At 72.5% G+C, this 115,343-nt stretch carries 94 protein-coding genes, 1 pseudogene and 1 riboswitch (1 of these 96 running past the window's edge); of the genes and pseudogenes, 60 read left to right on the top strand and 35 right to left on the bottom strand.

Translation table 11 applies throughout. From position 1 onward, the window contains the following. Positions 1–154: 154 nt before the first annotated feature. The gene (locus GGG17_RS08350; RefSeq protein ID WP_195849174.1) at positions 155–577 is read right to left on the bottom strand and encodes a DUF4307 domain-containing protein; all 423 of its coding nucleotides are present in this window, start codon (positions 575–577) and stop codon (positions 155–157) included. Positions 578–682: 105 nt separating this feature from the next. Here GGG17_RS08350 and mca point away from each other — a divergent pair, with 105 nt between their 5' ends. The 7 genes from mca to GGG17_RS08315 all read left to right on the top strand — a co-directional run bounded on the left by mca (position 683) and on the right by GGG17_RS08315 (position 7,166). Beyond that, complete coding sequence (gene mca / locus GGG17_RS08345; RefSeq protein ID WP_154593336.1) at positions 683–1,633, top strand: mycothiol conjugate amidase Mca; 951 nt, start codon at positions 683–685, stop codon at positions 1,631–1,633. Further along, complete coding sequence (locus tag GGG17_RS08340) at positions 1,630–1,851, top strand: hypothetical protein (protein WP_154593262.1); 222 nt, start codon at positions 1,630–1,632, stop codon at positions 1,849–1,851. The genes mca and GGG17_RS08340 overlap by 4 nt, the downstream gene beginning before the upstream one ends. Positions 1,852–1,950: 99 nt before the next feature. Then, entirely contained in the window at positions 1,951–2,718 is a 768-nt protein-coding gene (locus GGG17_RS08335; protein WP_288799084.1) for an isoprenyl transferase, read from the top strand. A gap of 474 nt (positions 2,719–3,192) precedes the next feature. Further along, entirely contained in the window at positions 3,193–4,428 is a 1,236-nt protein-coding gene (gene phoH2, locus GGG17_RS08330) for an RNA 5'-3' helicase PhoH2 (protein ID WP_230082837.1), read from the top strand. A gap of 79 nt (positions 4,429–4,507) precedes the next feature. Next, positions 4,508–4,759 carry a FeoA family protein gene (locus tag GGG17_RS08325; RefSeq protein ID WP_154593261.1) on the top strand — a complete coding sequence of 84 codons (252 nt, stop codon included), beginning with the start codon at positions 4,508–4,510 and terminating at the stop codon, positions 4,757–4,759. Next, the gene (feoB, locus tag GGG17_RS08320; protein ID WP_154593260.1) at positions 4,756–6,870 is read left to right on the top strand and encodes a ferrous iron transport protein B; all 2,115 of its coding nucleotides are present in this window, start codon (positions 4,756–4,758) and stop codon (positions 6,868–6,870) included. The genes GGG17_RS08325 and feoB overlap by 4 nt, the downstream gene beginning before the upstream one ends. Beyond that, positions 6,867–7,166, top strand: a complete 300-nt coding sequence (locus tag GGG17_RS08315) for a FeoC-like transcriptional regulator (protein ID WP_154593259.1) — start codon at positions 6,867–6,869, stop codon at positions 7,164–7,166. The genes feoB and GGG17_RS08315 overlap by 4 nt, the downstream gene beginning before the upstream one ends. A 53-nt stretch (positions 7,167–7,219) precedes the next feature. Here the strand turns inward: GGG17_RS08315 and coaA are convergent, their stop codons facing one another. Continuing rightward, complete coding sequence (coaA, locus tag GGG17_RS08310) at positions 7,220–8,200, bottom strand: type I pantothenate kinase (protein WP_154593258.1); 981 nt, start codon at positions 8,198–8,200, stop codon at positions 7,220–7,222. Between the two features lie 79 nt (positions 8,201–8,279). On the opposite strand from coaA, the gene glmS reads away from it, so the two are divergent. From glmS to tsaD, 10 genes are all read left to right on the top strand, one after another. After that, a complete protein-coding gene (glmS, locus tag GGG17_RS08305) occupies positions 8,280–10,133 on the top strand; it encodes a glutamine--fructose-6-phosphate transaminase (isomerizing) (protein WP_154593257.1) in 1,854 nt (617 codons plus the stop codon). A 31-nt stretch (positions 10,134–10,164) separates the two neighbouring features. Beyond that, the gene (locus GGG17_RS08300; protein ID WP_154593256.1) at positions 10,165–10,515 is read left to right on the top strand and encodes a holo-ACP synthase; all 351 of its coding nucleotides are present in this window, start codon (positions 10,165–10,167) and stop codon (positions 10,513–10,515) included. Between the two features lie 43 nt (positions 10,516–10,558). Continuing rightward, complete coding sequence (locus tag GGG17_RS08295; RefSeq protein ID WP_154593255.1) at positions 10,559–12,145, top strand: bifunctional ADP-dependent NAD(P)H-hydrate dehydratase/NAD(P)H-hydrate epimerase; 1,587 nt, start codon at positions 10,559–10,561, stop codon at positions 12,143–12,145. Positions 12,146–12,160: 15 nt separating this feature from the next. Beyond that, positions 12,161–13,450, top strand: a complete 1,290-nt coding sequence (locus GGG17_RS08290; RefSeq protein ID WP_195849173.1) for an alpha/beta fold hydrolase — start codon at positions 12,161–12,163, stop codon at positions 13,448–13,450. Next, positions 13,440–13,949, top strand: coding sequence for a tRNA (adenosine(37)-N6)-threonylcarbamoyltransferase complex ATPase subunit type 1 TsaE (gene tsaE / locus GGG17_RS08285; protein ID WP_375804510.1), 510 nt, complete (start codon positions 13,440–13,442; stop codon positions 13,947–13,949). Before GGG17_RS08290 ends, tsaE begins: the two co-directional genes overlap by 11 nt. A gap of 188 nt (positions 13,950–14,137) precedes the next feature. Then, positions 14,138–14,521 (top strand): PPOX class F420-dependent oxidoreductase, encoded by a 384-nt coding sequence (locus GGG17_RS08280; RefSeq protein WP_154593253.1) that lies wholly within the window; start codon positions 14,138–14,140, stop codon positions 14,519–14,521. A gap of 33 nt (positions 14,522–14,554) precedes the next feature. After that, positions 14,555–15,805 (top strand): MFS transporter, encoded by a 1,251-nt coding sequence (locus GGG17_RS08275; RefSeq protein ID WP_311966530.1) that lies wholly within the window; start codon positions 14,555–14,557, stop codon positions 15,803–15,805. A 74-nt stretch (positions 15,806–15,879) separates the two neighbouring features. After that, positions 15,880–16,554 carry a tRNA (adenosine(37)-N6)-threonylcarbamoyltransferase complex dimerization subunit type 1 TsaB gene (gene tsaB / locus GGG17_RS08270; RefSeq protein WP_311966529.1) on the top strand — a complete coding sequence of 225 codons (675 nt, stop codon included), beginning with the start codon at positions 15,880–15,882 and terminating at the stop codon, positions 16,552–16,554. Continuing rightward, a complete protein-coding gene (gene rimI, locus GGG17_RS08265) occupies positions 16,554–17,042 on the top strand; it encodes a ribosomal protein S18-alanine N-acetyltransferase (protein ID WP_154593252.1) in 489 nt (162 codons plus the stop codon). The genes tsaB and rimI overlap by 1 nt, the downstream gene beginning before the upstream one ends. Further along, positions 17,039–18,088, top strand: a complete 1,050-nt coding sequence (gene tsaD / locus GGG17_RS08260) for a tRNA (adenosine(37)-N6)-threonylcarbamoyltransferase complex transferase subunit TsaD (RefSeq protein ID WP_154593251.1) — start codon at positions 17,039–17,041, stop codon at positions 18,086–18,088. Before rimI ends, tsaD begins: the two co-directional genes overlap by 4 nt. A 1-nt stretch (position 18,089) precedes the next feature. On the opposite strand, the pseudogene GGG17_RS15995 reads toward tsaD, so the two are convergent. Next, a pseudogene (locus tag GGG17_RS15995) lies at positions 18,090–18,254 on the bottom strand (IS481 family transposase); the annotation flags it as partial. 123 nt (positions 18,255–18,377) lie between these two features. Between GGG17_RS15995 and GGG17_RS08255 the strand changes: the two are divergent. From GGG17_RS08255 to GGG17_RS08245, 3 genes are all read left to right on the top strand, one after another. Continuing rightward, positions 18,378–19,658, top strand: a complete 1,281-nt coding sequence (locus tag GGG17_RS08255; protein WP_154593250.1) for an IS256 family transposase — start codon at positions 18,378–18,380, stop codon at positions 19,656–19,658. A gap of 320 nt (positions 19,659–19,978) precedes the next feature. After that, positions 19,979–20,287 (top strand): hypothetical protein, encoded by a 309-nt coding sequence (locus GGG17_RS08250; protein ID WP_195849172.1) that lies wholly within the window; start codon positions 19,979–19,981, stop codon positions 20,285–20,287. 121 nt (positions 20,288–20,408) lie between these two features. Next, positions 20,409–21,809 (top strand): IS1380 family transposase, encoded by a 1,401-nt coding sequence (locus GGG17_RS08245; RefSeq protein WP_311966528.1) that lies wholly within the window; start codon positions 20,409–20,411, stop codon positions 21,807–21,809. A gap of 208 nt (positions 21,810–22,017) precedes the next feature. On the opposite strand, the gene GGG17_RS08240 is transcribed toward GGG17_RS08245, so the two are convergent. Next, positions 22,018–23,391, bottom strand: coding sequence for a glycoside hydrolase family 3 N-terminal domain-containing protein (locus tag GGG17_RS08240; protein WP_154593248.1), 1,374 nt, complete (start codon positions 23,389–23,391; stop codon positions 22,018–22,020). A 68-nt stretch (positions 23,392–23,459) separates the two neighbouring features. Here GGG17_RS08240 and GGG17_RS08235 point away from each other — a divergent pair, with 68 nt between their 5' ends. Then, positions 23,460–24,290, top strand: a complete 831-nt coding sequence (locus tag GGG17_RS08235; protein ID WP_154593247.1) for a ribokinase — start codon at positions 23,460–23,462, stop codon at positions 24,288–24,290. A 15-nt stretch (positions 24,291–24,305) separates the two neighbouring features. On the opposite strand, the gene GGG17_RS08230 is transcribed toward GGG17_RS08235, so the two are convergent. Next, a complete protein-coding gene (locus tag GGG17_RS08230) occupies positions 24,306–25,562 on the bottom strand; it encodes a class I SAM-dependent methyltransferase (RefSeq protein WP_154593246.1) in 1,257 nt (418 codons plus the stop codon). A gap of 199 nt (positions 25,563–25,761) precedes the next feature. Here GGG17_RS08230 and groES point away from each other — a divergent pair, with 199 nt between their 5' ends. Together groES and groL are read left to right on the top strand one after the other, a co-directional pair. Then, complete coding sequence (groES, locus tag GGG17_RS08225) at positions 25,762–26,055, top strand: co-chaperone GroES (protein ID WP_019285526.1); 294 nt, start codon at positions 25,762–25,764, stop codon at positions 26,053–26,055. A 100-nt stretch (positions 26,056–26,155) separates the two neighbouring features. Beyond that, on the top strand, positions 26,156–27,775 hold the full coding sequence (gene groL / locus GGG17_RS08220; RefSeq protein WP_154593244.1) for a chaperonin GroEL: 1,620 nt from the start codon (positions 26,156–26,158) through the stop codon (positions 27,773–27,775). A 110-nt stretch (positions 27,776–27,885) separates the two neighbouring features. Here the strand turns inward: groL and GGG17_RS08215 are convergent, their stop codons facing one another. Then, complete coding sequence (locus GGG17_RS08215; protein WP_154593243.1) at positions 27,886–28,170, bottom strand: WhiB family transcriptional regulator; 285 nt, start codon at positions 28,168–28,170, stop codon at positions 27,886–27,888. A 467-nt stretch (positions 28,171–28,637) separates the two neighbouring features. Between GGG17_RS08215 and GGG17_RS16425 the strand changes: the two genes are divergently transcribed. The 7 genes from GGG17_RS16425 (at position 28,638) to GGG17_RS08180 (ending at position 36,856) form a co-directional block, all read left to right on the top strand. Further along, entirely contained in the window at positions 28,638–29,720 is a 1,083-nt protein-coding gene (locus GGG17_RS16425; RefSeq protein ID WP_230082813.1) for a MerR family transcriptional regulator, read from the top strand. Positions 29,721–29,932: 212 nt separating this feature from the next. Continuing rightward, a complete protein-coding gene (locus GGG17_RS08205) occupies positions 29,933–30,532 on the top strand; it encodes a response regulator transcription factor (RefSeq protein ID WP_154593242.1) in 600 nt (199 codons plus the stop codon). A 256-nt stretch (positions 30,533–30,788) separates the two neighbouring features. After that, positions 30,789–31,376: an RNA polymerase sigma factor ShbA gene (gene shbA / locus GGG17_RS08200; RefSeq protein WP_154593241.1), complete on the top strand. Its 588-nt coding sequence runs from the start codon at positions 30,789–30,791 to the stop codon at positions 31,374–31,376. After that, positions 31,373–32,539 carry a hypothetical protein gene (locus GGG17_RS15990; RefSeq protein WP_195849171.1) on the top strand — a complete coding sequence of 389 codons (1,167 nt, stop codon included), beginning with the start codon at positions 31,373–31,375 and terminating at the stop codon, positions 32,537–32,539. Before shbA ends, GGG17_RS15990 begins: the two co-directional genes overlap by 4 nt. A 70-nt stretch (positions 32,540–32,609) precedes the next feature. Beyond that, positions 32,610–34,130, top strand: a complete 1,521-nt coding sequence (guaB, locus tag GGG17_RS08190) for an IMP dehydrogenase (RefSeq protein WP_154593240.1) — start codon at positions 32,610–32,612, stop codon at positions 34,128–34,130. Positions 34,131–34,174: 44 nt separating this feature from the next. Beyond that, positions 34,175–35,296 carry a GuaB3 family IMP dehydrogenase-related protein gene (locus GGG17_RS08185; RefSeq protein ID WP_288799191.1) on the top strand — a complete coding sequence of 374 codons (1,122 nt, stop codon included), beginning with the start codon at positions 34,175–34,177 and terminating at the stop codon, positions 35,294–35,296. 270 nt (positions 35,297–35,566) lie between these two features. Beyond that, positions 35,567–36,856: an aspartate aminotransferase type Ic gene (locus GGG17_RS08180; RefSeq protein ID WP_311966527.1), complete on the top strand. Its 1,290-nt coding sequence runs from the start codon at positions 35,567–35,569 to the stop codon at positions 36,854–36,856. Here GGG17_RS08180 and GGG17_RS08175 read toward each other — a convergent pair. Further along, positions 36,798–38,279 carry a glycosyltransferase family 87 protein gene (locus GGG17_RS08175; RefSeq protein WP_154593239.1) on the bottom strand — a complete coding sequence of 494 codons (1,482 nt, stop codon included), beginning with the start codon at positions 38,277–38,279 and terminating at the stop codon, positions 36,798–36,800. The genes GGG17_RS08180 and GGG17_RS08175 overlap by 59 nt on opposite strands. A 95-nt stretch (positions 38,280–38,374) precedes the next feature. Between GGG17_RS08175 and GGG17_RS08170 the strand changes: the two genes are divergently transcribed. The 5 genes from GGG17_RS08170 (at position 38,375) to guaA (ending at position 44,091) form a co-directional block, all read left to right on the top strand. Then, positions 38,375–39,997 carry a succinic semialdehyde dehydrogenase gene (locus GGG17_RS08170; protein ID WP_154593238.1) on the top strand — a complete coding sequence of 541 codons (1,623 nt, stop codon included), beginning with the start codon at positions 38,375–38,377 and terminating at the stop codon, positions 39,995–39,997. Between the two features lie 108 nt (positions 39,998–40,105). Next, entirely contained in the window at positions 40,106–41,359 is a 1,254-nt protein-coding gene (locus GGG17_RS17155; protein WP_154593237.1) for a YncE family protein, read from the top strand. Between the two features lie 47 nt (positions 41,360–41,406). Then, positions 41,407–42,204, top strand: a complete 798-nt coding sequence (locus GGG17_RS08160; RefSeq protein WP_311966526.1) for an SURF1 family protein — start codon at positions 41,407–41,409, stop codon at positions 42,202–42,204. Next, positions 42,179–42,517, top strand: a complete 339-nt coding sequence (locus GGG17_RS08155) for a DUF3817 domain-containing protein (protein WP_154593236.1) — start codon at positions 42,179–42,181, stop codon at positions 42,515–42,517. The genes GGG17_RS08160 and GGG17_RS08155 overlap by 26 nt, the downstream gene beginning before the upstream one ends. Continuing rightward, positions 42,514–44,091, top strand: a complete 1,578-nt coding sequence (gene guaA, locus GGG17_RS08150) for a glutamine-hydrolyzing GMP synthase (RefSeq protein ID WP_311966525.1) — start codon at positions 42,514–42,516, stop codon at positions 44,089–44,091. Before GGG17_RS08155 ends, guaA begins: the two co-directional genes overlap by 4 nt. A gap of 137 nt (positions 44,092–44,228) precedes the next feature. Here the strand turns inward: guaA and GGG17_RS17150 are convergent, their stop codons facing one another. The 3 genes from GGG17_RS17150 to hemG form a co-directional block, all read right to left on the bottom strand. Further along, positions 44,229–45,176: a serine hydrolase gene (locus GGG17_RS17150; protein ID WP_154593235.1), complete on the bottom strand. Its 948-nt coding sequence runs from the start codon at positions 45,174–45,176 to the stop codon at positions 44,229–44,231. A gap of 93 nt (positions 45,177–45,269) precedes the next feature. Continuing rightward, positions 45,270–46,496, bottom strand: coding sequence for a TIGR04053 family radical SAM/SPASM domain-containing protein (locus tag GGG17_RS08140; RefSeq protein ID WP_154593234.1), 1,227 nt, complete (start codon positions 46,494–46,496; stop codon positions 45,270–45,272). Continuing rightward, positions 46,493–47,932, bottom strand: coding sequence for a protoporphyrinogen oxidase (gene hemG, locus GGG17_RS08135; RefSeq protein WP_154593233.1), 1,440 nt, complete (start codon positions 47,930–47,932; stop codon positions 46,493–46,495). Before hemG ends, GGG17_RS08140 begins: the two co-directional genes overlap by 4 nt. 98 nt (positions 47,933–48,030) lie before the next feature. Between hemG and GGG17_RS08130 the strand changes: the two genes are divergently transcribed. Beyond that, positions 48,031–48,972: a phosphatase PAP2 family protein gene (locus GGG17_RS08130; RefSeq protein ID WP_154593232.1), complete on the top strand. Its 942-nt coding sequence runs from the start codon at positions 48,031–48,033 to the stop codon at positions 48,970–48,972. 114 nt (positions 48,973–49,086) lie between these two features. On the opposite strand, the gene GGG17_RS08125 is transcribed toward GGG17_RS08130, so the two are convergent. Next, positions 49,087–51,828, bottom strand: coding sequence for a DUF8508 domain-containing protein (locus tag GGG17_RS08125; protein WP_154593231.1), 2,742 nt, complete (start codon positions 51,826–51,828; stop codon positions 49,087–49,089). Positions 51,829–52,581: 753 nt separating this feature from the next. On the opposite strand from GGG17_RS08125, the gene GGG17_RS08120 reads away from it, so the two are divergent. Then, positions 52,582–53,873, top strand: a protein-coding gene (locus tag GGG17_RS08120; RefSeq protein ID WP_154593230.1) for an IS3 family transposase whose coding sequence is annotated in 2 segments (ribosomal slippage) — positions 52,582–52,855 and positions 52,855–53,873 — 1,293 coding nt in all. Because the reading frame shifts where the segments join, the coding sequence is not laid out codon by codon here. 490 nt (positions 53,874–54,363) lie between these two features. Here GGG17_RS08120 and GGG17_RS08115 read toward each other — a convergent pair. Then, positions 54,364–54,678 (bottom strand): hypothetical protein, encoded by a 315-nt coding sequence (locus GGG17_RS08115; protein WP_195849170.1) that lies wholly within the window; start codon positions 54,676–54,678, stop codon positions 54,364–54,366. Between GGG17_RS08115 and GGG17_RS08110 the strand changes: the two genes are divergently transcribed. The 3 genes from GGG17_RS08110 to GGG17_RS08100 all read left to right on the top strand — a co-directional run bounded on the left by GGG17_RS08110 (position 54,665) and on the right by GGG17_RS08100 (position 63,279). Then, complete coding sequence (locus GGG17_RS08110; protein ID WP_195849169.1) at positions 54,665–60,658, top strand: DNRLRE domain-containing protein; 5,994 nt, start codon at positions 54,665–54,667, stop codon at positions 60,656–60,658. The two genes, GGG17_RS08115 and GGG17_RS08110, sit on opposite strands and share 14 nt — an antisense overlap. Before the next feature lie 516 nt (positions 60,659–61,174). Beyond that, positions 61,175–62,491 (top strand): MurT ligase domain-containing protein, encoded by a 1,317-nt coding sequence (locus GGG17_RS08105; RefSeq protein ID WP_311966524.1) that lies wholly within the window; start codon positions 61,175–61,177, stop codon positions 62,489–62,491. After that, entirely contained in the window at positions 62,491–63,279 is a 789-nt protein-coding gene (locus GGG17_RS08100) for a type 1 glutamine amidotransferase (RefSeq protein ID WP_154593227.1), read from the top strand. Before GGG17_RS08105 ends, GGG17_RS08100 begins: the two co-directional genes overlap by 1 nt. A 73-nt stretch (positions 63,280–63,352) precedes the next feature. Here GGG17_RS08100 and GGG17_RS08095 read toward each other — a convergent pair whose 3' ends face one another. Next, positions 63,353–64,522: a lysylphosphatidylglycerol synthase domain-containing protein gene (locus tag GGG17_RS08095; RefSeq protein ID WP_154593226.1), complete on the bottom strand. Its 1,170-nt coding sequence runs from the start codon at positions 64,520–64,522 to the stop codon at positions 63,353–63,355. 2 nt (positions 64,523–64,524) lie between these two features. Next, positions 64,525–65,349 carry a PIG-L deacetylase family protein gene (locus GGG17_RS08090; protein ID WP_154593225.1) on the bottom strand — a complete coding sequence of 275 codons (825 nt, stop codon included), beginning with the start codon at positions 65,347–65,349 and terminating at the stop codon, positions 64,525–64,527. A gap of 34 nt (positions 65,350–65,383) precedes the next feature. On the opposite strand from GGG17_RS08090, the gene GGG17_RS08085 reads away from it, so the two are divergent. Together GGG17_RS08085 and GGG17_RS08080 are read left to right on the top strand one after the other, a co-directional pair. Continuing rightward, the gene (locus tag GGG17_RS08085) at positions 65,384–66,604 is read left to right on the top strand and encodes a glycosyltransferase family 4 protein (RefSeq protein ID WP_311966523.1); all 1,221 of its coding nucleotides are present in this window, start codon (positions 65,384–65,386) and stop codon (positions 66,602–66,604) included. Next, positions 66,601–67,392: an NUDIX hydrolase gene (locus GGG17_RS08080; RefSeq protein WP_154593224.1), complete on the top strand. Its 792-nt coding sequence runs from the start codon at positions 66,601–66,603 to the stop codon at positions 67,390–67,392. The genes GGG17_RS08085 and GGG17_RS08080 overlap by 4 nt, the downstream gene beginning before the upstream one ends. A 10-nt stretch (positions 67,393–67,402) precedes the next feature. Here GGG17_RS08080 and GGG17_RS08075 read toward each other — a convergent pair whose 3' ends face one another. Both GGG17_RS08075 and GGG17_RS08070 read right to left on the bottom strand, forming a co-directional pair. Further along, positions 67,403–67,666 carry a hypothetical protein gene (locus tag GGG17_RS08075; RefSeq protein ID WP_154593223.1) on the bottom strand — a complete coding sequence of 88 codons (264 nt, stop codon included), beginning with the start codon at positions 67,664–67,666 and terminating at the stop codon, positions 67,403–67,405. Further along, on the bottom strand, positions 67,663–69,153 hold the full coding sequence (locus GGG17_RS08070; RefSeq protein WP_195849168.1) for a PspC domain-containing protein: 1,491 nt from the start codon (positions 69,151–69,153) through the stop codon (positions 67,663–67,665). Before GGG17_RS08070 ends, GGG17_RS08075 begins: the two co-directional genes overlap by 4 nt. Before the next feature lie 124 nt (positions 69,154–69,277). On the opposite strand from GGG17_RS08070, the gene GGG17_RS08065 reads away from it, so the two are divergent. Together GGG17_RS08065 and GGG17_RS08060 are read left to right on the top strand one after the other, a co-directional pair. Continuing rightward, complete coding sequence (locus GGG17_RS08065; protein ID WP_311966522.1) at positions 69,278–70,573, top strand: ATP-binding protein; 1,296 nt, start codon at positions 69,278–69,280, stop codon at positions 70,571–70,573. After that, positions 70,573–71,250, top strand: coding sequence for a LuxR C-terminal-related transcriptional regulator (locus tag GGG17_RS08060; RefSeq protein ID WP_154593220.1), 678 nt, complete (start codon positions 70,573–70,575; stop codon positions 71,248–71,250). Before GGG17_RS08065 ends, GGG17_RS08060 begins: the two co-directional genes overlap by 1 nt. 116 nt (positions 71,251–71,366) lie before the next feature. Here the strand turns inward: GGG17_RS08060 and GGG17_RS08055 are convergent, their stop codons facing one another. Together GGG17_RS08055 and GGG17_RS08050 are read right to left on the bottom strand one after the other, a co-directional pair. Further along, positions 71,367–72,554, bottom strand: coding sequence for a fatty acid desaturase family protein (locus GGG17_RS08055; protein WP_154593219.1), 1,188 nt, complete (start codon positions 72,552–72,554; stop codon positions 71,367–71,369). 10 nt (positions 72,555–72,564) lie between these two features. Further along, on the bottom strand, positions 72,565–73,644 hold the full coding sequence (locus tag GGG17_RS08050; protein WP_375804509.1) for a ferredoxin reductase: 1,080 nt from the start codon (positions 73,642–73,644) through the stop codon (positions 72,565–72,567). Between the two features lie 102 nt (positions 73,645–73,746). On the opposite strand from GGG17_RS08050, the gene GGG17_RS08045 reads away from it, so the two are divergent. Further along, entirely contained in the window at positions 73,747–74,949 is a 1,203-nt protein-coding gene (locus GGG17_RS08045) for a PucR family transcriptional regulator (RefSeq protein ID WP_154593217.1), read from the top strand. A gap of 169 nt (positions 74,950–75,118) precedes the next feature. Continuing rightward, positions 75,119–76,186, top strand: a complete 1,068-nt coding sequence (locus GGG17_RS08040; protein WP_154593216.1) for a glycosyltransferase — start codon at positions 75,119–75,121, stop codon at positions 76,184–76,186. Here GGG17_RS08040 and GGG17_RS17145 read toward each other — a convergent pair. From GGG17_RS17145 to GGG17_RS08010, 6 genes are all read right to left on the bottom strand, one after another. Further along, positions 76,150–78,519, bottom strand: a complete 2,370-nt coding sequence (locus GGG17_RS17145; protein WP_154593215.1) for a glycosyltransferase — start codon at positions 78,517–78,519, stop codon at positions 76,150–76,152. The genes GGG17_RS08040 and GGG17_RS17145 overlap by 37 nt on opposite strands. Positions 78,520–78,592: 73 nt before the next feature. Further along, on the bottom strand, positions 78,593–80,545 hold the full coding sequence (locus GGG17_RS08030; RefSeq protein ID WP_154593214.1) for an O-antigen ligase family protein: 1,953 nt from the start codon (positions 80,543–80,545) through the stop codon (positions 78,593–78,595). A 50-nt stretch (positions 80,546–80,595) separates the two neighbouring features. Then, complete coding sequence (locus GGG17_RS08025) at positions 80,596–81,159, bottom strand: hypothetical protein (protein ID WP_154593213.1); 564 nt, start codon at positions 81,157–81,159, stop codon at positions 80,596–80,598. Beyond that, positions 81,156–82,310: a glycosyltransferase gene (locus tag GGG17_RS08020; protein WP_311966521.1), complete on the bottom strand. Its 1,155-nt coding sequence runs from the start codon at positions 82,308–82,310 to the stop codon at positions 81,156–81,158. The genes GGG17_RS08025 and GGG17_RS08020 overlap by 4 nt, the downstream gene beginning before the upstream one ends. Beyond that, positions 82,307–83,866, bottom strand: coding sequence for a lipopolysaccharide biosynthesis protein (locus GGG17_RS08015; protein WP_154593212.1), 1,560 nt, complete (start codon positions 83,864–83,866; stop codon positions 82,307–82,309). Before GGG17_RS08015 ends, GGG17_RS08020 begins: the two co-directional genes overlap by 4 nt. Next, positions 83,863–85,053 (bottom strand): glycosyltransferase family 4 protein, encoded by a 1,191-nt coding sequence (locus GGG17_RS08010; protein WP_288799402.1) that lies wholly within the window; start codon positions 85,051–85,053, stop codon positions 83,863–83,865. The genes GGG17_RS08015 and GGG17_RS08010 overlap by 4 nt, the downstream gene beginning before the upstream one ends. Positions 85,054–85,250: 197 nt before the next feature. On the opposite strand from GGG17_RS08010, the gene GGG17_RS08005 reads away from it, so the two are divergent. Together GGG17_RS08005 and GGG17_RS08000 are read left to right on the top strand one after the other, a co-directional pair. Then, positions 85,251–85,904, top strand: coding sequence for a prepilin peptidase (locus tag GGG17_RS08005; protein WP_154593210.1), 654 nt, complete (start codon positions 85,251–85,253; stop codon positions 85,902–85,904). 23 nt (positions 85,905–85,927) lie between these two features. Next, the gene (locus tag GGG17_RS08000; protein ID WP_154593209.1) at positions 85,928–86,266 is read left to right on the top strand and encodes a hypothetical protein; all 339 of its coding nucleotides are present in this window, start codon (positions 85,928–85,930) and stop codon (positions 86,264–86,266) included. Positions 86,267–86,401: 135 nt separating this feature from the next. On the opposite strand, the gene GGG17_RS07995 is transcribed toward GGG17_RS08000, so the two are convergent. The 5 genes from GGG17_RS07995 to GGG17_RS07975 all read right to left on the bottom strand — a co-directional run bounded on the left by GGG17_RS07995 (position 86,402) and on the right by GGG17_RS07975 (position 92,430). Beyond that, positions 86,402–87,064, bottom strand: coding sequence for a DedA family protein (locus tag GGG17_RS07995; RefSeq protein ID WP_311966520.1), 663 nt, complete (start codon positions 87,062–87,064; stop codon positions 86,402–86,404). After that, positions 87,061–87,612 carry a GNAT family N-acetyltransferase gene (locus tag GGG17_RS07990; protein ID WP_311966519.1) on the bottom strand — a complete coding sequence of 184 codons (552 nt, stop codon included), beginning with the start codon at positions 87,610–87,612 and terminating at the stop codon, positions 87,061–87,063. Before GGG17_RS07990 ends, GGG17_RS07995 begins: the two co-directional genes overlap by 4 nt. After that, positions 87,609–88,601, bottom strand: coding sequence for a quinone oxidoreductase family protein (locus GGG17_RS07985; protein ID WP_154593208.1), 993 nt, complete (start codon positions 88,599–88,601; stop codon positions 87,609–87,611). The genes GGG17_RS07990 and GGG17_RS07985 overlap by 4 nt, the downstream gene beginning before the upstream one ends. Positions 88,602–88,805: 204 nt before the next feature. After that, on the bottom strand, positions 88,806–89,336 hold the full coding sequence (locus GGG17_RS07980) for a GNAT family N-acetyltransferase (RefSeq protein WP_154593207.1): 531 nt from the start codon (positions 89,334–89,336) through the stop codon (positions 88,806–88,808). Between the two features lie 40 nt (positions 89,337–89,376). Further along, positions 89,377–92,430, bottom strand: coding sequence for a glycine--tRNA ligase (locus GGG17_RS07975; protein WP_154593321.1), 3,054 nt, complete (start codon positions 92,428–92,430; stop codon positions 89,377–89,379). A gap of 75 nt (positions 92,431–92,505) precedes the next feature. Between GGG17_RS07975 and pcrA the strand changes: the two genes are divergently transcribed. After that, positions 92,506–94,959: a DNA helicase PcrA gene (gene pcrA / locus GGG17_RS07970; protein ID WP_230082811.1), complete on the top strand. Its 2,454-nt coding sequence runs from the start codon at positions 92,506–92,508 to the stop codon at positions 94,957–94,959. Between the two features lie 138 nt (positions 94,960–95,097). Here pcrA and GGG17_RS07965 read toward each other — a convergent pair whose 3' ends face one another. After that, positions 95,098–95,985, bottom strand: coding sequence for a M23 family metallopeptidase (locus GGG17_RS07965; RefSeq protein ID WP_154593206.1), 888 nt, complete (start codon positions 95,983–95,985; stop codon positions 95,098–95,100). Positions 95,986–96,171: 186 nt separating this feature from the next. Between GGG17_RS07965 and icmB the strand changes: the two genes are divergently transcribed. The 5 genes from icmB (at position 96,172) to GGG17_RS07940 (ending at position 102,730) form a co-directional block, all read left to right on the top strand. Then, complete coding sequence (gene icmB, locus GGG17_RS07960; RefSeq protein WP_154593205.1) at positions 96,172–96,573, top strand: coenzyme B12-dependent isobutyryl CoA mutase small subunit; 402 nt, start codon at positions 96,172–96,174, stop codon at positions 96,571–96,573. Between the two features lie 365 nt (positions 96,574–96,938). Next, positions 96,939–99,077: a M4 family metallopeptidase gene (locus tag GGG17_RS07955; protein ID WP_154593204.1), complete on the top strand. Its 2,139-nt coding sequence runs from the start codon at positions 96,939–96,941 to the stop codon at positions 99,075–99,077. 184 nt (positions 99,078–99,261) lie between these two features. Next, complete coding sequence (sucC, locus tag GGG17_RS07950) at positions 99,262–100,443, top strand: ADP-forming succinate--CoA ligase subunit beta (protein WP_311966518.1); 1,182 nt, start codon at positions 99,262–99,264, stop codon at positions 100,441–100,443. 34 nt (positions 100,444–100,477) lie between these two features. Then, positions 100,478–101,365 (top strand): succinate--CoA ligase subunit alpha, encoded by an 888-nt coding sequence (sucD, locus tag GGG17_RS07945; protein ID WP_154593202.1) that lies wholly within the window; start codon positions 100,478–100,480, stop codon positions 101,363–101,365. 153 nt (positions 101,366–101,518) lie between these two features. Next, on the top strand, positions 101,519–102,730 hold the full coding sequence (locus GGG17_RS07940) for a cell division protein PerM (RefSeq protein WP_154593201.1): 1,212 nt from the start codon (positions 101,519–101,521) through the stop codon (positions 102,728–102,730). Between the two features lie 256 nt (positions 102,731–102,986). On the opposite strand, the gene GGG17_RS07935 is transcribed toward GGG17_RS07940, so the two are convergent. Then, positions 102,987–103,454, bottom strand: a complete 468-nt coding sequence (locus GGG17_RS07935; RefSeq protein ID WP_230082810.1) for a hypothetical protein — start codon at positions 103,452–103,454, stop codon at positions 102,987–102,989. Positions 103,455–103,491: 37 nt separating this feature from the next. On the opposite strand from GGG17_RS07935, the gene purN reads away from it, so the two are divergent. From purN to GGG17_RS07910, 5 genes are all read left to right on the top strand, one after another. Next, on the top strand, positions 103,492–104,109 hold the full coding sequence (gene purN, locus GGG17_RS07930) for a phosphoribosylglycinamide formyltransferase (protein WP_311966517.1): 618 nt from the start codon (positions 103,492–103,494) through the stop codon (positions 104,107–104,109). Positions 104,110–104,307: 198 nt separating this feature from the next. Then, a riboswitch (ZMP/ZTP riboswitch) is annotated at positions 104,308–104,385 on the top strand. Between the two features lie 33 nt (positions 104,386–104,418). Next, a complete protein-coding gene (gene purH / locus GGG17_RS07925; protein WP_154593198.1) occupies positions 104,419–106,065 on the top strand; it encodes a bifunctional phosphoribosylaminoimidazolecarboxamide formyltransferase/IMP cyclohydrolase in 1,647 nt (548 codons plus the stop codon). Beyond that, positions 106,055–107,029, top strand: a complete 975-nt coding sequence (locus tag GGG17_RS07920; protein WP_195849167.1) for a DMT family transporter — start codon at positions 106,055–106,057, stop codon at positions 107,027–107,029. The genes purH and GGG17_RS07920 overlap by 11 nt, the downstream gene beginning before the upstream one ends. Before the next feature lie 5 nt (positions 107,030–107,034). Then, positions 107,035–107,898: a bifunctional methylenetetrahydrofolate dehydrogenase/methenyltetrahydrofolate cyclohydrolase gene (locus GGG17_RS07915; protein ID WP_311966516.1), complete on the top strand. Its 864-nt coding sequence runs from the start codon at positions 107,035–107,037 to the stop codon at positions 107,896–107,898. Then, on the top strand, positions 107,895–108,173 hold the full coding sequence (locus tag GGG17_RS07910; protein WP_154593195.1) for a DUF3017 domain-containing protein: 279 nt from the start codon (positions 107,895–107,897) through the stop codon (positions 108,171–108,173). The genes GGG17_RS07915 and GGG17_RS07910 overlap by 4 nt, the downstream gene beginning before the upstream one ends. Positions 108,174–108,307: 134 nt before the next feature. On the opposite strand, the gene GGG17_RS07905 is transcribed toward GGG17_RS07910, so the two are convergent. The 3 genes from GGG17_RS07905 to aqpZ form a co-directional block, all read right to left on the bottom strand. After that, entirely contained in the window at positions 108,308–109,303 is a 996-nt protein-coding gene (locus GGG17_RS07905; RefSeq protein ID WP_154593194.1) for a hypothetical protein, read from the bottom strand. 257 nt (positions 109,304–109,560) lie between these two features. Further along, positions 109,561–110,538 (bottom strand): malate dehydrogenase, encoded by a 978-nt coding sequence (locus GGG17_RS07900; protein ID WP_311966515.1) that lies wholly within the window; start codon positions 110,536–110,538, stop codon positions 109,561–109,563. A 200-nt stretch (positions 110,539–110,738) separates the two neighbouring features. Beyond that, entirely contained in the window at positions 110,739–111,536 is a 798-nt protein-coding gene (aqpZ, locus tag GGG17_RS07895) for an aquaporin Z (protein WP_311966514.1), read from the bottom strand. Positions 111,537–112,142: 606 nt separating this feature from the next. Between aqpZ and GGG17_RS07890 the strand changes: the two genes are divergently transcribed. Next, positions 112,143–114,365: an NADP-dependent isocitrate dehydrogenase gene (locus GGG17_RS07890; protein WP_154593191.1), complete on the top strand. Its 2,223-nt coding sequence runs from the start codon at positions 112,143–112,145 to the stop codon at positions 114,363–114,365. Positions 114,366–114,831: 466 nt separating this feature from the next. Here GGG17_RS07890 and GGG17_RS07885 read toward each other — a convergent pair whose 3' ends face one another. Next, positions 114,832–115,343, bottom strand: partial view of a C39 family peptidase gene (locus GGG17_RS07885; RefSeq protein ID WP_154593190.1) — the end only. The gene runs 784 nt beyond the window's last position; the window shows 512 of its 1,296 coding nt (coding positions 785–1,296); its start codon lies beyond the right edge, outside the window; its stop codon occupies positions 114,832–114,834.

The following is a 115,343-nucleotide window of genomic DNA, read 5'->3' as shown; positions in this document are numbered from 1 at the left end:
CGGTATAAGTCAGGGTCCGGACCACGCGACGAGGCTCCGGGGAGCCGCGCGTCAGGTCCAGACCCGCACGAGTAAGCGACCAGTGTACCAACTGGCCCCCGACCGTGCTCGAACCGGCCCGGACGGCCCTGATCAGACGGCGTCGAAGGGTGGCTCACACGCGCGTGCAGAGCTTGACTGTGCCGGTCACGGCTCGCGAGGTCGTGCGCAGGGTGGTGCGGGTGCGCGTCGTGTCCTGCCGGTCGTCCGCGGTCACCCGCACGTGCGCCGTCCCGACCGGCGCGAAGCGCACGTCGAGCGCCTCGACCTCGCAGGACACCGTCCAGCCCCGCGGCCGGGTCACCTCGAAGTCCACCATCACCGTCCGGTCGTCCGCGACGCGGTAGTTGATGACCCGGTGGGTGATGACGTCGGTGGCGTTCTGCACGCCGATCCAGGCGAGGAGCGCGACCGCCGGGACGAGGACGGCCGCCGCGATCCACCACCACCGGCGGGAGCCGAGCCGGGGCACGACGGGCTGCTCGAGCTCCTCGTCGTAGTCCCGCTCGTCCACGTCCGGGTAGGCGTCGTCAGGCACGTCGGCTCCTGCAGGTGGTTCGGGGCACAATGGGGGTCGCCCACCACCGTAGTCCCGCCGGAAGGACCCCTCGTGACCGACACCGCCCGTGGCCCGCTGCGGCTCATGTGCGTGCACGCCCACCCCGACGACGAGTCCAGCAAGGGCGCGGCGACCATGGCGCGCTACCGCGCGGAGGGGCACGAGGTCCTCGTCGTCACCTGCACCGGCGGCGAGCGCGGGGACGTGCTCAACGACAAGCTCAAGGACGACCCGCACATCCAGCGCAACCTCCCGGAGGTGCGCCGCCAGGAGATGGCCAAGGCGCGCGAGATCCTCGACGTGCAGCAGGTGTGGCTGGGCTTCGTCGACTCGGGGCTGCCCGAGGGGGACCCGTTGCCGCCGCTGCCGGACGGGTGCTTCGCCCTCGAGTCGCTGGACGTCACGACCGAGGCGCTGGTCCGGGTCGTCCGGGAGTTCCGTCCGCACGTCATGACGACCTATGACGAGAAGGGCGGCTACCCGCACCCCGACCACGTCATGACCCACGTGGTGGCGATGGCGGCGTTCGAGGCGGCCGGGGACGCCGACCGCTACCCGCACGCGGGCGAGCCCTGGCAGCCGCTCAAGATCTACTACAACCAGACCTTCTCCAAGGCGCGCATCACGGCCTTCCACGAGGCGATGCTGGCGGGCGGGCACAAGAGTCCGTACGACGACTGGCTCAAGGGGTGGCGCGACCGCCCCGAGCGGACGGTGACCACCAAGGTCCACGTCGCGCAGTACTTCCCGATCCGGGACGCCGCCCTCATGGCCCACGCCACCCAGGTCGACCCGGACGGCACGTGGTTCCAGGTGCCGCTCGCGATCCAGGAGCAGTCCTGGCCGTACGACGACTTCGAGGCCGCCCTGTCGTACGTCCCGGTCGAGGCCGGTGAGGACGACCTGTTCGCCGGCCTGGGCACGCTCGACGAGGCGGACGCGCTGGCTCGTCGCAGCGACCTGTCCATCGCCTACGACGGCCGCGTGGCCCTCGAGAGCGAGCACGAGCACGAGCACGAGGAGCAGGACTCATGAACCCCGGTGGCGGCGGCAACGACCTCTACAACCAGATCGGACCGGGCTTCGCAGCCTTCGTCGTGATCTTCTTGCTGGCGCTGGCGATCTGGCTGCTCGCCCGGAGCATGAACGGCCACCTGCGCCGGGTGCGCTACCGCGAGGCCGCGGAGCAGCAGGCCGAGCGCGACCGGCAGGCCGCGCGCGAGCAAGGGGCCGAGGGCGGGCGGCAGGAGTAGCCTCGGCACCGTTCGTGCCGCGCCGCCCTCCAGCACGCCGTGCGCGCCGAGCTGGCACAGCCCGCTGAGTCCGCCGAGTCACCGGTCAAGGAGGTTCCCGTGCGCAGCGCCGTCGGCAACCCGCTGTACTCCGCCTACGAGCGTCGGCTGCTCAGCCAGCTGCCCACCGCGGGGCTGCCGCGGCACGTCGGCGTGATGCTCGACGGCAACCGTCGCTGGGCACGCGCCAAGGGCGCTGACACGGCCGAGGGGCACCAGGCCGGGGCGGACCGGATCGAGCACCTGCTGGAGTGGTGCGACGAGGTGGGCATCGAGTTCGTCACCCTGTGGCTGCTGTCCACCGACAACCTCAGCCGTCCCGAGGCCGAGCTCGCACCGCTGCTGCGCATCATCGAGACCACCGTCGCCGCGCTCGCCGAGCAGCAGCGCTGGCGCATCCGGCTGGTCGGGGCGCTGGACCTCCTGCCCGCCGAGACCTCGACCGCGCTGCGCAGCGCCGAGCAGGCCACGGCCGAGCTCGACGGACTCGTCTGCAACATCGCCGTGGGCTACGGCGGGCGCCGCGAGATCGCTGACGCCGTCAAGGATCTCCTGCGTGCGCAGGCCGCCCGGGGCCGCACGCTGGAGCAGATCATCGAGTCGCTGGACGTCGACCAGATCGCCGACCACCTCTACACCAAGGGGCAGCCCGACCCGGACCTCGTGATCCGCACCTCGGGCGAGCAGCGCATCGGCGGCTTCCTGCTGTGGCAGTCGATCCACAGCGAGTTCTACTTCTGCGAGGCCTACTGGCCCGACTTCCGTCGGGTGGACTTCCTGCGGGCCCTGCGGTCGTATGCCGACCGCGAACGGCGTTACGGCTCCTGATGGTTCGCGCGAGACTGGGGTGTCCCCATACGGCGGTCCCCGACGACGCCAGGGGTCTGCGCGGGTGAACTTCCGCTGAACCCGGGCGCGCCGCGGCGAGATCTCCCGCGCGACCTCGGCGAGCCGCACGTACCGTGGCGGGCATCCGGCGCATCCAGCGCACGGATGGGAAGGCCTTGACGTTGAGGGAGCCACACGTGCTCCGGACGGGGGCCGGACCCGGCGCCCCGGCGTCAGGGTCGGCCTCCGGACCGAGAGCGAGCGCGACGGCACCGTCGCGCGTGGGGAGTCAGCGTGACGCAGACCAGCCATGACGAGACGTCCGCGGACAAGCGGGGCGAGGGCGGCGCCGACGTCCGGGGCGAGGGGGTCGCCGAGGTCGCCGGGGATCTGGCCGCCGTCCAGGGCGCGGTGGCGAAGGGGTGCCGCACCTACGTGATCGACACCTCCGTGCTCCTGTCCGACCCCCGGGCGATGCTCCGCTTCGCCGAGCACGAGGTGGTGCTGCCGGTCGTCGTCGTGACCGAGCTCGAGGCCAAGCGGCACCACCCGGAGCTGGGCTACTTCGCCCGGCAGGCGCTGCGGCTGCTCGACGACCTGCGGGTCAAGGAGGGGCGGCTGGATCACGCGGTGTCCGTCGGCGAGGACGGCGGCACCCTGCGGGTCGAGCTCAACCACACCGACCCGCGCGTCCTGCCGGACGGGTTCCGGCTGGGCGACAACGACACGCGCATCCTCGCGGTCGCCAAGCACCTGGCAGACTCCGGCCGGCACGTGACGATCGTCAGCAAGGACCTGCCCATGCGGGTCAAGGCCTCGGCGGTCGGCCTGGACGCCGAGGAGTACCGCCACGAGTGGAAGGTCGACTCGGGCTGGACGGGGATCGTCGAGCTGGAGGTCGCCCCGGAGCAGCTGGACGCGCTCTACGAGAACGGTCGCGCCGAGATGCCCGAGGCCAAGGACCTGCCCGTGCACACCGGTCTGGTGCTGTCCTCAGCCCGCGGCAGCGGCCTCGGCCGGGTCGGGGCGGACGGTGCGGTGCGCCAGGTGCGTGGCGACCGGGACGCCTTCGGGCTGCACGGCCGTTCCGCGGAGCAGCGGATCGCCCTGGACCTGCTGCTCGACCCGGACGTCGGCATCATCTCCCTCGGCGGCCGGGCCGGCACCGGCAAGAGCGCCCTCGCCCTGTGCGCCGGGCTCGAGGCCGTGATGGAGCGCCGTCAGCACCGCAAGGTCATCGTCTTCCGCCCGCTCTACGCCGTCGGCGGCCAGGAGCTCGGCTATCTCCCCGGGACCGAGAACGAGAAGATGGGGCCCTGGGCGCAGGCGGTCTTCGACACCCTGGGCGCCGTGGTGTCCACGGAGGTCGTGGAGGAGGTCATCGACCGCGGCCTGCTCGAGGTGCTGCCGCTCACGCACATCCGCGGGCGCTCGCTGCACGACGCCTTCGTCATCGTCGACGAGGCCCAGTCGCTCGAGCGCAACGTCCTGCTCACGGTCCTGTCTCGCGTCGGCCAGAACTCCCGCGTCGTCCTCACCCACGACGTCGCGCAGCGCGACAACCTCCGGGTGGGGCGCCACGACGGCGTCGCCGCGGTCATCGAGACCCTGAAGGGGCACCCGCTCTTCGCCCACGTCACCTTGACCCGCAGCGAGCGCAGCCCCATCGCCGCGCTCGTCACGGACCTGCTGGAGGGCCTGGACATCTGAGCGCGAGCCGCCCGACCCGACGTCCCCTCACGGGTAACCCGTGCAAGGCGTGCCTAACCTCAGGCGTACTGTGGGCGGCATGAGGCCCACCGACACGCTCCAGTCCGTCCCCCTCCGGCGACCGGTGCGCCTCACCCTGGTCGGGCTGCCCCTCGGGGCGCGTCGTCGGCTGGCCGAGCTGGGCCTGCGCACCGGCGCGACGGTCGAGGTGGTCCACCGCACGGCCGGGGGTGGTCGGGTCGTGGCGGTGGCCGGCTCCCGCATCGCTCTGGACCGGGAGACGGCGCGCGGCATGCAGGTCCTCGGGGAGCAGGAGGTGCCGGTCGTATGACGCAGGCCCCGCCCCACGCCGGGGCCGCCACCTCCGGGCACATCACGGCCGCCGGCGTGCCCAGCTGCCACAGCGACGCCGGTGGACCGGCCGCGGCCCCCGGGGCGCCGGTCGTCGCCCTGGCCGGCTCGCCCAACGTGGGCAAGTCGACGTTGTTCAACGCCCTCACGGGCGCCCGCCGCCACGTGGGCAACTGGCCCGGCACCTCGGTGGAGGTGGGACGCGGGGCGTGGCGGGTCGGCCCGTCCGCGGCCCCACGCCGCGCGGCGGGCGAGGGCGAGGGCGAGGGCACGGCCGGCGAGCTGGACCTCGTCGACCTGCCCGGCGCCTACAGCCTGGACCCCGCCTCCCCGGACGAGGAGCTCACGCGTGCTCTGCTCGTCGACAAGCCGCCCGCCGAGCGCCCCGACCTCGTGGTCGTCACGGTCGACGCCGCGCACCTGGCGCGCAGCCTCTACCTCGTGGCGCAGGTCCGCGAGCACGCGTTGCGGGTCGTGGTGGCCCTGACCATGGGCGACGTCGCCGAGCGGCGCGGCATCCACGTCGATGCGGACCGACTGGCGACCTCGCTGGGCGTGCCGGTCGTCCCCGTCGACCCCCGGCGTCGCACGGGGCTGGACACCCTCGCGCACGTCGTGGTCGACACCCTGGATCGCCCGGTCCCTGCCGTGCGGGCGGTTGACGGCATACGGGACCGACACGCCCACGACCAGACGGACAACCCCGACGGGGAGGACCTGGTCGGGCCCGTGGACTCGCTCGACTCCGCCGACCACGAGCTGCTGCTGGCCGACGACCGGTTCGCGTGGGTCGAGTCGGCCCTGGAGGGCGCGGTCAGCCAGGGTGACGAGGTCCGGGTCGGGTGGACCGACCGGGTCGACGGGATCGTGACGCACCGCCTCTGGGGGCCGCTGGTCTTCCTGGCGGCCATGTGGGTGGTGTTCCAGCTCACCACGACCGTCGCGGCGCCGATGCAGGACTGGCTCGACGGATTGTTCACCGGCCCCGTCAGCGACGCAGCAGGGTGGCTGCTCGGTCGTATCGGCTTGGGGGAGAGCCCGGTTCGCGGCTTCGTCGTGGACGGGCTCATCGCCGGCGTCGGGATGCTCCTGACCTTCGTGCCGCTCATGGCGCTGATGTTCGCGCTGCTGTCGCTGCTCGAGGACTCGGGCTACATGGCCCGCGCCGCCGTCGTCACCGACCGGCTGATGCGGTCGATCGGCCTGCCGGGGAGGGCCTTCCTGCCGCTGGTGGTCGGCTTCGGGTGCAACGTGCCGGCCATCGCCGCCACCCGCACCCTGCCCAACGCGCACCACCGCGTCATGACCTCGCTGCTCGTGCCGCTCACGTCGTGCACCGCGCGGCTCACGGTCTACGTCCTGCTGGCGACGACCTTCTTCCCACGCCAGGCGGGCACCGTCGTCTTCGCGATGTACCTCCTGTCCATCGTGCTGGTCGTCGGGCTCGGCCTCGCGCTGCGCTCCACGGTATGGCGCCGCGTCGGCGACGAGCCGCTGATCCTCGACCTGCCGCCCTATCAGCTCCCGCACCTGCGGCTCATGGCCACGCAGACCTGGGTGCGGCTGCGGGGATTCCTGCGGACCGCCGGCGGCATCATCGTCGCCACGGTCGTCGCGATCTGGCTGCTGCAGGCCACCCCTATGCCGGGCAGGGGGTCCTTCGGCGAGGTGCAGGCCGCGGACTCCGTCTACGCCGCCGGTGCCTCCGCGGTCGCTCCCGTCTTCGCGCCCGCCGGCTACGGCGAGTGGCGGACCTCGTCCGCGCTGGTCGTGGGCTTCGTCGCCAAGGAGGCGGTCATCTCGTCGTGGGCGCAGACCTACGCGGTGTCCGAGCCCGCCAGCGAGCGTGAGCCCGGCCGGCTCGGCGAGGTCATCCGCGAGGACCTGGAGCGCTCGTCGGGCGGCCACGGGACGGCGGCCGCGCTCGCGTTCATGGTCTTCCTGCTGGCCTACACCCCCTGCGTCGCGACCCTGGCGGCGCAGCGGCGTGAGATCGGTCTGCGCTGGACGGGGTTCGGGCTGGTGGTGCAGCTGACGATGGCCTGGGCGCTGTCGGTCCTGGTGTTCCAGGTCGGGCGGCTGCTCGTATGACGGGCGGGCCGCTGCAGCAGGTGCTGGCGGCGTTCGGGTCGGGGGCGCGGTCGCTGGACGAGATCTCACGCCGGACGGGGCTCTCCCGGGCATCGGTCGACGCTGCCGTCGACCACCTCGTGCGGATGGGGAGGGTCGAGGCGCGCGAGCTGGCCGCCGGCTGCCCCGACGGCGGGTGCGGGACGTGCGCCTCCGGCTCGGCCGACGGGGCCGCTGGCTGCGGCGCGGACGGCCCGTCGCGGCGCCGGTCGGGACCGGTCCTCGTCGAGCTGACCCTGCGCCGCCCCCTTCGTTGAGCCGCCCTGCTCGTCGAGAGCCTTGGAGGCGGGGGAGGGCCGTGCGGGTGGGTTCAGAGCTTGCGCAGGAGCACCCGCCGCACCGAGTGGTCCTCGCCCTTGGTGAGGACGAGGTTGGCCCGCCCGCGGGTGGTCATCACGTTGTCCTCGAGGTTGGGGCCGTTGATCTCCTCCCAGATCCGCAGCGCGGTGGCCCGCGCCTCGGCGTCCGACAGGTCGGCGTAACGCCGGAAGTAGGACGCCGGGTCGGCGAAGGCCGTCTGCCGCAGCTTGAGGAAGCGGTCGACGTACCAGGTCTTGATGTGGTCGATGCGGGCGTCGACGTAGACCGAGAAGTCGAAGAAGTCCGACACGGCCAGGCCCAGCCGCCCGTCACGCCTCGGCTGTGGGGCCTGCAGGACGTTGAGGCCCTCGACGATGAGGACGTCTGGCTGCTCCACGACGACCTGCTCGCCGGGGACGATGTCGTAGACGAGGTGGGAGTAGACGGGTGCGGTCACGGACGGCGCACCGCCCTTGACCGCGGCGACGAACCTCAGCAGGGCCCGGCGGTCGTAGGACTCGGGAAAGCCCTTGCGGTGCATCAGGCCCCGCTCGGCGAGGACGGCGTTGGGGTAGAGGAAGCCGTCTGTGGTGATCAGCTCGACCTTGGGGGTGGTCGGCCAGCGCCGGAGCAGGTCGCGCAGCAGGCGGGCGGTGGTGGACTTGCCGACGGCCACGGACCCGGCGACCCCGATCACGAAGGGTGTCGGTGGCGGCGTCGACTCCATGAGAAAACTGCTCGTGACCCGGTGCAGCTGCGAGGTGGCGTCGACGTAGAAGGACAGCAGCCGCGACAGGGGGAGGTAGACCTCCTCGACCTCCTGCAGGTCCAGCGGGACACCGGTGCCCTGGATGCGGGCCAGGTCGGCGGCGTCGAGCGAGAGGGGGTGCCGGTCCCGCAGCCGGGCCCAGGCGGCTCGGTCCATCTCGACGTACGGGGTCGAGACCGGCGCGACGGCAGCATTGGACGACACCCGGACATTGTGGCCCATGAGCACGTATGACGCTCCGTCACCTCACGACCGCGGGTTTCGCGCGTGCGTGGGCCCGGGGCCGGATATCGTGGCCGGCATGTGTGGAATCGTGGGATACGTCGGCCCCCAGGTGGATGGCAAGGCTCAGCAGGTCGTCCTGGAGGGGCTGGCCCGGCTGGAGTACCGCGGCTACGACTCGGCGGGCCTCGCCCTCGTCGGTCCGGACGGGGTCTCCTCGGCCAAGAAGGCCGGCAAGCTCGTCAACCTCACGACCGAGCTGGAGGCGCACCCGCTCGGTGCCGCCAGCACCGGCATCGGCCACACCCGCTGGGCCACCCACGGCGGCCCCACCGACCAGAATGCCCACCCGCACCGCGGTGGCGAGGACCTCAAGGTCGCGGTCGTCCACAACGGCATCATCGAGAACTTTCACGCCCTCAAGACGCAGCTCGTCGCCGAGGGCGCCGAGTTCCGCTCCGAGACCGACACCGAGGTCGCCGCGCACCTGCTGGCCAGGGCCTACGACGGCGATCTGACGGCGGCCATGCTCGACGTGGTCAACCGTCTCGAGGGCGCGTTCACGCTCCTCGCCGTGCACGCGGACCACCCCGGCACCGTGGTGGCGGCCCGTCGCAACAGCCCGCTGGTCATCGGCCTCGGCGAGGGCGAGAACTTCCTCGGGTCCGACGTCGCGGCCTTCATCGGCTACACCAAGTCGGCGATGGAGGTCGACCAGGACCAGCTGGTCGTCATCACCCCCGACGACGTCCAGGTCATCGGCTTCGACGGGACGCCCGCCGAGGGCAAGAGGTTCGAGGTGACCTGGGACGCCGAGGCGGCGGAGAAGGGCGGCCACGCGTCCTTCATGGAGAAGGAGATCCTCGAGCAGCCCAAGGCCATCGCCGACACCCTGCTCGGACGCACCGACGAGGACGGCAAGCTCGTGCTCGACGAGATGAACATCGACCCCGACCGGCTCAGGGCCATCGACAAGATCATCATCGTGGCGTGCGGCACCGCCTTCTACTCGGGCCTGTCCGCCAAGTACGCCATCGAGCACTGGACCCGCATCCAGACCGAGGTCGAGCTGGCGCACGAGTTCCGCTACCGCGACCCGGTCGTCGACGACCGCACCCTGGTCGTGTCCATGTCGCAGTCGGGCGAGACCATGGACACGCTCATGGCGGTCAAGCACGCCAAGGAGCTGGGCGCGCTCACGGTCTCGATCTGCAACACCTACGGCGCCACCATCCCGCGCGAGTCCGACGCCGCGCTCTACACCCACGCCGGGCCCGAGATCGCCGTCGCCTCGACCAAGGCCTTCACCGCCCAGATCGCGGCCTGCTACCTGCTCGGCCTCTACCTCGCGCAGCTGCGCGGCGGGACCTACGCCGAGGACGCGCAGGCCGTCATGCGCGAGCTCGCCGAGATCCCCCAGCACGTCGACACCGTCCTCGGCAGCATGGACCGCGTCCGCGAGATCGCCCGCTTCATGTCCGACACCCGCTCGGTGCTCTTCCTCGGTCGCCACGTCGGCTACCCGATCGCGCTCGAGGGCGCGCTCAAGCTCAAGGAGATCGCCTACATCCACGCCGAGGGCTTCGCGGCCGGCGAGCTCAAGCACGGTCCGATCGCGCTGATCGAGCCCGGCCAGCCGGTGTTCATCGTCATGCCCGCGCAGGACAGCCCCTATGACCTGCACGCCAAGGTGGTCTCCAACATCCAGGAGATCCGCGCGCGTGGCGCCCGCACGCTGGTCATCACCGAGCGCGGCGACGAGGCGGTCCGACCGTTCGCGGACGAGGTCATCGAGGTGCCGCGCACCAGCGTGATGATGATGCCGCTGCTGTCGATCATCCCGCTGCAGGTCTTTGCCTGCGAGCTCGCCACCGCCAAGGGCCTGGACGTCGACCAGCCGCGCAACCTCGCCAAGTCCGTCACCGTCGAGTGACGGCGGGCGCCGGCATACGAGCAGGTCGTCCATGATCCTCGGCGTGGGGATCGACGTCGTCGACGTCGATCGGTTCGCGCGCACCCTCGAGCGGGCTCCCGGGCTGCTGGAGCGGTTGTTCACGCCCGAGGAGCGGGGCCTGCGCGCCGAGTCGACCGCCGCCCGGTTCGCTGCCAAGGAGGCGCTCGCCAAGGCCCTCGGCTCGCCCGGGTCGCTCAGCTGGCAGGACGCGACCGTCGTGCGGGGCGAGCACGGACGTCCCTACTGGCAGGTACGCAGGAGCGTCCAGGATCGGATGGACCTGCTCGGCGTGACTAGGCTGCACCTGTCCCTGTCCCACGACGCGGGCGTGGCCTCGGCGTTCGTCATCGCCGAGGGGTGACACCCGACCGGTCCCGCCCCGGTGCCCTGCAAGGAGGTCCGCGATGATCCAGGCCTGGTCGGTCGACGACGTCCGCGCCGCGGAGGAGCGCGCCATGGCGCAGCTCCCCGACGGTGAGCTGATGCAACGGGCCGCGACGGGTCTGGCCCAGGTCGTCGCGGCGCGCCTCCCGGACGACACGAGCACGCAGCCGCTCGTCGTCGCCCTCGTCGGCGGGGGCAACAACGGCGGCGACGCCCTGTGGGCCCTCGCCCACCTCGCGGACCTGGTGGGGGAGCCCCTCGACCTGGTCGCCGTCCTCACCTCCGAGCACCGCCACGAGGAGGGCCTGCGCGCCGCGCGCCGGGCCGAGGTCGAGATCGTCGACGCGACCAGGGGCGGGTCCAAGGGCGGGTCGAAGGCCAGGCGCCGGAGCAAGGCGCTGGACCACGCGGTCGAGGCCCTGGCCGTGGCCGACGTCGTCCTCGACGGCGTCCTCGGGATCGGTGGCCGACCCGGTCTGCCCGACCTCGTCACCGAGCTGCTCGAGGCCATCGGTGCGGACGCCCACGTCATTGCCGTCGACGTCCCGTCCGGCGTGGACCCCATGGGCGAGATCGTCGGCGGGGCCGGGGTGTTCGCCGACGAGACGGTGACCTTCGGCTGCGCCAAGCCCGTGCACGTCCTCGGCACGGCGAGCCGGTGCGGCATGCTCACCGTCGTCGACATCGGCCTGGACCTCGGACGCGACCATGCCTCCGCGTCGGCCGCGCGCACCGCGCCCGCGGCCGAGCGGGTCGACCACGACGACGTCGCCGCGCTGTGGCCCGTGCCCGGTCCCGAGGACGACAAGTACTCCCGCGGCGTGGTCGGGGTGGTCGCCGGCGGCGAGGTCTACACCGGCGCACCCCTGCTGAGCGTCACCGCGGCGGTCTGCGCGGGGGCGGGGATGGTGCGCTACGTCGGCCCGCCCGGCCCGACCCAGCTGGTCCGTGCCGAGGTGCCCGAGGCCGTGCACGGGACCGGGCGCGTCCAGGCCTGGGTCGTCGGCCCCGGCCTCGACGCCCATCCGCACTCGTGGGACCAGCTGGGCCTGGCGCAGGTCGAGGCCGCCCGCCGCGCCCTCGACAGCGAGCTGCCCTGCCTGGTCGACGCCGGCGGGCTGGACCTGCTCGACGGTCCGCGCACGCACGCCGGTGCCCGCACCCTGCTCACGCCTCACGCCGGTGAGCTGGCCCGTCTGCTCGCGCGGCTCGACCCCGAGGCGTCCGGGCTCGACCGCGAAAGGGTCGTCGTCGAGCCCTTGCGCTGGGCCCGGCGCGCCGCAGATCTGCTGCGGGCCACGGTGCTGCTCAAGGGATCCACGACGTATGTCGTCCCGCCCCCCGCCTCCGGGCTGGCAGTCCGGGCGCAGGCCGACGCCCCGGCGTGGGCCGGCACAGCGGGGTCCGGAGACGTGCTCGCAGGGCTGGCCGGGACGCTGCTCGCGGCGGGCCTCGACCCGGTGGACGCCGGGTCCCTCGCCGCGCTCGTGCACGGGGTCGCGGCCCACGACGCCAATCCCGGCGGCCCCGTCCGCGCGCTCGAGATCGCCCAGCAGGTGCCCCGCACCGTCGCGCGCCTGCTGGCCCGCGCCGCGGAGGTGGGGTGAGCGATGGCGCCTGACATGACGCCGGTCGGCCGGTTGACCGGGCTCGGGCTCGGCCTCGGCGCCGTCGCGGCCGGAGCCCTCGCCGGCGTGCTGTCGCGGGCCCACGCGATGGCCCCGGAGACGGGGGAGACCTACGAGCACACGCCGTCGCACGAGACGGTCGTCGTCGTCGAGGACGGCACGGTGCTCCACGTCGAGATCGACGAGCCCGACCCCGCCACGGCGGTGGACGGGCGACCCACCGTCGTCATCTCGCACGGCTACACCCTGTCCACCCGGGCCTGGATCTTCGTCCGGCGCCGGCTGGTCGCGGCGGGCTACCGCGTCGTGCTGTGGGACCAGCGCGGCCACGGCCGGTCGGGGCAGGGCGCCCGCGACTCCTACCGCATCGAGACCTTGGGTGGGGACCTCAAGGCCGTGATCGACGCGACCTGCCCAGAGATGCCGTTCGCCCTCGTCGGCCACTCGATGGGCGGGATGACCCAGATGGGTCTGGCCCGCCTCTGCCCCACCCTCGTGTGCGAGCGCTGCGTCGCCGTGGCCTTCGTCGCCACGAGCGCGGGCGGGGAGGGGGAGCTGAGGGTGCAGCTGGGCGACCTGCTCGGTCGCGCTGCCCAGCGTGTCGGGCCGTTCGCCCTCGCGCCGCTGGCCGGGCGCCAGGATGCCGTCGAGCAGGCCCGCCGCCTCGCCCGCCAGGCCGAGGACTTCTTCACCTACCGCTACTCGTTCCACTCGCCCGTGCCGCCCAGCCTGCTGCGCTACGCCGCCGACATCATCATGGCGACGCCCATCGAGGTGATGCACGGCTACCTGCGCACCCTGTCCGAGCACGACGAGCGCAAGGCGCTGGCGACCTTCGCCGGGATCGAGGCGCTCGTGATCAACGGCACCCACGACCTGATGACCCCGCCACGCCACAGCGACGAGATCGTGCGGCTGCTGCCAGGAGCGGAGCACGTCCTCGTCACCGACGCCGGGCACCTGATCATGCTGGAGTACCCCGATCTCGTGACCGACGAGATCCTGGCGATGCTGGACCGGGCCGAGCGGCACCGGGCGGCCGTCGGCGGCCTCGCGTCGCGGGAGGCGGTGCCCGTCGGCACGACCGCGCAGACCCGCGGCCGACGCCGCGAGGTCACCGACCTCGTGCACAACCGCGCCACCCTGCGGCGCGAGCAGCAGGCCCGGCGCCGCGAGCAGGTCGCCCGCGCCACCGAGCAGGTCGAGCGTCAGGCCCGCAAGGTCCGGTCCGTCGCCGGACCCATCACCTCCGCCCGCCCCGGGAAGGAACGTCGTGACCCCTGATCACGCTGAGCCGCACGCCATCTCGCTGCCCACCGCCGCGTCGACGCAGGACCTGGGGCGCCGTCTCGCGGGGCTCTTGAGGGCGGGGGACCTGCTCCTGCTCACCGGTGACCTCGGCGCCGGCAAGACCACCCTCACCCAGGGCCTGGCGGAGGGGCTCGGCGTGCGGGGCCCGATCACCTCGCCGACCTTCGTCATCGCCCGGGTCCACCCCTCGCTGGTCGGCGGGCCGCGGCTGGTCCACGTGGACGCCTACCGTCTGTCCGGGGCGCTGGACTTCGACGACCTCGACCTCGACGCCACCGTCGACGAGTCGGTGACCGTGGTCGAGTGGGGGCACGGGGTGGCGGAGCTGCTGTCCGAGGACTATCTCGAGCTCGAGCTCACGGGCGAGACCACCCGCACGGCCCGGCTCACCGGCCACGGGCAGCGGTGGGCCGGTCCGGACGTCCTCGCGGCGGTCCGGGACCTGGCCGGACCCACGCGAGGGATGGGGTGACCGCGCCGGGTAGCGTGCGCTGAGCCCGTGCCCGGTCTTGACGTGCGTGCCCCGTCTCGAGCTGCAGCACCAGACGCGCGATGGCAGCCCAGACGGGTAACGGTCGCCCAGACGGCAGACCCCTCCGGGCGCACTCTCCTCCTCGACAGGACACCCGTCAGCACCCGACGCGCCCTAGCCTGAGCCGTATGACGACCCTCACCGCCCTCGGCCACGAACGCTTCGTCTCCCTCACGACCTTTCGCCGCAACGGGGAGGGCGTGGCGACCCCCGTGTGGGTGGCTCGCGACGGCGACGCCCTCGTGGTCATCACGCCGGAGGGCACCGGCAAGCTGCGCCGCCTGCGCCGCGACGACCGGGTGACCCTGCGACCCTGCGACCGGCGGGGCCGGGTGGCGCCGGACGCCCCCACCGTGGAGGCCCGCGCCACCGTCCACGACGACCCCTGGACCGTGCAGCGGGTCATGAGCACCATGGCGGCCAAGTACGGCCTCGAGTTCAAGGCCTTCATGCTCGTCGAGCGGATCATCAAGCGCGGCAACCCATCTCGCATCGTCATCGACATCCGTTGAGGTGAAGCGGGCTTGATGTAGCAGGCTGACGGCGTGCTCTCCCGACTCGGCTTCCCACCCATCGGCCACCACCGCCGGTTCGTCGTCGCCATGGGCGTCGACGCCATCGGCAGCGGCGTCTTCATGCCCATCTCGGTCCTGTACTTCCTGCGCACCACCGACGTGCCGCTGGAGCAGGTCGGGCTCGCCCTGTCCGTGGCCGCGGCCGCCTCGTTGCCCGTCGTGCTGCTCGTCGGTCACCTCGTCGACCGCTACGGCGCCAAGCGGATCCTGCTGGCGGCCAACGCGATCCAGGCGGCGGGCTACCTCGGCTACCTGCTCGTCGACGGCTACCTCGGGGTGCAGCTCGTGACCGCTCTCGTCGCGATGGGCCAGGCCGCATTCTGGGCGTCCTACTCGCCGATGGTCGCGGCGATCACCCGGCCCGGCGAGCGCGAGCTGTGGTACGGCTTCCTCGGCGCGCTGCGCAACGTCGGCTTCGCGGTCGGCGGCCTGGTGGCCGGGGTCGCCATCTCCGTCGGCACCCCCACCGCCTTTCGCGCGATGGTGGCGGCCGACGCGGCGTCATACCTGCTCGCCCTCGGCCTGCTCCTCGGGGTGCCGGCGCACGATCGGCGAGCCGCCGCGGACCGCGCCGACGAGGACGGGCGCGCCGGCGCCCTTTCCGGGCTGTCGACGGTGCTGCGGGACCGGCCCTTCCACACGCTGATCGTCGTCAACACGATCTACGCCCTCGGGGGTCTCGCGCTCAACTACGCCATGCCCGTCTATGCCGTGGAGGTCCTGCGGCTGCCCGGGTGGGTGACCGGCGCGATCTTCACCCTCAACACCGTCATGGTGGGCCTCGGGCAGGGGCTGGCCGTCCGGTCCATGCGGGGGCACCGTCGGCACCGGATCGTCGCCGCGGGGCACCTTGCGTATGCCGTCGGGTTCGTCCTCATGGCCGCGGCCGGGCTGCTCGCCCCGGTCCTCGCCGCCGTGGGCGTCCTGGTGTCGGCCGGCATCTACACCGTCGGGGAGCTGCTGGCCGGGCCGGTCCTCACCACGGTGGCGGTGGACAGCCGGCCCGAGCACCTGCGAGGTCGTTACCTCGCGGCCTACCAGCTGTCGTGGAACGTCGCCTCCGTCCTCGGGCCGGTGGGGTTCTCGTGGCTGCTCGCCCGCGGGCCCCTGCCCGTGTGGGTGGCCCTCACGGCCGTCGCCCTGGCCGGGGTGGCGCTCGCCCCCGTGCTCGGTCGCTCTCTGCCGATCGCCGCAGCCCGCGTCACCAACGAGGCGACCTGAACCTGCCGGGGGCGAGGGCATCGGCCTGCGGTACGTAGGCCGGTCGATGCCCTCGCCCCCGGTAGGGTTGGGGGGTGCTGCTGGCCATCGACACCTCCACCACCGCCATCACCGTGGCGCTGCATGACGGCGCGCGCGTGCAGGCCGAGAGCAGCGTCCTGGACGCGCGGGCGCACGGCGAGCTCGTGGCCCCGGGCATCGTGCAGGTCCTGCGACAGGCCGACCTGACCCCCCGCGACGTCGACGCCGTCGTCACCGGCACCGGCCCAGGCCCGTTCACCGGGCTGCGCGTCGGGATCGTGACGGCGCGGACCTTCGCCCTCGCCCGGGCCGTCCCGGTCCACGGCTTGTGCTCGCTGGACGCCTTGGCGCACGAGGCCGCGCACGGGCCCCTGCGCGGGGTGGAGCGGTTCGTCGTCGCCACCGACGCGCGCCGCAAGGAGGTCTACTGGGCGGGCTACCGCATCGAGGAGGGCCTGCCCGTGGCCGAGTGGGCGCCGGACGTGTGCCGCCCGGCCGACCTCGCCCCCCGGCTCGACGGACGTCCCGTCGTCGGCCGTGGCCCGGTGCTCTATCCCGACCTGCTCGGGGAGCCCGTGGCCGGCGCCCCGTTGGACGTGTCCGCCGGCTGGCTCGCCGACCTCGCCGTGCGCCGCCTGGCCGCAGGTGCGTCCCTCGACGACACCACCCCGCTCTATCTGCGGCGCCCAGACGCCGTCCCGTCCGTCGCCCCCGTCACGGTGGTCTGATGCTGCGCGAGCTGCGCTGGACCGACATCCCCCGCCTCGCCGCTCTCGAGCGCGAGGCCTTCGCCGACGACGCGTGGAGCGAGCAGACCTGGTGGGCCGAGCTCGCCGAGCGCCCGCGGCGCGACTACGTCGTCTGGGACGACCCGTCGCGTGGCGGTGTCCTCGCGTATGCCGGGATCGACGCCGCAGGTGACGTGGCGGACGTCATGACGATCGCTGTGGCGCCCGGGGCCCGGGGGCTCGGGCTCGGTCGCCGGATGCTCGACGAGCTCGTGGTGCGGGCCCGGTCCCGCGGCGCCGAGGCGCTCCTGCTCGAGGTCCGCGCCGACAACGCCCCGGCGCGAGCGCTCTACGACCGCAACGGGTTCGAGGTCATCAGCGTGCGACGTCGCTACTACCAGCCCGGTGGGGTGGACGCCCTCGTGATGCGGCGGCACCTTCCCGGCATACGACCCGACCACCTCGCCACCCAGGGAGAGCGCGCATGACCCGCACCGACGAGCCCCTCGTCCTCGGCATCGAGACCTCCTGCGACGAGACCGGGGTCGGGATCGTGCGCGGGGGCACCCTGCTCGTCGACGCGATCGCGAGCAGCGTCGACGAGCACGCGCGCTTCGGCGGGGTCGTCCCCGAGGTCGCGTCGCGCGCGCACCTGGAGGCCATGGTCCCCACCATCGAGCGCGCCTGCCGCGAGGCGGGGGTGCGGCTGGAGGACCTCGACGCCATCGCCGTGACCTCCGGGCCGGGGCTGGCGGGGGCGCTGCTCGTCGGCGTGGCCGCGGCCAAGTCGCTGGCCGTGGCGCTGGGCACGCCGCTCTACGGCGTCAACCACCTCGCCTCCCACGTGGCCGTCGACACCCTGCAGCACGGCCCGCTGCCCGAGCCGACCCTGGCGCTGCTCGTCTCCGGCGGGCACTCCAACCTCCTGCTCGTCCCCGACATCACCGACGACGTCCGGCACCTGGGGCAGACCATCGACGACGCGGCCGGCGAGGCCTTCGACAAGGTCGCGCGCGTGCTCGGGCTCGGCTTCCCCGGCGGGCCGCACATCGACCGGGCCGCCCGCGAGGGGCAGGTGGTCATCGACTTCCCGCGCGGGCTGACGGCCGCCAAGGACCTGGAGCGGCATCGCTTCGACTACTCCTTCTCCGGGCTCAAGACCGCCGTCTCGCGGTGGGTGCGCGCCAAGCAGGAGGCCGGCGAGCACGTGCCCGTCGCGGACGTGGCCGCGAGCTTCCAGGAGGCCGTGGTCGACGTGCTGACCCGCAAGGCCCTGCTCGCCTGCCGCGAGCACGGCGTGGCCGACCTGGTCGTCGGGGGTGGCGTCGCGGCCAACTCGCGTCTGCGCGCCCTCGCCCAGGAGCGGTGCGACGCGGCCGGGGTGACGCTGCGCGTGCCGCGGCCGGGGCTGTGCACGGACAACGGCGCGATGGTCGCGGCCCTCGGGGCGCAGATGGTGATGCGTGGCCGGGAGCCCTCGGACCTCGGCCTGCCGGCCGACTCGTCGATGCCGGTGACGGTGGTCTCGGCCTGACCTAGCTGTACTGATCGGACACGTTGATCGATCGCGAAAAAGGCGGCGGGTTTCCACATGCGGTCTGCGGACGGTGCTGGTTGTACTGGTGCAGTCAGCCGGGGAGGGCGTCGCGGCGATCCTGTTCGCTGGTGTAGCAGCGGGCGTAGGCCCACCCGTCGGCTATCGCCAGTGGAACGGTCGAGAGACCTGGAAGCGGGCGGCGATCAGTTGAGGGGAGTGTCAGAACAACGGTGGGTGGGGGTTCGGCCTGACGCGCTGAGCGGTGCTCGGCGGGAGAGCAGGCAGCATGACGAACACGATTGGGGTCGTGGACCTCAACGATGACGACAGGCAGGCGCTGGCGCAGCGTCTGGTGGACCAGGCCCGCGCTGAAGGAGTCGACCTGGTCGGCCCCGACGGTGTGCTGACGGGCCTGACCAAGCAGGTGCTGGAGACCGCTCTGGAGGAAGAGCTGACCGAGCACCTCGGCTACGAGCACTCGGATCGGCACGCGAAGCCGGCGCCGGTCGACGGGGGCGGGAACGAGCGGAACGGCACCCGATCGAAGACGGTGCTCACGCAGATCGGGCCGGTCACGATCGACGTTCCGCGGGACCGGGACGGCACATTCGACCCGAAGATCGTCCGGAAGCGGCAACGCCGTCTGGACGGCGTCGATCAGCTCGTCCTGTCCTTGTCGGCGCGCGGGCTGACCACCGGTGAGATCGCGGCGCACTTCGCCGAGGTGTATGGCGCGTCGGTGTCCAAGGACACGATCAGTCGGATCACCGAGAAGGTCGCCGCGGAGATGTCTGAGTGGCAGCACCGGCCCCTGGACCGCGTGTACCCGGTGATCTTCATCGATGCTCTCGGGGTGAAGGTCCGTGACGGGCAGGTCACCAACAAGCCCTTCTACATCGTCATCGGCGTGACGACCGCCGGGGAGCGCGACATCCTCGGGATCTGGGCCGGCGACGGCGGGGAGGGCGCAAAGTTTTGGCTGAACGTGCTCACCGAGATCAAGAACCGCGGTGTCGAGGACGTCTGCATCGCCGTGTGCGACGGGCTGAAAGGACTGCCCGAGGCGATCACCACGACATGGGAGCTCGCAGCCGTACAGACGTGCGTCGTGCACTTGATCCGGAACACGTTCCGGTACGCGGCCCGCCAGCACTGGGACGCGATGGCCAAGGACCTGCGGCCCGTGTACACGGCCGTCAACGCCGAGCAGGCCGCCGCACGGTTCGAGGACTTCGATGCCACGTGGGAGCCCGTCTGTCCCGCCGCGATCCGCATGTGGCGCAACGCGTGGAGCGAGTTCGTGCCCTTCCTCGACTACGACGTCGAGATCCGCAAGGTCATCTGCACGACCAACGCGATCGAGTCGTTGAACGCCCGCTACCGGCGCGCCGTCCGTGCGCGAGGGCACTTCCCGAACGACGCCGCCGCGTTGAAGTGTCTCTACCTGGTGACCCGTTCCCTGGACCCCACCGGGAGAGGCAGGGCACGATGGGTCATGCGGTGGAAGGCACCCCTGAACGCCTTCGCCATCACCTTCGAGGGACGCATCACCCCCTCTACCACCTAAGAACGCCGGGCACCCCGCCCACCGATAATCCGACAGTCCCCGCCATAGCCCAAGTTGACTAGTGATGCGGGATGGAACCTCGGCGCGCCGGGTCACCGCGACAAGCGGGGAGGATGTCGGAGGCCCTCACACGATGCATCTGGCGGGGCCTTGGGCCGAACAGCTTCGATGCGTAGCGAATCCGTGTCGACGGCGTTCGAAAACTGAGCAGTTTCGGCGGTCGAAGAGTGAGCGGTTTTAGTCTAGGGATTCTCACTCGGCCTTGATGCTGGGTAGGGTGTCGACGCCTCGGTCGCGGAGCCGGTGCCGCCGTCCTCGCGATGAAGACAATGTGCACGCGCCCGGCCATGCAGGGCGCCCCGGTCAGCCTCCGCCTGAAGCTGTTGGACAGCCGTTGCCCTCGGCCCCAGGAATACTTCTACGACGTACACCTGGACGACGCCGGACTGGTTGCGACCCGCGACTCCCAGACCTGCGATGACGTTGATTTCCGCTGCGACTCGACCCAGTGGACCCGTCATCTGCTCGGCATGCCCGCCGGGACGGCCAACGGCCAGGCGGCCGTCCCTGATCGCGTCGCAACTTTCTTCGACGCCTACCGCGCCACACTGGACTCCAGGTCTGCCTAGCCCCGATCGTTCACGGCGCGTCTGGTCGTGATGGGGCCCGGATGCGCCGAAGTGCTCCCTGACCAGGGCAGACTTGGACTTGTCTAAGGTCCCAGGTCGCCCAGCAGAAAGCACTCGGTAGGTGAAGCGTACGTCGTGGTCCGCAGGGTTGGTAGTCACCGGTGATGGTGTCGGTGTCGTCGGGCACGCCGGCGCAGCGGCGGCACGCATGGTGGCGGACAGGGTCGGTCTGACCAGCGGCTTGTCAGGGGCGATGGCGCGGCGGGACTTCCTGCCGGTGCACGACCGGGGGCGGGTGTTGGTGGACGTCGCCACGATGCTCGTCGATGGTGGTGAGGCGATCAGTGACATCGCTGTGCTGCGCGACCAGGAGGGGGTGCTGGGCCCGGTGGTGTCTGCGCCGACGGTCTGGCGGACCTTGGACGAGGTCACCCCGGGTCGGATGAAGAAGATCGCCGTGTCCAGAGCCCGCACGCGTCGGCACGTGTGGGCGAGCATCCCGGGCGGGGTGCCGGAGTCGACCGCGGCCGGGCGTGGGCTCGGTCAGGTCGTCGTGCTCGACGTGGACGCGACGATCGTGATCGCCCACTGCGAGAAGGAGAACGCGGCGGCGACGTTCAAACGGACCTTCGGGTACCACCCGATCGGGGTGTGGTGCGATAACACCTCCGAGTTCTTGGCCGCGACGCTGCGGGCGGGGAACGCGGGCTCGAACACCACCAGCGATCACGTCGAGGTCCTCACGGCGGCGATCGCTCAGGTCCCCGCCGCCCACCGCAAGCACCTGTTGATTCGTTCCGATGGGGCCGGGGCGTCACACGGCCTGATCGACTGGCCCACCTCCCAGAACGAGATCCGCGGCCGCAGCGTGGAGTACAGCCTCGGCTTCCCCATCCACACCGCAGTACGCGAGGCCATCACGAAGGTGCCCAAGACCGCGTGGACCCCTGCGGTCGAGGCCGACGGGAGCGTGCGTGAAGGCGCCGAGGTCGTCGAGATCACCGGCCTGCTCGCCAGGGACTTCGCGACACGTTGGCCGGACCGGATGCGGGTCATCGTCCGGCGTGAACGCCCCCACCCCGGCGCTCAGCTGTCCTTGCTCGAAGAAGCAGACGGGTACCGGTACCAGGCGTTCGTGACGAACACGAAGGTCGGGCAGCTCGCCCACCTGGAGGCCCGCCACCGTGCCCACGCCCGCGTCGAGGACCACATCCGCCACGCCAAGGACACCGGCTTGGGACGCTTGCCGTCGCGGGAGTTCGCGATCAACCAGGCGTGGTTGACGTGCGTGATGCTCGCCGCCGACCTGGTCGCCTGGACCCGCCTGCTCGCCCTGCACGGTGACGCCGCTGGGTTGAGAGCATGTGAGCCAAAGGCCTTGCGGTACCGGCTGTGGCACGTCCCCGCACGCCTGACCAGAGGTCAACGACGACGACGGCTACGCCTGCCGACCTCCTGGCCCTGGACCACAGCGATCGTCGCCGTGTTCGCGAACATCGCAGCCATCCCCGACCCCGCCTGACCAAGCCGCCCACCCCACGACCCGAAAGACCATCGGAGAACCGCAGCCCGGCAGCGCCAGCCGGCACCCTGCCGCGCCCCGCACCGGAATCAGAGTCGAAGCCTCACCCGAGCACCAACTCAGGAACCCGGTGAAAGACCGGGGCTAGGGCAGACGAAGCGCACCCGTGCAGCCCGACGCGGTCGATCAACGTGTCCGGTCAGCACACCTACCCGCAGCGGGCCAGGCCGCGGCGCACCTTCAGCTCGACGACCCGCTGGGCCGCGCGGCGCACCAGCCCGGCGAACGCCCGGTCCCGTCGGCTCTCCGCCAGCAGGGCGCGTGACATCACCCTGCCGTCCCGGGCGATCCCGGTCACGGCGACGTCGCCGCCGGCCCGCACGAAGCGCACCGCGCGCTCCCCGGTGGGGATGTGCTGGATGGCCTCCGCCCCGCCCAGGTCGTCGGTGGCCACCACCCCGTCGTAGCCCAGCCGCTCGCGCAGGACCCCCGTCACCACCGGGCGAGAGAACGCCGCCTGGGTGGCCGGGTCGATGCGCCGGTAGCGCGCGGTCGACATCATCACGACGTCGGCCCCGGCGGCGATCCCGTCCGCGAACGGCTGCAGGTAGGCGTCGTCGGCGGTCGTCTGGGTGTCGTCGATGCCCGTGGCGGAGTGGTCCGTGTTGGCGCGGACGCGGCCCAGCCCGGGGAAGTGCTTGAGCGTCGCGCCGACACCGGCGGCGTGCAGCCCCGCGACGACGGCCGACACCGGCGTCGAGACCGCGCCGGGCTCCGTGGCGTACTGCCGGGACAGGCCGCCGATGGGGGCATTGGCCCGGCCGAGCTCGGGGGAGACGGTGTCGGCGACGGGGGCGAGGTTGAGGTTGACGCCCGCGGCGCGCAGCTCGCGCCCGGCGTCCGTCGCCAGGGCGCGCAGCTCGTCGGGCGGCAGCGCGGCCTGCTCCACCGCGGACGGCAGGCGCCGGAAACCCTCGCCCTTGAGCTGCTGGACCCGCCCGCCCTCCTGGTCGGCGGCGACGAGCAGGTCGAGCCCGTGGCCGGACTCGTCGGCGGCGCGCTGCAGGCGGCGGCTGACCTCGGCGACCTGGCCACGGTCGCGCCACCCGCCGATGAAGAAGGCGTTGCCGATCGACCGCTCCGCGATCGCTCGGCGCGCGTCGTCCTCGCGCCCGCGCGCGATCCCGACCATGACGAGCTGCCCCACCCGCTGCTCGGGGGTGAGTCCCTCGACGATGCGGGCGGAGCAGGAGCCCTCGGCCGTATGCCGGGAGCTGCCCGCGGCCGCGGTCGGCGTGGCGGAGACGTCGGGCGTGGCTGCCCCGGAGCCCGGCGAGGCCCCGCGGCGGGGGAACCCCGTGACGTCGAGGACGGGCGCGGTGGTGCGGGCCGTGGCGGTGCCGGTCGTGCTCGGCGGCGTCGGCTTGCCGGCGGGGGCACCGGGCTGTGCCTGGACCGAGGCGGGGGTCGAGGCGGGGGTCGAGGCAGGGGTCGAGCACCCGGCGGCCAGGGCGAGGGCCGCGGCGACGAGCAGAGCCCGCGCGGGGGTGGGGGCGAGGGTGGGGGCGGCGTGCGGGGACATCGGGCCCGACGCTACCCGGGCGCGGCCGTGCCCGCCCGGCGTGGCCGGGGGACCGGCATGATGGGGGCATGAGCCGCGTCTACGTCCTCGGGTCCGTCAACGTCGACCTCACCACCACGGTCCACCGGCTGCCCCGCCCCGGCGAGACGATCGTCGGCGGGTCCACCCGGCGCACGGCGGGCGGCAAGGGCGGCAACCAGGCGGTCGCGGCGGCGGCAGCGGGCGCGGAGGTCGTCATGGTCGCGGCCATCGGTGGGGACGAGGCGGGCGCGGCATACCGTGATCGCTTGCAGGACAGGAGGATCGACGTCTCGCACGTCCGCGTCGTCGAGGGCGAGCCGACGGGTCACGCGTTCATCACCGTGGACCTCGAGGGGGAGAACGTCATCGTCGTCAGCCCCGGCGCCAACGCCGAGCTGCTGCCGCACCACATGGGGGTCCTCGACACGATGGCGGCGGGCGACGTGCTGCTGGTCAGCCTGGAGGTGCCGATCGAGACGGTGACGGCGGCGGTGCAGCGGGTGTCGACGCGGGACATCCGCGTAGTGGTCAACGCCGCGCCCTACCACCACCTGCCCCTCGACGTCGTCGAGGCGGCGGACCCGCTCGTGGTCAACGAGCACGAGGCGCTGGAGCTGGCCGACGACGGGGCCTTCCCCGCGTCGCTGCTGGTGACCTTCGGCGCGGCGGGTGCGTCCTGGATGGGGGTGGAGCACCCGGCGACGCCGGTCCCGCCGGAGGAGGTCGTGGACACGACGGGTGCGGGCGACGCGTTCTGCGGGGCGCTGGCCGCCCACCTGGCGCTGGGGGCGACCCACGAGGACGCGGTGGCCGGGGCGCTGCGGGCCGGCGCCGACGCGGTGCGGCACCGGGGGGCTCAGCGCGACGCGCTGCTGTGAGCCGAGCCGCAGCCGTCAGACCGGGGTCACGTGCAGGGCGACCGGCCGGCCGGACTGGCGGGTGAGGACCAGGGTGGCGCGGCCGTCGCCGCGCAGCTTGAGGGAGCGCCGCAGGCGGTCCGGGTCGGCGTCGACGCCGCGCTTCTTGAGCGTGAGGTCGCCGATCGAGCGCTCGCGGCACCACGCCCGGATCGCCTTGTCCTGCAACGGGATCTCGTCGAGGATCCGGTAGGTCCGGGCCCACGGCACCCCCACCTGCCCGCCGTCCGGGGACCGCACGTAGCCCACCCCCTCGTCGAGCTCCGCGCCGCCGGTCAGGGCCTCCAGCGCCCCGACCAGCCCGGCGCGGATGACCGCGCGGTCGGGCTCGTGGAGCAGCTCGCCCCGGTCGCTCCCCGGCGCGGGGCCGTCGTCGGGCAGGTCGGCCTCGGTGACCACGTGCGCGGAGCCGAGGGTGGCGGCGTCGCCGTCCATCACCAGCGCGGTGCGGCCGGCCCACCGGGCCGCGTCGCCCCACCACAGCACGCACTCGACCACCTCGCCGCGCCACGAGACCCACTGCGCCTCGGCCCCGACGGGGCGGGCGGCGTGGGGGAAGGCGGGGGACAGCTTGGCCCCGGCCGCCCGCACCCGACCGGCCACCTCCTGCACGAGCTCCCAGGAGGGGGCGAGGTCGTCCAGGCGGAAGGTCCGGCGGGTCCGCCCGGTCGCGTCGGCCACCCCCGGCGTGCGGCGGGCCGGGTCGAGCCAGACGGCCGTATGCCGGCCCGCGCCCACCCCCTCGTCGGCCACCTCCTCGGCGCGGGCGCACCGCACCTGCGGGGCGGGCGTGCCGGCAGGCAGGGGGACCTGCGCGAGGTTGTGCCCGGCCAGCTCGGCGGTCACGGGGTCGGCGTCCACGGCGAGGACCTCGAGGCCGGCCTCGGCCATGGCGGCGGCGTCCAGCCCCAGGCCGCACCCCAGGTCGTGCACGGTGCGGACCCCCGCCGCCACCAGGCGCTCCGCGTGCTGCCGGGCGACCTGGGGGCGGGTGGCCTGCTCCAGGCCGTCGGGGGTGAGCAGGAGCCGGTCGACGGCGTCGCCGAGCTTGGCGCGTCCCCGCTGCCGCAACCGGCTCTGCGTCAGCACCGCCGCCACCAGCTCCGGGGAGTGGCCGTCGCGGCGCAGGGCGGTCGACGTCGCGAGCGAGCTGGCCTCGGCATACGGCGGGAGTCCCTCGAGCAGCGCGAGCCCCTCGGGGGAGGTGAGCGCGCGGGTGGTGGCGAGGTCCATGGGGGCCATCCTCCCCCACCGGCGGGACAGCCGCTGGCACTCGACTTGACCGAGTGCCAGCGGCTTCCTAGATTGTGAGTTAGCACTCTCGGTAGGCAAGTGCTAAGGGTCGACCCCCGCGACGGCGGCCCGACGCACGACGGCACCGGAGTCCATACATCTGTCCACTCTCGACATTCCCGAAGGGGAGGTCACCACAGTGTCGGTTTCCATCAAGCCGCTCGAGGACCGCATCGTCGTCAAGGCCGTCGAGGCCGAGCAGACCACCGCGTCCGGTCTCGTCATCCCGGACACGGCCAAGGAGAAGCCCCAGGAGGGCGAGGTCCTCGCCGTGGGCCCCGGCCGCATCGACGACAAGGGCAACCGCGTCCCCGTCGACGTCGCCGTCGGCGACAAGGTCATCTACTCCAAGTACGGCGGCACCGAGGTCAAGTACGGCGGCGAGGAGCTGCTCATCCTGAGCGCCCGCGACGTCCTCGCGATCGTCGGCTGACGCTCGCACGCACGCAGCACTGACTCTGGGAGCCCCGGCCCGAGCCTTCGCGGCTGGGGGCTGGGGCTCTCGTCATACCTCTCGACTGACAAGGAAGCTCATGGCCAAGACGCTGGAGTTCAACGACGACGCTCGCAAGTCCCTGGAGCGCGGCGTGGATGCCCTCGCCAACGCGGTGAAGGTCACGCTCGGCCCCAAGGGGCGCAACGTCGTGATCGACAAGAAGTGGGGCGCCCCCACCATCACCAACGACGGGGTGACCATCGCTCGCGAGATCGAGCTGGACGACCCCTACGAGAACCTCGGCGCGCAGCTCGCCAAGGAGGTCGCCACCAAGACCAACGACATCGCCGGTGACGGCACCACCACCGCGACCGTCCTCGCCCAGGCCATGGTCAAGGAGGGCCTGCGCAACGTCGCCGCGGGGGCCGCCCCGGCCGGGGTCAAGCGCGGCATGGACAAGGCCGTCGACGCCGTGTCCGAGCGCCTGCTCGCCAACGCCCGCGAGGTCTCCGGCAAGTCCGAGATCGCCGCCGTCGCCTCCCTCTCCGCGCAGAACGACGAGGTCGGCACGCAGATCGCCGAGGCCTTCGACAAGGTCGGCAAGGACGGCGTCATCACCGTCGAGGAGTCCTCCACCGCCAGCACCGAGCTGGAGTTCACCGAGGGCATGCAGTTCGACAAGGGCTACATCTCGCCGTACTTCGTCTCCGACCCGGAGCGCATGGAGGCCGTCCTCGAGGACGCCTACGTCCTGATCAACCAGGGCAAGGTCTCGGCGATCGCCGACATCCTGCCGCTGCTCGAGAAGGTCGTGCAGGCCGGCAAGCCGCTGCTGATCATCGCCGAGGACGTCGACGGCGAGGCGCTGTCCACCCTGGTGGTCAACAAGATCCGCGGCACCTTCAACGTCGTGGCCGTCAAGGCGCCGGGCTTCGGCGACCGCCGCAAGGCCATGCTCGCCGACATCGCCATCCTCACGGGCGGCCAGGTCGTCGCGGAGGAGGTCGGCCTCAAGCTCGACCAGGTCGGCCTCGACGTCCTCGGCCAGGCCCGCCGCGTCGTGGTGTCCAAGGACGACACGACGATCATCGACGGCTCGGGCGACGCCTCGGCTGTCGACGGTCGCGTGGCCGAGATCAAGGCCGAGATCGAGCGCACCGACTCCGACTGGGACCGCGAGAAGCTCCAGGAGCGCCTCGCCAAGCTCGCCGGCGGCGTCTGCGTCATCAAGGTCGGCGCCTACACCGAGGTGGAGCTGAAGGAGAAGAAGCACCGCATCGAGGACGCGATCTCCGCGACGCGCGCCGCGATCGAGGAGGGCATCGTCGCCGGTGGCGGCTCCGCCCTGGTCCACGCGGTCCGCGCGCTCGACGACCTCCAGCTGGAGGGCGACGAGCTGACCGGCGCCAACATCGTGCGCAAGGCCGCGGCCGAGCCGCTGCGCTGGATCGCCGAGAACGCCGGGCGCGAGGGCTACGTCGCCGTGTCCAAGGTCGGCGAGCTGGAGCCCGGCAACGGTCTGGACGCCGCGACCGGGGAGTACGTCGACCTGGTCGCCGCCGGGGTGATCGACCCCGTCAAGGTCACGCGTTCCGCGCTGCGCAACGCCGCGTCCATCGCCTCGATGGTCCTGACGACCGACACCCTCGTGGTCGAGAAGCCCGAGGAGGAGCCCGCCGCTCCCGCCGGTGGCCACGGTCACGGTCACGGCCACTGAGCCGAGCAGGACGGACGCCGCGAAGGCCGCCCACCCCGAGGGGGTGGGCGGCCTTCGCGCTGTAGGTGGTGCGGGGCGGCGGGATCTCCGCCGACGAGCAGGCGCCGGGGTCAGGCGATCGCGATCGTGGTGTAGTGCGACTCGCGCTCGTCCTCGGTCATGCCACCCCACACGCCGTAGGGCTCGCGGACCCGCAGGGCGTGCTCGCGGCACTGCTCGAGGACGGGGCAGGCGACGCACACTGCCTTGGCCGCGCCGTCGCGGTTGCGCCGGGCGGGACCACGCTCGCCCTCGGGGTGGAAGAACACGTCGGGGTTCTCCCGCCGACAGGAGCCCTGCAGCTGCCAGTCCCACTGATCGGCGACGGGTCCGGGGAGTCGGCTGATCTCGGCCATGTGTGCTCCTGTGCAGGGTTGCGCCGTCGATGACCGGACTGTCACGCAGGTCACACCATGCGAGCACTTCGCACAATGATCAAACGTATGACATACTCCCGAGTGACCTGGGGTGACCCGTGAGCCCTGACCAGCGACGCCGCGTGGTGGCGGGGGCTGCTGCTGCGAAAGACCGTACCTGCGTGATTGCACCTGCGACAAGGGGCATCACGGGTAATCCGGGTCGCCTTCTCGCTCCGTGGGCGACGGTGAAGCCCGACGCAAAAGACTCGACACACGATGTGCAAACCTGGCAACTCTGTGTCAATTTCGCGCCGGTCGGGTGGACTCGGGGTGACCGGCGGGTGGACGCGGGCTGACGGGGTGACCCTGGGGATCGTTGCACCTGGTTGACAGGTCGACGGGGGTCGGCGAGCGTGACGGCGGATCGGACGGCCCCGTGGCTGCGACGAGGATGGATATTGAACATGGCTGCTAGCACCGGCGCCTCGCGGCGTCCCAGCGGGTTCGAGAGCCTGACGGTGGCCGTGGTGGCCGAGATGGTGGGAGTCGCCCCGTCCACCCTGCGCACGTGGGCGCGACGCTACGGCCTCGAGCCGTCGGGCCACCGGTCCGGTCTGCACCGCCGCTACTCCGAGACCGACGTCGCGCGGTTGCGCTTCATGAGGACCCTCACCCAGTCCGGTCTCACGTCGCGGGACGCCGCGAGACGTGCCCTGGACGCGACCACCGAGGAGCTCGCCTCCACCGCCTCGCGCGTCCACCCGCCGGAGGGGGAGCCGGCCCTCGTCCCGGGACAGGCGGAGTCGTCCGCACTGCGGGGCGGCTACCTCGGCCGGGGGGCCCAGGGCAGCGAGGTGGCGGCGCCGGTCATGACCCTCCTTGGCACGTTGGGCAACGGCGACGCGCAGGGCAGCACGGCGCTGCTGCGCCTCGCCCAGCGGGACCTCGGGGCCGCCCGCACCTGGGACGAGCGGGTGCTGCCCGCCCGCAACGCCGCGTGGATGCTGGCCCCCGCCGCCCAGGGACGCGCCGACGCGATGCTCGCGTCCGCCACCGCCGGCGCGGTCGGCGACGTCCGGCTGCGCCGCAGCCCTCGCAACCTGCGGCCGGTGCATGTGGTGTCGCTGCCCGGGTTCGACGACCCCGCCGCCCGCCTCCTGCTGCGCGCCGCCCTGGCCGAGCGCTCCATCGCGGTCAGCGACCTCCCGCCGGACGGCTCGACGGCGTCCCCGGCCTCGTCGGCGTCCTCACCCCCGTCAGCGTCCTCACCCCCGTCGGCTCAGTCGGCTCGTGCCCTGGGGGAGGGTCCCCTGGGCGGTGGCAGTGCCGGTGGCGTCGCGGGTGCGGGGGCGGTGGAGGGGGTTCTCGTCGTCTACGTCGGGGAGGGTGCGGTCGCTGCCCAGCTCGCCGGACGACTGCGCCAGTCCGGGCGCGCGGGTGAGCAGGTCTACTGGGGGGAGGGCTGGCTGCACTGGCCGGGCCAGGAGGCCACCATGGCCGACGTCGTGCGAGCCGTGGAGGGCAGGTGCTGCGCCCCGACGGGGTGACCTTGCTGAGGGTGATGACCGGTGCGCGCACGGCCAACGGCCGGGAGCATGCAGGGGATCAGGCGCCCCGTCGGCGGACCGGGTCCGCCCGGTCTCGGTAGGGTCTGTCCTCTTGGGGAGATTGCGACGGGTTCGATGATTTCCCTGCACCTGGATGCTTTGGTGAGCCAAGATAACTCTTGGTAGTTGAATTGACCCGACCGGAGGCCCGCATGACGACCGTGATGGTGTGCGACGACGCGCCACTCACCCGCGAGGTGATGATGCGCCGCATCGGCTCGCTGCCCGGCGTGACCCGGGTCTGCGGCGCGGCCTCCGGCGAGGAGCTCCTTGCGAAGTACGCCACCGAGCAGCCTGCGCTGACGCTCACGGACCTGCGGATGCCCGGCATGGGGGGTCTGGACGCCGTCAAGCGACTGCTGGCGCTGCGCCCTAACGCCCAGATCATGATGATGACGCTGGCCGAGGACATCGACGGCGTGGCTCGCGCCCTGGCCTACGGCGCCAAGGGATACGTCATGAAGGACTCCACGCGCGAGGAGCTGGCCGTGGCCCTGGCGCCGTTCATCGGCGAGGCGATGCCGCGCTCAGGTGGTGCCGGACGTCCCGGCGTGGCGGCGACGCTCACCGCGCGCGAGCTCGAGGTCCTGCGGGGGATGAGCCAGGGGCACAGCAATGCCGAGATCGGCGCCGAGCTGTACCTCACGGAGGACACCATCAAGACCCATGCCCGACGGCTCTTTCGCAAGCTCGACGCCTCGGACCGTGCTCACGCCGTCGCCATCGCTTATCGCACCGGGCTGATCAGCTGACCTGACGCGCTTGGTGGCTCCGGCCGGGCCGGGCGGTTACTCTGGGGGAAGGTACGCCCGCGAGGCGGCCTTCGCCGTGTCCGCGACCCGCCCGACGAGGGGTTGGTCCCTCGCTCCCGAGGAGGTGTCGATGAGCGTCCCCGACCCCCGTGACCATCGGCGCCTACACGTCTACGCGGGGGGTCCCGCCGCCCTCGGCCGTGGCGCCGGTGCGCACGCGGCCACGCAAGAGGTAACGTCCGGGGATCCGGGGCCGATGTCACCCACGGGGCCCGCAACGCGCTCGGCCGACGTCGTGTCGGCCGCAGCGCAGGGTGAGCCCGCCGCCCTGCAGGCGCTGCTCACCGACGTCCGACGCATCGCCTTCCGCTACTGCCGCGCCCGCCTCGGGGCCCTTCCCGCCGGTGTGCAGGCAGCCGATGATGCAGCTCAGGAGGTGTGTGTCGCCGTGCTCCAGTCGTTGCCCCGCTACGAGGACCGTGGCGCCCCCTTCGAGGCCTTCGTCTACGGCATCGCCTCCAACAAGGTCGCCGACGCGATGCGGTCCAGCCTGCGCGCCCCCGAGCCGACCGACGAGCTGCCCGACGAGGTCGACCTCGACGCCGGCCCGCTCGACACGGTGCTCGTCGCTGAGCGCTCGGCCGACACCTGGGCCCTGCTCGACCGTCTGGGCGAGACCCAGCGCGAGATCCTGACGCTGCGCATCGCGGTGGGCATGTCCGCCGAGGAGGTCGCGGCCTCCCTCGACATGACTCCCGGTGCCGTGCGGGTGGCCCAGCACCGCGCCCTGACCCGGCTGCGCTCCATCATGGGCGCCCCGGCCGAGGGGGGAGGATCGCGGTGACCCGACGACCGGACGGCACGCCCCAGCCCACCCTGCGCCTCGTCCGCGACGACGACGAGCTGGTGCAGCGGATCGCCGACCGCGACCAGCTCCCCGAGCACGACGACCCGGTGCTGGACATGCTCCAGGGCTGGGCCGCCGACATCGACGAGGACCTTCCTGCGGACCTCGTCGACGACCTGCCCCGACCTCTGCCGTCCAGGCGCACGGTCATCGTCACCCGCGCGGGGGTCGCGGCCGGCGTGGCCGCCGTCGTCCTGTCCGGCGTGACCGTGGCCGCCGCAGCGAGCGAGGGCGGACTGGCGGGCTTCGTCAGCAAGGTCGAGCGCGGCGTCGAGAAGGGCGTGGCCGCGCCTCGGCCCGCGGACGCCGCGGTGCTCGCAACGGCCGACGTGACCAGCCAGGGTCCGGACGGCAGGTCGGTGCGCACGGCCCTGGCCCTCGCGTCCCAGCGCCTCGGGGCGGGGGACCGAGACGGAGCCGCCGCCGTCCTGAGCCTCGTCGAGGACCAGCTCCGTCGTGACCCCTCGCTGCTCGACGACGCCGACCAGGCCCTGCTCGCCACGGTGCGCCAGGACCTCACGGCGACCGACTCCCGCGGCGACCACCTGGTGCTCGCCGACCCGCCGAGCCCCGCCTCCACCTCGGCAGCGCGTCCCGGCATCCGCTCACCGGGGCGCCCCGACGGTGCCCCCGCCGCGGCCGGGCCGGTCACGAGCCGTCCCTCCACGCGTCCGAGTACGTCGCCCACCGGCCCTGCGCCGAGCGGCACCCCCGCGACCGGCGCCCCGACGTCCCCCACGTCCCCGACCCAGGCACCCACGTCGCCGCGGCCCACCACCCACCCGACGCATCCGACCCGGCCGACGCCGACGCGCCCGACGTCTCCCACCACCACGCCCACCTCGCCGACGTCGCCCACCTCGATCCCGTCGACGCCGACCACGTCCCCGACGACCCCCACGGTGCGGCCGACCTCCACGCCCACGCCCTCGGCGACGGCCACCGGGACGGCGCGCGTCGGGTCGGTCCCGGCGACCTCCGTCCGTGCCCGCACCTCCGGCACCTCGCAGCGCCGCACGTCCGGGGAGCAGCGATCGCTGATCGCGACGCGGGAGTCCAGGACGAGCCGCGGGGGCGGCAGCGGCGGCGAGCAGCGCTGAGTCGGTGACGCACGCCCGGCCCCGGCTGACGACATACGAGCCACCGGGTCACCGCCGATAGACTGGCGCCATGAGCCTCGAGGAGACCCGCGCCGTGCCCGACAAGTTCGCCACCCTGGGGCTCACCTATGACGACGTCCTGCTGCTGCCCGGGGAGACCGACGTCATCCCGAGCGAGGTCGACACCACGACCCGCCTGACCCGTGAGCTCACCATCCGCATCCCGCTCGTGTCCGCCGCGATGGACACGGTCACCGAGGCGCGCATGGCCATCGCCATGGCCCGTCAGGGCGGCCTCGGCATCCTGCACCGCAACCTGTCGATCGAGGACCAGGCCTACCAGGTCGACCTGGTCAAGCGCACCCAGACGGGGCGCATCAGCAACCCCGTGACCATCGGCCCCGACGCCACGCTCGAGGAGCTCGACCAGATCTGCGGGGAGTACCGCGTCTCCGGCCTGCCCGTCGTCGCCGAGGACCTGACCCTGCTCGGCATCTGCACCAACCGTGACCTGCGCTTCACCCCCGTCGCGGAGTGGGCCACCACGCTGGTGCGCGAGGTCATGTCGCCCATGCCGCTCATCACCGCGCCGGTCGACATCTCGCGCGAGGACGCCACGGCGCTGCTGCGCCAGCACAAGCGCGAGCGGCTCCCCCTGGTCGACGGGCAGGGCCGGCTTGCCGGTCTCATCACCGTCAAGGACTTCGTCAAGTCCGAGCAGTACCCCCTGGCCAGCAACGACGCCCACGGCCGGCTCCTGGTCGGCGCCGCCGTGGGCTACTTCGGCGAGTCCTGGCAGCGCGCGACCACCCTCATCGACGCCGGTGTCGACGTGCTCGTGGTGGACACGGCGCACGGCCACGCGCGCCTGCTCATCGACATGATCAAGCGCCTCAAGGGCGACAGCGCGACCCGGCACGTCCAGATCATCGGCGGCAACGTCGCCACCCGCGCCGGCGCCGCCGCGCTCGTCGACGCCGGCGTCGACGCTGTCAAGGTCGGTGTCGGCCCGGGATCCATCTGCACGACCCGCATCGTCGCCGGCGTGGGGGTCCCGCAGATCACCGCGGTCTACGAGGCGGCGCAGGCGGCCACGGCGGCCGGCGTCCCGGTCATCGCCGACGGCGGACTGCAGTACTCCGGCGACATCGCCAAGGCGCTCGTCGCAGGTGCCAGCTCGGTGATGGTCGGCTCGCTGCTCGCCGGCTGCGAGGAGAGCCCCGGCGAGCTGATCTTCGTCAACGGCAAGCAGTTCAAGACCTATCGCGGCATGGGCTCTCTCGGTGCGATGAGCTCGCGCACCAAGAAGTCCTACTCCAAGGACCGTTACTTCCAGGCCGACGTCACCAGCGACGACCAGCTCGTGCCGGAGGGGATCGAGGGCAAGGTCGCTTACCGCGGCACCCTGCAGGCCGTGGCCCACCAGCTCGTGGGCGGGCTCCACCAGTCGATGTTCTACGTCGGGGCGCGCACCGTGCCCGAGCTTCAGGCCAAGGGGCAGTTCGTGCGCATCACGTCCGCGGGGCTCAAGGAGAGCCACCCGCACGACGTGCAGATGATTGCCGAGGCACCCAACTACAGCGGCCGCTGACCTGCCCCGCACCACCCCTTCACCTCCACAGACAGGCACCAGACGTGACCGAGATCGAGATCGGACGTGGCAAGCGCGCCCGCCAGGCCTACACCTTCGACGACATCGCGATCGTCCCCTCCCGTCGCACCCGCGACCCCGAGGAGGTGTCGGTGTCGTGGCAGATCGACGCCTACCACTTCGACCTGCCGATCATGGCGGCGCCGATGGACTCGGTCGTCTCGCCGGCCTCGGCGATCGCCATCGGTCGCCTGGGTGGGCTCGGTGTCCTCGACCTCGAGGGCCTGTGGACGCGGTATGCCGACCCTCAACCCCTCCTCGACGAGATCGCCTCGCTCGGCGGGAGCGACGTCACGCGCCGCATGCAGGAGATCTATGCCGAGCCGATCAAGCCCGAGCTGATCACCGCGCGCCTCAAGGAGATCCGGGATGCCGGCGTCACCGTGGCCGGCGCCCTCTCGCCGCAGCGCACGCAGGAGCACTGGCGGACCGTCGTGGACGCCGGCTGCGACCTGTTCGTCATCCGCGGCACCACGGTCTCGGCCGAGCACGTGTCCGGCCGGGCCGAGCCGCTCAACCTCAAGCGCTTCATCTACGAGCTGGACGTGCCGGTCATCGTCGGCGGTGCCGCGACCTACACGGCGGCCCTGCACCTCATGCGCACCGGCGCGGCCGGGGTCCTCGTGGGCTTCGGCGGGGGAGCGGCCAGCACCACCCGGCAGACCCTTGGCATCCACGCCCCGATGGCCACCGCGGTGGCGGACGTGGCGGCGGCCCGGCGCGACTACCTCGACGAGTCGGGCGGTCGCTATGTCCACGTCATCGCCGACGGCTCGGTGGGCCGGGCTGGCGACATCGTCAAGGCCGTCGCGTGCGGCGCCGACGCGGTGATGATCGGTGCGGCGTTGGCGCGCGCGACCGACGCCCCCGGCCAGGGCTACCACTGGGGGTCGGAGGCGCGCCACGAGGAGCTGCCGCGCGGCGCTCGCGTGCACGTCCGCGGCGCGGCGCCGCTGAAGGAGCTGCTCTTCGGCCCCGCGCACACGGCCGACGGCACGACCAACATGATCGGTGCGCTGCGTCGCGCCATGGCGACGACGGGCTACAGCGACCTGAAGGAGTTCCAGCGGGTGGAGGTCGTGGTCAACCCGTACACGGCTCAGTGACGACGGGCGCAGCGGAGGTTGCGCCCGACGGAGGAGGGTGCGGCCGTAGCGGAGTCCGAGGAGCTGAGCCCGTAGGTATTCAGTGACGATGGGCGCAGCGGAGGTTGCGCCCAGAGGGACGCTGTGGCGGACATAGGTGCGCTTGGAGCGCACAGATGTCACACGCGACCGCCCGCGCGGGGGGCGGCCGGGGCGTGAGCGGGGCGCGCGGCATACGGCCCAGGTCGGTAGGGTCGGGCGCGTCGACCACCTCGAGCACCGGAGGACACTGTGAACCACCCGACCGTCGACCCGCAGCTGCTCCGAGAGGCGCGCGACCGCGCCCGCCGGGAGCACGAGGAGGCCAAGGCCTCGGGGCTCAAGCTCGACATCACGCGCGGCAAGCCCTGCTCCGCGCAGCTCGACCTCAGCGAGCGGATGCTGACCGTCCTGGCCGAGGGGGAGCACACGACGCAGGCCGAGGGTGACCTGCGCAACTACGGCGCGACGCAGGGGCTCACCGAGCTGCGTGAGATCTTTGCCCCGCTGCTCGACGTCCGCCCGGACCAGCTGGTGGTGCGGGACAACTCGTCGCTGTCGCTGATGCACCAGTGCGTGTCGGCGTCGTTCTTCCACGCGCCGCCCGGGGCGCCGGAGGGCACGGGCTGGGCGGGGCAGACGGTGCGGTTCCTGGCGCCGGTGCCGGGCTACGACCGGCACTTCACCGTGTGCTCGGAGCTGGGGGTCGAGCTGGTGACCGTGCCGATGACCCCCGACGGCCCCGACATGGACCTCGTCGAGGAGCTCGTCGCCAAGGACGCCACCCTCAAGGGCATGTGGTGCGTCCCCAAGTACTCCAACCCGACGGGCGTGACCTACTCCAGCGAGACCGTGCGGCGCCTCGCGGCGATGCAGACCGCGGCGCCGGACTTCCGCGTCTACTGGGACAACGCCTACGCCATCCACCACCTGCGCAGCAGCGAGGCGCAGCTGGACCCGATCCTCGAGGCGTGCGAGGCGGCGGGCAACCCCGACCGCGCGTTCGTCTTCGGCTCGACGTCCAAGGTGACCTTCGCCGGCGGTGGCGTGTCGTTCTTCGCCTCGTCCGCGGCCAACGTCGCGTGGTTCCTCGCGCGTGACGGCTTCCGCTCGATCGGGCCGGACAAGCTCAACCAGCTGCGCCACCTGCGGTTCTTTGAGAGCACCGAGGGCGTCAAGGCGCACATGCACAAGCACCGCGAGATCCTCGAGCCCAAGTTCGACGCCGTGCTGCGTCACCTCGAGAAGGACCTCGCCGAGCTGGGGATCGCCGAGTGGACCGACCCGGACGGCGGCTACTTCATCAGCCTCGACGTCGTGCCCGGCACGGCGGGAAGGGTCGTGGAGCTCGCCAAGGAGGCCGGGGTGGCGTTGACGCCCGCCGGCGCGACCTACCCGGGCGGCGTGGACCCGGACGACCGCAACATCCGCATCGCCCCGACCATGCCGTCGACCGATGACCTGGACACGGCGCTGCGGGTGCTCACGTCGTGCGTGGTGCTGGCCGCGGCGGAGTCGCTGCTGGCGGACGACGACGCCTGATCCGGCGCACCGTGACGAGATAGATCACGAGCAGCGCCGCGGCATACGCGACGGGGGTCGCGGGGTACGCCCCGTGGCCCCCGTACGCGCAGCAGCCCGCCACGGCGAGCGCGAGCCACTCCGGCCGCCCGACCATGACGGCCAGCGCCACGAGCGGCAGGGAGTACCACGCGAGCACGGGCGTGGTCGTGAGCAGCAGCGCGCCGTAGAGGTAGAGCGCGGGCAGCGCCGGGTCGTCCTCGCGGCCGCGGCGCCCGAGGACGGCCCAGGCCGCGACGCCGAGGCAGACCACGACCGCGACGACGTTGGCGACCGGCAGCGGCAGCACGAGGGTGAGCAGCGACGCGCGGTTCTCCCCGCCCTCCTCGGCGAGGTAGCCGTCGAGCGACCCCTTGATCGCGGGGCCGACCGCGAGGTAGTGCGGCAGATAGACCAGCACCACCAGACCGATGGCGGTCAGGCCCACCACGAGAGAGCGTCGTATGCCGCCCCAGACGCCGGCCGGGGACCCGTCCCCCCGGGTGAACCGCCACGGCGTGAACGCCGGCAGCACCACGAACGGCGTGAGCTTGACCGCCGCCGCGAGGCCGACGAGCCCCCCGACCACCAGCGCTGCCCGTCGGTGCACGGCGGCCATGACGGCGAGGACGATCAGCAGGGCGACGAGCACGTCCACGTGGCCGCCGTTGCCGGCCTCCAGCACGACGGTCGGCGACCAGGCCCAGACGAGCGCCTGGAAGGGGTCCCGACCACGGGAGCGCAGGTAGCGCGCGACCAGCACCGACGTCGCCACAGCGAGCAGGGCCCCGCTCACCTGGAAGCCCTTGGACCCCCACGACCACGGCGTCACTGCCGACACCGCCGCGTAGTAGGCCTCGGCGACGGGCGGGTAGGGCGTGAGGAAGCGCGGGCGGCTGATGGGGGAGCGTGCGTCGTTGCGGGCGTACTCGAGCACCCCCTCGCGGTCCGCAGGCAGGGGCTCGGTGGTGACGCCGGAGGCCTCGTCGGGCCGCAGGCCCGGGAACAGGATCGGGTCGCGCAGGTGGGCGAGCCGGTCGTCGAACGGCACGTAGCGGTAGGGGTCGACGCCGTCCAGCTGCACCCGGCCGTCCCACACGTAACGGTTGAGGTCGGTCGAGCTGGCCGGGGGGAAGAACAGGCCGGGGAGCTGGACGACGAGCGCCAGGGAGGCGACGGCGAGCAGGGGCCGGCGCGCAGCGGGCGTGTCATCCGCGGGACCGGCGTCGTCCGCGGGACCCGGGCGGCCGACGTGGAAGAACCAGCGCGCCACGAGCCCGAAGGCGATCCACGCGGACAGGGACACGAGCAGGTAGAGCCAGCGTCGCGAGTCGGTGTTGCCCACCGACAGGACGCCGAGGTAGGTCACCGTCAGGATCGCGGTGGCCCGCGCAGCTCGTCTCACGGCCCCAGCCTGCCAAACCCGGGCCGTCAACCAGGTGAGTGACGTGCGCGACAGCGGCCCGGGGGCCTGTCATGACTGCGTAGTACGGTCGGCGCATGAGCCTGTCGACGCCCGCGAAGCCCTCCTCCCTCCGCGCCGCCACCGGCAACCCCGTCGTGGGTGGGGCGCCCCGGCATACGGTCGACCAGGCGTGGATCGACCAGGTCAGCCGGGGGGTGGTCAGCGACGGGACCGTCCCCGCGGTCGAGCTGACGACGCCGCTGACGGGGGAGGTGCTGGGCACGGTGGCCCAGTCCTCGCGGGCCGACGTCGAGGCGGCGGTCCGTGCCGGTCGTATGGCGCAGGTGCGCTGGGCGCGGACCCGTCTGGGGGACCGGTCCCGCATCCTGCTGCGCTTCCACGACCTGGTCCTGGAGCACCAGTCCGAGCTGCTCGACCTCGTCCAGCTGGAGTCGGGCAAGACGCGTTTCCACGCCTTCGAGGAGATCGCCGACACGGCCATCGTGAGCCGTCACTACGCGCGCCGCCTGCCCGGCTACCTCGCGGGCACGTCGGCGCAGGGCGGGCTGCCCTTGCTGGCCACCGCTCGGGCCGCGCGCCGCCCCAAGGGCGTGGTGGGGGTCGTCGCGCCGTGGAACTACCCGCTGTCGATGTCGATCACGGACGCCATCCCTGCGCTGCTGGCCGGCAACGCGGTCGTGCTGCGCCCGGACAACCGGTCGGCCCTCAGCTGCCTGCGCGCCGTGCAGCTGCTGGAGGAGGCCGGCCTGCCCGACGGGGTCCTGCTGGTCGTGCTCGGCGACGGCCCGAGCGCCGGGCAGGCGGTCGTGGAGCTGACCGACTACGTGTGCTTCACGGGGTCGACTGCGACGGGACGCAGGGTCGCCGCGACCTGCGCCGAGCGGCTGGTCGGCTGCTCGCTGGAGCTGGGTGGCAAGAATCCCCTCTACGTGGCCGCGGACGCCGACCTGGACCGGGCGGCCCGTGGCGCCGTCACCGCGTCCTTCGGCAGCGCTGGTCAGCTGTGCATCTCGGCGGAGCGGATCATCTGCCACGAGGCGATCGCCGACGACTTCGTCCGCCGACTCGTCGCGCTGGTGCGCCAGATGAGGCTCTCGGTCGACCTCGCCTACGGCGCCGACATGGGCTCGCTCGCCGGGCCGCAGCAGCTGGCCACCGTGACGGAGCACGTCGAGGACGCCCGCGCCAAGGGTGCGACGATCCTGACCGGCGGACGCGCCCGCCCCGACATCGGGCCCTATGTCTACGAGCCCACGGTGCTGACGGACGTGACCGAGGACATGCTCTGCGCCCGCGGCGAGACCTTCGGGCCCGTCGTCAGCGTCTACCGCGCCCGTGACGACCGCGCCGCGATCGCCATGTGCAACGACACGGACTACGGGCTCAACGCGTCGGTGTGGACCCGTGACGTGCGACGCGGCAAGGAGCTGGCGCGCCGCATCGACGCGGGCACGGTCGGGGTCAACGACGGCTACGCCGCGGCGTGGACCGCCGTCGGTGCGCCCATGGGCGGGATGAAGCAGTCGGGTCTGGGCCGCCGCCACGGCGCGGAGGGGATCCGCAAGTACACCGAGGAGCAGAACGTCGCCGTGCAGCGGCTCGTCCCCGTGCAGGGCCCGGCCGGCGTCGACCAGGCGCTGTGGACGACCATGCTGACGAGCGGCCTGCGGTCCCTGCGCCTCACCGGCTGGCGCTGACGCCCGCGGGGTTTCTGCGCGGGACCGCGGGCTGGTCCGGCTAGGTTGAGCCGGACAGGGGACACGCCCGACCTGGGACAGTCCCGACCTGGTGCTGGAGGACGCCCCGTGAAGCTCGTCGTGCGTCGCGACCCCGTCTACGTGCGCCGTCGGCGCATCGTGGGCGTGACTGCGCTGGTGCTCCTGCTGCTGCTCGTGCTCGGCGTCCTCGCCTGCCGGGCCCTCGTCGGTGGTGGGGGCGACGACCCCGCGGCCGCCGCGCTGGCCGCGCAGCGCGCTGCCTACGACGTGTCGGGGACGCAGCTGGTCAGGCGGCAGACGATCACGGGCAACATCAACCCCAAGTCGGTGGCCGCGTCCCCGGGCGGCGTCGTGATCGCGCAGAACATGATGTACCGCCACACGCTCACGGCATACGGCGCCGACGGCCAGCTCAGGGCGACCGTCCCCGACGCGGTGGACCTCGGACAGTTCGGCGTCGCGGGCGCCAAGGGCGCCGTCAAGGGCGCGCCCGTCGAGGCGGCCTGGACCAGCGACGGCGCCAAGGCCTACGTGTCCAACTACTCGATGTACGGCCCGGGGTTCACCAAGAACGGCTTCGACGACTGCACCGCGACCTCGGGCGTGGACCGGTCCTATGTCTATCGCCTCGACGCGGCCTCCCTCAAGGTCGACCAGGTCATCCAGGTCGGCGCGGTCCCCAAGGTCGTCGCGCTGAGCCCCGACCAGCGGACCCTGCTCGCCACCAACTGGTGCTCGGGCACCCTGTCGATCGTCGACGTGGCGCAGGCCAAGGAGGTCGCCACCGTCAAGATCGGCGCCCACCCGCGCGGCATCGCGATCAGCCCCGACAGCACGACCGCCTACGTCGCCGAGATGGGCGGGGAGACCGTCTACCGCGTGGACCTGGCCTCGCGGACCGCCACGCCTCTGGTCAAGCCCGGCAAGGGACCGCGGGCGCTGGTCGTGTCGGCCGACGGCAAGCACCTCTACGTCACCAACAACGATGCCAACACCCTCGTGCGCGTCGACGTCGCCGCCGGCAAGGTCGACAGGTCCGTCTCCCTCGCGAGCCAGCCGCGGTCGATGGCGATGAGCCGCGACGGACGAGCGCTGTATGTCGTGAGCTACGGGGCCGCCGCCATGACCAAGGTCCGGGCCGGCGACCTCACCGTCCAGCAGGTCGTGGCCACCGATCCCAGCCCCATCGGCGTGACCTACGAGCCGACGCGCAATGCCGTGTGGGTGTCCTGCTACAGCGGGTCGATCCTGGTCCTCGACGAGGCCAAGGGCGGCACGCCCGCCCCGTCGCCCAAGGGCGGGCAGCCGACGGCGACGCCCTCCGGGCCCGCCCACGACTGAGGACCCTCGTGCACGGGGCGCCCAGCCGGGTCGCCTAGGGTAGGACGGTGATCCGCACCGCGCTCAAGCCCCGCTGGCTGGGGCTGCTCGCTCTCGTGGTGCTCGTCGTCCTCGCGTTCACCCGCCTCGGGCTGTGGCAGCTCGACGTCTCCAAGGACCAGGGCGCCAAGAAGGCCCTGGCCGAGGCCCAGGCGCAGCCCGCCGCCCCGCTGCACGAGATCGTCCGGCCGCACGCGGCGTTCGAGGGCGTCATGTCCAACCGCCGCGTCGAGGTGACGGGCGCCTACGACCCGTCCGGCCAGTTCCTCGTGCCGCAGCGACTGCTCGGGGGGCGCACCGGCTACTGGGTCGTGACGCCGCTCGACGAGCAGGGGACGCGAGCCCGTGTGGCCGTCGTGCGGGGCTTCGTGGCCAGCCCGGCGGCGGCCCCGGCCGCGCCCCGCTCGACGGTGACGGTGACCGGGACCCTGGCGCCGGGCGAGTCGCCGTCCGACGCGGCCGTGCCCGCCGGCCAGCTCGGCTCCATCGACCTCGCGGTGCTGGTCAACCGGTGGCCGCAGGACCTCTACAACGCCTTCGTCCTGGCCGGGTCCGAACGCCCGGACCTCGCCGCAGGCACCGCCCTCGAGCGCATCCCCCCGCCCCAGCCGGAGTCCCAGCTCAACGTGCGCAACGTCGCCTACGCGCTGCAGTGGTGGGTCTTCGCGGCGTTCGCGGTCTACCTCTGGTGGCGGATGGTGCGTGACGACCACCGGTCCGGCATACGACCTGATCCCACCGACGACAACGACGACCCAGCCCCCGAGGAGAGACCGACCGATGACCACCCGGCCCCAGCCCTATGACAACCCGGAGACTGTCCGCAAGGCGCTCACGCCCTTCAAGGTCATGGCCTTCGTCGTCGGCGTCGGGCTGCTGCTGCTCGTGCTCGAGATGATCCTCAAGTACGGCTTCCAGAACGACGTGCTCGACTGGTGGGCCATGCCGCACGGCTTCCTCTACATGATCTACCTCGCGTGCACGGCCAACCTCGGGTTCGCCGCGCGGTGGCCGCTCGGCAAGATGGTCGGCGTCATGCTCGCCGGCGTGGTGCCCCTCCTGTCCTTCTGGGTCGAGCGCAAGGTGGCCCACGAGGTCGACGGTAGGCTGGCCGCGTGAGTGAGTCCCTCCAGGCCAAGCCGGTTCTCGTCGTCGACTTCGGCGCGCAGTACGCCCAGCTCATCGCCCGTCGGGTGCGTGAGGCCGATGCCTACTCCGAGGTCGTGCCGCACACCTGGTCCACCGAGCAGATGCTCGCCAAGCAGCCCTCGGCGATCATCCTGTCCGGTGGGCCCTCGAGCGTGTATGCCGACGGCGCCCCCCGCCTCGACCCGGCGCTGCTCGAGGCGGGGATCCCCGTGTTCGGGATGTGCTACGGCTTCCAGGCGATGGTGCAGGCGCTCGGCGGGACCGTGGCCCACACCGGCCTCGGCGAGTACGGCGCCACGCAGGCACAGGTGAGCGACACCACCTCGACGTTGTTCAACGGCCAGCCGGCCGACCAGTCGGTGTGGATGAGCCACGGCGACTCGGTGACCGAGGCCCCCGACGGCATGCGGGTGACGGCGGCGACGTCGGGCGCCCCCGTGGCGGCGTTCGAGGACGACGAGCGGCGGCTCTACGGCGTGCAGTGGCACCCGGAGGTGCTGCACTCGACCTTCGGTCAACGCGTGCTGGAGAACTTCCTGGTCAGGGGGGCTGGCATCGACACCGACTGGACCCCGGACAACGTGGCGGACGAGCTCGTCGCCGCGGTGCGCGAGCAGGTCGGCGAGGACCGCGTGCTCTGCGCCCTGTCGGGCGGGGTCGACTCGGCGGTCGCCGCGGCGATCGTGCAGAAGGCCGTCGGCGACCAGCTCACCTGCGTGCACGTCGACCACGGCCTGCTGCGCGAGGGCGAGCGGGAGCAGGTGGAGCGGGAGTTCGTCGAGGCGACCGGGGTGGACCTGATCGTCTACGACGCGCGGGAGCAGTTCCTGACCGCGCTGGCGGGCGTCACCGACCCCGAGACCAAGCGCAAGATCATCGGTCGCGAGTTCATCCGGGCGTTCGAGCAGGCGGCGCGTGACGTGGTCGAGGACCGCGGCGACGAGGAGCACCCCGTCAAGTGGCTGGTGCAGGGCACTCTCTATCCCGACGTCGTCGAGTCCGGCGGCGGCGAGGGCGCGGCCAACATCAAGTCCCACCACAACGTCGGCGGTCTGCCCGACGACCTGCAGTTCGCGCTCGTCGAGCCGCTGCGCACGCTGTTCAAGGACGAGGTGCGCCAGGTGGGCCTCGAGCTGGGCGTGCCCGAGGCCATCGTGTGGCGCCAGCCCTTCCCGGGGCCGGGGCTGGGCATCCGCATCATCGGAGAGGTGACGGCCGAGCGCCTGGAGATCCTGCGCCGCGCCGACGCCATCGCCCGCGAGGAGCTGTCCGAGGCCGGCCTCGACCGCGAGATCTGGCAGTGCCCCGTCGTGCTGCTCGCCGACGTGCGCTCGGTGGGTGTGCAGGGGGACGGCCGCACCTACGGCCACCCGATCGTGCTGCGACCCGTGTCCTCGGAGGACGCCATGACCGCCGACTGGTCGCGCGTGCCGTATGACGTCCTCGCCACGATCAGCAACCGCATCACCAACGAGGTGAGCGAGGTCAACCGGGTGGTGCTCGACATCACGAGCAAGCCGCCGGGCACCATCGAGTGGGAGTGACCCCGGGCGCGCACCCACCCCGGGCGTTGAGGGGCGACGAAATGGGGGTTGTTCGTGCTGGTCAACCGCCCATTTGCCTCCTCGCAACGAGAGTGAGGGCGAGGTGAGGTGAGGGCGCGGGTGGGCGGCGCCCCCGGTCAGCGGTCGAGAGCGGACGCGGCCATCTCGGAGAGGTGCTCGATCGTCTCGATCCCGTGCTGCTGGGTGCTGACCTCGCAGCTGACGGCGGCCATCAGCAGCTCGTGCCCGGCCGCGGTCTGCACGCGCCCGGCCGAGGTCACGACCCAGCCGTCGGAGCGGGGGAGCCAGCCGTTCTTGAGCTGGGCCTCCTCGTGCGGGTTGGCCGCCGAGATGCCCCAGTCCTGCTCCTCCGAGACGCGTCCGAGCAGGTCGAGCGCATAGTCCCGGCTGGCCTGGTTGAGCGGTCCGTCGGTGCGGACGAGGTTGCGCAGCAGGCGGACCTGGTCGGCGGCCGTGGTCGTGGTCAGGCCCCAGCGGTAGGCCGTGCCTGGCTCGGTCTCGGTCATCCCGAACCTCTTGTTGGCGGCCCGCACGCCCTCGTGCTGCCCGACGCGTCCCCACAGCGTGGTGGTGGCGTTGTTGTCGCTGTAGACGATCATCGAGGAGGTCAGTGCGCGGTCGGAGCCGCTCAGCTCCTGGCCTGCGTCCTGGCGCTGCAGCAGCAGGGTGAGCAGCACGTCGAGCTTGACCATGCTGGCCGTCTCGCACCGCTGACCCGGGTTGTGCTGCACCTGGCGGCCGTCGCTGAGGTCCACCGCGACGATGCCGACGTGGCCCTTGCGGCCCTTGAGGTAGGCACCCGCGGCCGCGTCGAAGCCCGCCTCGGTGACGCCCTCCGCCGCCGGGGTGGAGGTGGACGATGCAGCGGTGGTGGGCGACGCGCTGGTCGAGGACGGGCTACCGGCGGGCCGCTCGTCGTCGGTCGGGGCGATGACGGTGTGGGTGACGGCGGGGGCCGTGACCGTCACCGTCGAGGGGGTGGCAGCGCCGGACCCGCCGCACCCGCTCAGCCCGGCGGCGGCGAGCCCGAGGGCCAGGACGAAGGGGGGAGTTCGGTGCGGCACCCGCTCATTGTGGGTGAATCCTGAACCAGTCCCCTCATTGCGCCCGCGTGTCGTCGCCTGCGACCGGCGCCGAGACGAGTCGGGAGCGACGGCTCAGTGGGCGTGCGCGCGCATCCGGGCTGCCGCGGGCGCCTCGGAGAGCAGCGGCCCGTCGGGCGAGACCGACGCGGGCAGGTAGGCGCACGTGGGGTCGGAGGCGAGCGGGTCCCCGGTGACGGCATACGCGTGGGAGCGCGACCCGCCGCACACCTCGCGGAACTCGCACACCCCGCACTTGCCGACGAACTGCTGCGGGGTCCGCAGCGACCGCATGATCGGCGACTCGCGATAGATCTGCGGCAGGGGGGTCTCGCGGACGTTGCCGGCGCGGTGGGGGAGGAAGCCCGACGGGTAGACCCACCCCTGGTGGTCGATGAACACGAAGCCGCGACCGGAGTTGACGTCGATCGGTGGCCGGGCGGGGCGCTCGCGCACCTCGCGGTCGCCGAGCAACTCGGCCGTGGCGAGCGTGAGCTGGCGGTAGACCTCGCCCCGCGCCCCGAGGTCCGCGCCGTCCCGCTCGGCCGCGAGGCGCTGCAGCACGACGCGGCGGTAGTGCGGCGCCTCGGTGGTCTTGATGGCGATGAAGCGAGAGACGTCGACGAGCCAGTGCAGCACGTCCTCGACCTCGTCGGCCGTGAGGGTCTGCAGCTGCTGCCCGCGCCCGGTGGGGACGAGGAAGAACACGCTCCACAGCTTGGCGCCGAGGTCGAGGACCGTCGTGAGCAGCCGCGGCAGCTCCAGCACCGTCGAGCGGGTGACGGTCGAGTTGATCTGCAGCCGGAAGCCCGCATCGGTGACCATCCGCGCCGACTCCAGCGTCCGCTCGAAGGTGCCCTCGAAGCCGCGGAAGGCGTCATGCGTCGGAGCCTGCGCCCCGTCGAGCGAGAGGGACACCGCCTTGCCGCCGGCGTCGCGCAGCTCGGCCAGTCGCGCGGTGGTCAGGTTGGGGGTCGCCGAGGGCGACAGGGCCATGGACAGGCCGAGGGAGGTGCCGTATGCCGTGAGTTCGGCGAGGTCAGGGCGCTCGAAGGGGTCGCCGCCGGTGAGCACGACGAGGGGGTAGGGCTTGGGGAAGGACGCGATCTGCTCCAGCAGGGCACGGCCGTCGTCGAGGGTCAGCTCGAGGGGGTCGCGGCGGGTGATCGCGTCGGCGCGGCAGTGCAGGCACGCGAGCTGGCAGGCCCGGGTGACCTCCCAGATCGTGATGAAGGGCTTGTCCGCGACGTCGTGCCGCTGGTGGCGGACGGCCTTGGCGAGGTCGGGACCGGGGGAGCTCATCGCAGGGGCCTCTCGGTGAGGGTGGTGACCGCCTGCAGGGCGGAGGTGACGCAGCCGCTGATGCCCGCGCCGTCGTGGGAGGCGCCGGCGACGACGACGCCCGGCAGGTCACGGGCCAGGGCGGCGCGGGCCGTGGCCAGCCGCTGCTGGTGCCCGACGACGAGCTGGGGTGCCGTGTCGAGCCAGCGGTGCAGCCGCGTCTCGACGGGCTGCGCGTCCAGGCCGGTGAGCTCGCGCAGGTCGGCGAGCAGCAGCTCGATCAGCTCGGGGTCGGTGTGGTCGTCGACGATCGTCGAGCCGTCGCGGCCGGCGGACAGGCGCACGAGCGTGGTGTCGCCGCCGGACAGCTGGGGCCACTTGGCGGACAGGAAGGTCGCCGCCTTGAGGCGCAGCCCGAGCCGGCTCGGGATCATGATGCCGGTGCCGTCGGCGATGGGGCGGCACCGTCCCGCCTCGGCGGCGGGTAGCGCCACGAGCACCGAGGCCAGCGACGCGGACCGCACGCGGGCGAGCGGTGCGGCGGCGTCGGGGGAGGCGTCGGCCAGGACACGGGCGGCGACGGCGGCGTTGACCGCGAGGACCACGGCGTCGGCGTGGTGGTCCTCGCCGGAGGCGGTGGTCGCGGCATACGACCCCTGCTCGGTCCGGCGCAGGGAGGTGACGGGTGAGGCCAGGCGCACGTCGACGTCCACGCCGTCGAGGAGGTGATCGGTGAGGGCGGAGAGTCCTTGGGGCCAGGTCGCGAACATCGACGGCGCCACGCTCGGCCCGGCCTTGCGCGTGCGCACCGACAGGGTGAGCGAGCGTCCGTCTCGCGCGACCGCCGCGAGCATGGGCGACGCCGCCTGCAGCGACAGCTGGTCGATGTCGCCCGAGTGCAGCCCGCCGAGCATGGGGTCGACGAATGAGTCGGCGATCTCGTCGCCGAACCGCTCGCGCACGAAGCGCCCCACCGACATGTCACCCTCGACACGGTGGCGACGCGCGACGAGCGGCTCGAGGGCGGCGCGGGCCAGCCCGGGGGCCGAGACGATCCCGGAGCGGACCACGGGCATCAGCTGGGTCGGTCCGGTGGGGCCCACACCCTGCGGGAGGCGGCGCAGGCCCTTGCGGGTCGCGAGCCAGGTGGCGCCGGGGTTGGAGCGGATCATCGAGTCCTCGAGACCGAGCTCGCGCACGAGGGCCGTGACGGCGGGGGAGGCGAGGTGGACCGCCTCGGCCCCCAGCTCGCAGCGCCGCCCGGCGAAGTCCACGGTGCGGACCTGCCCCCCGATCCGGTCGCCGGCCTCGAGCACGGTGACCCTTGCCCCGGCCTGGGCCAGTCGGCGTGCGGCGAGCAGACCGGTCACCCCCGCGCCGACGACGACGGCGTGGGCGGGGACGGAGCCCTCGGGGACGGAGCCCTCGGGGACGGAGGGCGTGGGGGCGTCGGGCATGTAATCAACCCTAACGAGCGCGTCACTCGGGCGACGTGGCGGGGTGGCTTTTGTCCCGGCATACGTCGTGTTTTTTGGTGCCAAGGCAAGATGGTCGTATGTCGTCGACCGAGACCGCGCCCCCCGCGCCGCCCGTGGCCCAGCTGCACGGGCACGCGCGTCGCTGGGCGCTCGCCGTGGCCGCCGCCGGACTCCTCGTCCTGCTCGTCACCGTCGCGTGGAACGTCTACGCCCCCTGGGGGCAGCGGCTCGACACCCGGGCCTTCGGCTCGATCGCCATCACCGAGACCTTCCGCCACCAGCACCTCGGCACGGTCCTCGCGGCGGTCGAGGTGCGCGCCCTCGCCGCCGCGTTCGCCGTCTGCGTGGTGCTCGCGGCCTGGCGCCGCAGGTTCGACCTGGCCCTGGGCGCCCTCGTCGTAGTGGTCGGCGCCAACCTCATGGCCTACCTCACCCGCACCCACCTCGTGCACCGGCCCGACTACGGGCTCGACCACCTCGGCCCGCTCAACTCCTCGCCGAGCGGTCACGCCGTCGCGTCCTGCTCCATCGCCATCGCCATCGTGCTGGTGACGCCGATGACGATCCGCCTGTGGGTCACCTTCTTCGCCACGCTGTGGGCGAGCTGGGCCGCCCTCGGGGTCGTCGTCGTGCGGATGAACCGACCCGGTGACGTCGTCGCCGCGATCGCGCTCGTGGCGCTGTGGACGGGCGTCGGGGTCGGCGTCGCGGCCCTGGTCGCCGGTCGCCCCCAGCAGCGCCGGATGCTGCGGGACTACCGCACGCAGGTCCGCGGGCTCGGGTGGCAGCGGACCCGGGAGGCGCGCGTGTCCAACGCCCCCTACGGCCTGACCCTGCTGGTCCTGTCCGGGCTGTCGGCCGTCGTGGTGATGGGTGTGCTGCTCGTGTCGTGGGGGGTCGGCGTGCTGTCCAACCCCGTCGGCCTCGTCCTCGGCATCGGCTCGCTGCTGCTCATCGGCGGGCTCGTGGGTGGGCTCGTCGGCGCGACCTCGCGCGCCGTGGAGAAGTACCTGCGCTGAGGGTGCTCCTCCCTGGTGGGCCGGCTCCGAGGGGGACGACCGCCCTGTCCGTATGCCGCGCGCCCGGCCCCCTCGCGAGGGACCGGGCGCGCGGCATACGGCATGGTGGGCCGCTCAGCGAGCGGGTCCGTTCTTGGGCCGGACCGTCAGGGTCACGCTCGCGGGGTAGGTCTGGCGACCGGTCAGCGTCAGCGTGTGCGCGCCGACCGCCGTGCTGGTGGGCACGGTCCAGCGCAGCGTGCCGGCGCCGGTGGCGTCGACGGTGACCGTGCCGACGACCCGGTCGCCCCAGCGCACCGTGACGACGTCCCCGGGCTTCCAGCCGGCCAGGGTCAGGGTGACCTTCTGGCCGGGCTTGCGGACGGTCTCGTCCAGCGTGACCGTGCCGGGCTGGTAGAGGTGCAGCGCGGGGCGCACCCGGGCGACCTGCGGGTCATGGTCGGAGGTCTGCACCGCGAACTCGGCGTTGATGTGCGCGACCTGCACGGACGTCGAGTCCTTGAGGTTGGCCGAGACGAGGACGTGGTCGAGGGTCTGGCTGATCCCGTTGAAGATGTAGGAGTAGCGCTCGTTCTCGGGCAGCGTCCACATGGTGTCGTGCAGCAGCGCCCCGTCGGCCGTGAGCGTCCGCATCGGCGCCGAGAACTGGTAGTCGTTGAAGTCGCCGCCGAGCACGACGTTGGCCTGCGGGTCCACGGCCTTGACCTGCTCGACGAACGCCCGCAGCGACTGCGCCTGCTGGGTCCGCTGCACCTCCGAGGCGCGGTTGGGCGGCTGGAAGCGACCGTCGGCCGAGTCGTCACCCCCCTTGGAGTTGAAGTGGTTGGCCACGACGATAACCTTGCGACCGCGGTAGACGAACTCGCCGGCCAGCGGCTTGCGGGAGGCGTTCCACGCCGGGTTGGTCGGGTCCACGCGACCGGGGCTGGCCGACAGGGCCGGGGTGTCCTCGAGACCGGGGGTCGTGTCCTTGGTGACGGTCGTGGCGCTGGTGGCCGTCCCGCCGGTGCGCTCGACGAAAGTCACCCGCTCGGGGTTGTAGAGCAGGCCCACGCGGATGTTGCCGCCGGGCTGCCCGCCGTCGCGACCGTCCTCGGGGTCGATGACCGCGGCCTTGTATGCCGGACCGCCCGCCGCCCGGATCGCCGCGATCAGCTTGGCCTCGGTGGTGTCGGAGGAGGTGGTGCCGTCGTTGGTGGCACCGCTGTCGTCCTGGATCTCCTCCACCGTGATGACGTCGGGGGACCGCAGGTTGGTGACGACGGCCTGACCGAGCGCGGCGTACTTGGCGTCGGTGTCGGTGGGCTTGAGGTTCTCGACGTTGAAGGTCGCGACGGTGAGCTGGTCGTCGGCGGCGGGGGCCACGACGGTGCGCTGCAGGCCGTTGTCGGTGTGGGTGCCGAGACGGGTCGCGGCGATGGTGTAGCCGCCATACGTGGACCAGTCGACCGGGCCGGTCGTCGCGCCGGTGAGGACGTCGCCGACGTTGGCGGCGGGGACCTTGCCGTCGACCGGCATGACGAGCATGCGTCCCGTGGGGGTGCGGTCGTAGTCCGCGATGTAGGTGCCGCCGCGCGGGGTGCGCAGCTCGTCCGGCTTGGTCTGCACGTAGATCTCGCCGTACTGCGGCTGACCGGGGCCGACGACGCGGGCGTCGCCGACGGTGACGAGCTCCCCCTCGTGGGACTCGTACCACTCGATGGCGGAGCGCCGGGGGTCCAGGGTGAGGTCCTCGACGTTGCCGGTCGGGGGCTTCGGGGCGTAGGTGTCGGGCAGGTCCGCCGGCAGGGTGAGGGCCTGGGGGAGGGCGTTGCCCCTGGAGAGGACGTTGACGACCGGCTGGGTGATCTCGGTCATCGACAGGTTGGGGGTGGTGGCGACCGTCTCGCCGCTGGACAGGGGGTAGTAGTCGGTGACCTGCCCGCTGACGAGGACCGCGTCGCCCTCCTTGACGGTGATGGGCGCCGAGGCGGTGTAGACGAAGACGCCGGTGGAGGCGTTGGCCTTGGCCGGGTCCTTGGTGGGCTGCTGGATCCAGAATCCCTTGGTGCGGCCCGCGGCGCGCACGCCCGTGACGACGCCGGGGACGTTGGTGACCGCCTGGCCCTTGAGCGGGGAGATGAAGCCGGGGCCCTGGATGTCCTGGATGGTCGTGCTGCCCGGGGTCGGCGTCGGGGTGGGGGTGGGGGTCGGCGTGGGCGTCGGGTCGGTGGGGCCGGTGCCGACGGTGACCTCGGCGGGGGTCGGCGCGCCGGACGTGTAGTCCTTGCTGTTGTCCCAGCCGCTCGCCGGCGCGGGGAGCGCGCGCGAGATGGAGGTGGCGTTGGTCGTGGCGGGGGCGGCGGCCACGACGTAGTCCGTCGCCGAGCCCCAGCCGACGTAGTCCACGACGCCGGGGGCAGCGTCGCAGTCCGCTCCGCAGGCGAGGGCCGTGGCGGTGCTGACGAGGGCGATCCGGCCCGCGGTGCCGGACATCGCGATGGTGCCCTGGACGTCGGTGCGCGGCAGGGGGGCGGCGGCGGTGTTGGCACCCGGGGCCTCGGCCACCACATACGTGCTGCGCGCGGCGATGGTGCCGGTCAGGGCCGTGCGCTGCCAGGAGGTGCCGGTGGCGGAGGCGTACTGCACCGACCACCCGTCGAGGCTGACCGACTGGTCCGAGGAGTTGTAGAGCTCCACGAAGTCGTTGCGGTAGGGGGCGCCGGTGTTGCCGCCCCCGCCGAAGACCTCCGAGATCACGACGGGGCTGGCCTGGTCGACGGCCTGGGCCACGACCGGCCCGGCGGTGGCGGTGGCGGTGGCGGCGAGCAGGGCGACGGCGCTGATGCGGCTGACGGCGCGCAGGTGGATGCGCATGGTGGGTGCTCCTGGGCTGGGACGGGTGCGACGGCGGCGTCGCGGGGGAGTGATCGAACGGTAACCCCGTGTGACCTCCCCTAGGGGGATCGGCAGGTGATCAGGCGGTGACCGGCCGGTGAGCAGTCGGCGACGCTCGGCTGCGCGCGGCGCCCCATCGGTGGGGAGGTTCCGTGTCGCTATGGCAGCACCGAATCTCCCCATCGTCGGGGGACGTGGAAGTGCACCGACCGACGGCCATGCTCGTGCCGTGCTGGCAGGCCGGCTGGCCGGTTCAGCGACGAGACTGAGTGACGGGGTCCTCGGGCTCGTCGCCGAAGGGGGAGGCGTGACCCGCGTGCCTGCTCACATGGGTCGTCATGTGCCACACCACGACAAGCCGCGTGAGCGCTCGCCCGCGCGCTCCATCACGAAACGCACCCGGCCGCGTCGAGCGGCAACTCGCGGCTGGTGGCATCTACGCGCAGACAGTTGTTGCTCCGTTTGGGTGAATATCCCGACGTTAGGCGTGCCTTATCAGGAGGGTGCCAGGTTCACTTCGGGTAGGCCCCCGTTGTGGTGGTCTCCCGTGACTCTGGGTTGAGGGTTGTACGTCGGAGGGTTCCCATGTCGTTGTGGGGTCTGTCGTCTCGTCGGGTCGTGGTTGCTGCTGTGGTGGCGGTGGTGTCGTTGGTGGTGGCGGATGGGTCGGCGGTGGCGGTGAACCGTCCCAGGTTTGATGCCGCTCCTGTTTGAGTCCAGGAGGATGAGCACATGCCGAAGGTGATTGATCCCGAGCTGAAGGCTCGAGCGGTGCGTCTGGTGCTGGAGCACCGGGCGGAGTACCCGACGACGACGGCCGCGGTGCAGGCGGTGGCTAGGCAGGTCGGGGTAGGCAAGGAGAGCTTGCGCCGGTGGGTCGCGCAGGCCGATGTGGATGCCGGGACCCGTGAGGGGGTCACCACCAGCGAGCTGGAGGAGATCCGCCGGCTCAAGGCAGAGAACCGTCGCCTGCGTGAGGACGTAGCAATCCTGAAAGCGGCGACGTCTTTCTTCGTGGGGGAACTCGACCCCCGCAACCGATGATCATGGGTTTCATCGACACCATGCGCGCCGAGGGCCACGCGGTCGAGTCGGTCTGTCGGGTCCTGCGCGAGCAGGGCTGCCAGGTCGCCGCGAGGACATACCGCGCCTGGCGCACGGCGTCCCCGGCTGCCCGCACGGTCAGCGACGCCAGCGTGATCGACGTGGTCCGCGCCGCGGCGTGGGCCATCGACCACGCCGGTGTGCGCCGGTTGACCCCGGAGGGTCTCTACGGGCGGCGGAAGATGACTGCTCTGGTGCGCAGATCGGCCCCTGACGCCTCCCGCGGCAGCGTCGATCGGGCGATGAGAACCCTTGGCCTGCAGGGTGTTCGGCGCGGACGAGGTGTGCGGACCACGGTCCCGGCCAAGGACGGCCGGCGCGCTGGGGACCTGCTCGACCGGAACTTCACCGCAGAGGCCCCGAACCGCACCTGGGTCATGGATTTCACCTACGTGCGGACCTGGGCCGGGTTCGCGTACGTCGCGTTCATCCTCGACGTGTACGCCCAGAAGATCGTGGCCTGGAACGCCGCGAGCACCAAGACGGTCGAGCTGGTCGACGTCCCGCTCAGGATCGCGCTGTGGCAACGACACCGCGAGGGACGACCCGTGGTGCCCGGGGAACTGATCGGTCACGCGGACGCCGGCAGCCAGTACACCTCGATCGCGTTCACCGACCACCTCGCCGAGGAAGGGATCCAGCCCTCGATCGGGTCGGTCGCCGATGCCTACGACAACGCCCTGATGGAGTGCGTGATCGGCTTGTACAAGACCGAGTGCATCCGCACGAACGTCTTCCACGCCGGGCCCTACAAGACCCTCGCCGACGTCGAGTACGCCACTGCTGGCTGGGTCGACTGGTACAACAACCGACGACTGCACAGCAGCCTGGGCATGACGACCCCAGCCGAGTACGAGAGCGCCCACTACGCTGCCCTCAAGACCGAGCCGCAGCCCGTATGCGAGCGGCAGAGAACCTAGGGCGGTTCACGGTGCCTGAGGGTTCACCGGTGGGTGCTGCTGCGCCGGGGAAGTCTGCGGCGTCTCGGGTGGAGGTGGCGGGGGATGTGGTGTCGGCGCGGGTTGCTGCGCGGGCGCAGGGGGTTCGGGTGGAGGTGGCGTCGGAGCGGGATGAGTTCTCGCGGACGTGGGTGAATCCGGATGGGACGTTCACGACGACGGCGTCGGCGGGGCAGTCCAGCGTCAAAGATGCTGAGGGTAAGTGGGTGGATGTGGACTTGACCATGGCCGAGGGGCCGGGTGGGGTGGTGGCGCCGAAGCGTCCGGTGGTGGGGGTGCGGGTCGATGGTGCGGGGACGTCGGTGGATCATGGGGCGGGTCGTCAGGTGGTGCTGGGGTGGACGGGCAAGCGGGGCAAGCCGGTGTTGTCGGGGGCGTCGGCGACGTGGCCGGACGTGGCTGCTGGGGTGGATTACCGGGTGGACGCGTTGCGTAGTGGTTTCGAGTCGTTCTATGTGGTCAAGGACAAGTCTGCGGTGAACCCCGTGTCGGGGTTGTCGTGGTCGGTGCCGTTGCGGACGCGGGGGTTGACGGCGAAGCCGTCCGCGGATGGTGGCGTGGACTTCGTGGACAGCAAGGGCAAGGTGGTGTCGCGGTTCGAGGCACCGGTGGCGTGGGACGCGAAGAGGGATGAGCGCACGGGGGACCCGGCGAGCCGGGGCGCGGTGAGGTTGACGGTCGAGCAGGCCAGCCCGGGGCAGGCGACCTTGATGATCGCGGTGGACAAGGCGTGGGCCAGCGATCCGGGGCGGGTGTTCCCGATCACGGTGGATCCGACGTATGCGTCGTTGGCGGCGATCAAGCCGAATCTGGACACGTTCGTGCAGTCCGGGTTGGGGTCGGGGCAGGCGTCGGCGACCGAGCTGAAGATGGGCAACAACGGTGCGGGCAACGTCGCGCGCATGTATCTGATGTTCCCGATGGCGTCGTTGAAGGGTCTGCAGGTCAAGTCGGCGACGTTGGGGATGTATGAGACGCATGCGTGGTCGTGCAACCCGCGGTCGTGGGAGGTGTGGGACACCGGTGGTGTCACCGCGTCGACGGTGTGGACGAGCCAGCCGGGCTGGTATCAGCGGTGGGCGTCGTCGACGGCCACGAAGGGGTACTCGTCGTCGTGCGCGGAGGGGTGGGTGACGCAGAACGTCACGAGCCTGGCGGCGGCGTGGGCGGGGAACGGCAATGACTACAACACGATGGGTGTGCGGGCCACGGACGAGGGCGACGCGTATGCGTGGAAGAAGTTCGCGTCGGCCGAGACGGCGACGGCGCCGTACCTGAGCGTGACGTACAACCGGAAGCCGAACGCGGCGGCGATGGCGGGGATGCCCTTCCCGGCGGTGACGTACAAGGCGCCGTCGTGGTCGAGCTCGCTGGTGTACACCTCGGACCTGACGCCGGAGTTCCAGATGGTGGCGACGGACCCGGATGGCAACAACGTGAACCTGAAGGTCGAGATCCATGCTTCGAGCAGCGCGGGGTACAACCAGGCGCCGTTGACGTCGTGTCAGGTCGGTGCCGCGTCGGGGCAGGCGGCGAAGTGCTCGGTGGGGGCGTTGGCGGACAACAGCGTGTTCTACGCGCGGGTCGCGGTGCAGGACGATCAGGGGTTGTGGAACGGCGCCTGGTCGCCGTGGGCGACCTTCCGGACGGCGGCGGTGACACCAGCCGTCCCGGTGGTGTCCTGCCCGGCGCCGTACGCGACGTCGGGGGCGTGGACCGATGCCGCGCCGGCGGGGCCGGTGACGTGCACGATCACCGCGGCCGGGACCGGGACCAGCAGCCCGGCGTACATCCACTACCGGCTGGATGGTGGCGCGGAGCAGCGGGTCGCGATCACCCCGTCCAGCGACCCGAACGCCGCGAAGACCACGGTCACGGTGCCCGCTAGCACGGGTGGGCACTCGGTCGAGGCGTGGACCGCGTCGATCACGGGCAAGACCAGCGCGCACAAGACGCACAGCCTGGGGTGGGGGAACGCGTCGCTGACCGCTCCGGTTGCGCCGTCGGCGGGGGTGCAGGTCGCGGCGACCACGACCGGCGCGATCCGGATCGCCGCGAACGGCCCGCCGAAGGGCGCCGCGTCGTCGGTGACCGGGAAGGTGCAGTGGCGGGTGTCGGGGTATGGCACCTCGGAGACCGGGAAGTGGAACGACGCGACGGGCGTGTCGGCGGTGTCGTTGACGGGGACGGGGTCGGCGACGACCGCGGTCACCTATGCCGCGTCGTGGGACGCGATGACCGCGGACGTCGACAAGGCCCAGACCCCCGAGGTCGGGTTGAACGACCGGACCCCGGTGCTGCTGGACGTGCAGGTGTGCTTCACGTACTCGACGGGCACGCAGTGCACGTGGTCGGCGTCGCCGGTGACGATCTCGCGGGTGCCGCACGCGTTCGGTGGCGGGTTCCCGACCAGCAGCGCCGGGCCGGGGCAGGTCGCGTTGTTCACGGGGGAGTTCAACCAGTCCGTCACGGACGTGTCGGTGCCGGGGTACACCGGGGACCTGTCCCTGTCCCGCTCGCACGCGACGTACGCGAACAGCACGACCGCGTCCGTCACCCCGGCAGCGGGGGTGTTCGGGCCGGGCTGGACGGCGGGTCTGGACGGCTCTGACGCGGGCCTGGCGGGGATGACCCCGATCGATTCCACTCACGTGGACGGGTCGATGGTCTTCCAGGACGGGGATGGCACGTCGTTGGTGTACCGCCCGATCGACGGGCTGCGCCGCACGACGGCGGCCATGACCACCAAGGCGTGGGTGGCCGCGGACGAGGACACCCGCCTGGAGGGCACGACCCTGGCGTGGAACGAGACCAGCAAGGCGTTCACGCTGACCGAGGACGACGGGACCACCACGACGTTCACCGCGACCACGGCCCCGGCGACCGGTGCGGCGGGCGTGTTCGCGCCCACGAGCGTGACCGAGCCCGGGTCGGGCACCACGACGTACACGCGCAGCGCTGCGGGGCTGGTGACCCGGATCCTGGCGCCGGTCCCGGCGGGGATGACCGCGGCGGACTGCCCGGACAACGGCAGCGTGGCGGGGTTGAAGCCGGGCTGCAGGGCCCTGCGCGTCGTGTATGGCGTCAACGGCGCCCCGGCCGGGCAGGTCGGGTCGGTGTCGATGGAGATCTCCACCCCGGATGCCTTGACGGTGAAGGCCTGCGACGGGACCACCAGCACGGCTGCGGCCGGGTCGATGGCCTCGGTGCCGGTCGCCTGTTACACCTACGACGCGAGCAAGCGGTTGACGAAGGTCACTGATCCTCGTTCGGGGTTGGGCACGAGCTATGGGTACGGGTCGCAGAACGAGATCACCAGCGTCACGCCGGCCGGGCAGGCTCCCTTCCAGCTCGCGTACAGCACCGAGGACGCCCGGTTGAAGCTGGCGAGCGTGTCGCGACCCAACCCTTCCGGGGGCGGGGCCACAGCGTTGACGCGGGTCAGGTATGGCATCCAGGGCGCGGCCGGGATGCCCGACATGAGCAGCGACCGGACCCGCCGGTGGGGTCAGGCCAGCGCGCCGACCTACGCGGCGGCGGTGTTCGGGCCGGACTACACCGGTGACATCACCAACCCCGGCCAGGACGGGTGGACCTACGCGGACCTGTCCTACACCGACGCGCAGGGCTACACGACCAACACCGCCTCGTATGGTGCGGGGGCGTGGCTGGCCACGTACACGCGGTACAACGAGCAGGGCAACGTGGTCCTGGCTCTGGACGCCGACGCGGTCGCCCGCGCCCTGACCGCGACCGAGGGGGTGACCTTCGCCGACGGGCAGGTGTACGACGCGTCCGCGCTGGGGACGGTCACCGCCTACAACCCGGACACCACCGCGACCACGACGCCCCCGGTCGGGGTGCCGGCGAAGGCGCCGGCCGGGTCGTTCGTCACGGACGTGTGGGGTCCGCAGCGGACCGCGACGTTGCGGGACGGGACCTGGCAGATCGTGCGCCCGCACACCAAGACCCTCTACGACCAGGGCGCCCCCAACAATGGGGTGAACCCGAAGACGAGTACCGGGTACGGGCTCGCGACCACGGTGACGGTGACCGCGTCGGACACGGGCATGGCCAGCGAGGTCGAGACCACCTCTCGGACGTTCACCGGGTACGAGCCCAAGACACCGGGCGATGACGCGACCAGCGGCTGGACCCTCGGGGCGGCGACGAGCTCGACCGCGGATATGAACCTCGACGGGAGCCCGGGTGCGGGCGACATCACCACCCGCACCTTCCACAACGAGCAGGGCCGCACCGTCGAGACCCGCCAACCCAGCGAGGCCGACACCGGTGGCGGCGCCGGCACCACCCTCACCAGCTACTACACGGTCGCGGCGCAGACCGGCGCCGACGCCGCCTGCGGGAGCAAGCCGGCGTGGGCCGGGCTGGTGTGCGCCACCCGCAAGGCCGCCCAACCCGCCGGGCAGACTCTGCCGGACGAGCGAACCACCAGGTACACCTACCAGCTCGCGCCCGCCGAGACCGTCGAGACCAGCGGCGCGGTGACCCGCACCACCACCACGACGCACCTGCTGGACGGGCGCACCGACACGACCAGCACCAGTGTGGCAGGCCTGTCCTCGTCCGTGGCGCGGCCCGGTGTGAAGACCGTGTACGACCCCGCCACCGGGGCCGTGACCGGGACGATCGAGCTCGACGCGAACGGCGCCGCGACCGGCCCGAGCCAGACCACCGTCCTGGACTCGTGGGGGCGGCAGGCCAGCAACACCAACCAGCTGGGCGACCAGACCACCACCACCTATGACACCGCCGGACGCGTTGCGACGGTCACCGACGGCAAGGGCGTCACGTCCTACGGGTACGACGGGACCGACCTGGCCGGCAAGACCGAACGACGCGGCCTGACCACCCGGGTGGTGATCTCCCGGTCTGCTGGGAAGGGCGATGTCACGTTCGCGGGCGCGTACGACACGGACGCGAAGATGTACCGGCAGTCCCTGCCGGGCGGCCTGACCCAGGACGTCACCTTCGACGAGGCCGGTGAACCGGTCGGGATGTCCTACTCCGGACAGGTCACGCCGTACACCACGTCCACGGACGCGGACGGGAACCCGGTGTACACGCCCGGCGCCCCGACCACGGGCGTGTGGATGGCCTGGACCCAGGCCAACGACCCCACCGGGCGCGTGGTGCGTGACTGGACCGGGCAGGGCGCGGCGTTCGACGGGAAGGCCGGCACCACCACCACCCCGACCGAGGTCACCAAGCCCGGCGACGCGATCGGGTACGACCGGGCCTACTGGTACGACAACGCCGGCCGCCTGGACACCGTGCGGGACCGCACCGCGACCACGACCGGGACCACGGTGACCCCGACCAGTGACGCGTCCCCAGCTGTGCCATGCACGGTCCGCTGGTACGGGTACGAAGGCACCACCGGACGCAACGGCAACCGCACCGGGCACACCAGCCAGACCCACACCGACGGCAGCTGCACCAGCACCCCGACCAGCAACACCGCGTCGTGGTACGAGTACGACACCGCCGACCGCGCCACGAACAGTGCCGGCTACACCGGCACCTACACCTACGACCCGCTCGGCCGCCAGACGACCGTCCCCGCCAGCGACGCGCCCGACCCCGGCAAGGGCGACCTGACCCTGGCGTACTACGACACCGACCTACCCCAACGGGTGAAGCAAGGATCCACGGACACCACGTTCACCCTCGACGTCGCCGGGCGCCGCCTCACCGGGCGCACCACCAGCACCGACCCAGCGCTCGGGTCCTCCACGGTCGTGCGGCACTACACCGACGGGACCGACAACCCGGCCTGGATCGCGACCACCCCCGACGGCGGCACCCCCGCGATCACCCGGTACGCCGAATCCCTCGCCGGTGACCTCGGCGCCCAGCTCGACCAAGACGGGTCCATGCAGATCAGCCTGGCCACCCTGCACGGCGACGTCGCCACCACCATCACCATCGGCGCCGACCAGCCCTCCACCACCGCAGCCACCAGCATCAACGGGTGGAGCGACTACACCGAATACGGTGCACCCCGCGACCCCACCACCACCCGCGCCATCGCCGGACCCGCCGGCTACGGATGGCTCGGAGCCAAACAACGCTCCACCACCCCCGCCACCGCCGGCCTGACCCTCATGGGCGACCGCTACTACAACCCCACCCGAGGCCTCTTCACCAGCCTCGACCCCGAACCCGGAGGCAACCCCACCGCCTACACCTACCCCCTCGACCCCATCAACGGCTACGACCTCGACGGCCGCTGGGGCATCAATTGGGGAAATGCGTGGAATTCAGTAAAGTCGGGTGCGCGATCTGCACTTTCGTGGGCTGGCAATCACAAAATGGAGATTGCCACAACGGCACTCATGTTTGTTCCAGGGGTCAGCGTGGCGGCTTGGGGTTATCGAGCCTACCGCGTTTATGCGGCCGTGCGTACCGCTCAAACAGTGGTGGCGGCAGGTCGAGCGGCGACCGTTGTGAATAGAGCAAGAATAGCTCGAGCCTCGCTGTACGCTACGCGCAGCAAGTCAACGTCCAGGCTGGTGAACTCGACATTTCATCGTGGGTCGTTCTCTGGCAAGCATGGCGCATATCGGTCGTTTGCGTACCACTATGCTAAGCACGGGCGAAATCATGGTGGACCATCCGGCTACGCAAAGGCAGCACACGCCCTGCGAAGGGGGTCAAACGGCAAGCACCGAGGTTCGCCCGGGGGGATAAGGATTGACAATAGGTGGAAGAGTTTCTGGTGATGATCACGCATAGAAGGAGTCAGGAAAAGTGCTTTATCGCCTTTCATTGCGAGAGATAGCTGCTATTGAGGAGCTATATTGCGAGGTAAGTCAACTATGGCCCAATGGGACACAAATAGACATTGACTCTGAGGCGGGAGTTGCCGCGAACTATCTCCAGTCGTGGATCGACGGAGTCATTTCGAGTGATGGAGTCGTAAGTGGGGGTTCTTTGATAGATATTGAGAAGTTGGCTAATGACAGTCGCAATATTCCACAAGTCGGCGACATCGTAGACAGAGTGTGGAGGGTTGCTAAAGAGGCTCTTCCAAGATGAGGGTGTGGGTGGAGGTCGGTCCTGAGCGGCGGGGTGGGGCGCGTCGGTCCACGGGTAGGCGTCGAGGTCTTCCGAAGATGGAAGTTCTGACGCTCACCATCTGGAAGACCTCGACGCGCTTGACGCTCCCGTCACTGACCCTGGTCTGACGACCCTCACCGGTATACGGCCTCGGCACCTGCGCGGGTAGGGTGACGGACGTGTTGAGGACGACGGCCGCGATCGCGGCAGGCAAGCTCGCCCGGACGGCGTCGCGGCTGCGAGGCGGAGGCAGCGGCGGCTCGGCCCTGCCGGGGCTGGTGGCGGAGCGGATCGACCCGGCGTTCCTGCGGTCGACCCTCGGCGGGCTGCCGCGCGGCATCGTCGTCATCAGCGGCACCAACGGCAAGACCACCACCACCAAGATGGTCGTCGCGCTGCTGCGGGCCCACGGCCTGCGCGTCCTGACCAACCCCACCGGGTCCAACTTCACCCGCGGCGTGATCTCCTCGATGCTCGCCGAGTTGCCGCTGACCGGCCGCCTCGACGCCGACATCGCGGTGCTCGAGCTGGACGAGGCGCACGCCCTGAAGTTCGCCGAGGTCGTGACCCCCACCCACGCGCTGCTGCTCAACGTCGCCCGAGACCAGCTCGACCGGTTCGCCGAGATCGACCACACCGCACGGCTGCTCACCCGCCTCGCGGAGCAGACGACGCGGGGTGTGGTGCTCAACCGCGACGACTCCTTCATCTCGCGCATCGACGAGCGCGTCCGGCCCGGCGCCGAGGTGCGGTGGTTCGGCGTGGACCCGTCCATCGCCGACCGGCTGCCCGAGCTGCAGGAGGCCGACGTCCGCTTCAGCGAGGCCGACGAGGTGCCCGATCCCGGACCGAGCGACGGGCTCCTCAAGCCGGTCGACGACCACGCCTTCACCATCGTCTTCGGCGACGGGCACGACGTCGGACCGGTGACGCTGCGCCAACGAGGGCTCGCGGCGATGATCAACGCGACCGCGGCGACCTCGCTCGTGCGCCTGCTGCTGGGCGCGGAGTTCCGGCATACGACCGCGTCGCAGGCCCTCGCCACGGTCACCCCACCGTTCGGGAGGGGCGAGGTCGTCGACGTCGACGGCCAGCCCCTCGAGCTGGTGCTGGTCAAGAACCCCGCCGGGTTCACCGTCGCGCTCGGCACCTACGGCACCACCCCTGTCGCCTCGATGATCGCGATCAACGACAACTACGCCGACGGCCAGGACGTCTCGTGGCTGTATGACGTGAGCTTCGAGTCCCTCCGCGACCTCGGGGTCGCCGTCACGAGCGGGGTGCGGGCCTACGACATGGCGCTGCGGCTGCGCTACGACGACGTGCCCGTCACGGCCGTGGAGCCCGACCTCGAGACCGCCCTCGACCTGTTCCTCGCCGAGCACCGGGACGAGCCCAAGCGGATCTTCTGCACCTACACCGCGATGATGGCGCTGCGGCGGGTGCTCGCCCAGCGCTACGACCTGCCGGACTTCGGCGAGGAGGCCAAGGCCTGATGAGCGAGCTCGCGACCGGCACCCCCGCGCACCTCCCCACCCGGGGCCCGAGCAAGGGCCGGGTCACCCTCGTCCACCTCTACCCGCGCGAGATGAGCATCTACGGCGACCTCGGCAACACGCGCGCGCTCGCGTCGCGGCTGCGGTGGCACGGCTACGACGTCGAGGTGGTCGGCCACGCTCCGGGCGACCCCTGGCGCGACGACGTGCACCTCGTCATGGGCGGCGGCGGCCAGGACTCCGGCCAGGCCCGGGTCGAGGACGACCTGGCCCGCATCGGCGACCGGCTAACGGCGCTGGCGGCCGACGGGTGCCCCATGCTCGCCATCTGCGGGATGTACCAGCTCTTTGGCAACGCCTTCGTCACCGTCGAGGGCCAGCGGCTGCCCGGCCTCGGGATCCTCGACGTCACCACCACCGGCAACGCCAAGCGGATGATCGGCGGGATCGTCCTCGACACGCCCTTCGGCGAGGTCGTGGGCTTCGAGAACCACTCGGGCTCAACGGTGCTCGGGCCCCAGCAGCAGCCCTTCGGGCAGGTGCGGGCCGGTCAGGGCAACAACGGCACCGACGGCACCGAGGGCGCCATCACCGGCCACGTCGTCGGCACCTACCTGCACGGGCCGGTCCTGCCGGCCAACCCGGCCCTGGCCGACGCCCTGGTCGGGTGGGCGGCCGAGCGCGCCACCGGCCGGGCCTTCGAGCCAACGGCGATCGACGACGCGTATGCCGACCACGCCCGCACCCGCCAGGTCCGCCGCCTCGTGGCCGGCACCCGTCGGCGCTGACGCCCTCTCGGGCGGGCGACCACACGGACCCGAGAGGTCACTTCTCGGTGCTTTCGGGGACGTTGGAACGTTCTCATCGCCCCGGGGGGTCACTTTTCGTCGTCTCGGCGGGGCCTGGCGGCGTGATGTGAGCTGGGGGCTCAGCTTGGGTCGTCTGGGGGTGTGTGGGCGGGCGCGGTCGCGAGGTGGCGGGGCGGCGGCCGGCATACCGGCCCTTGGTGAGCCACCAGACCAGCCCACCCAGCGCGCCCAGCGGCAGCTCGAGCAGGTGGGTGTAGATCGTGAAGAGCACGATGCCCGCGGCGGCCGGCGCGTGCGCGGCCCCGAAGCCGACCAGCGCGATCGCGGTCCCGGCCTCTGTGACGCCGACCCCGCCGGGAGTCACGCCGACGGCGGTCAGCAGCCGGCCGATGGCGAACGCCGCGAAGAAGTGCGCCAGCGACAGGTGCACCCCGGTGGCCCGCAGGCACAGTACGAACAGCGCGTACTGGAACCCGAAGAACCCGATCATCCCGAAGGTCATCGAGACCCAGCCGGTCTCGACCACGTGGCCGATGCGGGCGCGCAGGTCGGCCACCAGGGCGTCGACGCCCTGCCCCGGGCGGCGTCGGACCCGGCGCACCAGCGGCCCGATCACGCGGTCCAGCAACCGGCCGGTGGTCGTGGCCACGCGCTCCGAGGCGATGACGGCGACGAACCAGCCCAGCAGCCCGAGCCCCACGAGCGCGCCGACCGCGGCGCCGCGCGCCACGCCGGGGGGCATGGGTTCGCCGGCGAGCAGCAGGACGGAGATGCCGAGCACGGGCAGCGCCATCCGGCCGAGGACGTTCCAGACGCCGCTGACGATGAGGGAGGTGGAGATGTCGCGGGGGGTGAAGCCCCAGGAGCGATACATGCCGTATGTCGCCGCCGCCCCCATGGCCCCGCCGCCCGGCAGCAGGTTGCCGGCCGCGGAGCCGGCGACGTTGACCATGAGCGCCTGCGGGTGCGTCAGCCCGGCCAGCGATCCCGTCAGCGTGAACGTGTAGCACCACAGCGCCGCGAGCATGAGCACGAACAGGCCGATGATGTTGGCCCAGCTGAGCGCGTCGAGGTGCGCCAGCAGCGCGGCCCACGACGTCTCGGCGAAGTGCGGCAGCCCCCAGGCCAGCAGCGCGATCGCGAGCCCCGTGCCGAGGACGGCCTGCAGGGCGGTGCGCCACCATGGTCGGCGCTGGTCGATGCCCTCTCCCCCCGGAGCCATGCTCAGCCCAGCCCGTCGAAGACGTCCCGGGCGACCGGCGACCCCGGCGGTCGCGAGGCGTCCACGAACCACTCGCGCCCGAAGACCAGGCCGTAGAGCGGGCGGGGGATCCGGAGGAAGGCCGCCAGGGTGCGGTCGCCGTCGTCCGCGGCGGCCTGGGAGGCGTGGGCCCGCATCGAGGCCCGCTTGGCGGCGATGTGCCGACGGACGTCGATGCGGTGGGTGATCTCGGCGCGGGCGGAGTAGGCGCGGTCGAAGGAGGCCCGGTCGAACTCGGGCGGGAAGGGATACACGAGCGCGGCGAGGTCCAGGGCGCGGCAGATCGTGTCGCGGGGGACCGTGGCCTGCAGCACCCGCGGCGTGCCGGCGAGCTCGGCGGCACGCGCGCCGACGTGGTGCACCTGGACGTGGTCGCGGTGACCGTAGCCGCCGTTGCGGTCGTAGGTCAGCAGCACGTCGACCGACTCCTCGCGCAGGATCCGCGCCAGGCGCTCGGCGGCCTCGTCGACGTCGGCGCGCACGAACCTCGTCATGCCCTCGGGGTCGGGGTAGAGCTCCGCGCCGGACCCGCTGTCGGCGTAGCCCAGCCACTCGACCCGCGCCACGCCGAGCGCGGCGCACGAACGCATGAGCTCGCCGAGTCGCCGCTCCCCGAGGGACCGGGCGGCGGAGCCGGCATACGAGCTGGAGGTCAGTCCGAGGTCGCCGTCCGTGGCGGTGACCACGATGACCCGGTGCCCCTCGGCGGCGGCCCGGGCCAGGGTGCCGGAGGTGAGCAGGGCCTCGTCGTCGGGGTGGGCGTGGAACGCGAGCAGTGTGTGAGCCATCGTGGTCATCCTCTCGCATGGCAGGGTGGATGTCGTGAAGGTGGCCTTGCTGTCGGACTGCTATCTGCCGCGCCTCGGCGGCATCGAGGTGCAGGTCCACGACCTCGCGGGGTGGCTGCGGCGGGCGGGCCACGAGGTCGAGGTGTTCACCGCGACGCCCGGGCGGGCGGGGGAGCGGCACGGGGCGGTCGAGCTGGTCGACGGCGTCCCGGTGCACCACCTCGCGCTACGGCTGCCCGGCGACCTGCCGGTCAACCCGTGGGCGCCGCCGGAGCTGCGACGCCGGCTGCTGGCCGGTCGCTTCGACGTGGCGCACGTGCACATGGGGGTGGTGAGCCCGTTCGCGCGCGACGCGGTCGACGTCGCGCTCGCGGCCGAGGTCCCGACCGCGGTCACCTGGCACTGCGTGCTGGACGCGATGGAGCGGGTGCTCGCCGTCAGTGGGCGCGTGCGACGGTGGGCCGGGCGAGGTGTCGCGCTGTCGGCGGTGAGTCGTATGGCGGCCCGCCCGCTGCAGCGCCTCGCCCCAGACGCGCGGGTCACCGTGCTGCCTAACGGGATCGACGTAGACCGCTGGCGATCCTCCACAGCCGCAACGGTTCTCGGCCCGCAGGGTCACTGCGGCACTGACGGCGCTGGCGGCACTGGCGGCGCTGGCGGCGCTGGCGGCGCTGACGTCGCCGGCGGTGAGCCGGTGCGGTTCGTCACCGCCATGCGGCTGGCCCGGCGCAAGCGCGCGGTCCCGCTGGCGCGCGTGGCCCGACGCGTGGACGACCTCGTCGGCGACGAGAACAATTGGGGCATCGAGGTGTTCGGCGAGGGGCCGCAACGCGGGCTGGTGCAGGCCTATCTGCGCACGCACGGCCTGACCGACCGGGTCCTGCTGCGCGGCAGGGTGTCTCGCGACGAGCTGCTCGAGTCCTACCAGGGCGCAACGGCGTACGTCTCGCCGACGGTGCTGGAGGCCTTCGGCATCGCCGCGCTCGAGGCACGGGCCGCGGGGCTCCCGGTCGTCGGTCGGCGGGGCAGCGGGGTCGAGGAGTTCGTCGAGGACGGCGTGACCGGCCTGCTGGCGGGGGGCGACCGGGAGCTCGCCGCTCACCTGGCTACCCTGGTGCTGGACCCCGGTGCCCGGCACCGCCTGCGACAGGCGAGCCGGGCGACGCCGCCCACGCAGTCGTGGCCGACGGTGGTGGGCATGGTGGAGGCGGAGTACGCGCGAGCCGGGCGGCTCGCGAGGAGGCGGAGGACATGACCGGGGACCAGCCAGGTCTGCTCAGCGAGGACGAGTACGGCCGCGTCGTGCGCCACGGACGGGTGCTGGACTCGCCCGTGCAGGTCGACGGCTACGACCACGAGGGCCGGCGGCGCGTCGCCCTCGACCTGCCGCACGGCGTCACGCCGGAGAACCTGCTGCGCAGCCACGGGTGGGAGCCCGGCGCGCCCCTCGCGGCGGAGCGCTCGCTCGGCGACCCCCACGCCGTGGTCCTGTCCTACGCGGTGCGTCCCCGCCCGGAGGGGCCCGAGCCGTTGCCCGTGGTGACCACGCCGGTGGACGCCGGCGTCGAGCTGGATCCCGACGAGCCGCCGTTGGTGCGCACGAGGGTCGCGGCATACGCCGTCGTGGTCGGCCCGCTCGGGGTGCTGCTGGCCGAGGCGTCGGACCGCACGAATGCCGCGGGGGCGTGGGGGCTGCCCGGCGGCGGGGTGGAGCCGGGGGAGGACCCCGCGGCCGCCGTGGTGCGCGAGGTCTGGGAGGAGACGGGGCAGGACATCACGCGGCCCCGGCTGGTCGCTGTGCGCAGCCACCACTGGATCGGGTTGTCCCCCAAGGGAGTCCTGGAGGACTTCCAAGCCGTGCGGCTCGTCTATCGGGCCGAGCTCATGGGCGGGACGCCGGTCGTCGTGCACGACCGGGACGGCACGACGGCCTCCGCCGCGTGGGTCCCGGGGGACGCGGTGCGGGGGGAGGAGCTGCGGCTGGCGCCGGCCTGGGCCGACCTGGCCGACCTGCTGCCCCCCGACCCGCCGCCCCCCGGCTGAGGAGGCTCCGTCAGCGGCCACGACGAGCGATGCCGACGGCACCGACGAGCAGCAGGATGACGCCGACGCCCACCACGATCCATGGGCCCTGGGTGACGAGGTCGATGGTGATCACCGCCAGCTCGCGCAGCAGCACCGAGGCCGCGCACAGCAGCCCGAGCAGGCCCACGACGATCGCCGGGGCATAGGGGCCGCGCGGCTGCCTGGTCGCCTCGAGCTCGGCGAGACGGCGCGCCTCGTCGGCGTCGATCGGGTAGAAGGGCTGGTCGGTCATGGTGCGACCTCCTCGATGATCAGGTCCCCGAGGCCGATCTGGCCCCTCAGGACGAGCACGGGTGTGCCGGTGCCGATGGTGGTGTCCGTCTCGCCGAGGTCCGTCCGGGACCCGTCGGGGTGGCGGACGACGGCGTCGCCCAGCCCGATCTGGGTCTTGACCCGCACGGGCATCCCCTGCGGGACGCGTACGGTCATCTCGCCCACGCCGACCTGCAGGCTGACCTCCTGGCCGTGCAGGCTCGCGCGGTCCACGGAGGTGAGGTCCAGGACGCCGCCGCCCGCGCCCACGCGGTATGCCGACGTGCCGTCAAGCGTGGTCGGCGCCCAGCGCTGGTCCATCGGGGACGACGAGATGGTCGTGCCCCCGTCGGCCACGTCCAGGCGCAGCGGCCCCCCGAGGGCCAGCGTGACGATGGCCAGGGCGAGGACGAGGGGGACCGTGAAGCCCCCGCGACGCCCGGCGAGACCCACCACCACCAGCAGCGCCGAGACGAGAGCCAGCGCCGCCGCCGCCGCGACGGCATAGGGGTGGTCGAGGTGGATGCGGCCGGTCTGGTCGGCCGCGAGGACCGCACCGATGCCGGCGGCGGCGAGACCGATGGCCGCCGCCGTGCCGGGCCAGCCGAGGGTGGGGCGGCGACGGCGCGCCGGGACATAGGCGGCGTGCGCGTGGACCCGCGTGGCTCCCGAGATGGGGTGCTCCGAGCGTGACCCCGCCGGAGCCTCCGGCGCGGCGGGCCAGCTCATGGCAGGGCTGGAGGCCGGGGACACGGCGTCACCGGTGGCCCGGACGGTGTCGAGGCTCGTCCCGCCGATGGGGAGCTGAGTGGTCTCGGCCGCCGGCTGCGCGTCCCCGCCCCCGGCGAGCGGGTGCGCGTCCGAGGCGTCGGGCGCGGTCGGGGCGCCCGGGGTGTCCGGGGTGTCCGGGGTGTCCGGGGTGTGCAGGATGTGCGAGGTGGCGGTGCCCGTGGGTGAGATGGCGGAGGTGCCGCCCCCACCGGGCCGGGCCTGTCCGCGGCGGGTCCACCAGACGTAGCCGCCGGCCCCCAGCAGGACCAGCACAACGATCCCGCCCGCGCTGCCCGCCGGTGAGCCGTCGTTCAGACCAAAGGCGTCCGTCACACCCCCCACGCTCACCAGCAGGGTGAAGGCCAGCAGCACCACCGAGTCGCCGTCGCCGTGGCGCAGCGCCTTCTCGAGCGGGATCTCGTCCTTGGCGTCCGCGAGCAGCAGGAACGCGACGAAGTAGGCCGGGAAGGCGATGCCACCCATGACGAGCAGCGCGATCCAGACGAGGCGGACGACGAGCGGGTCGACGCCGATCTTGTCGGCGACGCCGCCGCACACCCCGGCCACCCAGCGGTGGGACAGCCGGCGGCGGATGCCGGTTTCGCGCACACCGCGAAAGAACCGGTCCAGCGCGTCCGGCTGGCGATCGGTGACCTCGGGCGGGCCGGGTGGTGTGGGAGGCGGCTGCTGCGTCATACGGACAATCTCTCCCCCGGCGCGGGGACGATCCATGAGGGTCGCCCCTGAGCCCACCCTGACGATCCCCTGACCTGCGGGCTCGACCCTCGCCCGGGGGCGGCCGATGGGTGAGGATGGGGTCGTGCCCACCCCCTACGAGACCCAGCGCGTGGCGCAGCCGGAGCCGACGCCCCGGCTGCTGCGCCCCGTCGACAGCGGCTGGGTGGCGGGGGTCTGCGCCGGGCTCGCCGAGCACCTGCGCGTGCAGGTGGGGGTCATCCGCCTGGCGCTCGTGCTCCTCACGATGTTCGGGATGGGCACCGGCGTGATCCTCTATCTCGCCGTGTGGGCGCTCACCCCCCAGCGCCTCGGACCCGGCGGCACCACGCGCTCGGCGCCGACGATGCCCGGGGCCGGCGTCGCGGGCGGCGCGCCCCGTTGGCCGGCGCTGCGGCAGCGCCTCCTGCACGACGAGGCAGTGGTCAACCTCCTGCTGGGCCTCGCGCTGGTCGTCGGCGGGCTGGCCGTCGTCCTCACCCGGCACGGGGTGGACCTGCGGCTCGGCGTGACGCTGCCGCTCGCGCTCATCGCGAGCGGTGCCATCGTCGTGTGGACCCAGCTGGACCGCAGCGAGCGCGACCGCTTCCTGCAGCTGTCGGCCGCCGACTCGCGGGCCGGGCTGGCCCGCGTGGTCACCGGGGTCCTGCTGACGCTCGCCGGCGTCGTCGTGCTCGCCAGCCGCGCCCAGGGCATCGGCGGGCTCGGCGACGCGGCCCTGTCGGCGCTCGCCGTCCTCGTGGGGCTCGTCGTCATCCTCGCCCCCTGGGGCATCCGGCTCTGGGACGGGCTCAAGGCCGAGCAGGCCGAGCGCGTGCGGGCCACCGAGCGCGCCGACATCGCCGCTCACCTGCACGACTCCGTCCTGCAGACCCTCGCCCTGATCCAGCGCAAGGCCGACGACCCCACCGCCGTGCAGCGGCTCGCCCGGGCCCAGGAGCGCGAGCTGCGCTCCTGGCTGTATGGCGGCGGCGGCGCCACCCCGACCACCCTCTCGGCCGCGGCGGCCTCGGTGGCCCACGACGTGGAGGACCGGCATGGCGTGCCGATCGACCTCGTCGTCACGGGCGACGTCGACCTCGACGCCGACGTGTCCGCGCTGGTCAAGGCGCTGGGTGAGGCGCTCAACAATGCCGTGCGGCACGGCGCCGCCCCGGTGTCGGCCTATGTCGAGGCGGGCCCGCTGGGCGTCGAGGCCTTCGTCCGCGACCACGGGCCGGGCTTCGACCTCGGCGAGGTGCCGCTCGACCGGCTCGGCGTGCGCGGCTCGATCGTGGACCGGATGGACCGCCACGGCGGCACCGCGCGGATCCGCCGCCTCGAGGACGGCACCGAGGTCTCGCTCACCCTCCCACCACGACCCACCACCGAGGAGTCCTGATGCTTCCCCCGACGACCCCGATCCGTCTCGTCCTCGTGGACGACCACACGATGTTCCGGGCGGGTGTGCGCACCGAGCTGGACACCTCGCTGCCGGTGGTGGGGGAGGCCTGCGACGTGGAGTCGGCCGTCGCCGTCATCAAGGCCGAGCGCCCCGACGTCGTGCTCCTGGACGTGCACCTGCCCGGCGGTGACGGGCGCGGCGGCACCGACGTGATCCTCGGGTGTGCCGGGTGCACTACGGAGGCGGGCACGCCCGTCCGCTTCCTCGCACTGTCGGTCAGCGACGCCGCCGAGGACGTCATCTCCGTCATTCGCGCCGGGGCCCGGGGCTATGTCACCAAGACGATCAGCGGCAACGACCTGGTCACCGCCATCCGCCGGGTCGCCGAAGGCGACGCGGTGTTCAGCCCCCGGCTGGCGGGGTTCGTGCTTGACGCGTTCGGTGCGGCCGCTGGAGAGATCGCGGAGGTCGACGAGGAGCTCGACCGACTGTCGGCGCGCGAGCGCGAGGTGATGCGGCTCATCGCGCGCGGCTATCAGTACAAGGAGGTGGCCAAGGAGCTGTTCATCTCCGTCAAGACCGTCGAGACGCACGTGTCGAGCGTGCTGCGCAAGCTGCAGCTGTCGAGCCGCCACGAGCTCACCGCCTGGGCGATGAACCGCCACCTCCTCTAGACCTACCGGGGGCGGGATCATCAGCCTGGCGAACGAAGCCCGGCTCATGCCCCTACCGGGGGCAGGATCATCAGCCTGGCGAACGAAGCCCGGCTCATGCCCCTACCCCCGGCGGGTCAGGGCAGGGCCATGCGGAAGATGGTGCGCCAGGTCTGCCCGATCTGCCGGTGCAGCGGGCCCGTGACGTAGGGCAGGCCGTAGCGGTCGCAGACCTCCCGCACCCGCACCGCGATCTCGGCATACCGGTTGCTCGGCAGGTCCGGGAACAGGTGGTGCTCGATCTGGTGCGACAGGTTGCCGGTCATCAGGTGCATCAGCTTGCTGCCGGAGATGTTGCAGGAGCCGATCATCTGGCGGATGTACCAGTCGCCACGGGTCTCGCCCTCGATCATCTCCTCGGTGAAGAACTCGACACCGTCGGGGAAGTGCCCGCAGAAGATCACGGTGTGGGCCCACAGGTTGCGGACGCAGTTGGCGGCGAAGGTGCCCGCGAGGGCCGCCTTGCCCGAGCCGGTCAGCGACGCGAGCGCCGGCGTGGCGACGTAGTCCTTGCCGGCCTGCTTGACCGCCTTGACGCCGAGGGCCTTGAGGTCGGCGTTGAGCGCCTCGCGGGACTTGCGCCCCTCCTGGACGTCGACGAGCTCGAGGTCGTAGAACGCGATGCCCCACTCGAAGAACGGCGCGAGCACCATGTTGTAGACCGGGTTGAGCACGTTGTGCGGCTTCCACGGCTGGTCGGCGCTGATGCGAAGCAGGTTGTAGCCCACGTCGTTGTCCTTGCCCACGACGTTGGTCCACGTGTGGTGCAAGTCGTTGTGGGTGTGCTTCCAGCCCTTGGCCGGAGCCACGAAGTCCCACTCCCACGTGGAGGAGTGGATGTCCGGGTCGCGCATCCAGTCCCACTGGCCGTGGATGACGTTGTGGCCTATCTCCATGTTCTCCAGGATCTTGGCGACGGACATGAGGCCCACACCGGCGACCCAGGCGGACTTGCGCTTGCCGGCGAGCACCAGCGTGGCGCGGCCGGCGAGCTCGAGGCTGCGCTGCACGCGGATGATCCGACGGATGTATGCCGCGTCGGCGGCCCCTCGCGAGGCGACGACATCGGCGCGGATCTGGTCGAGCTCGCGCCCGAGCTCGGCGACCTGCTCGTCGGTCAGGTGCTGGGCGTGGTCGGGGCGGCGCACGGGGCGTCCGCTGTCGGCGAGGCCGGGGTTGCGCGTGGGGATCGCGGGCAGCTGCTCGCGGGTGGGGGTGGCGCCGCCGGTGGTCGTGGCGGTGGGCCGCTCGGCCGTGGTGGTCATCTGAGCCTCCTCAGATCTCGAGATGGCAGGGCCCCGCGGCTGCGGAGACACAGGTCTGGATGGATTGTCCCTCGTCGCCGTGGACCTCGCCGGTGCGCAGGTCGCGCACCTTGCCGGCCCGCAACGGGGTGAGACAGGTGTGGCAGATGCCCATGCGGCAGCCGCTGGGCATCATGACTCCGGCCGACTCGGCGGCCTCGAGCAGCGTCGTGCTGCCGTCGACCTCGATCTCCCGGTCGGAGCGCAGGAAGGTCACGACACCGCCCTCCCCGCCCTGGCCGTCGAGGACGACGGGGGCGAACCGCTCGATGACCAGAGAGTGCCTGGCGTCCGCGTCGTGCCACAGGCGCTCGGCCGCGTCGAGCATCTCGGGCGGGCCGCAGGCGTATGCCGCACGCGAGGGCCAGTCGGGGCACAGCTCGTCGAGCGTGTCGGTCGAGGTGAGGTCGATGCGACCGCGCTCGCCGGAGTACCAGTGGACCACCCGCAGGCCGGGGTGAGCGGTCGACAGCTCGGCCAGCTCCTCGGCGAACAGCGCGTCCTCGGCGCTGCGGGAGCTGTGGACGAGCACGACGTCGGCGTCGTCGCGGCGGCCGACCAGGGTGCGGATCATCGACATGACCGGGGTCAGGCCGCTGCCGGCGGTGAGCATGAGCAGGGGGCGCGGGTGCTCGGGGAGCACGAAGTCGCCCTGCGGGACGTCCAGGTGCAGCACGTCGCCGGGGCGGGTGCGCTGGACCAGCGAGTCCGAGACGAGGCCCTCGGCGTGGACCGTGATGGCCGGGTCCTCGCCGGCCGCGGTGGTCAGGGAGTAGGACCGCCAGTGGCGAACCCCGTCGATCTCGACCCCGACACGGGCCCACTGCCCGGCCATGTGGGGGTCCCAGCCGTGACCGGGACGGAAGTGGATGGTCGCCGTGTCGGTGGTCTCGGGGACGACGGACGTGACGACCCCGCGGAGCTGGCGGGCCGACGACAGGGGGTTGATCAAGGACAGGAAGTCCTGGGGGGTGAGCGGTGTCGTCAACGGCTTGGCGAGGGGCGACAGCACGGGGCTGACGGCCTTGGCCAGGCGATCGAGCGGACGCATGGACGGCATAGTCCAGTATTTCCCACCACAGGCCCCGGATACTCGTCGGCAGGCGCCTGATTCTTGCGGGTGGACTATCACGCGGCGATAGAATCCCGTCCCATGACTCCCCAGAGCCGCGCCGAGGCGCCCCCATGGTTGTCGTTGCCCGCTGAAATCTCGGACCTCCTGCGCCCCCGCGTCGACGAGATCGTCGACCACATCATCAAGGCCGTCCCGCGTGACGTGCCGGACTACGCCCGCCCCATGGAGGGCCGCTTCGGGCAGGGGCTGCACCAGGGCGTCGCCATCGCCCTCGACCGGTTCCTCGACCTGCCGGGGTCGGACCGGCCGGCCCTCGAGCCGGACTCCAGACGGGTGTATGCCGGGCTGGGCCGCGGCGAGTTCCGGTCGGGACGCCAGCTGGGGTCGCTGCTCGCGGCCTATCGCTCCGGCGCCCGCGTGACCTTCCGCACCGCGGCCCAGATCGCCGTCCAGGCCGGTGTCGCGCCCGACGTGATCGTGCCCCTCGGCGAGTCGATCTTCGCGTACATCGACGAGCTGTCTGCCGCCTCGGTCGAGGGCTACGCCGACGAGCAGAACGAGCAGCTCGGCGAGGTGGAGCGGCGCCGCACCGAGCTCGCCCTGCTCATCCTGCACGGGCGGGCCTCGTCGGCCGGCATCGACCAGGCGGCGCTCGCGGCGGGCTGGGCGCTCCCGCCGATGCTGGCGGTGGTGGCCCTGCGCCGCGAGCAGGCCCAGGGGCTGCGTCTCGCCCTCGGCCGCGGCGCGCTGGTGGTCGAGCGGGAGGACGACGTCGTGGCACTCGTCCCGGCGCCCACGACCGAGCGTGCCCGACGCGACCTGGAGCGGGCGCTGCGAGGACGGGGCGCCGTGGTGGGGCCGACCCGTCCGTGGAACGAGGCGCCCGAGTCGTTGCGCCTCACCGTGCTGACGATCGCCCGCCTCGAGCAGGCCGCCACACGGTCCGCGGTGGCGCCGGAGCGTCCGGACATCGTCTTCGTCGGTGACTACCTTGCGCAGCTCGCGCTGCACGCCGAGCCGGCCGTGGTCGCCGACCTGGCGCGGGTCCGGCTCGCGCCCCTGGATGCGTTCGCCCCCGCCACCCGCGAGCGTCTGGCCGAGACGCTGCTGCACTGGCTCGTCCACTGGGGGCAGCGGCAGCCGGTGGCCGACGCCCTGTCGATCCACCCGCAGACGGTGGGCTACCGGGTGACCCAGCTGCGGGAGGCCTTCGGTCCCGCCCTGGACGACCCGGAGATCCGCTTCGAGCTGCTCCTGGTGCTGCGGGCCGGCCACCGCTAGGTATGCCGGCCGGCCCCCACCTTGCCCGCCCCGGCCAGGATCGTGAGGGTTCCCTGCACCATCCTTGGGCATCCTGGGACATCCTTGGACGAGACCCTCACGGTGTCGGGGAGGGGGCATTCCTGGGGAAACGCCGGCGCCAGGTCGTGCGCGCGCGCAGACTCGGGGCGTGACCACGAGCACGACGATGGCCTACCGGCTGCGGTCCCGCTGGGTCGAGCGGACGAGGTGCCTCACCGAGGATCGTCCCGGTGACCTGACCCGTTTGCGCCGCGTCCTCGCCGCGGCCCGGTCGAGCGAGGTGCTGGTGCTCGACGGCACCAGCCGCGTCGACAAGCTCGCCACCGCGCTGCTCGCGCGCACCCGGCGAGGACCGGAGGTGCTGGTCGTCGACTGCTCCTGGAAGCTCGGCCCGGGACTTCCCGTCGCGCTGGCCACCCGCGCCGGGGTGCGGGCCATGGCCGGTCCGCGCACGACCTTCGTGGCCCTCACCCGGGAGGGTCGCGACCAGTTCCACCGGGTGCACCGCGTTGACGGCGACCGGGTGGTGAACGTCCCGTGGCACCACGGCCTGACTCCGGACGACGTCGCCGCCGGAACCTCGGGCACCGCGGGCAGCGCGGGCAGCGCGGGCGGCGAGCGGGAGATCCGCCACGACGGGCCCGTGTTCAGCGGAGGGCGCACGGCGCGCGACTACCGCCCCCTGCTGGGCTGTGCCGCCGACCTGCCCGCGGGCACCGAGGTGGTCATCGCCACCGTCCCCGGCGGGCTGCCCGCCGACGTCCCCGTCCCGGCCAACCTGCACGTGCGCACCGAGGTGGACCCCGCGGCGTTCCGGCGTGACCTGCGCCGCGCCTGCGTCGTCGTCGTGGCGCTGGAGCACCGGGACGACTGCGCCCCCGGGATCATGGTGCTGCTCGACGCGATGGCCCTCGGCAAGCTCACCGTGGTCACCGACACGCTGGGGGTGCGCGAGCACGTCGAGCAGGGCGTCACCGGGTTCGTCGTGCCGGCCGGGGACGCGGCGGCCCTCGGCGAGACGTTGCGGTGGTGCCTCGACCCCGCGCACGCCGCCGAGGTCGCGGCCGTGCGGCAGGCCGCTCGTGCGACGGCGCGGTCGGCATACTCCCCGGAGGGCCACGTGCAGGCCCTGCTGGAGCAGGTGGACCGGGCGCTCGAGCGGGCCCGGGCCCGTCGCGGTCAGTCCTCCCGCGCCGTGCCGAACACCTCGTCGTAGGCCGCGGCCACCACCTGGTCGGCGAACCGCTGCGCGTAGAGGGCCTGCGCGCCCTGCGTCTGGCGCTCGCGGACGATCGGGTCGACCAGCGCGGCGAGCGCCCGCGCCGCCTCGACGACGTCCGGGACCACGATGAGGCCGGGGCGGCTGTGCGTGGCGATGCCCTCGGCGGCCACCGGGGTGCTGACCACCGGGAGGCCGCGGGCGAGGGCGTCGAGCGTCTTGATCTTGATCCCGGACCCGAAGCGCAGGGGGTTGACCAGGGCGCACATGCGGGACAGCGCCTCGTCGAGGTCCGGGACGAAGCCGTGAACCACGACCTGGTCGCCGTGGCGGGCCGCGTCGGCGAGCAGGGACTCGTCCGCGTCCCGACCGATGACGTGCAGGCGGGCGTCGGGCTGCAGGGCGAGCAGCTCGTCCATCCCCTCCCGGAGGAACCAGCCGAGGCCGTCGTGGTTGTGCGCGAGCGACAGCAGCCCCACGAAGGCGAACTCGGGTCGGCCGTCCCAACGGTCGGGCTGGTGGGCCGACCGGCTGAGGCCGGGGATCGACGGCGGGACGGCCACGACCGCCGCGCCGGTCTCCTCCCGCAGGTGGTGGGCCTCCTCGGCGTTGAGCAGGACCGAGGTGGGGTTGGTGCGCGCGGCCCGCCGCTCGGAGCGGGCGACCCGGCCCCGCTCGAAGCGCAGCAGCGCTCGGCGCGTGAGGGGCGCCCGCGTGAGCCAGTGCAGCTGGGCGGGCACATTGTGCGAGAACTGCCCCAGGGGGTCGAAGTCCGCGTCGATCCGCTCGTCCTGCAGGACCTCCAGCATCCGCGTGTAGCGCACGCTGAACAGGTCGTCGAGGTAGAGCACCCGCCGGCCGCGGAACCTGCGGCCCGCGACATGCTGCTCCATGCGGACGGTGTCGATGATCTCCAGGTCGGGGTCGAGGTCGGCGAGGGTCTGCTGGACGGTGGCGGCGACGCGCGGGCTGCCGAGGAAGGCCTCCTGCAGGCTCTGCCGTCGCAGGAGCACGCCACGCACGAGGCCGACGAGCTGGCCCGTGCGGCTCGGCTGGCCCATCTCGTGCACCTGCACCCCCTCGAACTCCGCGGTGCGCCGCAGCGGCGGCCCGACGTGGAGGTAGTGGATCTGGTGGTGCGGCAGCCGGGAGCGCAGGTGCCGCAGGAACCCGGCGATGACCATCGCCTTGCCGCTGTCCGAGGGGTATGGCGCCACGGCGCTGACCAGGGCGACGGAGGACACGGGGCCGTCGTGCAGCGGCTCCGCGGGCGGCGTGAGCAGCTGGTCGTAGAGCGTGCGCAGGCGCGAGACCCAGACCGGCGCCGCGAAGGTGCTGTCGTAGCGGGCGCGCCCGGCCAGGCCGCACGCCTCGCGACGGCCGGGGTCGCGGGCGAGGTCGGCCACGGCGGCGGCGAGGGCGGCGGGGTCGTCCGGGGGGACGAGGATCCCCGCGTCGTCGCCCACGATGTCGGGGATGCCGCCGACCCGCGTCGCCACGACGGGCGTGCCGGTCGCCAGCGCGGAGATCAGCGACGTGGGCAGGGCGTCCTCGTGGCTCGGGTGGACGACGAGGTCGGCCGCGCGCAGGAGGTCGTCCACGTCGGCGCGGTAGCCGAGGACCCGCACGCGCTCGTGCAGCTGGGGATCGCCCTCCACCTCGGCCCGGACGGTGTCGAGCAGCGGCCCGTCGCCGGCCAGGGCGAGGACGAACGGCAGGTCGGCGGGCAGGAGGCGCACGGCGGCCAGGGCGACGGCGTGCCCCTTCTCCGGGCGCATGAGCGAGACGGTGACGCCGAGGAGGGTGCGGTCGTCGACGCCGAGCTCGGCACGCAGCGCAGCCCTGGCGCCCGTCGGGGACGGTGGCGCGGGCTCGCGGACCCCGTTGGGCACCAGGACGACGGGGGTGGGGGCGTGGAAGGACGAGTACCACGCGCGCTGCGCCTCCGACAGAGCCACCACCCGGTCGAACAACGTGGCCCGGGCCAGCACCGCGGCCCGGACCCGGGCACGGTGCGCTGCGCCGCGAGGGTCGGACTCGATGACGTGCAGGGTGGAGACGGCGGGCACGCCGACCAGCCGTGCGGCGAGGCCGCCCACGAGGTCTGCGTGCTTGAGGTGGGTGTGGAGGACGTCACCGCGCTCGCGGCGCACGATCGCCGCCAGCCGCCGCACCGCGCCGAGGTCGTAGCGGCCCGCGTGGAGCTGGTAGACGGTCGCCCCCGCCTCGGCCAGGCGGTGCGCGTTGCGGTCGTCCTCGGCGTCGGACAGGCCGACCACGACGATCCGCAGCCCGGTGTCGGGGGCGGTGCGGGCGAGCTCGACGAGCACGTTCTCGCGCCTCCTGCGCCGAGGGAGTGGATGACGTGCACGACGGTCGTGGGGGCGTCGGCGGGCTTGGGAATCATGGGTCCTCCCGGTCTCGTAGGGATCGAGGGGCTCGAGGGGCTCGAGGGGCTCGACGGCGACGGGGACGGGCCGCGGCGATCATCGTGCGGGTGTGGGCCAGGGCCGCGCCGAGACCGGCTCCGGCCGCCATGGCCAGGGCTACCTCCGAGCGGCCCGGGCTCTCGCGCCACGTGGTCACCGTGCCCCAGCGGGTGCGAAAGAGCGTGTCCAGCCCGGCCCGGCGCACGGCCGCGTCCCCCGCGGCGGTGGCGCTCGTGGCGAGCCTGCCGGCCTGCTGCGGCGTCTCGGCCTCGGCGGTGACCGAGACGAAGCCGGACGCGGGGTCGCCCTGGGCGTCGACGGAGCGACCTGACGCGACCGAGGTCAGCACGGCGTACGTGGGTGCGGTGACCTCGCGGGTGCGCAGCGACAGCAGGTAGGCGCTCGAGGACTGTGGCTCCAGGTAGCCGACGACGTAGGCCCGGCCGGGCTGCGGCAGGAGCGTGACCACCACCGCGGCGAGGGCGGCGCCGGCGGCGGCCAGGGGGACGGCATACGCGGGGTGCCGGTGCCGGACCGGCCGGGGGACCGGATGGGCACCCAGGGCCCGGGCCTGGGTGGCGAGGGCGGCGGCGAGCCCGACCACGAGGTAGACGACGCGCGCGTAGGTGAGGTGCAGGAAGGCGCTCGCGGCGCACCAGGCGAGGATCCCGGCGACGCAGGCGGCGGCGTAGGGACGCAGCCGCGCGACGTCCGGGCTGGGCAGCGACGGCAGGGCTCGCAGCACCCAGCCCGCCTGCCACAGCGCCACGGCGATGATCGAGAGGAAGGCGAGCAGGCCGACGAGGCCGATCTCGGCCCAGAGCCCGAGGTAGAGGTTGTGCGGGGCGACGATGCGCTCGAGGTGCAGGTCGGTCGCGGACGCGTAGTCCGGGAAGCGGGCGAAGTAGCCGCCGGGACCGACGCCGGTCACCGGGTTGTCCTGGATCATCTTGGTCGCGACGGTCTGGGTGGCGATGCGCTCGCGCACCGACCCGTCGACCGCGGCGAGCTGGCCGGACTCGGCGATCCCGAGCATCGACACGAGGCGGCTGCCGACGCCGGGCAGCACGAGCAGCAGGGGCACCACGACCACGGCGCCGCCGGCGAGCACCTTGCGGTCCAGCCCGCACAGCACGAGGTAGAGGCCGGCGCCGAGCAGGGCGGCGAGCATGGTCCCGCGGGAGCCGGTGAGGTAGACGCCGACGAGCAGCGCGCCGATGCTGCCGAGGGGCACGAGGGCGACCAGGCGTCGACCGCGCTGCAGGCACTCCTGGACCAGCGCCAGCGCGAACGGCAGGCCGAGGACCAGGAAGCGTCCCCAGAAGTTCGCGTCGGGCAGCGGGCCGGCGTGCCGCTTGGTCACGACACCCACCCCCTCGGCCGTCGTGACGGTCTCGAAGCCGCCGAAGGTCGCGGTGTTGCCGAGCAGCCACTCGTTGGCGGCGCCCAGCAGGCAGATCGCCGCCATCGGCAGCACCATCGCCGCGGCCACGAGCCACCAGCGGCGCAGGCCGCTCGCGAGCAGGCACACGACCACGACGAAGACCAGCTCCTTGACCACCCCAAGGACCGCCGCCGATCCCCAGTCGGGCTCCACCCCGGTCCGCAGGAAGGCCACGCCGTCGAGGTCGGCCAGCTGGCTGGCCAGGGCCGTGGCCAGCACGTATGCCGAGACGGCGCCCACCGTGGCCCAGGGGACCGCCACGCGCTGGACGAGGCATCGCCCGACCACGACGAGCAGGCCCAGGGCGAGCAGGGCGAGGAAGGGCGACACGGGCACCCGCCCCTCGAGCACCCCGGACGTGCCGGAGAACTCCACCGCGACCATCCCGGCGAGCAGCAGCGTCGCGAGGGAGGACGACGGCAGCGCGGCTCGCGGCCGGTCGACGTCCGCGCTGCGGGAGCGCTCGAGGGTGGCGGGGGTCATGTCGTGTCAGGTTCGTGGGTGCTCGGCTACCGCCGACTGGTCAGTTGTCGTCATCGCGACCTCCGTCGGTCGAGGGTCGAGCCGGCCCCCGCCGCGAGGATGGCGGTCAGCAGCCCGGCGAGCAGCGCCAGCACGAGCTTGAGCGGTGTGGACAAGCCCCCCGCCTCGGGAGTCGAGGGCTCGGTGCTGAGGGGGGTGACGGTGTAGGGCGCAAGCACCTTGCCGATCTCGGGGGTTGCGGTGGACACGACCCGCTCCAGCGCGGACGTCACCTGGCCGGCGTCGCTGCCCGCGGACCGGACGGTGACGACGGCGCTCGGCGCCACGTTGCCCGCGGTGACCTCGACCGTCGAGCCGTCGGGGAGCCACCGCTCCTGGGAGTACATCTCGGCGGCGGTGGCGATGACCTGGCCGCGGCTCAGGCTGTCGAAGAGCGCGGCGCTGTCGTTGGCGCTGGCGACCTTCTGCGGCACGACGACCACGTCCATCGTGGAGGTGTAGGTGCGCGGCCGCGACAGCAGGAAGCCACCCACCAGAAGGGCGGCGACCAGGCCCGCGACGACGGCGGGCAGCAGGCGTCCGATCCCGCGGCCGTTGGGGGTGTCGGTGGTCATGCGGTCTCCTTGGGGTCCGTGCCGGACGGGACGACGAGCTCGGCGTAGAGGTCGTGCAGGGCGCGGGTCCAGGCCTGCATGGAGAAGACCTGCTCCGCGCGGCGGCGCGCGGCCGCGCCGTAGGCGGCGCGGGTGCGCGGGTCGGACAGCAGCCGGGACAGCTCGGTTGCGAGCGCGGTCACGTCACCCACCGGTACGACGCGGCCGGTGACGCCGTCGAGGACGACGTCGCGGGTGCCGCCGGCGTCGGTGGCGACCACGGGGAGCCCGCAGGCGGCGGCCTCCACGAGGGCGGTGGGCAGCGCCTCCGTGAAGGACGCGGAGACGACCCCGTCGACCCCGGCCAGCAGGTCCGGCACGTCCTCGCGACGTCCGAGCAGGTGGACGCGACGCCCGAGCCCGAGCTCGTGGACGCGCATCTCGAGCGCCGACCGGTGCGGGCCCTCGCCCACGACGAGCAGGTGGGCGTCGGGATGGTCCTCGACGACCCGGGCCCAGGCCTGGACCAGCGGCACGTGACCCTTGGGCTCGCGCAGGGCCGCGACGACCGCCCAGACCGGCGCCCCGTCGGGGACCGGCACGTCCTGGGGGAGCCGTCGCCGTGCGGTGGTCCAGCGGTCCACGTCGATGCCGTTGGGGATGCACCGCCAGCTGGCCGTGGCCGGGCCGTAGTGGCGGGCGTAGCCGTCATACGCCGCCTGGGAGACGAGGACGAGGCGGCCGAGGCGGGCGGGGACGAGGACCGAGAGGGCCTCCTTGACCCGGTCGGCGCGGGACCCGAGCTGCGGCTCGAGGTGCAGCGTCGCGACGCAGGGGACCCCGGCCAGGCGGGCGGCGAGCGGCACGAGCGTCGCGGAGTAGCCGAGGTGGGCGTGGACGACCTCGGCGCTGCCGGCGCGCAGGGTCCGGGCCAGCCGCAGCACGCCGAGCGGGTCCAGCAGGCGGCGCACCCCGAGGTAGGTCGGCGCGAGCCCCACGGCCTGGAGGCGACCGAGCATGGCGTCCTTGCCCTCGCGCCCGCGCGGACCGAGGCTGGCCACCGCCAGGTCCAGGTCGGCGCCCGGGTCGGCGGCGGCGTGCCGGGCCAGCTCGACGACGAGGTTCTCCGCCCCGCCGAAGCTGAAGGAGTCGAGGACGTGCAGCACTCTCACGAGGCACCTCCGGGTCGCAGCATGCGGGTGACGCGGGGCAGGGCCTGACGGTCCAGGAGGGCGAGGGCGCCGACGTAGACGACCGCGCCGACCAGCACCTCGAGGACGAGCAGGACGAAGGGTTGCGGCAGCGGGACCAGCCGGTCGACCAGCGTGACCACCCCCGCCATGACCAGAGCGCTCACGGTGGCCGGGGCCACGGCCCGCAGCTGGGCCCCGAGGGGGATGCCGATGACGCGGTCGGTGACGACGAAGCGCAGCAGGGTGAACGCGACGTGGCACGCGAGGAAGGCCACGGCCACCGCGAGGGTCGACCGCCCGGCGGCCAGCCACAGGACCGGCGCGAAGACGGCGACCTGGGCGATCGCCAGCCGGTTGAGCAGGCCCGCGTGCCCCGTGGCCTTGTAGACCTCGCCGGAGTGGAAGCCCAGCGCGTAGACCGCGGAGTAGCAGCCGAGCACGACGAGGATCGGCTCGGAGGGGGCGTACTGCTCGCCGAACACCGTGTCGACGACGGGACCGGCGGCGGCGGCCAGGCCGAGCCCGGCGGGCACGGTGAGGGTGGCGACGGCGGCGATGGCGCGCAGGTAGTGCTCGCGCAGCGCGTCCCGGTCGTCCTGCAGCCGCGAGAACGAGCTGAACAGCACCTGGCCGATGACGATGCACACCCCGATGACGACGAGCTCGGGCAGCCGGAAGGCCATCGTGTAATAGCCCAGCTCGGTCTCGCCGAGACGCCGACCGATGCTGAAGTAGTCGAGGTTGTCGATGACCAGGGCCAGCAGCGCCAGCAGCGACAACGACCCGCCGAAGCGGAGCAGCTCGCCGGCCACCGGGCGGTCCCAGCCGAGGTGGCGGTCCGCCGGCTCGGCGAGCGGAGACGCGGTGAGCTCCGCGCCCGGCACACGGGCCCGACCGGTCAGGTGCAGGTAGACGAGCCAGTAGAGGACGGCCATCGTCGCGGTCGCCGCGACCTGGCCCCAGACCAGGCTCCACGCCCCGGCCCCGGCCAGCGCCATCCCGATCGAGACGATGGCCTTGACCACGGCGCCGCCGAGCTCGGGGAGCGTGCGCTCCTTGAACGCCAGGTGGCGGCGCAGGGCGGCGTCGGGAAAGACGGCGAGGCCCTGCAGCAGCATGGACACCGACAGGGCCTGGATCAGCGGGACCAGGGCGTCGTTGCCGAGCAGGGCGGCGAGCCACGGGGCGGTGACGAGGCACAGGAGGCCGAACCCCAGCGCGAGGACCAGCGTGAGCGTGGCCCCGGTGGGCGCGATCCGGCGCCACGACCCGGAGTGCTGCACGAGCGCCGTGCCGACCCCGAGGTCCTTGAGCCGGTCGAAGATGTTGATGGCGAGCAGCGCCAGGGCCACGAGGCCGAAGGCCTCCGGGGCCAGCAGACGCGCGAGGACGACGGTGGAGACGAAGGTGACGAGCTTGCTGCCGCCGTACTGCAGGACGTTCCAGACCGTGCTGGTGCCGACGCGACCGGTGGGCGTGGAGCGCGCCTCCTCCTCTGGCGGCGGGTGGTGCTCGTCGGTGACGTGCTCGCTCATGGGGCGTCCGGGAGGCCGTCGAGCAGGGCGGCGGCGACGTCGTCCCACGAGGCGCCGCTCGCGAGGCCGGCCCGGCCCGCGTCGCCCAACCGGGCCGCGAGGTCGGGGTCGCGCAGCAGGGTGACGATGCCGTCGGCGAGCCGGTCGGGGTCGTCGGGCGGGACGACGACGCCGGTCCGACCGTCCTGGACCACGGCCGGTATGTCGCCCACCGCCGTCGCGACCGCCGGGCGCGCGAAGGTGTGCGCGAGGTGCGCGACGCCGCTCTGGCTGGCCCGGCGGTAGGGGAGGACCACCGCCCGCGCCCGCGCCAGGATCCCCGGGACGTCCTCGACGGCGACGTAGCCGTCGCGCAGCTCCACGCCGGGGAGGGCGGCCACGCGTCGGCGCAGGGCGTCGGCGTCGACGTCGGCGCTGATCGACCCGGCGATGGTGAAGGTCGCGTCGGGGACCTGCTCGCGCACCCGCGGCCAGACCGCGAGGACGTCGTCGAGGCCCTTGTAGCCGGTCACGGTGCCGAAGAACACCAGGTGAGGGGCGGTCGAGCCGGCGCTGGTCGGTGCGCCGGTGCGAAAGACGTCCTCGTCGCCGTGCGGGATGACGTGGACCGGGCCGGTGACGGGCCAGGTCTCGAGGATCACCTGGCGGGCGCGCTCGCCGAGGACGTACACGACGTCGACGGTGCCGTAGGCCGCGCGCAGGGCTTGGTAGGTGGGGCCGCTGTCGTTGTAGAGCCCGTCCTGGCCGGGTTGCTCGACCAGCGGGCGGGGCTCGTGCGCCACGATGCCGAGGGTTGCCCACGGCGCGAGGCGGCGGGCCGCGACGACGCCCCACCCGTCGACGGGGAAGCGCCACGCGGACCAGAGGACCAGGTCGGGGCGGCTGCGACGGATCTCGAGCAGGAGACGCACCCACGCGGCGTGGTGCTGCCCGGCCCGGACGACGCGGCGCGCCTTGCGCCACAGCTCGGGGACGTCGGCGCCGGCGGTGGGGTGCCAGGTCGGCAGGATGGGCTCGACCGTGCAGCCCTGCTCGCGGGAGGCCAGCTCGGGGGAGGGGCCGGTCACGACGCGCACCGACTGCCCGCGTCGAGCCAGGCCCTCGCCCAGCTGCACGGCGAACTGGAAGAGGCCGCCCGCCGGCGGGAGCTCGACCAGCATGATGCGGCGACGGGAGGACGGCGGCACGGGGGACGACCTCCGGGGAGGGGACGGGACGGGCTGGACCTGGCGTGGGGGCATCCGCTCCAGGATAACGAGACGCCGTCGACGCCCACGGGGTAACGGCGAAACCGCCTGTGGACGACGCGACGCAGGCCGGTGAGCAGCTGGCCTAGCGTGAGGCGGACGTCAGGAGGCGTGACCGTCGAGGTGGGGAGGGTGCGATGCCGTGGGCCACGAGCGTGGTCGTCGCGCTGCTGGGCCTGACCGTGGGGCACTACCTGCGCGGCTGGCTCGCGTCGGGCGCCTACCGGCGTGACGGGGACGTGGTCCGGCGGCGGGGAGCTCCTCGTTGGGTGCGGCCCGTCGCCGCGGTGCTGCCGGCCCTCGCGTGGTGGCAGCTGTGCGCGCACGACCGTGCCCCGCTCGCGGTCGTGGTCGTGCCCCTCGCCTGGCTCATGGTGGCGCTCGCCGCGATCGACCTGGACGTCCATCGGCTCCCCGACGCGGTGCAGCTGCCCCTGTATCCCGTCCTGGCCGTCGCGCTGTCGGCCGTCGCCGTGATCACCGGTGACGGTGCGTCGCTGCTGCGGTCCGTGGCGGCGTGCGCGGTCGTGCTCGCGGTGGGCGCGCTGCTCTGGCTGACCGCCCCGCGCCAGGGTCTCGGGCTCGGGGACGTCAAGCTCGCCGGCCTGCTGGCGGCGGTGCTCGCCCAGCTCGGCTGGTCGCAGGTGCTGCTGGGGCTGTGGGCGGGCTTCGCGCTGGGCGGGGTGGCCGCTGCCGCCCTGCTCGTGACGCGCCGGGCGGGCCGGCGGGACCACCTGGCCCTCGGGCCGCCGCTGATGCTGGGCTCGCTGCTGGGCGTCCTCGTCGGGTGAGGTGTCGCCGTAGACTCCGCGTCATGACCATCGCCTTCCTCGTCCTGCACTACCTCACGCTCGCCGTGCTCGTCTTCGGCTACGTCCAGAGCATCGAGCCCGGCGCCGCCACGAAGCTCATGGCCTGGGGCGCCCGCCTGCAGCTCCTCTCCGGGCTGGCGCTCGTCGTCCTCGAGGAGATGGAGGGCGACGCACCCCACATGTTCATCGGCATCAAGCTGCTGGTGATGCTGGGCGTCCTCGCGCTCACCGAGATCTCGCACGCTCGGGGTCGCCGTGGCGTCGCCGCGCCGGCCCTGCTGCACGCGGCCGCCGCCCTCGTCGTGGTCAACCTGGTCGTGGCCTACACCCTGCCCCACTGATCGGACCGGGTGACCCGTCCCGGTCACGGCCCGTATGCCGACGGCCCGGCCTCCTCGCGGTGATCTGCGAGGAGGCCGGGCCGTCCGTCATACTGGGTCGGGATCTTAGCCCGGCCGCCGGTCACGCGGCCCGGCTCAGCCCTCGGCCTCCACGGCCGCCACGGCCTTCGGGTGGTGCTCCGCGAAGTGGTCCACGGCGCGACGCACGCGGCGACCGAGCAGCGTCGAGGCGAGCAGACTGCCGACCACGAAGGCGGCGAGCCCGGCCCAGGCGAAGGCCTTGAGCCATTGCTCGGCGACCGTGCCGAGGACGTAGATGCCGTAGGTCGTGGCGAAGGCCCACGTCGCGCCGCCCAGGGCGTTGGCCGGCAGGAAGCGGTGGTAGGGCAGGCGCAGGACGCCCGACAGCGGACCGGCAAAGATCCGCAGGAGCGCCACGAAGCGGCCGAAGAACACCGCCCACACCCCGTGCCGGGTGAAGACGGCCTCGGCGTAGGCGATCTCCTTGGCACCGAAGTGCCGCGAGAACCGGTGCCGCAGCCAGACCAGCAGCCGGCGCCCGACGTGGTGACCGACGCCGTAGCCGATCGAGTCGCCCACGACGGCACCGGCCGTGCCGGCGACGGCGACCCACAGATGGCTGACGTCGAGCTGGTGGCGGGACGAGAGGATCGCGGCCGCGACGAGGGTGACCTCGCCGGGGAGGGGGACCCCCATGGACTCGACCATGACGACGAGGGCGACGACGAGGTACACCGCGAGCGGCGGGATCGACAGGAGCAGCTGGTCGAGGCTCACGAGCCGGCCTCGGAAATCTCCGAGATCTCCGAGATCTCCGAGACTTCCGAGGCTTCCCGGGCCCGGCGGGCCACCCGGGCGAGGGCGTCGCCGTGCAGCCGCTGGGTGCGCCACTGCTCGAGCGGCTCGGCGCCAAGAGAGCGGTAGAAGCGGATGGCGGGGGCGTTCCAGTCCAGGACGGTCCACTCGACGCGGGTGCCGCCACGCTCGACGGCGCGGGCGGCCAGGCCCTCCAGGAGCCGGCGGCCCAGCCCACGGCCGCGGTGCTCCGGCTCGACGTAGAGGTCCTCCAGCCAGATGCCGTGCTGCCCGGTCCAGGTGGAGAAGGTCAGGAACCACACGGCCATCCCCACCACGTCGCCGTGGACCTCGGCCACGTCCGCGTGGACGGCCGGGTCGGCGGATCTGGGGAAGAGGGCGATGCGCAGGTCCTCGGGCGTGGCGGTGACGGCGTCCGGCTCGCGCTCGTAGGTCGCGAGGTCGCGGACGAGACGGTGCAGGGCCGGGATGTCGTCGACGGTGGCGGGCCGGATGAGGGGTCGGGTCACGGGATGAGGAGCACCTTGCCCGACGTCCCGCGGCCCTCGAGGGCGTCGTAGGCGGCCCGGGCATCGGCGAGCGGGTGCCGGGAGTCGATCGCGATCTCGAGGGACCCGTCGGCGATCAGGCCGAGCACCTCGCCGGCGCGGGCCAGCAGCTCCTCGCGACCGGCGATGTAGTGACCAAGGCTCGGCCGGGTGAGGTAGAGCGAGCCGCCCTGGTTGAGCCGCTGCGGGTCGACCGGCGGCACAGGCCCGCTGGCGGCGCCGAAGAGGACGAGCAGGCCGCGGGGTCGCAGGCTCGCCAGCGACGCGTCGAAGGTGGCCTGACCGACCCCGTCGTAGGCCACGTCGACCCCCCGCCCCGCCGCCTCGGTGACGGCGTGCGCGAGGCTGTCGCCGGTGTCGTGCTCGCGGTAGTTGATGACGTGGTCGGCGCCGCGCTCGCGCGCGACGGCGAGCTTGTCCGCGCTCCCCGCGGTGGCAACGACGGTGGCGCCCTTGGCCTTGAGCAGCTGCACGAGCAGCTGGCCCACGCCACCCGCCGCCGCGTGGACCAGCGCGATCGTCTCGGCGGTGCAGGGGTAGGTGTCGTTGACCAGGAAGTGAGCGGTCATGGCCTGCAGCATCGCGGCAGCGGCCACGTCGAGGTCGACGTCGTCGGGCACGGGCACGAGGCTCGCGGCCGGAAGGGTGGCAACGGTGGTGGCGCTGCCCAGCTGCATCGCCCAGGCGACCCGGTCACCGGCCGCGACCTCGGTGACTCCCTCCCCGACGGACTCGACGGTCCCGGCGCCCTCCATGCCGAGCACGAACGGCGTCTCGACGGGGTAGACGCCGCCGCGCTGGTAGGTGTCGATGAAGTTGGCGCCGCTGGCTGCGACCCGGACGCGGGCCTGGCCCGGGCCGGGGTCGGGGACCTCGCGCTCCTCGACGCGGAGCACGCTGGAGTCGCCGTGCTTGGGGACGATCAGGGCTGAGGCGGTCAGGCTCGTCATGACCAAACCCTACCGGGGGTAGGGGCATCGACCGGGCTTCGTTCGCCAGGCTGATGATCCCGCCGGGGGTAGGGGCATCGACCGGCCCTCGTTCGCCAGGCTGATGATCCCGCCGGGGGTAGGGGCATCAGCCGGCCTTCGTTCGCCAGGCTGATGATCCCGCCGGGGGTAGGGGCATCGACCGGCCTTCGGACCGGCGGCCCGTCAGAGCGCGATCCAGTAGCGCCGCGTCCGCGCCCCGGGCGCCAGCTCGCGCACGTCCTCGAGCTCGCCCCCGTTGCGCTCGATGACCGCGGCCGACGCCAGGTTGGTGTCGTCGCAGGTCACGAGGATGCTGTCGAGGTCGAGCCGCCGGGCTCGGGGGAGCACCGCTGCGAGCGCCCAGGTGGCCAGCCCACGCCCGCGCGCAGACGGCCGTATGCCGTACCCCACGTGGCCGCCGACCTCGATCAGGTGCGGGTTGAGCGTGTGCCGCAGCTGGATGGCGCCGAGGTAGGCGTCACCCTCCACGACCCACAAGGAGGTCGCCGGCACGTAGCCGTGCGGCCGCTCGGCGGTCGGGTCGGCCTGCAGCAGGAGCTGCTCAACCCACGCCGCGAAACCGTCGGCATGGCAGAGAGGTTCGACGTGTGGGGGGAGCGAGGCGCCGTCCTGGTGGACGCCGGGCCCCCACTCGTCGAGCGACTCCAGCCAGGAGCGGTGCAGACGGGTGGTCGGGGCGATCAGCTGCGGCATACGGCCCACCCTCCCAAAGATCGCGAGGGGAGGGGCGAGGTCAGGCCAGGGCGGTCGACAGCGCGGCCCAGTCCACCTGCCGCGGCGCCGCGGCGCGGACCGAGGCCAGCAGCCCGAGCCGCGCGGCCCGCACCTCGGGGTCCTCGGCCATCACCAGGATGTCGTCGAAGAACCGCGCCACCGGGTCGACCAGCGCCTTGCCCTGCGCCGCGAAGGTCTCGAGGTCGGCGCTCGACCCCTCGGGCAGGCCGTCGAGGGCCTCGCGCAGCTCGACCTCGGCCGGCTCGGTGAGCCGGGAGGCGTCGTATGCCGCCGCGGTGCCCTCAGGCACGATCCGCCCGATGCGCTGCAGGGACGCCACGATGGACCGGAAGCCCTCGTCGCCGCGCAGAGCCTCGGCCTGGGCGAGCGCCGTGGTGGCCTCGCCGGGGGTGGCGGCACCGGGCAGGACGGCGTCGATGAGGTGCACGGAGGTGCCCTCGTCGCGCAGCAGCTGGGCATAGCGGCCGACGGTGAACTCCAATGCGGCGTCGACCGACGCGTCGGCGACTTCGACGCCCTGGGAGCGCAGGCGCACGGCGGCCGCCTCCAGCCCGGAGCGGATGGACAGGGCTGCGAGCGCCTGGCCGACCGAGCCCTGGTCGCGCAGGATCCGCACGACTCCGAGGGCGGCGCGGCGCAGGCCGAAGGGGTCGGAGGAGCCGGTGGGCTTGGCGCCGATGGCGAACATCGCCATGAGCAGGTCGAAGCGGTCGCCGAGGGCGAGCAGCGCGCCGGGCACGGACGCGGGCAGGGCGTCGGCGCTGGTCTTGGGCTGCTCCATCTCGTAGAGCGCGTCCGCGACGGCCTGGGGCTCGCCGGTGCGGACGGCATACTCGCGGGCGACGAAGCCGGCCAGGGAGGTCATCTCGGTGACCATCTGGGTGGCGAGGTCGTACTTGGCGAGAGCGCCTGCGCGCGTGAGGGTCTCGCGGTCGGCGGCGCTGAGGCGGACCTGGTCGGCGAGGGCGCCGGCGACGTCGGCGATGCGGCGGGCGCGCTGCCCGACGGAGCCGAGCCGGTCCTCGAAGGTCAGCTGGTCCAGGCCGGGCACGAAGGACTCGACGGAGTCGGTCTGCAGGTCGGCGTTCCAGAAGAACAGGGCGTCCTCGTAGCGCGCCCGGATGACCGACTCGTTGCCGGCCTTGACGGTGGCGTCGTCGCACAGGCCGTTGGCCATCGTGACGAAGTGCGGCAGCAGGTCCCCCGAGGCATCCAGCACGGGCAGGTAGCGCTGGTGCTTGCGCATGACCGTCGTCAGGATCTGCGCCGGCAGGTCGAGGTAGCGCTCGTCGAAGTCGCCGAGCACGCCGTGCGGCTCCTCGACGAGGTTGGTGATCTGGTCGACCAGGGACGCCTCGGCGGCTACGTCGACGCGGCCGCCGGCGCGGGTGGCCAGCGCCTCGGCCTGCTCGACGACGGCGGCGCGGCGCGCCTGGGTGTCCAGCACGATGGCGCCGCGGGCGATGGTGGGCAGGAGCTCGTCGGACGAGGGCACGTCGACGTGGCCCAGCAGGACGCCGTCGCGACGCTCCTGGCGCTCGGCACCACCGGTCGTGCGCTGCAGGTAGGTCTCGCGCCCGGCGACGACCTCGGACACCTGGACGGGCACGACGGTCTCGCCCCACAGCGCCACCAGCCAGCGGATCGCGCGGGAGAAGGACAGGGAGGGGTCGGACCAGCGCATGTTCTTCTCGGCGCGCAGCCCCGTGACGACCTCCGCGAGGAGGGGGGACAGGACCTCCATGACGCTGCGTCCGGGCTGCTCGACCACGACGCAGGCGTGCTCGGCGCCCTGGACCTCCAGGCGCTGGACCTGGTCGAGCGAGACCTTCTGCCCCCGGGCGAATCCCTCCAGCGCCTTGGTGGGTCGGCCCGCGTCGTCATACGCGGCCTGCCATTTGGGGCCCTTGCGGACCTGCTCGGTGTCCGGCTCCCGGGCGGCCACGGACTCGATGACGGCGACGATGCGCCGGGGGGTGCCGTCGACCCGTATGACGCCGTGCTCCAGCCGGGTCGCCGCGAGGCGCTCGGTGAGGGCGGCGCGGACCTGCTCGATGGTCGCGGGCACGACGTGCGGCGGCAGCTCCTCGACACCGATCTCGAACGCCAGGGTCTGCGGCTCGGCCGGCAGCGTGGACTCGTCCACGGTGGGCAGCGCGTCCGCCGCGGCCTCGAGGGGCCGCATCAGCGGGTGGCCCAGCTCGGCGCGACGCTCGATCCACAGGGCCGCGGTGTCGCGCATGAGCCGACGCATCGTGGCGAAGGCGCGCGCCCGCTCGGTCGTGGAGATGGCGCCGCGGGCGTCGAGCACGTTGAACGCGTGCGAGGACTTGAGGATGTAGGAGTGCGCCGGGACCGGGAGGCGGGCCTCGACCATGCGCGTGGCCTCGGCGACATAGCTGTCGTAGAGCGCGCGGTTGGTCTCGACGGACGCGTCGTCGAGGTAGTAGCGGCTCATCTCGTACTCGGACTGCCCGAAGGCCTCGCCGTAGGTGATGACCTCGCCGGCCGGCGTGCGGGCGTAGGCGATCTCCTTGAAGTGGGTCACGCCCTGGACGGCCATCAGGATGCGCTCGACGCCATAGGTGAGCTCGACGGGGATGGGGTCGAGGTTCTGCCCGCCGACCTGCTGGAAGTAGGTGAACTGGGTGATCTCCATGCCGTCGAGCCAGACCTCCCAGCCGAGGCCCCACGCGCCGATGGCCGGCTGCGCCCAGTTGTCCTCGACGAAGCGCACGTCGTGGGCGGCCAGGTCGATGCCGAGCGCCTCGAGGGACCCGAGGTAGAGCTCCTGCGGGTCGCCGGGCTCGGGCTTGAGGATGACCTGGAACTGCGTGTGCGTCTGCAGGCGGTTGGGGTTCTCGCCATACCGGCTGTCGTCGGGTCGCACGGACGGCTCGACGTAGGCGACGTCCCAGGGCTCCGGTCCGAGGACCCGCAGGACGGTGGCGGGGTTCATGGTCCCCGCTCCGACCTCGGTGTTGAAGGGCTGCACGGTCAGGCAGCCCCGCTGGGTCCAGTAGTCGGACAGGATGCGGAGGGCGTCTTGCATGGTCAGCACCGGGCCAGCCTACGGCGTCCGTCGCGGTGGGGTCTGTCACTGCTCGGCCTTAGTCTTGCTGTCGCGATGGAATCCCTCTTCGACGACCTGCCCCTGTCCCCGCCCACCCCCGCGATGCGCCCGGCCGCGGCCTCCGGCGAGGTGGACGACTCCGGCCTGCCCGCCTGGGCGCTCTCGGACGACGTGCCCCCGCCGACGGACGCTGATGCTCCTCCGGCCGACGACGGGTCGTATGCCGGATCGCCCGCCGGGCGCGGGGCTGCGCCACGTGGCGGGTTCGCCGCCTCGCGGGACCCGGAGCAGATCGTGGCGGGCCTCAACCCCCAGCAGCGCGAGGCGGTGCTGCACGAGGGCGCGCCGCTGCTGATCGTCGCGGGTGCCGGCTCGGGCAAGACGCGCGTGCTGACCCAGCGCATCGCCTACCTCCTGGCGGCGCGCGGCGTGCAGCCGGGCGAGATCATGGCGATCACCTTCACCAACAAGGCGGCCGCCGAGATGCGCGAGCGCGTCGAGGCGATCGTCGGGCCGCGGGCCAAGGCGATGTGGGTGTCGACCTTCCACTCGGCCTGCGTCAAGATCCTGCGCCGCGAGGCCAAGGCCGTGGGGCTGAGCTCGAGCTTCTCGATCTACGACGCCGCCGACTCGCAGCGGCTGATGGCGATGGTGCTGCGGGACATGGATCTCGACCCCAAGCGCTACCCGCCGCGGTCGTTCAGTCACCAGGTGTCCAACCTCAAGAACGAGCTGGTCGACGAGGAGACCTACCGAGATCGCCTGGGGGAGAGCGCGACCCACCAGGAGCGGCTGCTCGGTGAGGCCTATGTCGACTACCAGCGGCGGCTGCGCCAGGCCAACGCGATGGACTTCGACGACCTGATCATGACGACGGTCAACATCCTGCAGGCCTTCCCGCAGATCGCGCAGCACTACCACCGCCGGTTCCGGCACATCATGGTCGACGAGTACCAAGACACCAACCACGCGCAGTACGAGCTGGTCCGGCAGCTGGCGGGCGGTCCGACGGTCGAGGGCGAGCTGCCGATGGCCGAACTGGTCGTGGTGGGGGACGCCGACCAGTCGATCTACGCCTTCCGCGGGGCGACGATCCGCAACATCGTCGAGTTCGAGCAGGACTACCCGCAGGCGCGCACGATCCTGCTGGAGCAGAACTACCGGTCGACCCAGACGATCCTGCAGGCGGCCAACGCCGTCATCGCCAAGAACCCCGACCGCCGCGAGAAGTCCCTGTGGTCCGACCAGGGCGACGGGGCGCCGATCGTGGGCTACGTCGCAGACAGCGAGCACGAGGAGGCGTCCTTCGTCGCGCAGTCCATCGACCGCCTCGGCGACGAGCACGGGGTCAAGCCGCGCGACGTCGCGGTGTTCTACCGCACCAACGCCCAGTCCCGGGCGCTGGAGGAGGTGTTCGTGCGGGTCGGCCTGCCCTACAAGGTGGTCGGCGGCACCCGCTTCTACGAGCGGCGCGAGGTCAAGGACGCCCTGGCCTACCTGCGCGTCATCGCCAACCCCGAGGACACCGTCAACTTGCGCCGCATCCTCAACGTCCCCAAGCGCGGCATCGGCGACCGCGCCGAGGCGTGCGTCGCGGCGCTGGCCGAGCGCGACCGCACGAGCTTCGTCGCGGCGCTCGGGCACCCCGAGGACGCCCCGGGCATCGCCACCCGCTCGGTCACCGCCATCAAGGGGTTCACCGCGCTGCTGGAGTCGCTGCGCCAGGTGCGCGACGGGGGAGGGGGCGTCGGCGAGCTGCTCGAGGCGGTCGTGGACCGCTCCGGCTACCTCGCCGAGCTGCAGGCCAGCCACGACCCGCAGGACGAGACCCGCATCGAGAACCTCAACGAGCTGGTCGCCGTGGCACGGGAGTTCGACGAGACCTATCCCGAGGGCGGGCTAGACGACTTCCTCGAGCAGGTGTCGCTGGTCGCCGACTCCGACGAGATCCCCGACGAGGACGACGGCTCCGGCGTGGTCACCCTGATGACCCTGCACACCGCCAAGGGCCTGGAGTTCCCCGTCGTCTTCCTCACCGGCATGGAGGACGGCACCTTCCCGCACAGCCGCGCCCTCGGCGACAGCAAGGAGCTCGAGGAGGAGCGGCGCCTGGCGTACGTCGGCATCACACGCGCTCGCGAGCGGCTGCACCTCTCCCGCGCCGCCGTCCGCTCCGCGTGGGGGCAGCCGCAGTACAACCCCGCGTCACGCTTCCTCGACGAGATCCCCGACGGGCTCTTGAACTGGCAGCGCACCGAGTCCGCCCTGATGGGTCGCTCCTCGGCCCCCACCGTGGCCCGGCTCGGCGGCCTGAGGCCGTCGCGCGGGCCCGCCAAGCCGGTGCCGTCCCTGTCCGCGGGCGACCGCGTCAACCACGACTCGTTCGGGCTCGGCTCGGTCGTCCGGGTCGAGGGCGTCGGCCCCAAGGCCATGGCCACCGTCGACTTCGGCGGCGACACCGGCGTCAAGCGCTTCCTGCTCGGGATCGCCCCGCTCGAGAAGCTCTAGCGCCCCCTCCCGCCCCCCGAGGTGTCCGGTAGGGGTGGGGTCGGGGCGCGACGGGTCGGTTCTTGGGGCCTGGGCTCGCCCGTATCTGACCGGTCGGCGTGGGTGGGAGGGTCTGTCAGAGGCGCTCGCGGGGCGAGCTCAGACGACGACCTTGCGCTTGCGCAGCTCGACCTCGGGGTCGGCGGCGTCCGTGAGCAGCGGGTCGCCGTGCGGGTGGATCTCGAGGTGCAGGTGCGGTCCGGTGGACCGGCCGCTGTTGCCGGACAGGCCGATCGTCTGGCCGGTCACGACCTTGGCACCCAGCGCCACGTCCGCACGGCTCAGGTGGCCGTAGCGTCCAAGGCTCCCGTCGGCGAACTTCACGTCGATGTAGGTGCCGTACACGGAGTGACCGGTCTTGACGTCGGTGACGACACCGGCGGACAGGGAGCGCAGGGGGGTGCCGACCGGAGCGGCGAAGTCCAGGCCGTGGTGGAAGCCACCCCACCGGGGACCAAACCGGGACGTCAGCTGGTAGGGGCCACCCATCGGGCCGACCCATTGCGGGGGAACGGGTCGCGTCGGCGCGGCGGCCGGCGTGGACGGGGCGGCGGCCGGCGTGGACGGGGCAGCGATCGCCGCCGGGACGGTGATGGTGGCCGGACCCGTAGGGGCGCGATAGATCGCCCGGGGTGCCGAGACGGTGCGAGCGGAGCGGTCGGCCCGGTCGGCCGTGGTGGAGCGCCGGGCGAGGATCGATGACTCCTCGGCCGCCGGCATGGGCGTGGCGCCCTGGGGTGCGGCGGCCGCCGTGACGTCCGGAACCGTCTCGGCGGCGGAGGTGCCCGACGGGGCGCGAGAGACCGCCTGTGCCGCCCCGGTCCGGGCATCGTCCCCACCCACGGTGGTGACGGTGACCGCCACGACGACCGCGGTCAAAGCGGTCACGGCGCCGGCGGTGGCGAGGCGGGGGGAGCGTCGGCCGATGCGGTGCCGGCCGCCGCCGCTGCGGGCGTGCGCAACCTCGGGCGGGGGGAGGAGGGGCATGCGGGGCTACCTGACATCGACGGGCGAGGGGGCGGCTTAGACTATCCCGTGACGAATTCGTTATGCAACGTGGGCGTACGGGTGAAGCGGTGCGTCTGACCTGCGCAGATCGGCGTCCAGGGAGCTCACGTGGGGGGGCGTCACCCTGCCGCTGCCGACCGAGGTGCCCTGGGCTACGCTGGCGGCATGAGCGAGTCCAGGTTGCGAATCCTTGTGGCCAAGCCGGGTCTTGACGGCCACGACCGTGGTGCAAAGGTGGTGGCTCGCGCCTTGCGTGATGCCGGCATGGAGGTCGTCTACACCGGCCTGCACCAGACCCCCGAGCAGATCGTCGAGGCGGCGATCCAGGAGGACGCCGACGGGGTCGGCCTGTCCGTCCTGTCCGGCGCCCACATGACCCTGTTCAAGAAGGTCCTCGAGCTCCTCCAGGCCAAGGAGGCGTCCGATATCGTGGTCTTCGGCGGCGGCATCATCCCCGAGGACGACATCCAGCCGCTCAAGGACATGGGCGTGGCCCACGTCTTCACCCCCGGCGCCACCACCACGGAGATCGTCGACTGGGTCACCTCCAACGTCGAGGCTCACTGACCCGGCGCCGCCGTCCGCCGTCCCCCAGGGGCACCCTCGCCGCACCGGCAGGGTGCCCCTTCCTCGTGCCCGGACGGCGCCCGTCAGGCCGGCGCGTACCCCGGACCTAAATGCTGACACTTGTCTGTAAGACACCTGGCTGCATGTAACGCCATGTCACACTTTCCCGCGATATTCCCCACAAATGGGGTAAATGGCCACCCTTTCGGCGGAACTTGACGCACGGTTGTTTACACCCGAACGAGCGGTGTGTGAGATTCCCTGCACCGGTCGGCGGGTCCATCAGGACGGCTCGCGTCCCCCACGGCCGGTCCCCTCCGGCGGCGCTCTGCTCGGCGTCGCCGCGTACCCGCAGGAGCCATCTCATGAAGCGAATCACCATCGGTGCTGCGTTCGCCCTCGCGTGCGCCACGGCTGCCACGCCCCTGGTCGTCACGGGCGCCCAGGCCGCTGACCACGGCGGCGCCGAGAAGGCCACGGCCTTCGTGGCCGCCGACGCCCACGCCGGTCTGGTCAAGGCCGCGCAGGCGCAGTCCGACGCCTTCGTCAAGGCCCTCGGCCTGTCCTCCGACGACGCTTTCGTCGTCAAGGACGTCATCACGGACGCCGACGGCAGCTCGCACGTCCGCGTGGACCGGACCTACAAGAAGGTGCCGGTCGTCGGAGGCGACCTGGTCATCCACCGCGACGCGTCCGGCAGGGTCACGGGTCACGACGGCACCTTCACCGGCGCCATCACGGTCGACCTCGCCCCGAGCGTCTCCAAGGCGCAGGGCCAGGCCAAGGGCCTCGCCGCCGCCAAGGCGCACAAGGCGCGCAAGGGCTTGGACGGTGCGGCCGTCGCCGGCAACGACCTGGTGATCTACATCGCCCAGGACGGGACCCAGCGCCTGGCCTACCAGGTCCGCACCACGGGCCTGCAGAAGGACCGCACCCCCTCGCGCGTCCGCACCCTCGTCGACGCGGACTCCGGCGTCGCCCTGCGGTCCTTCGACGAGGTCCACCAGGGCTCGGGCACCGGCATCTACGTCGGCAGCGTGCCGCTGAGCACGACCTACTCCGGCGGCACCTACTCGCTGCGCAACCCCTCGACAGGCAACTACACGACGGACGCCAACAACACGACGTCCAGCGGCGCCACCATGACCGACGCCGACGACCGCTGGGGCACGGGCTCGAACAGCAACCGTCAGAGCGCCGGCGTCGACGCCCAGTTCGGCGCGGACAAGACCTTCGACTACTACAAGACCGTCATGGGCCGCAACGGGATCTGGAACGACGGCCGCGGCGCCCGCTCGCGCGTGCACTACGACACCAACTACGAGAACGCCTTCTGGGACGGCACCCAGATGACCTACGGCGACGGGGCGGGCAACGCCCACCCGCTGACCGAGCTGGACGTCGCGGGCCACGAGATGTCGCACGGCGTCACGCAGAACACCGCCGGACTCGTCTACTACGGCGACGCGGGCGGTCTCAACGAGGCCACCTCCGACATCCTCGGGGCCGGGGTGGAGTGGTACGCGAATCTCTCCACGGACGTCCCGGACTACTACATGGGCGAGGAGATCGACCTCAACGGCAACGGGACGCCGCTGCGCTACATGGACAAGCCCTCCAAGGACGGCCGCAGCTACGACTGCTGGACCCCGGACATGAACGGCTGGGACGACCAGGGAGCCGGCAACCCCCACTTCACGTCGGGCCCGCTCAACCACTGGTACTACCTGGCCTCTGAGGGCTCGGGCAGCAAGACCATCAACGGCCGCACCTACAGCAGCCCGACCTGCAACAGCTCGACGGTCACCGGCGCCGGCCACGACAAGATCGAAAAGATCTGGTACCGCACGCTGTCCACCAAGCTGACGTCCTCGTCGCGCTATACGGCGGCCCGTGAGGGTGCCATCCAGTCCGCGATCGAGCTGTATGGCGCCTCCAGCCAGGCCTGCGCGTCGGTGGAGAAGGCCTTCAGCGCCATCAGCGTGCCCGCGGGCGCGGCCAAGTGCTCCAGCACGAGCCCGACGCCCACGCCGACCCCGACGCCCACGCCGACCCCGACGCCCACCCCGGGCAGCAACGCGGTCGTCAACGGCGGCTTCGAGTCCGGCCAGACCGGCTGGACCGGCACCAGCGGCCCCATCACCGCCAACGCCGGCCGCGCCGCCCACTCCGGCAGCTGGAAGCTCTGGCTCGGCGGCAACGGCACCACGGCCACCGAGTACGAGCAGCAGAGCGTCACCGTGCCCAGCAACGGCAAGCTCACCTTCTGGGTCGCCGTGGACACCGCCGAGACCTCCACCGCCACCGCCTACGACAAGGCCACCGTCACCGTCAACGGCACCACGGTCGCGTCCTACAGCAACCTCACCAAGACCAGCGGCTACGTCCAGAAGGCCGTCGACCTGTCCGGCTACGCCGGGCAGACGGTCACCCTCAAGCTCACCGCCACCGAGGACTCCTCGGCCCAGACGAGCTTCGTCTTCGACGACATCGCCGTGCAGTGACCCCCTGAGTCACCGTCACCCCGCGTGACACCGAGGCCGTATGCCGAGACCCCTCCCGGCATACGGCCTCGACCGTGGTCGGGTGTGGCATCGGTCCCAGGGGGATGGCTGGCGTGGGCCGGGTCGTCCGAACCGCGTTATCCTCGCGAGGACACTTGACCACCTAACCCAAGGACGGATGAGCGTGGATCTTTTCGAGTACCAGGCACGCGACATGTTCGAGAAGCACGGCGTGCCGGTCCTGGCGGGCAAGACCGCCGAGACCCCCGAGCAGGCTCGGGCCGCCGCAGAGGAGATCGGGGCCAGGAGCGGCGGGGTCACCGTCGTCAAGGCCCAGGTCAAGACCGGAGGTCGCGGCAAGGCCGGTGGCGTCAAGGTCGCCAGGTCGGCCGACGAGGCCGAGCAGCACGCCCAGCAGATCCTCGGCATGGACATCAAGGGCCACACCGTCCACACCGTCATGATCGCCCAGGGCGCCAAGATCGCCGAGGAGTACTACTTCTCGCTGCTCCTGGACCGCGCCAACCGCACCTACCTCGCGATGTGCAGCAAGGAGGGCGGGATGGAGATCGAGCAGCTCGCCGTCGAGCGCCCCGAGGCCCTGGCCCGCATCGCCGTCGACCCGCAGGTGGGCATCGACGAGGCCAAGGCCAAGGAGATCGTCGACGCCGCCGGCTTCGACGCGCAGACGGGCGCCTCGATCGCCCCCGTCCTGCAGAAGCTGTGGGACGTGTACCGCGAGGAGGACGCGACGCTGGTCGAGGTCAACCCCCTCGTCAAGACCGAGGACGGTGAGGTCGTCGCTCTCGACGGCAAGGTCACTCTCGACGACAACGCGTCCTTCCGCCAGCCCGACCACAAGGCGCTGGTCGACGAGCGGACCGAGGACCCGCTGGAGGCCAAGGCCAAGGCGATGCACCTCAACTACGTCAAGCTCGACGGCAACGTCGGCATCATCGGCAACGGCGCCGGGCTCGTGATGAGCACCCTGGACGTCGTCGCCTACGCCGGCCAGGACCACACCGGCGGGGCGAGCAAGCCCGCCAACTTCCTCGACATCGGTGGCGGCGCGTCCGCCGAGGTCATGGCCAACGGCCTGGACGTCATCCTCGGCGACGAGCAGGTCAGGGCCGTCTTCGTTAACGTCTTCGGCGGCATCACCGCGTGCGACGCGGTCGCCAACGGCATCGTCGGCGCGCTCAAGACCCTGGGCGACCAGGCCACCAAGCCGCTGGTCGTCCGGCTGGACGGCAACAACGTCGTCGAGGGTCGCCGGATCCTCGAGGAGTTCAACCACCCGCTGGTCACCGTCGAGGAGACCATGGACGGCGCCGCCCGCAAGGCCGCCGAGCTGGCCGCCAAGTAAGCGTTCGAGCGAGAGAGACAGGACTACACAACCAATGGCTATCTTCCTCAACGCCGACTCCAAGGTCATCGTCCAGGGCATGACCGGCTCCGAGGGCATGAAGCACACCACGCGCATGCTCGCCTCGGGCACCGACATCGTCGGTGGCGTCAACCCCAAGAAGGCCGGCCAGACGGTCGACTTCCCGGAGGGCAAGCAGGTCCCCGTCTTCGGCTCCGTCAAGGAGGCGATGGACGCGACCGGCGCCAACGTCTCGGTCGTCTTCGTGCCGCCGGCCTTCACCAAGTCCGCCGTCGTCGAGGCCGTCGACGCGGGCATGCCGCTGCTGGTGGTCATCACCGAGGGCATCGCGGTCAAGGATTCCGCCGAGTTCTTCAACTACGCCAAGGACAAGGGCACGACGCGCATCATCGGCCCCAACTGCCCCGGCATCATCAGCCCCGGGCAGTCCAACGCCGGCATCATCCCGGCGGACATCGCGGGGGCCGGCCAGATCGGCCTCGTGTCCAAGTCGGGCACCCTCACCTACCAGATGATGTACGAGCTGCGGGACTTCGGCTTCACTACGGCCGTCGGCATCGGTGGCGACCCGGTCATCGGCACCACCCACATCGACTGCCTCGAGGCCTTCGAGAAGGACCCGGAGACCAAGGCGATCGTCATGATCGGCGAGATCGGCGGCGACGCCGAGGAGCGCGCGGCGGCGTTCATCCGGGACAACGTCACCAAGCCCGTCGTGGGCTATGTCGCGGGCTTCACCGCTCCCGAGGGCAAGACGATGGGCCACGCCGGCGCCATCGTGTCCGGCGGTGCCGGCACCGCCGCCGCCAAGAAGGAGGCCCTCGAGGCTGCCGGGGTCAAGGTCGGCAAGACGCCGTCGGAGACCGCCGAGCTCATGCGCGAGATCATGAAGTCCCTCTGACCTTTACCGGTCGCGGCGAGAGCCGGTCACCCTCGGGGTGGCCGGCTCTCGGCATACGGCAGGATCTGCCCGCTCGGCCCGGGACCAGGGTGGGGCCGGACCGGCGAGCCGGGTCGGACCACCCGGCCCTGGTGAGGGACGATGAGGGCACCCATGACTGACTCGCCCCGCCTCCGCCCCGCCGCCGTCCCCGCCACCCGGGCCGTGCGCGCCGCCGTCGTCGCCGTCGTGACGAGCTGGCTGCCGCTCGTGCTCCTCTCGGTCGTCGCGTGGGCGGGGTCCGCGGGCGCCACCGCGGGGTGGGACGCGGCGGTGGCGGTGGGGTCGCTGGCCTGGGTGGCGGGCCACGGTGCCTCGGTGCGTCAGGCCGGGGTCGTGCTGTCCCTGACGCCGCTGCTGCTCACGGGGCTCGCCGTCGCGTCCGCTGCGGTCGCCGCCCGCACGCTCTCCGGGCCCGTCGAGGACGACCGTTCGCCTCGGCTCGGCTGGCTGGGCGGGATGCGTTCGGGGGTGGCTCGCCTGACGGGGGTGTTCGTGGGGTCGTATGCCGTCCTCGGGCTGCTCGTGGCCCTGCACGCCTCCAGCCTGCCGGTCCGGCCGTCCTGGCCGTCGACGGCGCTGGGTGTCGTCGTCGTGCCGCTGCTCGGCGTCGTGATCGGGCTGCGGCACGCGTGGGCCCGGCCGACCGCCGCGCCGGGCTGGCACGACCAGGTGGTCGGACTCGTGCCGGGGCCCGTGCGCCGCGCCCTCGGGGAGGGCTTGCGTGGCGTGGGGCTGCTGCTGCTCGCCGGTCTGGTGCCGGTGGTGCTGGGGCTCGTGACGCACCTCGGGCGGGTCCGCGACCTGACCTCGTCGCTGGACGCCGGAGCCCTGGGCAATGTCCTGCTCGCCGTCGTCCAGCTGGGCTGGCTGCCGGACGCGGCGGCCTGGGGGCTGTCCTGGCTGGCGGGGCCGGGGTTCTCGCTGGGGCTGGGATCGGCCTACACGTGGTCGCAGGCGCAGTCGGGCCTGCTCCCGATGGTGCCGGCGCTCGGCTCCCTGCCGGACAACGGCGCGTTGCCCTGGTGGGCGCGTCTCGCGGGGCTGCTGCCCATGGTCGTGGGCGCCGTCGTGGCGCACCGGGCCATCGGGCGGCTGGCGACGCTGTCCACGCTGGGAGCCAAGGCCCTGGCCGCGGCCACCGCCTGGCTGGTGATGGTGCTGGGATCGCTGGTGGTGATGCTGCTGTCCAGCGGCTCGTTGGGGTCTCGGGCGCTGGTGTCGGTGGGTCCGCACGCGTGGTGGGCGACGCTGGCGCTGGCCGGCGAGCTGGCGGTGGGGGCGCTCCTGGCGATGCTGCTGACCTGGCGCCGCTACCACCGCTGACCTACCGGGGGCAGGGGCATCGACCGGGCTTCGTCCCCCAGGCTGATGATCCCGCCGGGGGTAGGGGCATCGACCGGGCTTCGTCTCCCAGGCTGATGATCCGGCCGGGGGTAGGGGCATCAGCCGGGCTTCGTCCCCCAGGCTGATGATCCGGCCGGGGGTAGGGGCATCGGCCGGGCTTCGTTTCCCAGGCTGATGATCCCGCCGGGGGTAGGGGCATCGACCGGGCTTCGTTCGCCAGGCTGGTGCCGGGCCCTCACAAACCGAGGGTGCTGGACAGCCAGGCCGGGACCGTCTCGTCGAGGCGGGCATCGCACTGCGCCTGGGCCGTCCTCGTGTTGGCTCCAGCGGTGCACGTCGACCACGTGGACATCTGCGTCGGATAGACCGACTGCACCCCAGCCGTGAAGAGCAGGTAGCCTCCCAGCGTCACCCCCACGAGCTGCCACGACGCCCAGCCGTACCGCTTCGCCCGCACCTGCTGCGCCACCGCCCGCCCCGCGAACCACATCGCCGCCAGGCTCGTCGCGACCGCCACAAGCGACCAGGGATGCTGCAGCGACAGCAGGGGCACGGTCACCACGATCCCGAGCGCCGCCCGCATGCCGTCGGTCGCGCCGGGCGGTGTGGGTCGCCGCCCGTCTCCGGCCGGACGCCGCTCGTCGTCGGCCGGACGCCGCTCGTCGTCGGACGGGCGGGGGCGGGGAGCTCGGTCGGCAGGCACGCGTCCCATCATCCCCCATGCCACTAGGGTGCTGGCTGTGAGCGACTCGCCCCGTCCCGTGCCGATCGTCGTGCTCGTGTCCGGCTCGGGCACCCTCCTCCAGGCGCTGATCGACGCGAGCGTGGACCCTGGCTACGGCGTGCGGATCTCCGCGGTGGGGGTGGACCGCGACGGGACCGCGGGCCAGGAGCGCGCCGAGCGGTCGGGCATCCCGACCTTTGTCGTGCGGCCCCGCGACCACCGTGACCGGGCTGCCTGGGACGAGGCCTTGGCCGCCGAGATCGCCCGTCACGAGCCGCGATTCGTGGTCAGCGCAGGCTTCATGCGGATCCTTGGACCGCGCGCCCTCGCCGGGCCCACCGTGATCAACACCCACCCCGCGCTGCTGCCCAGCTTCCCGGGGGCGCACGGCGTGCGAGACGCGCTCGCCCATGGGGTGGCGGTGACCGGGACGACCTGCCACGTCGTCGATGCCGGTGTCGACACCGGGCCGATCATCACGCAGCGGGCGGTCGTGGTCGAGGACGACGACACCGAGGAGTCCCTCCACGAGCGGATCAAGGTCCAAGAGCGGGAGATGCTCGTCGACGTGGTCGGCCGTATGGCGCGCCACGGCCACCGCATCGACGGCCGCCGCGTGCGCCTCGGCGGCTGAGACGGCGGGCGCTGCGGCATACGGCTCAAAGACCCGCCCCCGGCGGGATCATCGACCTGGGGGACGAAGGCCGGCTGATGCCCTTACCCCCGGCGGGATCATCAGCCTGGCGAACTAACCCCGGCTGATGCCCCTACCCCCGGCGGGATCATCGACCTGGGGGACGAAGGCCGGCTGATGCCCTTACCCCCGGTAGGGTTGGAGGCACACGACTGGCGCAGGTGGACCACCACCGGGGAGTGACGTTCGTGGGCATCGCCCGCCTGGGTGCCCGCGCCGATCCAGCCGCACCGCCGCAGGAGTGACCTGATGACTGCTACCGACCCCACCGCTGCTTCCGAGACCGGGCAGGGGCGTCGGCCGATCCGCCGCGCGCTCGTCTCCGTCTACGACAAGACCGGCCTGGAGGCCCTCGTCCGCGGCCTGCACGACGCCGGCGTCGAGCTCGTCTCGACCGGCGGCTCGGCCGCCCTCATCGACGGCCTCGGCCTGCCGGTGACCCGCGTCGAGGAGCTCACCGGGTTCCCCGAGTGCCTCGAGGGGCGCGTCAAGACGCTGCACCCGCGCGTCCACGCCGGGATCCTCGCCGACACCCGCAAGCCCGACCACCTGCGCCAGCTCGAGGAGCTCGAGGTCGCGCCCTTCGAGCTGGTCGTCGTCAACCTCTACCCCTTCACCGCGACCGTCTCGTCGGGCGCGAGCCCCGACGAGTGCATCGAGCAGATCGACATCGGCGGGCCGTCCATGGTGCGCGCCGCCGCCAAGAACCACCCCAGCGTGGCCGTCATCACCTCGCCGGACGACTACGCCTCGGCCCTGGCCGCGGTCGATGCCGGCGGTTTCACCCTTGAGCAGCGGAAGTCCTTGGCCGCCAGAGCTTTTGCCCACACCGCGGCCTACGACGTGGCCGTCGCGTCGTGGCTGGTCTCGTCCTACGTCGGCGACGCCCAGACCTTCCCCGAGTTCGCGGGCGCGACCTGGTCCAAGGTCTCCGACCTGCGGTATGGCGAGAACCCCCACCAGCGCGCCGCCCTCTACCGCGGGGACGGGCCTGGCGTGGCCTGCGCCGAGCAGCTGCACGGCAAGGAGATGTCCTACAACAACTACGTCGACACGGACGCCGCCGTGCGGGCCGCGCACGACCACGGCGACCGGCCGACCGTGGCGATCATCAAGCACGCCAACCCCTGCGGGATCGCGGCGGGCTCGCCCGGGGAGGAGATCGCCGACGTGCACCGGCGCGCCCACGAGTGCGACCCCCTGTCGGCCTTCGGCGGCGTGATCGCCACCAACCGCCCGGTCACCGTCGCGATGGCCGAGGCGGTCAAGGACATCTTCACCGAGGTCGTGGCGGCGCCCGACTTCGAGCCCGGCGCACTGGAGATCCTCACCGCCAAGAAGAACATCCGACTGCTGCGCCTGCCTGCCGACGTCCGCTCGGGCGCCTCCGCCCTCGAGCTGCGCCCGATCTCCGGGGGCCTGCTCGTCCAGGAGGCCGACCGGATCGACGCCGTGATCGAGCCGAGCGAGGACGACAAGGAGACCGCCGGGCACGGGGATGCACCGCTGCACTGGACCCTCGTCGCCGGGGAGTCCGTCGACGACCGGACCCTCGTGGACCTCGACTTCGCGTGGAAGGCAGTGCGCGCCACCAAGTCCAACGCCATTCTGCTGGCGCGCGACGGGGCCTCCGTCGGCATCGGCATGGGGCAGGTCAACCGCGTCGACTCCTGCCGCCTCGCGGTCGAGCGGGCGGGGGAGGAGCGGGCGCGCGGTGCGGTCGCGGCGTCGGACGCCTTCTTCCCCTTTGCCGACGGGCCGCAGATCCTGATCGATGCCGGCGTCCGCGCCATCGTGGCGCCGGGCGGGTCGATGCGCGACGCGGAGACGATCGAGGCCTGCCGACAGGCCGGGGTGTCGCTCTACTTCACGGGCACGCGGCACTTTGCCCACTGACCCGCGGACCGTCGTCGCCCTGTCGGCGGCGGCCGCGCTCCTGGCCGGTGGGCTGTCGTCGCTGCAGTCCCGGGCGAACGGGACGCTGGCCCACGCCTTCGCCAGCCCTGTGGATGCGTCGTTGTGGAGCTTCGGCTCCGGGTGGGTGGTGCTGCTGGCCGCGGTGCTGCTGCTCCCCGGGCCGCGTCGGGCGCTGAGAGAGGTTGCCGGCGCCGTCGGGACCGGCCGCCTGCCCTGGTGGCAGACGCTCGGTGGCCTCAGCGGCGGCTTCTTCGTCGCCGTGCAGACGACGGCCGTGCCCGTCCTCGGCGTCGCCCTGTTCACCATCGCCATCGTCGGCGGCCAGACGAGCAATGCCCTGCTCGTCGACCGGCTCGGCATCGGCCCCGCGGGCCACGTGCCGGTGACCCGCGGCCGGGTCCTGGCCGGCCTGACGACCTTCGTGGGGGTCGGGGTGGCCGCCTCGGCCCGGTCCGGGAGCGGTGGGGTGGACGGCATACCTCTGCTGCCTGTCGCCCTCACCGTGCTCGCCGGTGCTGCGATCGCCCTCCAGCAGGCGCTCAACGGGCGCGTCAACCGCGTCAGCGGCGACGTCGTGGTCACCTCGACCATCAACTTCACCTGGGGGCTCGGGCTGCTGCTCGGGTGGGCCGGCCTGCTCCTGGCGCGCGGTGGTCTGCGGGCACCGGCCACCTGGGACCTGCCGTGGTGGGCCTACGTCGGGGGACTGATCGGGATCGTGTATGTCGCCATCGGCGCCGTCGTCGTGCACCACCTGGGGGTGCTCGTGGCCACCCTCATGACGCTCACCGGTCAGCTCGTGTCGGCGGTGCTGGTCGACCTGCTGGACCCCGCCGCCCGCTCCCACGTCGGCCCCCAGCTGCTCGCGGGGGTGGCCATCACGCTCGCGGCCGCCGTCGGGGCGGGGGTGGCGGCGCAACGGACGACCCGGGTGGCAAGATGAGCGACGTGACTGCGACGATCCTCGATGGCAAGGCCACCCTCGCGACGATCAAGACCGAGCTCGCCGAGCGCGTCCGCGCGTTGGCCGAGCGCGGCATCACTCCCGGTCTCGGCACGGTGCTGGTGGGCGACGACCCCGCCAGCACGTGGTACGTCAACGCCAAGCACAAGGACTGTGCCGAGATCGGCGTCGCCTCGATCCAGCGCCACCTGCCCGCGAGCGCCACCCAGGCCGAGGTGGAGGCCGTGATCGACGAGCTCAACGCCGACCCCGCCTGCACGGGCTTCCTCGTGCAGCAGCCCACCGGCCTCGACGACAGCGCGATTCTGGCGCGCGTCGACCCCGCCAAGGATGTGGACGGTCTCAACCCCGTCAACCTCGGCAACCTCGTGCTCGGCATCCCCGCCCCGCTGCCCTGCACCCCGATGGGCGTGGTCGAGCTGTGCCGCCGCTATGACATCCCGCTCAAGGGCGCCGAGGTCGTCATCATCGGCCGCGGCATCACGGTGGGACGGCCGCTCGGCCTGATCCTCACCCGTCGCTCGGAGAACGCCACGGTCACGTCGTGCCACACCGGGACTCGTGACCTGGCGGCCCACACCCGCCGCGCCGACGTCGTGGTCGCGGCTGCGGGGGTGCACAACATCCTCACGCCCGACATGGTCAAGCCCGGGGCCGCGGTCTTTGACGTCGGGGTGTCCCGCGTCGCCGGCGAGGACGGGAAGTCACGGGTCGCCGGTGACATCCACCCCGCCGTGATGGAGGTCGCGGGCTGGATGACGCCCAACCCCGGCGGCGTCGGCCCGATGACCCGCGCGCTGCTGCTCCGCAACGTCGTCGAGTCGGCTGAGCGAGCTGCGTCCGCGTGACGTCTGTCGGGCCGGGGCGCCTCGCGCTGTGGTGGGTGCTGGGCCTCGGCTGCGTCCTGGCGCTGGCCGTGGTGGCGGTGGTGTCGCCACGGTTGGGGGGCAACCTGCTCGCGGCGGCGCTCGCCGTGGCGGGGGTGCTGCGCCTGATGGTGTCGGACGCCGCGGCCGGCGGGCTCGTCACACGGTCCCGGGGCCTGGACGTGCTGATGTATCTCGCTCTGGCCACGGTGGTCGCCGTGGGCGCCAACTCGGTCAACTGGGACCCCACCCGCTGACCTACCGGGGGTAGCGGCATCGGCCGGGCTTCGTTCGCCAGGCTGATGATCCGGCCGGGGGTGGGGGCATCGACCGGGCTTCGTTCGGGAGGCTGATGATCCCGCCGGGGGTGGGGGCATCGACCGGGCTTCGTTCAACTGGCCGCGCTCCACTCCTGCCCATTCGGTCGTGTCCGACCGAACAGCGGCGCCGGCGTGGGCCTCCGCAAGGCATCACCCGCGTGCTGCACCACCAGGGGGCGCAGCGTATCCCTGGCGTTGATGTCGTCCATCGTCAGATGCACGACCCCGTGGCCGGTCGCCTCCAGGGCCCGGTCCCTTGTGCGGTCCCGACGGACGCGAGCCGTCACGAGCTGATCGTGCTCGTCGAGATACTTCCCCACGCCGTCCAGCTCGATCAGCGTGTCGGTGCCGCGCACCCGCCAGTCGGCCCGGTACCACCCGGTCGGCGTCTCGACCCACACCTGGGACTCCACGTCGAAACCGACCTGAACCAGTGCCAGCCGGGCCTTGCTCTCACCGCCGTTCTCAGCGAGCGGGTCGAGCAGCCCTGGGAGCATCGACACACGTCGTATGCCGGTCCGGCCGGCCCGACGCCCGATGGCCGCCGTGATGTCCGCGGTCTTGGCCACCCCAGACCGCAACGCTGCGTCTCCGGCGGCGACCCCCGCCGGCAACCCGGACTGCAGGGCGTACTCGACCACCGCCGCGGCCGGTCTGAGCACGGGCACGCCGGGGATGACGTCATCCGGCTGGCAGCTGGCACGGATCAGGACCCGGGTGGACGAGGTACCGTGCGCGCACGGAGGGATGCCGTCATCGGAGGTGCGTCGGGTGACCAGGACGCGGTCGAGGTCACGGTCGTCCACCGGCAGGTCGTGGAAGAGACACGCGGACACGCCCGAGGTGACGAGGCGCCCCTCGTACGCGAGATGGGTTGCGGCCACCGTCTCCAGGTGCTGCGCTGCCGGTGCGTCGGGGAGGGGTCCGTGGGCATACCACCCGCGCAGCACGCTGTGGCACAGTCCGGCCGCCTTCGCCTCGGCCAAGGTGCGACGGCACCAGCCGAGTGCATAGGCCTGAGCGGTGCAGAAGATGGGATCCGGGGGGAGGGGGTGCGAGAGTTCCATGCCCCCGAGCCTGATGGTCACCTCGGCGCGCGAGAAGGCCCGCGTCGTCACCTGTGGACGACGCGGGCCATGACACGCCAACCTGGGGAAAACCTACCCCTGGTAGGTACATCAGCCTGGCGAACGAGGCCCGGTCGATGCCCCTACCCCCGGCGGGATCATCAGCCTGGGGAACGAGACCCGGTCGATGCCCCTACCCCCGGCGGGATCATCAGCCTGGCGAACGAGGCCCGGTCGATGCCCCTACCCCCGGTAGGTCAGATGAGGCCGAGCTGCTGGACCTGGTCGCGCTCGCTCTCGAGGCGGGCGGCGGAGGCCATGATCCGCTCGCGCGAGAAGTCGCCCAGCTCCAGCCCCTGGACGATCTCCCACTTGCCGCCGCGCACCCGGCAGGGGAAGGACGAGATGATCCCCTCGGGCACGCCGTAGGAGCCGTCGGACGGGACCGACATGGAGACGACCTCGTCGGTGCCCAGCATCCAGTCACGCATGTGGTCGATCGTCGCGTTGGCGGCCGAGGCGGCCGAGGACGCGCCGCGCGCCTTGATGATGGCGCCACCGCGGGTGGCGACCGTCGGGATGTACTCCTCGGTGATCCACGTCTGGTCGACCAGCTCGGTGGCGGCCTTGCCGTTGACCTTGGTGTTGAACAGGTCGGGGTACATCGAGTCGTCGTGGTTGCCCCAGATCGCCAGGTCCTTGATCTCGGCGACGCTGACGCCGAGCTTCTTGGCCAGCATCGACTTGGCGCGGTTGTGGTCCAGGCGGGTCAGCGCGTTGAACTGCTCGGGGGCCATGTCGGGGGCGTTGCGCATCGCGATGAGGGCGTTGGTGTTGGCCGGGTTGCCGGTCACGAGGACCTTGGCCTTGGGGGCGACCTTGTTGAGGGCGGCGCCCTGACCGGTGAAGATCTTGCCGTTGGCGGCGAGCAGGTCGGCGCGGTCCATGCCCTCCTTGCGCGGCATGGCGCCGACGAGCATCGCGCCGTCGACGTCGGCGAAGATCTCCTCGGGGTCGTCGCCGATGACGACGCCGGCCAGGGTCGGGAAGGCGCAGTCGTCGAGCTCCATGACGACGCCCTCGAGCGCCTTGAGCGCGGGGGTGATCTCCAGCAGGCGCAGCTCGACGGGGGTGTCCTTGCCGAGCAGCTCACCGCTGGCGATGCGGAAGAGGAGGCTGTAGCCGATCTGGCCGGCAGCGCCGGTCACGGCGACCTTGACGGGAGTAGCGCTCACGAGTTCGTCCTTCACGCGGGTGGTCCGATGGGTACCTCTCGAACCTATCAGCCACCTCGGACACCCTCACCTCCTGGTGCGCCGGGCGTGACGCAGCAGACAGGAGCGACGCGGGCCGTATGCGGGGCGCCCGCCGCCGACGGGGTCACCGTCAGCGGCGGGCGCTGCGTCGTACCTGCCGGGTGTGTCCCGGGTGGAGGTCAGGCGCGGGTGGCGCCGTCCTCGCGGCCGGTGCCGCGGGAGTCGACCTCCAGCTCGCCCTGCAGGTCGATGCCGGAGCGGTCGTTGCCGGTGATGGCGGTGTAGGTCAGGCCGGCGATGACCGCACCGATGATCGGGGCGACCCAGAACAGCCACAGCTGGCCGAGCGCGCCGTCCTGGTAGAACGCGACGCCGAGCGAGCGGGCCGGGTTGACCGAGGTGTTGGACACCGGGATGGAGATGAGGTGGATCAGGGTCAGGCCGAGGCCGATGGCGATCGGGGCGAAGCCGACGGGGGCGCGGTCGTCGGTGGCGCCGAGGATGATGTAGAGGAAGAACATGGTGCAGACGACCTCGCACACGAGGACGGCGAGCATCGAGTAGCCGGCGGGGGAGCCGGTGCCGTAGCCGTTGGCGGCGAAGCCCTTGGATGCGTCGAAGCCGTCCTTGCCGGAGGCAATGAGGTAGAGCACGCCGCCGGCGGCGCAGGCCGCGAGGCACTGGGTGACGATGTAGGGCAGGACGTCCTTGACGTCGAACCGGCGGGCGGCGGTCAGGCCGAGCGTGACGGCCGGGTTGAAGTGGCCGCCGGAGACGTGGCCCACGGCATACGCCATGGTGAGGACGGTGAGGCCGAAGGCCAAGGCCACACCGGCGAAGGCGATGCCCATGTTGACCGGGTCGGACTTGTGCATGACGTGGGCCGCGAAGATCGCGGAGCCGCAACCGCCGAAGACGAGCCAGAAGGTGCCGAGGAACTCGGCGCCGAGGCGGGAGGCGAGCTTGGGCTGGGACACGGTGGTGCTCCTGTGGTGATGAAGGTGGTGAGGGGGGCGTCCCGGGCGCACGAGCGAGCTGCCCATGGTGGCACCTCGGCATGGTCGGCCGCTCGGCCGATCCCCGCGGGACGCGCGTCGTCGCGGTCTCATGGTGGCACGCCGACTCGGTGAGCGTGCGGTGTTCGGGTGAACTGCCGGGCGATTCGTCCAGTTTCCACCCGGTGGTGAAGCGGCCGCATCGTCACTGAGCGTATGGAATTGCCCGATATAGGGCGTCATCGGTGGCAAGGAGGGGGGCGGGTGCTACCCCGACGTGTCCTACTCCTCGCCCTTCGGTGCGTGGAGCACCAGCTGCTGCAGCGGGCCGTGCGTCACGCCGCGCCCGACGTCGTGCGCGTCCCCCGGGGCAGCTGCTGACCCGCCGCGGCGCAGGCGTCCGCGCGACGTCTCAGACCTCCGCGTGACGGCGGCCCCGCAGGCGGTTCGTCATACCGGCTGGATAGGGTGAGGGCACCGCCCGCCGGGCCGCACCAGGTCGTCCTGGGCCGATATCTCGACGTTGAGATATCGTGGGCGTGAGCCGTGCCGACGGCACGCACCGCAGCGACGACTTTGGAGACTCTCATGACGTCACAGAAGATTGTGTGGACGAAGATCGACGAGGCGCCGGCTCTCGCGACCTACTCCCTCCTGCCGATCGTGCAGGCCTTCACCGGTGCCGGTGGCGTGGAGGTCGAGACGGCGGACATCTCCCTCGCGGGCCGCATCCTCGCGCAGTTCCCCGAGCGGCTCACCGAGGAGCAGCGGGTGCCGGACAAGCTGGCCGACCTGGGTGCGCTGGCCCAGTCGCCCGAGGCCAACATCATCAAGCTCCCCAACATCTCCGCCTCCGTGCCGCAGCTCAAGGCCGCGATCAAGGAGCTGCAGGACAAGGGCTACGACATCCCGGACTACCCCGAGAGCGCCACGACCGAGGAGGACAAGGACGTCCAGGCGCGCTACGCCAAGGTCCTCGGCTCGGCGGTCAACCCCGTGCTGCGCGAGGGGAACTCGGACCGCCGCGCCCCGCAGTCGGTCAAGAGCTTCGCCCAGAAGCACCCGCACCGGCTAGGCGCCTGGGACCAGGACGCCAAGGCCCGCGTCGTCGACATGGCGGGCGGCGACTTCTACGGCAACGAGAAGTCGGTGGTCATGGACCACGACTCGACCCTGACGATCACCCTGCGCGGCGAGGACGGCTCCGAGACGGTCCTCAAGGACGGCGTCGACGTGCTCGCGGGCGAGATCGTGGACGGCACCTTCCTGAGCGCGGCGGCGCTGCGCTCCTTCTACGACGAGCAGATCGCCGCCGCCAAGGCCGAGGACCTGCTGCTGTCGCTGCACCTCAAGGCCACGATGATGAAGGTCTCCGACCCGGTCCTGTTCGGCCACGCCGTGCGCGCGTTCTACGCCCCGGTGCTCGAGGAGTTCGCGGCGGACCTCGAGCAGGTCGGCTTCAACCCCAACCAGGGCATCGGCGACCTCTACACCAAGATCTCGGGCCTGCCCCAGGACACGCAGGACGCCATCACCTCGGCGATCGAGCGGCTGTATGCCGAGCGCCCGGCCCTGGCGATGGTCGACTCGGACCGCGGCATCACCAACCTGCACGTCCCGAGCGACATCATCGTCGACGCGTCGATGCCCGTCGTCATCCGCGACTCCGGCCAGATGTGGAACGCCCGGGGCGAGCTGCAGCCGACCCTCGCGATGATCCCGGACCGCTCCTACGGCCCGATGTACCAAGCGGTCATCGAGGACTGCAAGCGCAACGGCGCCCTGGACCCCGCCACCATCGGCACGGTTCCCAACGTCGGGCTCATGGCGCAGAAGGCCGAGGAGTACGGCTCCCACCCCACGACCTTCGTCATCCCGAGCGACGGCACCGTCGTGGTCACCGACGCCGAGGGCACCACCCTCATGGAGCATCAGGTCGAGGCGGGGGACATCTGGCGCCAGGCGCGGGTGCGTGACATCCCGGTCCAGGACTGGGTCAAGCTCGCCGTGACCCGCGCCCGCGCGACCGGCGCCCCGGCCGTGTTCTACCTCGACCAGGGCCGCGCCCACGACCGCAACGTCATCGCCAAGGTCGAGCGGTACCTCCAGGACCACGACACCGACGGCCTGGAGATCCAGGTGCTCGCGCCGGTCGAGGCGATCACCTACTGCCTCGAGCGGATCCGGGCGGGCGAGGACGCGATCTCCGTCACCGGCAACGTGCTGCGCGACTACCTCACCGACCTGTTCCCGATCCTCGAGCTGGGCACCTCCGCCAAGATGCTGTCGATCGTGCCGTTGCTCTCGGGCGGCGGGCTCTTCGAGACCGGCGCGGGCGGCTCGGCGCCCAAGCACGTGCAGCAGTTCGTCAAGGAGGACTACCTGCGCTGGGACTCGCTCGGCGAGTTCTCCGCGCTGGGCGCCTCGCTCGAGCACCTCGCCTCGACCTACGACAACGCCAAGGCCCAGGTGCTGGCGGACGCCCTCGACGTGGCGATCGGGCGTTTCCTCGACGAGAACAAGTCCCCGGCCCGCAAGGTCGGCCAGATCGACAACCGCGGCAGCCACTACTACCTCGCGCTGTACTGGGCCCAGGCCCTCGCCGCGCAGGACCAGGACGCCGAGCTCAAGGAGCGGTTCACGTCCGTGGCCGAGGAGCTGGCGGCCAAGGAGGAGCAGATCAACGCCGAGCTGATCGGGGTGCAGGGCAACCCGGTCGACCTGGGCGGCTACTACAAGGTCGACGACGCCAAGGCGTCCGCGGCGATGCGGCCGAGCGCCACGCTCAACGCGATCATCGACGCGATCTGATCGGACGTCGCGGGCGTCAGCCTGCGCTGCCTCGAGAGGCGACAGATCGGGGTCATCCGGTGCGGACAACCCCGATCTGTCGCCTCTCGACGTGGGGGAAGGGCAGGGGCCGGGCGGGTCAGCAGGTGTCAGCCGAGCCCTGTGGCGATGGCCTGCGCCGCGCGCGAGCGCAGCGCGGGGTCCGCTCGGACGGACTGCTCCAGCTCGACGTGCACGAAATCAGCACCGACCGCCCGGGCGTGCAGCCCCTGGACGTTGGTGCGGGCGGTAGGGGCGTCAGCCGGGCTTCGTCCGCCAGGCTGATGTTCCGGCCGCCGGTAGGGGCATCGGCCGGGCTTCGTCCGCCAGGCTGATGATCCGGCCGGGGGTAGGGGCATTGGCCGGGCTTCGTCCGCCAGGCTGATGATCCGGCCCCCGGTAGGGGCGTCAGCGGGGGCTGTGGTCGATCAACCTGCCCCCGCCGCGGTCACCAGTTGCGCTGGGCCAGCGCTGCCGGCAGGGCCTTCCACGTCGGCCGCATGACATAGGTCGTGCCGCCGGAGCGGGCCCAGGCGTTCTCGAGCTGGGCCCGGTTGTAGGTCTTGCGGACGTAGGCGTTGGAGGCGCGCATCCCGGAGGCGGGGTCGTTGACCACCACGTTGCCCGCGCCGTCGAAGCCGACGATGACCATGAGGTGCCCGTTGGTGCCGAAACCGGCGCCGGTGAGCTGCGAGCTCGTGAACGACGTCGAGATCACCAGCGGGATGCCGGCCGCGATGAACCGCTCGGCCTCGTTGAGGGACCGCAACCTCGTGACGAACGCGTCCAGGCCCCGGGTTCCGGCATACGCGGTGTTGAAGGCCCAGTTGCCCGACCCGTTGTAGCCGTAGTCGAAGGCCTTGGCGACGGCGTGGTCGACCTGTGGGTTGGTGTGCGGCTTGGGGCTCACCCAGGCCACCTCGGTGCTGCCGGGACCGGCCTTCCAGTAGTCGAGGACCA

Source organism: Arsenicicoccus cauae (assembly GCF_009707125.1).
Classification (GTDB): domain Bacteria; phylum Actinomycetota; class Actinomycetes; order Actinomycetales; family Dermatophilaceae; genus Arsenicicoccus; species Arsenicicoccus cauae.
This window is presented reverse-complemented; position numbering and strand designations above follow the sequence as displayed.

What these genes read in the sequence shown, in the direction of transcription:
- mca (WP_154593336.1), top strand. Translation starts at nt 683, where the DNA reads ATGTGCGTGCACGCCCACCCCGACGACGAGTCCAGCAAGGGCGCGGCG.
- GGG17_RS08340 (WP_154593262.1), top strand. Translation starts at nt 1,630, where the DNA reads ATGAACCCCGGTGGCGGCGGCAACGACCTCTACAACCAGATCGGACCG.
- phoH2 (WP_230082837.1), top strand. Translation starts at nt 3,193, where the DNA reads ATGCTCCGCTTCGCCGAGCACGAGGTGGTGCTGCCGGTCGTCGTCGTG.
- GGG17_RS08325 (WP_154593261.1), top strand. Translation starts at nt 4,508, where the DNA reads ATGAGGCCCACCGACACGCTCCAGTCCGTCCCCCTCCGGCGACCGGTG.
- feoB (WP_154593260.1), top strand. Translation starts at nt 4,756, where the DNA reads ATGACGCAGGCCCCGCCCCACGCCGGGGCCGCCACCTCCGGGCACATC.
- GGG17_RS08315 (WP_154593259.1), top strand. Translation starts at nt 6,867, where the DNA reads ATGACGGGCGGGCCGCTGCAGCAGGTGCTGGCGGCGTTCGGGTCGGGG.
- coaA (WP_154593258.1), bottom strand. Translation starts at nt 8,200, where the DNA reads ATGGGCCACAATGTCCGGGTGTCGTCCAATGCTGCCGTCGCGCCGGTC.
- glmS (WP_154593257.1), top strand. Translation starts at nt 8,280, where the DNA reads ATGTGTGGAATCGTGGGATACGTCGGCCCCCAGGTGGATGGCAAGGCT.
- GGG17_RS08300 (WP_154593256.1), top strand. Translation starts at nt 10,165, where the DNA reads ATGATCCTCGGCGTGGGGATCGACGTCGTCGACGTCGATCGGTTCGCG.
- GGG17_RS08295 (WP_154593255.1), top strand. Translation starts at nt 10,559, where the DNA reads ATGATCCAGGCCTGGTCGGTCGACGACGTCCGCGCCGCGGAGGAGCGC.
- GGG17_RS08290 (WP_195849173.1), top strand. Translation starts at nt 12,161, where the DNA reads ATGACGCCGGTCGGCCGGTTGACCGGGCTCGGGCTCGGCCTCGGCGCC.
- GGG17_RS08280 (WP_154593253.1), top strand. Translation starts at nt 14,138, where the DNA reads ATGACGACCCTCACCGCCCTCGGCCACGAACGCTTCGTCTCCCTCACG.
- rimI (WP_154593252.1), top strand. Translation starts at nt 16,554, where the DNA reads ATGCTGCGCGAGCTGCGCTGGACCGACATCCCCCGCCTCGCCGCTCTC.
- tsaD (WP_154593251.1), top strand. Translation starts at nt 17,039, where the DNA reads ATGACCCGCACCGACGAGCCCCTCGTCCTCGGCATCGAGACCTCCTGC.
- GGG17_RS08255 (WP_154593250.1), top strand. Translation starts at nt 18,378, where the DNA reads ATGACGAACACGATTGGGGTCGTGGACCTCAACGATGACGACAGGCAG.
- GGG17_RS08250 (WP_195849172.1), top strand. Translation starts at nt 19,979, where the DNA reads ATGAAGACAATGTGCACGCGCCCGGCCATGCAGGGCGCCCCGGTCAGC.
- GGG17_RS08240 (WP_154593248.1), bottom strand. Translation starts at nt 23,391, where the DNA reads ATGTCCCCGCACGCCGCCCCCACCCTCGCCCCCACCCCCGCGCGGGCT.
- GGG17_RS08235 (WP_154593247.1), top strand. Translation starts at nt 23,460, where the DNA reads ATGAGCCGCGTCTACGTCCTCGGGTCCGTCAACGTCGACCTCACCACC.
- GGG17_RS08230 (WP_154593246.1), bottom strand. Translation starts at nt 25,562, where the DNA reads ATGGACCTCGCCACCACCCGCGCGCTCACCTCCCCCGAGGGGCTCGCG.
- groL (WP_154593244.1), top strand. Translation starts at nt 26,156, where the DNA reads ATGGCCAAGACGCTGGAGTTCAACGACGACGCTCGCAAGTCCCTGGAG.
- GGG17_RS08215 (WP_154593243.1), bottom strand. Translation starts at nt 28,170, where the DNA reads ATGGCCGAGATCAGCCGACTCCCCGGACCCGTCGCCGATCAGTGGGAC.
- GGG17_RS16425 (WP_230082813.1), top strand. Translation starts at nt 28,638, where the DNA reads ATGGCTGCTAGCACCGGCGCCTCGCGGCGTCCCAGCGGGTTCGAGAGC.
- GGG17_RS08205 (WP_154593242.1), top strand. Translation starts at nt 29,933, where the DNA reads ATGACGACCGTGATGGTGTGCGACGACGCGCCACTCACCCGCGAGGTG.
- shbA (WP_154593241.1), top strand. Translation starts at nt 30,789, where the DNA reads ATGTCACCCACGGGGCCCGCAACGCGCTCGGCCGACGTCGTGTCGGCC.
- guaB (WP_154593240.1), top strand. Translation starts at nt 32,610, where the DNA reads ATGAGCCTCGAGGAGACCCGCGCCGTGCCCGACAAGTTCGCCACCCTG.
- GGG17_RS08170 (WP_154593238.1), top strand. Translation starts at nt 38,375, where the DNA reads ATGAGCCTGTCGACGCCCGCGAAGCCCTCCTCCCTCCGCGCCGCCACC.
- GGG17_RS08155 (WP_154593236.1), top strand. Translation starts at nt 42,179, where the DNA reads ATGACCACCCGGCCCCAGCCCTATGACAACCCGGAGACTGTCCGCAAG.
- GGG17_RS08140 (WP_154593234.1), bottom strand. Translation starts at nt 46,496, where the DNA reads ATGAGCTCCCCCGGTCCCGACCTCGCCAAGGCCGTCCGCCACCAGCGG.
- hemG (WP_154593233.1), bottom strand. Translation starts at nt 47,932, where the DNA reads ATGCCCGACGCCCCCACGCCCTCCGTCCCCGAGGGCTCCGTCCCCGAG.
- GGG17_RS08130 (WP_154593232.1), top strand. Translation starts at nt 48,031, where the DNA reads ATGTCGTCGACCGAGACCGCGCCCCCCGCGCCGCCCGTGGCCCAGCTG.
- GGG17_RS08125 (WP_154593231.1), bottom strand. Translation starts at nt 51,828, where the DNA reads ATGCGCATCCACCTGCGCGCCGTCAGCCGCATCAGCGCCGTCGCCCTG.
- GGG17_RS08100 (WP_154593227.1), top strand. Translation starts at nt 62,491, where the DNA reads ATGAGCGAGCTCGCGACCGGCACCCCCGCGCACCTCCCCACCCGGGGC.
- GGG17_RS08095 (WP_154593226.1), bottom strand. Translation starts at nt 64,522, where the DNA reads ATGGCTCCGGGGGGAGAGGGCATCGACCAGCGCCGACCATGGTGGCGC.
- GGG17_RS08090 (WP_154593225.1), bottom strand. Translation starts at nt 65,349, where the DNA reads ATGGCTCACACACTGCTCGCGTTCCACGCCCACCCCGACGACGAGGCC.
- GGG17_RS08080 (WP_154593224.1), top strand. Translation starts at nt 66,601, where the DNA reads ATGACCGGGGACCAGCCAGGTCTGCTCAGCGAGGACGAGTACGGCCGC.
- GGG17_RS08075 (WP_154593223.1), bottom strand. Translation starts at nt 67,666, where the DNA reads ATGACCGACCAGCCCTTCTACCCGATCGACGCCGACGAGGCGCGCCGT.
- GGG17_RS08070 (WP_195849168.1), bottom strand. Translation starts at nt 69,153, where the DNA reads ATGACGCAGCAGCCGCCTCCCACACCACCCGGCCCGCCCGAGGTCACC.
- GGG17_RS08060 (WP_154593220.1), top strand. Translation starts at nt 70,573, where the DNA reads ATGCTTCCCCCGACGACCCCGATCCGTCTCGTCCTCGTGGACGACCAC.
- GGG17_RS08055 (WP_154593219.1), bottom strand. Translation starts at nt 72,554, where the DNA reads ATGACCACCACGGCCGAGCGGCCCACCGCCACGACCACCGGCGGCGCC.
- GGG17_RS08050 (WP_375804509.1), bottom strand. Translation starts at nt 73,644, where the DNA reads ATGCGTCCGCTCGATCGCCTGGCCAAGGCCGTCAGCCCCGTGCTGTCG.
- GGG17_RS08045 (WP_154593217.1), top strand. Translation starts at nt 73,747, where the DNA reads ATGACTCCCCAGAGCCGCGCCGAGGCGCCCCCATGGTTGTCGTTGCCC.
- GGG17_RS08030 (WP_154593214.1), bottom strand. Translation starts at nt 80,545, where the DNA reads ATGACCCCCGCCACCCTCGAGCGCTCCCGCAGCGCGGACGTCGACCGG.
- GGG17_RS08025 (WP_154593213.1), bottom strand. Translation starts at nt 81,159, where the DNA reads ATGACCACCGACACCCCCAACGGCCGCGGGATCGGACGCCTGCTGCCC.
- GGG17_RS08015 (WP_154593212.1), bottom strand. Translation starts at nt 83,866, where the DNA reads ATGAGCGAGCACGTCACCGACGAGCACCACCCGCCGCCAGAGGAGGAG.
- GGG17_RS08005 (WP_154593210.1), top strand. Translation starts at nt 85,251, where the DNA reads ATGCCGTGGGCCACGAGCGTGGTCGTCGCGCTGCTGGGCCTGACCGTG.
- GGG17_RS08000 (WP_154593209.1), top strand. Translation starts at nt 85,928, where the DNA reads ATGACCATCGCCTTCCTCGTCCTGCACTACCTCACGCTCGCCGTGCTC.
- GGG17_RS07985 (WP_154593208.1), bottom strand. Translation starts at nt 88,601, where the DNA reads ATGACGAGCCTGACCGCCTCAGCCCTGATCGTCCCCAAGCACGGCGAC.
- GGG17_RS07980 (WP_154593207.1), bottom strand. Translation starts at nt 89,336, where the DNA reads ATGCCGCAGCTGATCGCCCCGACCACCCGTCTGCACCGCTCCTGGCTG.
- GGG17_RS07975 (WP_154593321.1), bottom strand. Translation starts at nt 92,430, where the DNA reads ATGCAAGACGCCCTCCGCATCCTGTCCGACTACTGGACCCAGCGGGGC.
- pcrA (WP_230082811.1), top strand. Translation starts at nt 92,506, where the DNA reads ATGGAATCCCTCTTCGACGACCTGCCCCTGTCCCCGCCCACCCCCGCG.
- GGG17_RS07965 (WP_154593206.1), bottom strand. Translation starts at nt 95,985, where the DNA reads ATGCCCCTCCTCCCCCCGCCCGAGGTTGCGCACGCCCGCAGCGGCGGC.
- icmB (WP_154593205.1), top strand. Translation starts at nt 96,172, where the DNA reads ATGAGCGAGTCCAGGTTGCGAATCCTTGTGGCCAAGCCGGGTCTTGAC.
- GGG17_RS07955 (WP_154593204.1), top strand. Translation starts at nt 96,939, where the DNA reads ATGAAGCGAATCACCATCGGTGCTGCGTTCGCCCTCGCGTGCGCCACG.
- sucD (WP_154593202.1), top strand. Translation starts at nt 100,478, where the DNA reads ATGGCTATCTTCCTCAACGCCGACTCCAAGGTCATCGTCCAGGGCATG.
- GGG17_RS07940 (WP_154593201.1), top strand. Translation starts at nt 101,519, where the DNA reads ATGACTGACTCGCCCCGCCTCCGCCCCGCCGCCGTCCCCGCCACCCGG.
- purH (WP_154593198.1), top strand. Translation starts at nt 104,419, where the DNA reads ATGACTGCTACCGACCCCACCGCTGCTTCCGAGACCGGGCAGGGGCGT.
- GGG17_RS07905 (WP_154593194.1), bottom strand. Translation starts at nt 109,303, where the DNA reads ATGGAACTCTCGCACCCCCTCCCCCCGGATCCCATCTTCTGCACCGCT.
- GGG17_RS07890 (WP_154593191.1), top strand. Translation starts at nt 112,143, where the DNA reads ATGACGTCACAGAAGATTGTGTGGACGAAGATCGACGAGGCGCCGGCT.